Source organism: Brevundimonas sp. (assembly GCF_003248455.1).
In the GTDB taxonomy this organism is placed as follows: Bacteria; Pseudomonadota; Alphaproteobacteria; order Caulobacterales; family Caulobacteraceae; genus Brevundimonas.
The window spans coordinates 1-82,882 of sequence record NZ_QFNM01000020.1; the positions used below are offsets into that span (position 1 = coordinate 1).

Sequence of the window (82,882 nt, forward strand, 5' to 3'; positions counted from 1 at the left end):
CCGCCGCCGCAAGGTCGCAGGCCTTACGAGCCCTCCGATGCGACGAGACGCGGCAAGAATACGCGCGTTTCGGAGGGAGGATGGATGATGGGGGAGATATTTCGACAAGCGGTTGGATTCGCGGGGAATGCACCAGACGCATTGTGATGGCTGGACGAGCCATCCTCTCAATCCGTCATCCTCGGCCTTGTGCCGAGGATCCATACGCTCGGTCTTAAGATTGGGGAACGGCGGCGGATACCGGGAGTATGGATCCTCGGCACAAGGCCGAGGATGACGAGCGGAGGGGCAGGTTCCTTTCGTCTCCCCCAAGATGTGGGGAAGAGACGGACGTTCAGAAAAGCACCGCCGGGTTCATGATGCGGTCGGGGTCGAGGGCGCGGCGGATGGCGGCCATGGTCTCGATCTCGATAGGGGATTTGTAGCGTTTGACCTCTTCGGTCTTGAGCCGGCCCAGGCCGTGCTCGGCCGAGATGGAGCCGTCGTAGCGAGCGACCACGTCGTGGACGACCTGGGAGCCTTCCTTCCAGCGGCCGATGAAGGCGGGGATGTCCTGACCGAGGCCGGGCAGGATGTCGTAGTGCAGATTGCCGTCGCCGACGTGGCCGAACACCGAAATGCGGGCGCCGGGGTGGAACCGTTCGACGGCGGCGGAAGCCTCGTCGATGAAGTCGGCGATACGGCTGATGGGCACCGAGACATCGTGCTTCCAGCCCCCGCCCTCGGGTTTCAGAGCCGCCGAATGCTCCTCGCGCAGGCGCCAGAAGGCGGCGCGCTGGGCGTCGTTCTGGGCGATGGCGGCGTCGGTGATCAGCCCCTCTTCGAAGGCGACCTCCAGCAGGGCCTGCATCTGGGCTTCAGCCCCGCCGGGCGCGCCCGAGGCGATCTCGATCAGGACGTACCAGTCGGGGGTCGTGTCCAGCGGTTCGCGGGTGTCGGGAATGTTTTTCAGCACCAGCTCCATGCCCAGGCGCTTCATCAGTTCGAAGGCTTCGACGCCGCCGCCGGTTTCGGCCTTGGCGCGGGCGAGCAGTTCGACCGAGGCGGCGGCGGTGTCCAGCGCCACGATCGCGACGGCGCGCGAGCGCATGATCGGAAACAGTTTCAGCGTGGCGGCGGTGACGACGCCCAATGTACCCTCGGCCCCGATCAGAAGCTGCTTCAGATCATAGCCGGTGTTGTCCTTTCTGAGTCGCTTCAGGCCATGGAAGACCTGGCCGTTCGGCAGGACGGCCTCTATGCCCAGCACCAGATCGCGCATCATGCCGTAGCGCAGCACCTGGGTGCCGCCGGCGTTTGTGGAGATGACGCCGCCGATGGTGGCGGACCCCTCGGCGGCCAGGCTGAGCGGGAAACAGCGGCCGGCCGCCGTCGCCGCCTGTTGCGCTTCCAACAGGGTCAGGCCGGCCTCGACCGTCATGGCGTCGTCCAGAGGGGTGACGTCGCGGACGGCCCGCATCTTCTTGAGGGACAGCAGGACTTCGCCAAACGGAATCTGACCGCCCACCAGGCCCGTGCCGCCGCCCTGGGGGGTGATGGCGACGCCTTCGCGGGCGCAGATGGAGACGGCGCGGGCGACCTCGGCCGTCGAGCGGGGGGTCAGAAGGAGCGGCGTGTTCCCGGACCACCGATTGCGCCACTCGGTCAGGAACGGCGCCACGACCTCGGGGTCCTGGGTCCAGCCGCCGTCGCCGAGGGCGGCCTTCAGGTCGTCGAGGACGGCGGGGGAGGGGGCGGTCGTGCTCATGGCCCCCTTGTGTCAGGCGTGGCGGCGCGTTGGAAGCCTTCAGACGTCCAGTTCTTCTTTCACGAACTGCGCATTTTCCTGGATGAACTGGAACCGAGCCTCGGCGCGCTTGCCCATCAGGCGTTCGACCAGGTCCTCGATGCTGGATTCGGCGTCGGGCACGGTGATGCGGGCCAGGGTGCGCTTCCTGGGGTCCATCGTGGTCTCCTTGAGCTGGGAGGCCATCATTTCGCCCAGGCCCTTGAAGCGGCCGATCTCGGTCTTCTTGCCCTTGAAGACGGTGGCCAGCAGTTCGTCGCGGTGGGCGTCGTCGCGGGCGTACTCGCTCAACGGGCCGGCCGAGATGCGATAGAGCGGCGGCAGGGCCATGAAGACGCGGCCCTGGCGGATGGTCTCGGGCATGACGCGATAGAAGAAGGTGATCAGCAGGGCCGCGATATGGGCGCCGTCCACGTCGGCGTCGGTCATGATGACGATCCGCTCGTAGCGCAGGTCGTCGATGTTGAACCGATTGCCCGGCTGGACGCCCAGGGCCAGGGCCAGGTCGGACAGTTCGACGTTCTGGCGCAGCTTGTCCGCCGTGGCGGAGGCGACGTTCAGGATCTTGCCGCGCAGGGGCAGGATGGCCTGGGTCGTGCGGTCGCGCGCCTGTTTGGCCGAGCCGCCGGCCGAATCGCCCTCGACGATGAACAGTTCGGTGCCCTCGGCGGCCTGGCGGGAGCAGTCCGACAGCTTGCCCGGCAGGCGCAGCTTGCGGGTGGCGGCGGCGCGCTGGACCTCCTTGTCCTTTCTGCGGCGCAGGCGGTCCTCGGCGCGGTCGATGACGAAGCCGAGCAGGGCGTTGGCCTGTTTGGGGCTTTCGGTCAGCCAGTGGTCCAGCGGGTCGCGGAGCAACTGTTCGACCAGACGCGCGCCCTCGGGCGAGGACAGGCGGTCCTTGGTCTGGCCCTGGAATTCGGGATTGCGGATGAAGACGCTGATCAGGGCGCCGGCGTTGGCGATGACGTCCTCGGCCGTGATGACGCTCGCGCGCTTTTCGTTGGTCAGTTCGCCGTAGGCCTTCAGGCCCTTGACCAGGGCGGCGCGGAAGCCCGCCTCGTGCGTGCCGCCGTCGGGGGTCGAGACGGTGTTGCAGTAGGACTGGATGAAGCCGTCGGCCTCGCCGAAACCGATGGGCGACCAGGCGACGGCCCATTCGAAGGCGCCTGCCTCGCCCTGACGCTCGGCGCGGCCGGCGAAGACGGGGGTGACGGTCTCCGACTGGCCGACGCGCTCGGCCAGGGCGTCGGCCAGACCGCCGGGGAAGTGCAGCAGGGCCTGGGCCGGGGTGGCGTCGACGATGCGTTCCGGCGCGCAGGTCCATTTGATCTCGACGCCGCGGAACAGATAGGCCTTGGAGCGGGCCATGCGGAACAGGCGGGCGGGCTTGAAGGCCGCGCCCATGCCGAAGATCTCTTCGTCCGGCTTGAAGCGGATCAGGGTGCCGCGCTTCCTGGACGGCTGGACCTGCTGGATGGGACCGAGGACGTGGCCGCGCGAGAACGACTGCTTCCACTCGAACCCGTCGCGCCAGACGGTGACGTCCAGATGCTCGGACAGGGCGTTGACGACCGAGACGCCGACCCCGTGCAGGCCGCCGGACGTCTCATAGGCCTTGCCCGAGAACTTGCCGCCCGAGTGGAGGACCGTCATCACCACCTCCAGCGCCGACTTGCCGGGATGTTTGGGATGCGGATCGACGGGGATGCCGCGCCCGTCGTCACGGACGGACAGATAGCCGTCCGCGTCCAGATCGACGGTGATCAGCTTGGCGTGGCGGGCCACGGCCTCGTCCATCGCATTGTCGAGGACTTCGGCGAACAGGTGGTGAAGGGCGCGTTCGTCGGTGCCGCCGATATACATGCCGGGGCGTTTGCGGACGGGCTCCAGCCCCTCCAGCACCTCGATCGACGAGGCGGAATAGCCGGTGGAGGCGGCCGTGGCCGCGGCGGCCTGGACGGGCTTGGGCTCCGGCACGACAGCGGGCGCGGCCTTCGCGGCCTTGGACGCGGTCTGGGGCGCAACCTGGGGCGGGATCGCCGCAGGACGCTTTGTCGGCTCGGGCTTGCGAGCTTCGGGTTCGTCGTCAAAAGCGAAGAGGTCGGCGGCCATTCACATAGTCTGAGGCGATTCGGGGCCGGTTCTGGTAGGCCCGCAAAGCCGGTCGGGCAAGCGGCGCGCGCGCAGGCGCCCGAACCGGGGCCGGATCGAAGGTCACGGCGCGCGCCGTTATGGCCAGCATCAGCACCCAGGGCAGGTTGGCGTGGGTCAGAAGCACGCTCTCGGACAGGCTGAGCGCGGTGAAGACGGCCAGATAGGCGATGCTCCAATAACCCTCGCGCGCGCCAAGCCCGTTCAGACGGGCGACGATCATGACGGCGGAGACGGCCATGAGAGCCCCCACGGAGACGGCGCCGGGCCAGCCCAGTTGGACCAGCAGGTCGATCCAGCCGTTGTGGGCGCTGGGCACCGGCCATTGGGTCTCGATGCGGATTTCGCGCGCAGGGATGGAGTCCACGCCCCAGAAGGCGCTGAAGCCATAGCCGGTCCAGGGCCGTTCGGCGACCTTGCGCATCAGGGCCTCCCAGATCAGGGTGCGGCCGGTCAGGGACGGATCCTTGCCCAGGGCTTCCAGGATGGCGGCGGAATCGGAGTTCCACAGCCAGGTCGCGCTGGCGACCGTGACGACGCCCAGCCAGACGCCGACGACGGTGACGACGGCGCCGCCCTGTTTCAGCGCCCACCATCCGCCGACCATGCCGACGCCCAGCATCCAGCACAGCAGCGAGGTCTTGGACTGGGTCGCCAGAACCAGGAGGGTCGTGAGCGCCAGGGCGACGAGGGCGGTCCAGAAGCCGCCCTTGCGGCCCGCGATATGGTCGGCGGCCAGGGTCGCGGCCGACGACACGGCGCCGACCACCATGACCAGGCCCATCTGGTTCTTCTCGTACCACAGACCGCGCCACAGGCCGGCGTTGTCGAACTGGTGCACCCCGACCTTGGGATAGGCGAAGACCATGACCAGGCTGCCGACCGCCATGACCAGGCCCGTATGCATCAGCAGACGCGGCAGGGCGGCGTTTCGGAACCCCGCGCCCAGATAGACGGCGAAGGCGCTGTTGATGGCCATGGCGATGACCCGCCGTTCGGTCACGCCCGGGTCGATGGACCAGTATTGGGAGGCGAAGGCCAGGCCGACCAGGCCGAACATCATCAGCCAGGCGGGCCAGGCGCGGATCACCCGGTCGAAACGAAAGACGATCAGCCCGGCGATCACGGCGTAGACCGGCAACCACATCAGGCGCAGCACCGGCGTCTCGGCCTGGTCGGGGGCGACGAGCGGTGCGATCAGGGCGCCGGTCAGCATGAAGACGACAAAGCCGGCCGCCCACTGCTCCCACAGCGGCGGCGAATCGTCCGAGGTCTGGACAGGCGAGGCGCGCACGGCCGGACAGTCGGCTCGCGCGCTTAAGGAACCGTGAGCGCGGCGGCGAAGGCGGCCAGGCCGTGTTCGAGGTCCGCGATCAGGTCGGCGGGGTCTTCCAGCCCGACGTGAAGGCGAATCAGTTCTCCCTCCAGCGCCGGCGGATGGGCGCGATAGGCCATTTGATGCGTCTCGCACGTGATCAGGCTTTCGAACCCGCCCCAGGAATAGCCCAGGCCGAACAGGGTCAGGGCGTCCAGAAAGGCTGCGCCCGCCGCCCCGTCGCCGCCCTTCATCACCACGCCCATCAGGGAGGCGGCGCCGGAGAAGTCGCGGGTCCAGAGATCATGGCCGGCGGCGCCGGGCAGGGGCGGGTAGAGGACCCGCGAGACTTCCGGCCGCCCTTGAAGCCATTCGGCCACGACCAGGGCCGAGCGCGCCTGTTCGGCGTAGCGCAGCGGCAGGGTGCGCAGACCCCGCAGGGCCAGCCAGGCGTCGTCGGGCGAGACGTGCCAGCCCAGGTCCTCGATCACGTCGCCGATGGCGCGGCGGCAGGCGGGATCGTCGACGGCGATGCTTCCCATCAGGACGTCCGAATGACCGCCGACATATTTGGTCACGGCCTGGACGCTGACGTCGACGCCGTGGGCGAGGGGGCGGTAGGCCAGCCCGGCCGCCCAGGTGTTGTCGACGACGGTCAGGACGCCGCGCGCGCGACAGGCCCGGGCCACCGCGGCGACATCGACCATTTCGAATGTCAGGGACGCGGGCGATTCCATCAGCACCAGCCGGGTGCGCCCGGTCAGGCCAGCGACCACGTCGGCCGCGCCGGCGTCGGCGGGCAGGAAGCGGGTCGTGACGCCGCGCGCGGCCTGGTAGCGGCTGAGGAACCGGCGCGTCGGGCCATAGACGGCGTCGGTCGTGATCACCTCGTCCCCCGGCCGCAGCAGGGCCAGCAGCGGCACGGTGACGGCCGCCAGGCCCGAAGGGACGAGAAAAGCCTCGGCCGCGCCTTCCAGATCGGCCAGGGCGTGACGGAGCGCACGCGCCGCGCTGGTTCCCGACAGGCCGTAGGTCGGGCCAGCCGCCTCGTCGCGCATGACGCCGGCCGTGTCGCTGAGCATTGTGGAGGCGCGTTCCAGCGGCGGATTGACCGGGCGGCGCCCCTGGCCCCGGCGCGTGGCGGAGGCGATCAGGCGGGTGCGGTCCGAATGCGTCGGCATGGGCGATCCATGGGTTGCGGTTCAGGGCCTAAAGGCCTCTAAAGCCTGCGGGGCGCAAGCGGCGAGGGACCAACGCGATGCGGTGCTGGATGATCGGGACGATGGCGCTGGCCGTGCTGGCGGCCGGTTGCGGACGCCAGGACGCGCCCCCGGCAACCGACGCGCGGCCCGAAGCCCCGGTCGCCACCGCCCCCGGCGCCCCGCCGGACAGCCCGACCCTGGCGGCGATCAAGCGACGCGGGCGGCTGAATTGCGGCGTGCATCAGGGGCTGGTCGGCTTCGCCTATACGGACAATCGCGGACAGTGGCGCGGCTTCGACGTGGACTTCTGCCGGGCGACGGCCGCCGCGGTCCTGGGGAACGGCGACGCGGTGCGTTTCGTGCCGTTGTCGGCGGCGGAGCGGTTTTCGGCCCTGAACGACGGGCGGATCGACGTGCTGTGGCGCAATTCCTCCTGGACCATGACCCGCGACGCGGGCGAGGGTTTGGTCTTCGCCGGGATCAACTATTACGACGGCCAGGGCTTTCTGGTGCGGCGCTCGCTCAATCTGAACAGCGCCACCGAACTGACAGGCGCGCGGGTCTGCGTGCAGTCCGGCTCGACCTCCCAGGCCAACGCCGTCGACTATTTCCGATCGCGCGGCATCGAATACCGGCCGGTCGTCTTCGACACCGAAGACGCGGCCCGGGACGCCTATAACCGCGAGGACTGCGACGCCTTCAGCGCGGACATCTCCGCCCTGGCGGCGGCGCGCACGGTGCTGACCAGTCCCAACGAACACGTGATCCTGTCCGACGTCGCTTCCAAGGAGCCGCTGGGCCCGGTGGTCCGGGCGGGCGACGAACGCTGGGCCTCGACCGTGCGCTGGACGCTGAACGCCCTGATGCTGGCCGAGGAGCTGGGCGTCGCGCGGGCGGAGGCGGACGACCTGGCCAAGACTTCGACGGACCCGCGCGTGCGGCGCCTGCTGGGGGCGGAAGGCGACTTCGGTCCCATGCTGGGCCTGTCCAGAACCTGGGCCAAGGACGCGGTCGCGGCGGTCGGAAACTATGGCGAGATTTTCGAGCGCAATCTGGGTTCGCAATCGGCGCTCGACCTGGAGCGCGGTTTGAACGCACAATGGAACGCGCGCCCGGCCGGCTTGATCTATGGGCTGCCGATCCGATAACCGCCGGACAGCATCGCATCCTGGGGGACAGATGACCGAGACGAAACGCGGCCTGGCGCTGCATTGGCTGATGCTGATCGGATTTTCCGTCGGCCTGGTCGGCGGGCTCGCCGTCAACCTGGTCCTGGGGGCCGATACGGCCTGGGTCGTCTGGCTGACGGACAATGTCACGGGGCCGATCGGTCAGATATTCCTGCGCCTGCTGTTCATGATGGTGGTCCCGCTGCTGTTCTCGGCCCTGGTGGTCGGGGTGGCGGAGATGGGCGACCTCAGCGCTCTTGGCCGCGCGGGGATCAAGACCCTGCTTCTGACCATACTGGTGTCCAGCATCGCCGTGGTGATCGGCCTGGTGATGGTCAACGTCTTCCAGCCCGGTCGCGGGGTCGATCCGGCGGTGGCGCAGCAGTTGCTGGCCCAGGGCAAGGACGGCGCGGCGGGCATCGTCCAGAGCGGACGCGACACCAACATCCAACTGGGCGACTTCTTCCTGGATCTGGTGCCTTCCAATGCGGTGACGGCGGCGGCGGAGAACGCCATCCTGCCGCTGATGGTCTTCGCCCTGTTCTTCGGAATCGGCCTGGTCATGGCCAAGAGTCCGGCGACGGATCGCCTGCAGGACGTGATCCAGGGGGTGTTCGAGGTCTCGATGACCCTGATCAACCTGTTCATCAAACTGGCGCCGCTGGCCATCGCCTGCCTGATGTTCAACCTGGCGGCCCTGTTCGGATGGGACCTGCTGGTCCGGCTGGCGGCCTTCGTCGGCGTGGCCGTCGGGGCGATGGCGATCCATATGTTCGTGGTCTATCCGCTGGTGATCTGGCTGTTGGGCGGACGCTCGCCCATCGCCTTCTTCAAGGGCGTTCGCGAGCCGATGGTGGTGGCCTTCTCGACCGCCTCGTCCAACGCCTCCCTGCCCGTGTCGCTGAAGGCGGCCGAGGAGCAGTTGAAGCTGCCGCGCAAGATCGCCCGCTTCGTCCTGACCGTCGGGGCGACCGCCAACCAGAACGGCACGGCCCTGTTCGAGGGGGTGACGGTGCTGTTCCTGGCCCAGTTCTTCGGCGTCGACCTGTCGATCAGCCAGCAGGTGATCGTGATGCTGGTCTGCATCCTGGGCGGGGTGGGCACGGCGGGCGTGCCGGCGGGCTCCCTGCCGGTCGTGGCCATGATCCTGGTGATGGTGAAGGTGCCGCCCGAAGGCATCGGCCTGATCCTGGGCGTCGACCGCTTCCTGGACATGTGCCGCACCACCCTGAACGTCACCGGCGACCTGGTGCTGGCGACCGTGGTGTCGCGCGGCGAGGACGACGCGCCGGAAGAGCCGGGCGAACCCGCGCCGGTCGCCGCGAAGGCCTGAGGCTGGGGATCAGTCGGTCTGGACGGGCGTGTCCTCGCGCGCGCCCCATTCCGACCAGGAACCGTCATAGAGCCGCGACGGCCGGCCCAGTTCGGCCAGGCCCAGCGTCAGCATGGCGGCGGTGACGCCCGAGCCGCAGGTGGTGATGACGGGCCGGTCCAGGTCCAACCCGATGCCGGCGAACGCCTGGGCCAGGGCCGCGCCGCGCTTCATCGTTCCGTCAGGATTCAAAAGCTGGCCGTAGGGCAGGTTCAGCGCGCCCGGCATATGGCCGGAGCGGACGCCGGGGCGAGGTTCGGGCGCCAGCCCCTCGAACCGGGCGGCGCCGCGGGCGTCGACGATCTGAACGCCCTGTCCGACGGCGGCGCGAACGTCGCTCAGCTCGGCCACGGCGCCGGGGACGGGATCGACCTGGAAGCTCGCGGAACGAGGCGTCGCGGCGCCCCGTTCGAGCGGACGCCCCTGCGACCGCCACAGAGGCAGGCCGCCGTCCAGCACGCGCACGTCGCGCGCGCCCATCGTCCTGAACATCCACCAGACCCTGGCCGCAGAGAACAGGCCGGCGGTGTCATAGACCACGATCTGGTCGGCCGCCGCGACGCCCAGGGCGCCGGCCGCCGCGGCGAACGCCGCCGGCGACGGCATCATGTGGGGCAGGGGGCTGGCGGCGTTCGACACCGCGTCCAGGTCGAAGAAGACCGCCCCCGGAACATGCGCCTGTTCGAAATCGGCGCGGCCGTCGCGGCCGTCCAGGCTCCAGCTGCCGTCGATGATCCGCAGGTTCGGCCGGCCCAGCCGGGCGGCGAGGTCTTCGGCCGAGATCAGGAAGCTCATGGGCGCGCCTTCATGTTCGGGAAAAACGCCGTCGGATGACATCGGTGCGGACCCTTTCGCCGTCGACCAGGGCGTCGTGGAGGACGACGATCCGCATGGCCGGACTTTCGGCCTGCGGGCCGGTGCGGTCAATCGCGATCGCTTTGGTCATCGCGGCGCCCCGAGACGATCTTCAGAGCCTCCAGCGCGCGGGCGCGGGCCTTGTCGTGCTGGACGACCGGATAGGGATAGTCGCGGCCCAGGCGCACGCCCGCCTCGCCCAGCACCTCGTCCGGGGCGGTCCAGGGCGCATGCAGCCAGCGGTCGGGCACGCGCGCCAGTTCGGGAACCCAACGCCGCACATAGCCGCCCTTCGGGTCGAACTTCTCGCCCTGGGCGACCGGATTGAAGATGCGGAAATAGGGCGAGGCGTCGGCGCCCGAACCGGCGATCCACTGCCAGTTCTGCACATTGCTGGCCAGGTCGGCGTCGACCAGCGTGTCCCAGAACCAGGCCTCGCCTTCGCGCCAGTCGATCAGAAGATGTTTGACCAGGAAGGAGGCGGCGATCATCCGCACGCGATTGTGCATCCAGCCCGTGGCCCACAGCTGTCGCATGCCCGCGTCCACCAGCGGATAGCCCGTCCGGCCGTTTTTCCAGGCCTGGAGCGCCCTCGGATCGTCGCGCCACGGCATGGAGTCGTATTCGGGGCGGAAGGCGCGATCGACGATGTAGGGAAACTGGTGCAGCAGATGGGCCGAGAACTCGCGCCAACCGATCTCGGCGACGAACTTTTCGGCCTCGGCGGACGAGACCTTGCCCGCCGCAGCGCCCTGGCGAGCGCGTTCGATGGCGCGCCACGGGCTGATCTCGCCCCAGTGCAGATGCGGGGACAGACGGCTGGAAGCGGGACGGTCGGGAAAGTCCCGGTCCCGCGCATAGGTCGCCAGTCCATTGGCGAGGAAGTTCGACAGCGCCCGTGCCGCGCCCGCTTCGCCCGGCGTCCAGTCGAATGCACCCGACCAGTCGGGGGACGTCGGATGCAGGCGCCAATCGTTCAGATCGTCGCTGTCCACCCCGGTCGGCGTCGAGATGCGCCCGGGCCCGGCCGCGGGGGGCGGAGGCTGGCTCTTGGAAAGCAGGGTCTTAAGAAAGGGCGTGAAGACTTTGTAAGGGCTGCCCGATCCGTTCATCACGGCGCCCGGACGGCGCATGAGGGCGGCGTTGAAGCCGTGGCACTCGACGCCATCCGCCTTCAGCGCATGGGCGATCTCCGCGTCATGTTCGAAGGCGTTCGGCTCGAACAGTCTGTTCATATAGACCGCCTCGGCGCCGGTTTCGGCGATCAGGCCCTGGATTACGGGCAGAGAAGCGCCGCGGCGCAGGATCAGGCGCGATCCGCGATCCTGCAACGCGCCGTCGAGGGCGCGCAGCGACTTGTCCAGCCACCACCTCGACGCCGCGCCGACGGGTCGGTCATAGCGGTCGTCCAGGATGAACACCGGCAGGATCGGCCGTCCCGTTTCGTGGGCCTGAGTCAGGGCCGGGTTGTCCCGAAGCCGCAGGTCGCGGCGGAACCAGAGGATGACGGGCTTATTGGCCAAGCGGGAGAACTCCGTGATAAGTTGCGCCGATCGCCGAAGAGCGCCACCTGATGGCCTCATGCTTGCGGCAGGACCGCACGCCAGACCCAGTTTAATGCAGAAAGCCGTACCTGTGAGCCGACCCAACGCTGTCATTACGTTGTCCGAAGGTCTTCGGACGCCTGTCGTCATCGGCGGCGGCGCGCGAATCGCCTTCATCGCCGGACCGTGCCAGATGGAAAGCCGCCAGCACGCGCTGGAAACCGCCCATGCGCTGAAGGAGATCGGCGAGCGGCTGAACGCGGGCGTCATCTACAAGACCAGCTTCGACAAGGCCAACCGCACCAGCGCCAATGCGGCGCGCGGCATCGGCCTGAAGGACGCCCTGCCGATCTTCGCCGAAGTCCGCGAAGTCACCGGCCTGCCGACACTGACCGACGTCCATTCCGAGGCCCAGTGCGGTCCGGTGGGCGAGGTGGTCGACGTGCTGCAGATCCCGGCCTTCCTCAGCCGCCAGACCGACCTGCTGCTGGCCGCCGCCGCGACCGGCAAGGCCATCAACATCAAGAAGGGCCAGTTCCTGGCCCCCTGGGACATGAAGAACGTCGTCGCCAAGGTGGTCGGCGCCGGCAATCCGAACGTGATGGCCTGCGAGCGGGGGGCCAGCTTCGGCTACAACACCCTGGTCAGCGACATGCGCGCCCTGCCGGTGCTGCGCGAGATCGGTTGTCCGGTCGTGTTCGACGCGACCCACAGCGTTCAGCAGCCGGGCGGGCAGGGCACGTCCTCGGGCGGCCAGCGCGAGTTCGTACCGGTGCTGGCCCGCGCCGCCGTCTCGGTGGGCGTGGACGCCGTCTTCATCGAGACCCATCCCGATCCCGATCATGCGCCGTCGGACGGCCCCAACATGGTGCCGCTGGACCAGTTCGAAGCCCTGGCCGCGCAATTGATCGCCTTCGACGACCTGGCCATCAGGCTGGGCGCCAAGGCGCCGGTGGCGCAGGCGGCGTGAATCCTCTAGGGCGGGCGAATGTCTGACACCCTGGACCTGGGCGCCCTGCAGAGCCTGCTGGAGCGTGTGCGCGGCCTGAAGATCGCCTGCGTCGGCGACCTGATGCTGGATCGCTACGTCTATGGCGAGGTCAGCCGGATTTCGCCCGAGGCGCCGATCCCGGTGCTGCGCGCCGCCCGCACCGTTGCCATGCCCGGCGGCGTGGGCAATGTGGCGCGCAACATCGCGGCCCTGGGCGGGACCGCCCGGCTGGGCGCCGTCGTCGGGGACGATGCGGCGGGGGCGGAGCTGACGGCCCTCATCGCCGCCGAGCCGGGGATCGAGGACCTGCTGGCCCGGCCCGCCGGCGCCGCGACCATCGTCAAGACGCGCTTCGTCTCGGCGGGGCAGCAACTGCTTCGGCTGGACGATGAGGCTGCGGCGGTCGAAATCGAGATTTCAGACGCTTTCACGGGAGCTTCCGCCTATCTTTTGTCAGATTACGCGAAGGGCGTGGTCGGGGACGCCTTGATTGCGGAGGCCCTGAATGCGGCCAGGGCGTCCGGCGCGCCGGTGGTGGTCGATCCCAAGGGACGCGATTTCGCGCGTTACGGCGCGGTGGACGTCATCAAGCCGAACGCCTCGGAACTGGCGGGGGCCACCGGCCTGCCGGTCGGCACGGACGCCGAGGTCGAGGCGGCGCTGGAAGCCCTGCTGGCCGCCACGACCGCCCAGGCCGTCGTCGTCACCCGCGCCGGCAAGGGCATGAGCCTGGCGCGGCGCGGCGCGGCGGCGAAGCATTTCCCAGGCCGCGCGCGGGAGGTGTTCGACGTGTCGGGGGCCGGCGACACCGGCCTGGCCGCCATCGGTTTGGCGCTTGGGGCGGGGGCGTCGCTGGAGACGGCGGTGCAGTTCGCCATCCTGGCTTCGGGCGTCGTGGTCGGCAAGGCGGGGACGGCCGTCGTCACGCCCGCCGAACTGATCGAGGCCGAAGTCAGCCGGCACGCCAGCGCGGCCGTCGCCAAGGTGACGCCGCTGGACGACCTGGCCGCCGAGGTCGAGGCCTGGCGGCGCCAGGGGCTGAAGGTCGGCTTCACCAACGGCTGTTTCGACATCCTGCACCGGGGGCACGTCGCCTATCTGGCGCAGGCGCGCAGCTGGTGCGACCGGCTGGTCGTGGCGCTGAACACCGACGCTTCGGTGCGGCGATTGAAGGGCGAAGGCCGGCCGGTCAACGACCTGGACAGCCGGGCCGTGGTGATCGGCGGTCTGGCCAGCGTGGATCGCGTGACCAGTTTCGACGATCCGACGCCGCTGGCCCTGATCGAACGGCTTCGGCCCGACGTGCTGATCAAGGGATCGGACTACAGCCGCGAAGGCGTGGTCGGCGGCGACCTGGTGGAAAGCTGGGGCGGGGAGGTGAGGCTGGCGGACTTCAAGGACGGCTTCTCCACCACGCGAACCATCGAGAAGATGGTCCGTGCTGAATCCGCGGCGACAGGACAAGGATGATGACGCCCAGAATGATCGTGGTGACGGGCGGGGCCGGCTTCATCGGCTCCAACATCGTGGCGCGGCTGACGGCCGAGACGGCCCATGACGTGGTGGTCTGCGATCGGTTGGGGACCGCCGACCTGGCCAAATGGAAGAACCTGGCCAAACATCCCATCGCCGATTTCTGGTCGCCCGAGGCGTTGTTCGAGCAGCTGGAACGCCATGCCGAACGGGTCGAGGCCGTGGTCCACATGGGCGCCGTTTCCTCGACGACCGAGCCGGACGCCGACCTGATCCTGCGGACCAACTTCACCCTCTCGCGCGACCTGTGGGACTGGTGCGCGATCCGCGATGCGCGGATGATCTACGCCTCGTCGGCGGCGACCTATGGCGATGGGGAGACAGGGTTCGACGACGATGACGATGCTAAGTCCCTGTCTCGGCTTCGACCGCTAAACGCCTATGGTTATTCGAAGATGTTGTTCGATCAGTATGCCGTTCGACAGTCGGATCGGGGCCAGGCGCCGCGTCAGTGGGCGGGCCTGAAGTTCTTCAACGTCTATGGACCGAACGAGGGCCACAAGGGCGTGATGAAGTCGGTCGTGGCCCAGATATGGCCCAAGGTGCAGGCTGGCGAGACCGTGACCCTGTTCCGCTCGCACAATCCGAACTACGCCGACGGCGGGCAGATGCGCGACTTCGTCTATGTCGACGACGTGGTCGACATCGTCGAATTCCTGTTGCAGTCGCCCCAGGTGTCAGGGGTGTTCAACGCCGGGTCGGGGCAGGCGCGTTCGTTCGCGGACCTGGCCCGGGCCACCTTCGCCGCCGCCGGCAAGGAACCGTCCATCGACTATGTCGACACGCCGGTCTCGATCCGCGACCGCTATCAGTATTTCACCCAGGCGCGCATGGACCGCATCCGCGCCGCCGGCTTCCAGGGGCAGTCCACGCCGCTGGAAGAGGGCGTGCGCCGCTATGTCCAGAACTTCCTGTCCACGGCGGATCCGTACCGCTGATGCGCCGGCTGACCTTCAGACAGTGGGTCGGCTATGCGGGGTTCGCCGTCGTCCTTGTCGTGACCGTCGCCGTCGCCGTCTGGAGCGGCGATATACTGCGGGCCGGCCTGGACCCCCAGGTTCCGTTCCAGACCTATGAGCCTCCGCCTGCCCCAGACTATCGCTCCGCCTCCTCATGGGCGTTGCAGGACGACGGCCGGTCGGACCAGGCGGCGGTCTTTTTCGTCATGCCGACGACCTTCGACGGCGGTTCGGGCTGGAACGGGGCGATAGACGACGCGCGGGCCAACGCCTATATGCGCCGCGTCGTCCTGCCCAACTACGCCTCGCCGTTCGCGCGCGAGGCCAAGGTCAGCGCGCCGCTGTATAGGCAGGCCAGCCTCTACACCCGCCTGACCCTGCGCGACGACGCGCGCGAGGCCCGGGCCTTCGCCTATGAAGACGTGAAGCGGGCCTTCGATCTGTGGCTGGCGAACCATCCGACAGGTCCCATCGTCATCGCCGGGGTCGAGCAGGGCGGCGAACTGGCCGCACGCCTGGTGCGCGAGGAATTGCAGGCGCATCCCGCGCTGAAGTCGCGGCTGGCGGCCGCCTATCTTATCGAGACCCTGATCAGCCCGGAAATGTTCGATCGGCGGATCGCCCCGTGCGACGCGCCCGATCAGACCGGGTGTCTCGTGGCCTGGATGTCGGTGCGGAACGGCGACGAATCGGCCGCGCGACGGGCGCTTCGTCGCGCGCTGGAGTGGAACGGTCGGGGCGAACTGGTGGAGTTGAAAACGGCGCCGATCTGCGTCAATCCCGTCACGGGCGCGATCGGCCAGCCCCGCGCCGAGGCCCGCCAACACAGCGGGGCGACCAACGCCACGGGCCTGGAATGGGGGGCGCGGCCGGCCTTGACCGGGCGTCTGGTCTCGACCGAATGCCGCGGCGGCCTGCTGTGGCACAGCGCGCCGGACGCCGACTTCCTGACCGCCGGGGGAAGCTGGGCGGATCGGCGCAAGATCGTGCCCTACAACCTGTTCTACGGCGACATCGAACGCGACGTGGCGACCCGGGTCGCCGCCTGGCGCCGCAAAGCGGCGTCCGAGCCGAGACCGCCGGTTTCTGTGGCGCCGCTCGCGCGCAGCGGGTAGGTTCGACGCCTCAGGGAGGGTTTTCATGGACGTGACCACCATATTCGCCGGCGTCGTGCTGCTGCTCGCCATCGTGCTCTTGATCAGCGTGATCAAGATCGTGCCGCAAGGGCGCGAATTCACGGTCGAACGGTTCGGAAAATACACCAAGACCCTAAGCCCCGGCATCGGCTTCCTGACCCCGTTCGTCGAGCGCATCGGACGCCGCATGAACATGATGGAGCAGGTGCTGGACGTCCCGACCCAGGAAGTCATCACCAAGGACAACGCCATGGTGCGGGTGGACGGCATCGTCTTCATCCAGGTGATGGACGCGGCGCGCGCCGCCTATCGGGTCGACGATCTGACCTACGCCATCGCCCAGCTGTGCATGACCAATCTGCGGACCGTAGTCGGGTCCATGGAGCTGGACGAGGTGCTGAGCCAGCGCGACAGCATCAACACCCGCCTGCTGCACGTCATCGACGCGGCGACCGAGCCCTGGGGCGTCAAGGTCAACCGGATCGAGATCAAGGATCTGACCCCCCCGACCGACATCACCAACGCCATGGCCCGCCAGATGAAGGCCGAGCGCGAACGCCGCGCCGTCATCACCGAAGCCGACGGCGAGAAGTCCGCCGCCATCGCCCGCGCCGAGGGCGCCAAACAGGCCGCCATTCTGGAAGCCGAAGGCCGCAAGGAAGCCGCCTTCCGCGACGCCGAGGCCCGCGAGCGCGAGGCCGAGGCCGAGGCCCGCGCCACCGCCATGGTGTCCGAGGCCATCGCGCGCGGCGACGTGAACGCCATCAACTATTTCGTCGCCCAGAAATATGTCGAAGCCTTCGCCGAACTGGCGCGCAGCCCGCAGCAGCGCACCGTCATCGTGCCGACGGAGATGAGCGCCCTGGTCGGCACCATCGCCGGCATCGGCGAAATGGTCGGGCTGGCCAAGGAGCAGAACGGGGCGGCGACCCCGCCCGCCCGGCCTGCGCCGCCGCGTCGTCCGGCGACGGGCGGCGTCCCGCCCTCGGCCTGATCCAAAGAAGGAGGCTGATCCATGACCGCGCTCGTCGATCTCTACGCCGCCCAGCCGTTCTGGATCTGGCTGGCCGTGGGCGTGCTGTTGCTGGCGGTCGAGGCGATGTTCTCGACCGAATGGCTGTTGTGGCCCGCCGTTTCGGCAGGGGTCGTGGCCGTAATGACGGCCGCGGGGGTGCGGCTGGGCCTGCCCGGCGAGGTGGCGGTCTTCGCCCTGCTGACCGTGATCTCCACCCTGCTGTCGCGCCGGCTGATCGCCAAGGCCAATCCCGAGGGACCCGACATCAACGACCGCGACAGCCGCCTGGTCGGCCAGAGAGCCAGGGTGGTGGAGGCCTTCGTCGGCGGACGGGGGCGGGTTTTCGTCTCCGGCGCCGAATGGCCGGCCGAGATCGAGGGCGAGGCGCCGGGCGAGGGGCAGGACGTGGTGGTCAAGCGCGTCGACGGCTCGCGCCTGACGGTCCAGGCCGCCGTCTGAACCGCCAACCGTCGAGGGCGTTGGCCTGAGATGACCAGCCAGAATGTCGCCGCCGACGGCCTGCCCACGCCCCGCCGCTATTGGGCGATCGTCTCGATCGGCCTGGGCATCACCCTGGCCGTGTTGGACGGGGCCATCGCCAACGTCGCCCTGCCGTCCATCGCTCAGGACCTGCAGGCGTCGGCGGCGGCCTCCATCTGGATCGTCAACGCCTATCAGATCGCCATCGTCGTCGCCCTGTTGCCGCTGGCGTCGCTGGGCGAAATCGTGGGCTATCGCCGCGTATCCCAAGTTGGCCTGGCGGTCTTCACACTGGCGTCCCTGGCCTGCGCACTGTCCGATTCGATCCTGACGCTGAGTCTGGCCAGGGTGCTGCAAGGCTTCGGCGCGGCCGGGATCATGAGCGTGAACGGCGCCCTGGTGCGCTTCACCTATCCGCAGCGGCTGCTGGGCCGCGCGGTGGGAATCAACGCGGTGATCGTGTCCATGGCCGCCGCCGCCGGCCCGACCATCGCCAGCGCGATCCTGAGCGTCGGCGAATGGCGCTGGCTGTTCGCCCTGAACATTCCGCTGGGGGTGCTGGCCGTGTCGATGGCGGGGTTCACCCTGCCGCACAATCCGTTGCAGAAACGGCGTCTGAACATCGTCGGCGCCCTGTTGAGCGCTGCGGCCTTCGGCTTCGTGATCACCGGGATGCAGGCGCTGGCGCATGGAGAGGCCCCCGTCTTCGGCTTCGGCCTGACGGGATTGGGGCTGGCGGCTGGGGTTCTGCTGGTTCGGCACGAACGGCCCAGCCGAACGCCGCTGATCCCGCTGGACCTGTTGGCGCGGCCGATGTTCGCCCTGTCGGTGGCCACTTCCATCATCTCCTTCACCGCCCAGATGATGGCGTTCGTCGCGCTGCCGTTCTTCCTGCAGGGGCCGTTGGGGCTGAACGCGGTCCAGACGGGGCTGCTGATGACGCCCTGGCCCCTGGCGACCATGTTTGCGGCGCCGCTGGCCGGCTATCTGTCGGATCGTTATTCCGCCGGAGTGCTGGGGGCGATCGGGCTGACGCTGTTCGCCTGCGGCCTGATGGCCCTGAGCCTGCTGAACGCCGAATCCTCGCATTTCGACATCGTCTGGCGCATGGCCGTGTGCGGCGCGGGCTTCGGCTTTTTCCAATCGCCCAACAATCGCGCCATGCTGTCCGAAGCGCCGCGCGAGCGGGCCGGGGCGGCGGGCGGCAGCTTGGGCACGGCGCGGGTGCTGGGCCAGTCGATGGGCGCGGTCGTGGTCGCCTTCCTGCTGTCCGCCGCGCCCGTGACCGGCGTGCGGCACGGATTCCAGATCGCCGCCATCGCCGCTCTGTTCGGCGCGGTGATGAGCGGGGCGCGCATCCGCCGCCGTCCATCCGAGCCGGACAAGGAGGTCGAGGCGGTCTAGCGCGCCTTGAGATCGGCGACCCCGCGATTCGCCAGCTGGTCGGCGCGCTCGTTCAATTCGTGGCCGGCGTGACCCTTGACCCAGCGCCATTTGACGTCGTGCCGGGCGCGGGCGGCGTCGAGCCTTTGCCACAGGTCGGCGTTCTTCACCGGCTTCTTGTCCGCCGTGAGCCAGCCGCGCGCCTTCCAGCCGCGCATCCATTCGGTGATGCCCTGCATGACGTATTTGCTGTCGGTGTGCAGTTCGACCCGGCAGGGACGTTTCAGGGCCTCCAGCGCCATGATGGCGGCCATCAGCTCCATCCGGTTGTTGGTGGTGTTGGCCTCGCCGCCCCAAAGTTCCTTTTCGTGGCCGCCGCCTGTTTGAAGCACGGCGCCCCAGCCGCCCGGGCCGGGATTGCCCTTGCAGGCCCCGTCGGTATGGATGATGACGTGATCGGAGGGACTCATGGTCGCGCAGGCCTACAGCCTCCCTTGGCGGGACGCCATGACTGCGCCTATATGCGGGTCGAATAAGAGTGGATGGGATCGGATGACCGATCCCCGCGAGGAGAATACGCCATGGGCTCCATGAGCATCTGGCACTGGGCCATCGTCATCGTCGTGGTCGCCCTGCTGTTCGGCGGCCGCGGCAAGCTGTCCAGCATCATGGGCGACGCCGCCAAGGGCATCCGCGCCTTCAAGGACGGCTTGAAGGACGACGACAAGAAGGACGGGCCGCACGGCGGCGTCAGTTCCCTGCCGCGCACCGATGCGGAAAAGGAAGAGCTGAAGCGCTAGCCGTCGTCTGTAAGGGCTGACGCATGGGCGGGCTCGGCCCCGGAGTCGGGGGTTTCGAATTAGTGGTGATCGGCCTGGTGGCCCTGCTTGTCGTGGGGCCAAAGGATTTGCCGATCCTGATGCGTCGCGTCGGTCAGATGGTGGCCAAGGCCCGCGCCATGGCCAATGAGTTTCGCACCAGTTTCGACGAAATGGCGCGCCAGTCCGAACTGGACGACCTGCGCAAGGAGGTCGAAGCGCTGCGAACGGGGCAGGCGGCGATGTATCCGCTCGGCGCCGAGGCGGATGCGGCCTTCAAGGACATCAACGCCGGGTTGACCGCGCCGGCCGCCTCGACGGCTGCGCCTTCATCTGCGCCCGAGGTTGCGGCCGCGACGCCCGCAGTCGACGAATGGCCCGATACGGGCGCCGCGCCGACCGTCGGACCTGCCGCGCCCGCGACCAGGCCCACGAAGGCCAAGGCCAAGCCGGCCGGTTCCGCCAAGGTCAAGGCGGCCGGGGCGGCTCAGGCCAAGGCCGTTCCCTCGAAAACGCCCAAGACGCCCAAGACGACCCCGGCGGGCGCCGCCACGCCCAAGGTCGCGCGCAAGAAGGCTGCCGACCTTTGACCCTGTCCGATCGTGACGAAGCCGAGATCGAGGCGTCGCGCGCGCCGTTGATGGATCATCTGATCGAACTGCGCCGGCGGCTGCTGATCTGCGTCATCGCCTTCGCGGTCGGTTTCATTGGCTGTTTCGCCTTTTCCGAGCCGATCTATCTGTTCCTGGTCAAGCCGTTCGTGGCGGCGCAGGCCTTCTATTCCTCGGTCGGCCCCCACGGGCACGTCTCGCCCCTGGACCTGATCCTCGGCACGGCGGGGCTGAAGGCGCTGCCGCACGTCAATGGCCATACGGTCAACCTGATCTATACGGCGCCGCTGGAAATCCTGTTCACCAAGATGAAGCTGGCCGGGTTCGGCGCGGTCTTCGTCGCGTTTCCGGTGCTGGCCTGGCAGCTTTATCGCTTCGTCGCGCCGGGGCTTTACCGCAACGAGCGGGGCGCCTTCCTGCCGTTCCTGGTGGCGGCGCCGGTGCTGTTCCTGCTGGGAGCGGCGCTGGTCTATTTCGTCATGCTGCCGTTCGTGATGTGGTTCTCGCTGAGCCAGCAGATCGTGGGCGACGGGGTGGCGGCCAATCTGCTGCCCAAGGTGTCGGACTATCTGAACCTGGTGACGGCGCTGCTGCTGGCCTTCGGCCTGTGCTTCCAACTGCCGGTCGTGATGACCCTGCTGGGGATGGCGGGGCTGATCAATTCCAAGCTGATGTCTTCGGGCCGTCGATACGCCATCGTCGCGGTCGTGGTGGTCGCCGCCGTCGTGACCCCGCCCGACCCGATCAGCCAGCTGATGCTGGCCGTGCCCATGGTTCTGCTCTACGAGGTGTCCATCTGGTGCGTGCGGCTGATCGAATTGCGCCGCAGGAAGGCCGACGAACTGGAGGCCGAGATCGCCTGACCCCTGGCCGGTCGGGACGGCTGAAAGCCTCATGTTCAGACATGGAAAAAGGGCCGGAGGATCGCTCCTCCGGCCCTTCGCCGTTCAGCCCGATCCGAAGATCAGCAGCTGTAGTACATGTCGAACTCGACCGGGTGCGGATGCAGTTGCAGGCGCATCACCTCTTCCATCTTCAGGTCGATGTAGCTGTCGATGAAGTCGTCATCCATGACGCCGCCCTTCTTGAGGAAGGCGCGGTCCTTGTCCAGGTTGTCGAGCGCTTCCTTCAGCGAGCCGGAGACCTCGGGGATCGAGCCGCGCTCTTCCGGCGGCAGATCGTAGAGGTTCTTGTCGGCGGGCGCGCCCGGATCGATGCGGTTTTCGATGCCGTCCAGACCGGCCATCAGCAGGGCCACGAAGGTCAGATAGGGGTTGCCCATCGGGTCGGGGAAGCGGGCCTCCAGGCGCTTGGCCTTGGGCGACGAGACGTGCGGGATGCGGATCGAGGCCGAGCGGTTTCGGGCCGAATAGGCCAGTTTCACAGGGGCTTCGTAACCGGGCACCAGACGCTTGTAGGAGTTGGTCGTCGAGTTGGAGAAGGCGTTGATGGCCTTGGCGTGCTTGATGATGCCGCCGATGTACCACAGGCATTCCTGCGACAGGCCGGCGTACTGGTCGCCGGCGAACTGGGGCTTGCCGTCCTTCCAGATCGACATGTGGACGTGCATGCCCGAACCGTTGTCGGCGAACATGGGTTTGGCCATGAAGGTCGCCGACTTGCCATAGGCGTGGGCCACGTTGTGGATCACATACTTATAGAGCTGAAGCCGGTCGGCCATGGTCAGCAGGTCCGAGAACTTCAGGCCCAGTTCGTGCTGGGCCGGCGCCACCTCGTGGTGATGCTTCTCGGGCTGCAGGCCCAGGTCGCGCATGACGCCCAGCATCTCGCCGCGCAGATCCTGGCCGGAATCGACCGGATTGACCGGGAAATAGCCGCCCTTGGGTCCGGGGCGGTGGCCCAGATTGCCCTCGGCGTATTCGGCGCCGGTGTTGACCGGCAGTTCGACCGAATCGTAGCTGTAGCCCGTGTCGTGCGGCTGGGTGGACCAGCGCACGTCGTCGAAGATGAAGAACTCGGCTTCCGGCCCGAAGAAGACCTGGTCGCCCACGCCCGAAGACTGGACGTAGGACAGCGCCTTCTTGGCCATCGAGCGGCTGTCGCGATTGTAGGGCTCGCCCGTGTCGGGGTTCAGCACGTCGCAGAACAGGAACATCGTGGTCTGCTGGTAGAAGGGGTCGATATAGGCCGTGGTCAGGTCCGGCTTCAGCAGCATGTCGGACTCGTTGATGGCCTTCCAGCCGGCGATGGAGGAGCCGTCGAACATCGTGCCTTCGGTCAGGAAGTCCTCGTCGACCAAGTCGACGTCGAAGGTGACGTGTTGCAGCTTACCGCGCGTGTCGGTGAAGCGAACGTCCACATACTGGACGTCCTTTTCCTTGATCTCCTTGAGGATCTTGCTGGCGCTCATTCTCGGAAGTCCTGTTTCTTGTCGTTTGGGGAGGAGACCGGACCGCGACCCGAGGGCCGAGGCCGGGAGGGGTTGGTCGAAGTCAGACGGCCTGCGCGCCCGTTTCGCCGGTTCGGATGCGGATCACCTCGGCGACGTCGGAGACGAAGATCTTGCCGTCGCCGATCTTGCCCGTGCGGGCCGAGGTCTGAATGGCCTCGACCACCGCGGGCGCGAGATCGTCGGCGACCACGACCTCGATCTTGATCTTGGGCAGAAAGTCGATGACGTATTCGGCGCCGCGATACAGTTCGGAATGACCCTTCTGGCGGCCGTATCCCTTGGCCTCCAGCACAGTCATGCCCTGCACGCCCACGTCCTGGAGCGCTTCCTTGACGTCATCCAGCTTGAAAGGCTTGATGATGGCTTCGATCTTCTTCATGGCGACCCCGGAGCGGCGCACGAAATGCAGCGGCGCTCGGGCCTGAATGGGACACACCAAGGGCGCTCAAAGCAAGCGGTTTTCGCAGAAAAGCCACGGATAATCGGAAGGCGGACAATGCAGATCAACGACCCGGCGCTGTGGCGCAGTTTTCTGCCCTGGCCGAGCGCCGAGACGCACAAACATTCTCGCGGGCGTCTGGCGGTGGTGTCGGGCAGGGCGCACCACACGGGCGCGGCGCGTCTGTCGGCGCGGGCGGGATTGCGGATGGGGGCGGGCGTGGTGCGGATTTTGTGCCCGCCCGACGCGGCTGCGGTGATCGCCCCGGCCGTCCAGGCGATCATGCTGACGCCCTTCGCTTCGGCCGAGGCGCTGGGGCGCGAGGTCGTCGGCTCGGACGCGGTCGTCGTCGGTCCGGCGGCGGGCGCCGACGAGGCGACCGTGGCCAATATCCAGGCCCTGGCGCTGAGCGGCGCGGTCCTGGTGATCGACGCCGACGGCCTGACCGCGTTCAAGGGGCGGACGGCCGATCTGATCGGACTGCTGGACCGCGACGACATCCTGACCCCGCACGAGGGCGAGTTCGAGCGCCTGTTTCCCGGTCTGCTTGAACAGGGCCGGGAAGCGGCGGCGGCCGAGGCGGCGCGCCAGACCCAGGCGGTGATCGTGCTGAAGGGGTCCGAAACCCTGGTCGCGGCGCCGGACGGCCGAATCCGGCGCAATCCCAACGGTTCGCCCTGGCTGGCCACCGCCGGCAGCGGCGACGTGCTGGCGGGGATGATCGGCGGCCTGGCCGCCCAGAGGATGGACAGTTTCGAGGCCGCCAGCGCGGCGGTGTGGATTCACAGCGATGCGGCGGAACGGTTCGGGCCGGGCCTGGTCGCCGACGATCTGAGCGAAATCCTGCCCCGCGCCCTGGCGGCGCTGCGCTAGATTCGCGTGTAGATGAAGCGCGGGATGTGGAACCTGCGCATGTTCATGACCATGCCCGCCACCGCGCCGCCCGCAGCTTCGACCCGTTCGATCAGATTGGCGGCGACGGCCGTGCGCGTCTCCTCCGCCTCGATCACCATCAGCGACAGGTCGGTCAGGGGCGCCAGCAGCAGCGCCGCCGAGGATCGTTGCAGCGACGGCGTATCGACGATGACGACCGGAAACCGCGCCTTGACGCCGTCGACGAAGCTGCGCCAGCGCGCCTCGGAGATGTTCGACCCTGTGCGCGTCATCGGCGTGGTGACATAGAGGTTGCTGTCCTCGACGCGCAGGACATAGGGATTGTCGGGAATGTTGGTCAGCCGCCCGCCCAGGGCGTGGATAGCCATGGCGACGCTGGCGTCGGCCAGCGGTTCGGCGTCGATCAGCAGCGTCTCGATCCCCGACCGGAAGGCCGAGGCCATGGCCAGATCCAACGCAATGCTGGTGACGCCCACGCCGTCCTCCGGTCCGATCACGGCCAGGGCCGCATGGGCGGCCGCGGTTTCGCGCAATCGGCGCAGGATCAGCGCCGCCTGGTCGGCCGTGAGCCGCGAGGTCAGCGGCCGCCAGCGGGGCAGGGGATCGTCGTCCTCCTCGCCCAGGGGGACGGTGGCCAGGACCGGGGCGCGCAGCCGCACCTCCGCATCGCGCGGGGTCAGCATGACGGGCGATGCGGCGGCGGAGACGATGACGACCGCCAGCGCCGCCAGCGTTCCGACGGCCAGGCCGGCCGCCAGGATCAGCAATCGGCCAGTGCGGGCCTTGGTCGGCGGCTGTGCGGCCTCGATCACGCGGACATTGGCGTTGGCGCCGGCGATGGAGCTTTGCAGCCGAGAATCCTCGGCGTTTTCGGCGACGCTGCGATAGGCGGTTTCGGTCAGGGTGCGCTGGCGCGTCAGTTCGCGGTAGCGCGGTCCGATCTCGACAAGGCCGGCCAGACGGGCGCGCACGGCGCCGAGCGCGTCGGCCAGCTGGGCGCGGCCGGACTGAAGGCCCGCCAGCTCGCCCCGAGTCGTGGCCAGCTGGGTCTCGATCTGCTGGGTCACGGGGTTGGGGCCGCTGCGCACCAGGGCTGTCTGAGATGGCGGCGCGGCGGCGATCTGGGCTTCCAGGTCCGCGATCTGGCGATCCAGTTCGACGACGAGGGGATAGCCGTCCGCGTAGCGGGCGGCGGCGACGCGGCGACGTTCGCGCAACAGCATAAGATTGTCGGTCAGGGCCGTGACCTGCTGCGAGCGGGTGTCGTCGGTGTTCAGGGCGATGACCGCCGCCGAGTCGCGGAGTTGCTGCGCCAGACGGTTCGCCCGCGCCGCGGCGGTGGCGATCAACTGGTCCTGGGCGGCCAACTGGGCGGTCAGGGTGGTCTGCTGGGACTGCACGCCCTGGATTTCCTGGTCGTAGTCGCCGATGGCGTAGCGGTTGGACAGGTCCGCGATCTGGGCCTCGGTGGCGGCCAGTTGATCGGACAGGCCGCGCTGCTGGTCGGTGACGGCGGCGCTGTCGGCGCGCTGGAAGATTTCGCGGCGGCTGGCGATGTAGTTCTGGACCAGGCGATTGACGAAGTCGGCCGCGACCCGAGGATCGCGATGGCGCAGCCGCACCTCGATGGTGTTGGACTGGGGGACGTTCTCGATGGCCAGGTCGCGGCCCAGTTGCTCCAGCGCCGCGTTCATGCCCGCCGGCCCCGACCGCGCCTTCGGATAGACCCGCGTCAGGCCGATGTCGGTCAGAGTCTTCTCTCGGATTTCGCGCGAGCCGAGTATCTCCATCTCGGCATGGACGATCTGGGCGCGATCGAAGGTCTGGGGATTGCCGCTGGCGTCCTCGCCCACGGCGCGACGGAAGACATAGTCGTCCCCCAGCAGGATCAGGAGGCGCGACTGGGCGGTGTAGACGGGCTGGGCCAGGGTCGCGGCGGCCAGCGCCAGCAGCACCGGGATCAGGAAGGCGATCAGCGCCTTGCGCCAATGATAGAAGGCCGGCGTCGCCAGCTCGCGTATCGTGATCGCCGACCCCGTCTTCGAGGGGCGCTGGTCTTCGGCGAGTTTCAGCGTCTGGTCGGTCAATACGCGGCTCTGAGCAGGACGATCCCGCCGAGTGGGGGCGAGGCTGCCGGTCAGCCCGCCCCATAAAGCCCTGAGTCGGAGCCGGGACGCCAGTCCGGCCTTGGCATTGTCGGTGAAAAACAGAAAGATGCGACGGGCGGCGGCGTGCGAGTCGGTCCGCGACTAAGGAAACCCGATGGCCGTCTGGCGCATGATCGCGATCGCCCTGGTGCTGTTTTCGGCCGCCTGCGCCTCGGGCGGCGGCGTGCGGGGCCAGGCCCAGCCCTATGATTTCGCACCCTGGGGCCAGGACGATTATCAGTATCGGCTGGCCGCAGGCGACGGACTGAGACTGAACTTTCTGGTCGAAGACGGATTGAACGCCGATGTCGTCGTGGGGCCGGACGGGCAGGGGGTTTTTCCGGTGATCGGGCCGGCGCCGGTCGGCGGCCTGACCGTGCGCGACGCCAGCCAGCGTCTGACCGAAGCCTACGCCGGGGTGCTGCGCAATCCGCAGGTGCAGATCAGCGTGGCGACCTATGGCGCGTCGCAGATTTACGTCGGCGGCGAGGTCAAGACCCCCGGCGTGGTGCAGATTCGCGGCGAGATGAACACCGCCCAAGCCATCTTCGCCGCCGGCGGTTTCGCCGAGACGGCCGGAACGGGCAAGGTGGTGGTGCTGCGGCGCGTCGCCGACGGGCGGCTGGCCTCGCGGATCGTGGACGCCAAGGCGCTGCTGAACACCGATGCGCGGCAGGATTTCCTGCTGCATCCCGGCGACCTGATCTTCGTGCCGCGCAGCGCCATCGCGGAGGTCAACCTGTTCGTGCGGCAATATCTGAATGGGGTGCTGCCGTTCAACTTCGGCTTCAGCTACGACCTGAACCGCTTCCGATGAGAGCGCTGGCGGGGCGGATCGGCCGCGCGTCGCCCTATCTGACGGCCGTCGTCGAACAGGGCCTGTTCTCGCTGTTGAACCTGGGCGTGGTGCTGGTCCTGGGCCGGCTGATGTCGCCCGAGCAATTCGGGGCCTGCGTCTTCTGGTTCTCGGTCGCCTATGTGCTGGCCAGCGTGCAGAACGCGATCAGCGTGGCGCACCTTCAGGTTCTGGCCGGCGGCCGGGGCCTGGACCCCGCGCGGTTCGAGACCGAACGGTTGATGCTGGGCGCCGCCACGTGCTTCTGGTTGGCGGTCGCGCTGGGCGCGGCCGTGACGATCGGGATCACCCGCGGCGGCGCGTTCGGCGTCTGGACGGCGGCGGCGTTCACGCCCGCCTATCTGCTTCAGCAATATGTGCGGCTGACTCTTTTCAGCCGGGGCCAGGGCCGTGCGGCGGCGGTCCAGACCGGGGCGGTGCTGATCGTGGCCGTCGCCCTGCTGGCACTGGGGAGCCTGCTGTTCAACCCGTTAAGGGCCGAGCAGGTGCTGGGGCTCATGGGGACGGCCTATGCGGTCGTGGGGCTTGTCGGCCTGGCGCGCGCCAGCAGGGGCCTGTGGGGCGGTCTGATCCGCGCCCTGCCGGGCTATGTCGCCTACGGCCGGCAGTCCGGCTGGCTGTTCCTGGGGGTGTCGAGCACCGAGATTCTGGCGCGGTTCTATGTCTTCGCCGTCAGCGCGGCCTATGGGCCGGGCGTCCTGGCGGCGCTGTCGTTCAGCCAGACCTTTCTGCGACCGGCCCCGCTTCTGGCCTCGTCCTGGAGCATGGCGGCGAGGAACGACCTGGCGGCGCGGCGGGACGCCGGCGATTGGCGCGGCTATGTCCGGCTGCTGAGCGTGTCGGCCGCGGCCGGGGCGGTCTTCGCCCTGTGCTGGACCGGGCTGATCTGGGCGGCGTGGCCCACGATCACGGAACTGGCGTTCGACGGCAAATACGCCGACGCGCGCTGGATGCTGCCGCTGTGGGGCTTGAGCGCAGCCTTCGGCTTCGTCCAGGTGGCGGCCAGCACGGGATTGCAGATATTGAAGGCGTTCAAGGCCCTGGCCATCGCCAACGCCTCGGCCTCCGCCGTGGCGGCGGTCGGGGTGCTGTGGGGCATCGGCCGGCTGGGGCCGGGCGGCGCCATCGTGGGCACGGCGGCGGGCCAGGCGTTGGAAGCGGCGGCCATGCTGGCGGTGCTGGCGGTGCTGATCCGTCGTCTCAGGCGCGGCTGAAGCGCCGCTCGATCTCCACCCCCAACAGCAAAAGCACCGCGCCGAAGATGGAGTTGGCGGTGAAATAGCTGCTTTCCATGAAGTTGTGGCCGAACACCATCAACGGAAAGACGCCCAGCAGGAGCGCCGCGGCCAACATCCGCCGGTCCCCGCCGACGGCCTCGCGGATCAGCCCCAGGCCGCCGAAAACCCAGCGCATCAGGATGAGGACGGCGCCGGCCAGGCCGACCAGGCCGGTCGTGACCGCCAGGTCCAGGAAGCCGTTGTGCGCCTCGTTGGTGAAGGCGTCGGGCTGGGCGAACCAGGCGTCCGTCTGCAGGCTGGGTTGGACCGATGGGTCGATGTCCCAGAACGAACCGAAGCCCCAGCCCTGGATCGGTCGCCTGACGAACTCGTCCCAAACGAAGGTCCAGACCTCGGTGCGCTGGGTGAAGGTGACGCCGGCGAACGGCGCCCAGGGATCGTCGCCGACCACAAGACAATAGGCCAGCCAGCCGAACGCCGCTCCGGCCAGAACGGCGCCGACGACGGCGATCAGCCCCAGCCGCACGATCCGACGCTGGGCCATGACCGCGACGATGGCCGGGGTGGCGCAAGCCAGGGCGGCGAACAGGCCCATGCTGGTCTTGGACAGGCTGGCGATCAGAAGCACGACAGCCATCGCCGTGACGCTCCACCAGAAGGCGCGGGTCCGCCAGTCGCTGCAGGCCCAGGCGTAGGTTCCGCAGACGAACCCGGCCAGCAGCATGACGGCGCCCAGGGTGTTCTTGTGCGAATGTATGGCCGCCAGGCCCAGGGGCGTCATCGACACGCCCGGCGCCGCGATCCAAGACAGAACATCCACCCCGACCAGCACGGCGCATCCGGTCGCCATGGCCAGATGCAGCCGCCGGCTGTCGCCCAGCCCGATCGCGATGGCGACGCAGATCGCCAGATTGACCGAATAGAGGATCAGCCGCCGCGTCGACACCGTCGGGTCCAGCGCCCAGCGCGTCGTCAGGGCGAACCAACCGAACAGGGCCAGCAGCGGCAGAAGCCTGAGCGTCATGGCCGGCAGCGCCCGACGACGGAACCACAGCAACGGCGCCGACAGGGCGAACAGACCCAGCCAGACGACGCGGTTCACGGGCGACGCCTCGGCGCCGCCGGTCAGGGGATCGATGGCGATCTCGTGCTGATAGGGATTCGGACCGATGCAGACGTAGAGCAGCATCAACACCAGCACCGCCCCGGCCCACAGGGCAAGCAGGCGATCCGCCTGGGCCTCGCGCCTGTGCGCGTCCGCATCCAGGCGTCCCCGCCAGGCCTCCAGGCGGGCGGCGTCAGTCACGAGGGCGGGCGGATTTGAGCCCCAGGCGGAAGGCGACCGAATCGATCAGCCCCAGTCCCAGACCGTAGAGGCCGCGCACCAGATAGCGTCTCCACAACCGGCCAGGCTCGCGCGCCAGACGATACAGCCAGACCAGCCCGCGATCCTCCATCCACCGGGGCGCGGACGGCGTGCGGCCGGTCAGGGTGGTGATGGAACTGCCGATGCACAGGCCCAGGCCCGTGGCGCGGCCGTCGTCGATGATGCGCTGGCAGAACTTCTCGGACTGGGGCGGTCCCATGGCCACGAACACGAACCGGCCGGGATGGGCGGCGACGAAATCGACGGCGGCCCGCACGGCGTCCGCATCGTGGATGAACCCCATCGGCGGATTGTGATGGGCGACGCGCGTCAGGCCGAACTGTCCGGCGAGGTCGGCGATCGCCGAGGCGTCGCCGCCGATGACGGTGATCGGGTCGTCCGGCGCGATCACCTCGTGGAACAGCCGTTCGACGATGTGGCAGCCCGGCGCGAAGCCCAGGTCAACGCCGCCGAGCGCGGCCGCCTTTCGCAACACGCGGCTGTCGTTGGTGCTGAGCCAGGCGCGGCCGCTGATCTGGTCGAACTCCGCATCCTGGCGGCGCAGCCAGGCGTGTTCGGCGTTCGGCGTGATCAGGATGTCGAACGGCAGGTCCGCCGGGCGGGCGGCCAGGGCCGCGACCGCCTGATCCGTCGTCAGCGGATGAAACCGCAGCCCGGCGAAGCGGATTTCGAGTTCCGGTCGAAAGACGTGGCGGGGCGACAGGCTGTTCATGATGCGACCGTTCTGCGTTGCGGCGGCGCAAACTGCAATTCGCTTGCCGCTTTCAACCGTCGCGCGCGACCTGGCGTGGTTCTTGATATAGGGGCCGCATGAGCCACGCCGCCTTGCCATTGTCGAACGAAACCCCGGCCTCGCCGCGCCTGGCGGGCGGGCGCGACGTGCGCCTTGGCCTGGCGATGAAGCGCCTGATGGATATCGCCGTTTCGGCCGTGCTGCTGGTGATGCTGGCGCCGCTGCTGCTGGCGATCGCCCTTCTGGTCAAGGCGACCTCGCCGGGCCCCGCCTTCTATGGCGTGGACTGGGTGGGGCAAGGCGGCCGCCGGTTCCGGGGCTACAAGTTTCGAACGATGGTGATCGGGGCCGACCGTCAGGAAGAGGCCTTGCAATCCCGAAACGAGATGCGGGGTCCTGCTTTCAAGATGGAGAACGATCCGCGCATCACACGGCTGGGTCGCGTGCTGCGCCGCTACAGTCTGGACGAGTTCCCGCAGTTGTGGAGCGTGCTGAAAGGGGACATGAGCCTGGTGGGGCCGCGTCCGCCGCGCGCGCACGAATACGTCCGCTTCACTCCGTTCCAGATGGGCAAGATGGCGGTCAAGCCGGGCATCACCTGCCTGTGGCAGGTCGAGGGCCGCCACCGGATCAACGATTTCGATGAATGGGTGCGGCTGGATATCCGCTATATCGAGACTTGGTCGCTGGGCCTCGACCTCTGGATCCTGGTCCGCACGGCCGGGGTGGTGCTGCGGGGAACCGGCGCATGAGCGCGGACATCAGCGTCGTCATCCTGAGCTATGACCGCGTCCACCTGCTGGAGCGGACGCTGCGCGGCTGCACGACTCAGGGCGGCGACTGGGGCGCGTTCGAGGTCATCGTGGTGGACAACCATCCCGACCAGCTGGCGCGCGGCCTTGTCGAACGGCTGGCGGCCGAGACCGGCGTCGCCATGACCTATCTGGCCGATCCGCGCCGCAACATCTCCATCGTCAGGAACAAGGGCATCGCCGCCGCCCAGGGCCGCTACGTCGCCTTCATCGACGACGACGAAGAGCCGCAGCCCGGCTGGCTGGCGGCGCTGACCGCCTGCCTGGACCGCACCGGGGCTGACGCCGCCTTCGGGCCCAAGCTGCCGGAGTTCGAGGGCGGCCGCGCCCCGGACTGGGACCCCGACGGCTGGCGTTACACGCTGGACTTCAGGATGCCGGCGGACGAGCCGATCGCCATGTTCGGGCGCCTGCGCAGACGCGGCAAGGGCCTGGGCAGCGGCAACGCCGCCTTTCGCGTCTCGACCTGCCTGGACGGGCCGGAGCCGTTCAGCGTCGCCTTCGGCAACGCCAATGGCGAAGACACGCAACTGCTGTTCCGCCTGGCCATGGCGGGGCGGCGCTTCGTCTGGTGCCCCGAGGCCGTGGTGCGCGAATTCATCGAGACCAGCCGGGCCAGGCCCGATTATATGATCACCCGCATGAAGCGCGGCTCGCAGCACTATGCCGTGTGTCGGATAGACACCAGCGACAACAAGCTTCTGACCACGATCAAAGTCGGGCTGCTGGGCCTGGCGCAGACGGCGGTGCACGCCGGGCTCTATGTCGCGACCGGCGAATTCTTGGACCGGACACACCGCTACGATCACCGGATCGGCATGGCCAAAGGCTTGGGCAAACTGACCTGGCGCGCGCCCATCGGCTTCATCGAGGAGACGGCGGCGTGAGCGAGGCGGCGCCCGATCTGACGCTGGCCATCCTGACCTATGACCGGCCCCGGGGGCTGGAGGCGACCCTGCGATCCTGCCTGGCGCAGCGAAACACGCTGGGGCTGACGATGGAGATCGTCGTGGTCGACAACCATCCGGCCGGGGCGGGCGGCGAGGTGGTCGAGGCTCTGTCCCCGGCGTCGCCCTGGCCCATCCGCTATGTCTCGGACCTGGCGCGCAACATGGCGACGTTGCGCAATCGCGGCTTCATGGAGGCGCGCGGACGTTGGCTGGCGGTAATCGACGACGACGAGACGGCCGATGCCGACTGGACCGACGCCCTGGTCGGCGCCTTGAAGGCCACGGGCGCCGACATTGCGGTAGGGCCGCGTTTCGCCGTGTTCGAGGAGGGCGGCCCGCCCGCCTATGATCCCGAAGGGCGCCAGTTCGTGCGCGATCTGGGCTTGCCCGACCTGTCGGAGATCGCGCTGACCGGGCCGTCGGGTCGCCCGCGTTACGGCCTGGGCACCGGGAACTCCATCTTCGACCTGAAGCGGTGCTTTCCCGACGGGCGGTCCGCCATGCGCGAGGCGTTCGGCGATGCGGGGGGCGAGGACGCCGAGCTGTTCGTGCGCCTGCATCGCCAGGGACGCCGCATCGTCTGGGCGGCCAGGGCGCGCGTCACCGAGACGGTGTTCCGAAATCGGACGGCGATCCCCTATCGGCTGCTTCGCACCCGTCGCGAAACACAACACTATGTCTCGATCTACATCGACGGGGCGCGCCACCCGGCCCTTGCGAGGGTGGAGCTTTTCGTCAAAGGGTTAATCCAGACGGCGCTTGGCGGCGTTCTGTCGTGGCTGACGCTGGAGCATCGCTCGACCTCGCGCCTTCGGTGGAGGCTGTTGATCCAGCACGGTTTAGGCAAGCTGACATGGCGTCGCCCTGTCGGCTTCATCGACGAGGCGTCCGCTTGACGACGACGACTTGCCTTAACCCTTTGCGTTAAGGGGCCGTCGCCCCGCCACCGCTAGTATCCGCACACGGCACGCATCTTGGACTATGCGGGGCCGAACCGTCATCGCCGAAGGACTTTCTCATGCTGACCCAGATCGACCGACCCATCGTCTCGAAGGCGGCGCCGAAGCCGCCGATCGGGGGCCTGAAGCTTTATGGGGACGGCGCCAGCCTGGCCGACTTCTCGCGCCTTCACGCGCAGGGGATGGTGACGGGATTCACCACCAATCCGACGCTGATGTTCAAGGCGGGGATCGCCGACTATGCCGATTTCGCGCGCCAGCTGATCGCCCTGATCCCCGACATGCCGCTGTCGTTCGAGGTCTTCTCGGACGATTTCGCGGAGATGGAGCGTCAGGCGCGGCTGATCGCCGCCTGGGGCGACAATGTCTATGTGAAGATACCGATCACCAACACCCAGGGCCAGTCCAGCCTGCCGATGGCCCGCGCGCTGGCGGCGGATGGGGTGAAGCTGAACATCACCGCCATGCTGACGCTGGAGCAGGTGGCCGAAGCGGTCGACATCCTGGCCGACGACACGCCCGCCATCCTGTCGGTCTTCGCGGGCCGGATCGCGGACACCGGCGTCGACCCCGTGCCGGTCATGCGGGCCGCGGTCGCCATGGCGGCGCGCAAGCCCCAGGCCGAGGTTCTGTGGGCCTCGACGCGCGAGGTGCTGAACGTCTTCCAGGCGGCCGAATGCGGGTGCCACATCATCACCGCCACCCCTGACATCCTGAAGAAGCTGGACATGGCGGGCAAGGATCTGACCGATCTCTCGCTGGAGACCGTGGCCATGTTCCGCGCAGATGCGGTGGCGGCGGGTTTCAAGCTGTAATCATGGCTGGACGGCGCGCCATATTTCTGGACCGCGACGGCGTGCTGAACGACGTCGTCTGGCGCGACGGCAAGCCGGCCTCGCCGCGAACCGTTGGCGAACTTCGGATCGCGGAAGGGGCCGCGCAGACCGTACAGGCGTTGCGGACGGCCGGCTATCTGACCTTCGTCGTGACCAATCAGCCCGACGTCCGGCGCGGGAAAATGACTGGCGAGGCGCTGGACGCCATTCACGCCGCCCTGGTCCAGGCTGTGCCGGTCGATGCGGTGCGGGCCTGCCTGCACGACGACGCCGACCAGTGTAGTTGCCGCAAGCCAAAGGCAGGGATGCTGCTGGACCTGGCCGCGCGCTGGAATGTCGATCTGTCGCAAAGCTGGATGGTCGGCGACATGGATCGCGACATCGTCTGCGGACGCGCAGCCGGGGTTCGGACCGTGCTTCTGGATCGTCCCTACAACAGCCGGTCCGGCGCCGACGTGATCGCCGCCGACGTAAGTCAGGCGACCGCCCTTATTCTTCAAACCACGCCGGCCGCGCCGGCCCCCGTACTTCAGGACTGAATTCATGTTCGTCGATCATTTCTTCGCCGCCGCCGAAAAGGCCATGGCCGCCATCGACCGCCAGGCCGTCGAAGCCATGGCCCAGCGCCTGGCCGAGGTGCGCGAGCGCGGCGGACGTCTGTTCCTGATCGGCGTCGGGGGCAGCGCGGGCCACGCCAGCCACGCCACCAACGACTTCCGCAAGATCTGCGGTTTCGAGGCCTATTGTCCGACCGACAACGTTTCGGAACTGACCGCCCGCATCAATGACGAGGGCTGGGAAGGCACGCTGTCGACCTGGCTGGAGACCAGCCGGCTGAAGGCCGAGGACGGTCTGTTGATCTTCTCGGTCGGCGGCGGCAGCGTCGAACCGCCCGTCAGCGCCAACATCGTGCGCGCCATCCAACTGGCCAAGGCGCGCGGCGCCATGGTCACGGGAATCGTCGGTCGCGACGGCGGCTATACGGCCCAGGCCGCCGACGCCTGCGTGATCGTGCCGACCGTCGACCCGCAACTGATCACGCCCCTGGTCGAGGGGCTGGCCGCCGTGGTCTGGCACCTGCTGGTCTCCCATCCGGCGCTGGCGCTGCACAAGGGACACTGGGAACAGATCGCGCCCGTCGCCGCTTCGGCCGCCTGAGCCGCCGCCCATGATCACCACCCGCACCCCGCTGCGCGTCACTCTGGGCGGCGGCGGCACCGACCTGGAAAGCTATTACCGCAACGACGGGGGCTTCATCTTCGCCATGGCGCTGGACAAATACATCCGCGTCGTCGCGCACCGCCCCGCCTTCGACGACCGGGTCGTCGTCTATGGCCCACAGCCCGAGGTGTCGCCGCGCGCGACCGAGGTCCAGCATGAACTGGTCCGCGCGGCCCTGATGGCCCACGGCTTCGACGACCGGCTGGAGACCGCGTCCCTGGCCGATATCGCGGGCGGGACGGGCCTGGGGTCGTCGTCCAGCTTCCTGGTCGGCTTCCTGAACGCCCTGCATGGGATGAAGGGAGACACGCCATCGCCCCAGGCCCTGGCCGAGGAGGCGTGCGACCTGGAAATCCGCGTCCTGAACAAGGGCATCGGCAAGCAAGACCAGTATATGGCGGCCTTCGGCGGCCTGACGACCCTGGACATCGCGCCGGACGGCCGGGTGGCGGTCAACCGGGTCCATCTGGACGCGGAGGTCGAAACGGCCTTCATCGAACACACCCACATCTACTACACCGGCCTGCGCCGGGACGCCGCCGTGGTTCTGGCCGACCAGAACGCCGCCATGATGTCCCAGGCCGCCCCGCGCCGCGAGACGGTCAGCGACAGCCTGGGCTTCATCAAGGACCTGGGCTACCGCATCCGCGACGCCTGGGTCGCCGGCGATCTGGACGGCTGGGGCCGGATGCTGGACGAGCACTGGACCCAGAAAAAGAGGCTGTCGGGCAAGATCAGCTGGTCGGCCGTCGACGATCTCTACGACCATGTGAAGCGCGACCTGGGCGTGACCGGCGGAAAGGTGATCGGCGCCGGGGGCGGGGGGTTCCTGATGCTGTTCCAGCCCGGCGACGGCGTCGCGCTGGAGGCCTATATGGCCAGCCAGAACATGCCGCGCCTGCGATACGGCGTCGATCGCGCCGGCTCCCGTCAAATGGTGGAAACGCCCCGGTGATGGTGCGGGCGGGCCAGGTCCCGAACTGGGGCGTGCGCGCGCGCGCGCCGCTGCGGCTGGGCCTGGCCGGCGGCGGTACGGATCTGTCGCCCTATTGCGATCAGTTCGGCGGGGCCGTCCTGAACGCCACCATCGACCGCTTCGCCTTCGCTCACATCGACGCCCATCCCGAGGGACGGTTGGCCTTTCGCGCGCGCGACATCGGGGTCGAGGAGGTCATGGACCCGGTTCTGCCGCCGACCCATGGGGGCGAACTGGCGCTGCACCGCGCCGTCTACCGCCATGTCGCGGAGCAATGGCTGGACGGGGCGACGCCGGCGCTGACGGTGTCCACCACCTCCGATGCGCCGGCCGGCTCCGGTCTGGGATCGTCTTCGGCATTGGTGGTGGCCCTGGTCGAGGCGTTCCGGGTGGCGCTGGACCTGCCGCTTGGCCCCTATGACGTGGCGCGCCTAGCCTATCGGATCGAGCGGGTGGAGCTGGGATTGGCCGGCGGGCGTCAAGACCAGTATGCGGCGGCGTTCGGCGGCGTGAACTTTATCGAGTTTCTGGCCGAGGAGCGGGTGGTGGTGAACCCGTTGCGGGTGCGCCGCGCCTATCTGAACGAGTTGGAATCGTCGCTGGTGGTCTGTTTCACCGGCCAGTCGCGGCGCTCCGAAACCATCATCAATGCGCAGGTGAGGGGGCTGACCGAACTGGACGCCTCGGTGCTGGACGGCATGCACCGGCTGAAGCAGGACGCCATGGCGATGAAGGAGGCCGTTCTGGAAGGCGACATTCGCCGCGTGGCGCGGGTGCTGATGCGTTCGTGGGAGGCCAAGAAGATGACGGCGGCCGGCATCGCCACGCCAAAGGTCGATGCGCTGTTCGACCTGGCCCTGGGCGAGGGAGCCTGGGGCGGCAAGGTGTCAGGCGCGGGCGGCGGCGGCTTTCTGATGTTCTGCACCGATCCAGAGAACCGCTATCGCCTGACCGCCGCCTTGAACGAGGCGGGCGGGGCCGCCAGCGCGGTGAAATTCACTTTGGACGGGGCCGAAGCCTGGAGCGTGCCGCGATGAGCGCCGGCCAGGCGGTGTTTCTGGTCGGCGGCCGCGGCTCGCGTCTCGGCGAACTGACGGCCGAGACGCCCAAGCCTCTGCTGCCCGTGGCGGGGCGGCCCTTCATCGAGCATCTGCTGGCCAAGGCGGTGCGCGAGGGTTTCGACGACCTGATTCTGTCGGCCGGTTATCGCCACGAGGCGTTGGAGGGCTATGTCGGCCGTTGGCGCGGCGCGGCGCTGCGGCTGTCCGTCGAGCCGGAACCCCTGGATACGGCCGGCGCCGTGGCCCACGCGCTGCCCCTGCTGGACGATCAGTTTCTTCTGGTCAACGGCGACACCTGGTTCGATTTCGACTGGCGCGGTCTGGGTCTGTCCGAAGGACTTTCCGGCATGGTCGCGGCGCGCGAGGTCTCGCCTGCCGATCGCTACGAAACGCTCGACGTCGAAGGCGGCCGCGTCGTCGCCATCCGGCCGCGCGCGGCCCTGGCCTCGGGCGTCATCAACGGAGGCGTCTATCGGTTCAGGCGCGATGTCTTCGCCGGCGTCCACGGCCGCGTCTCGCTGGAAAAGGACACCCTGCCGCGCCTGTGCGCCAGGGGCGTGCTCGGCGCCGAAATCAAGGACGGCGACTTCGTCGACATCGGTTTGCCGCACAGCCTGGCGGCGGCCGAGCAGGTGGCGGGCTTGGCCAGGCCATCTCAGCCATGGGTTCGCTAATGGAAGTCGCGCGATCCGGGCAGGATGCGCGCATCGCGCGGATGGCGATGGGGCGGCAGACGCGGAAGCTGCGGATTCGCCACGACGTCGGCGCGGGCCAACTGCACCTGGGTTTCATGCTCCTCTGACAGACGCGACAGTTCGTCCGAGCGGTCGATGACGTGGCGGACGACGAGATGGACCACGTTCTCGGGACTTTTCTCGACCACGCCTTCGACCTGCATCAGGCGGGCGGCCATGACCTCTCGACGGAACTGCTCGAACAGGCGCGCCCACAGGACGACATTGACGACGCCGGTCTCGTCTTCCAGCGTGACGAAGATGGCGTTGCCCTTGCCTGGCCGCTGGCGGACCAGGACGACGCCCGCGACCCGCACCAGGGAGCCGCCGCCACGGGCCTCGGCCTCGGCGCAGCTCAGCACGTTTTCGGCGGCGAAGACCGGGCGCAGCAACTGCATCGGATGGGCCTTCAGCGACAGGCGCGTGGTCTGGTAGTCGGCGGCGACGTGTTCGCCCAGCGGCATCGGCGGCAGGCGGGCGTCCGGCTCGGCGCCCAGTTCGCGGGCCCCGTGCTGAAGCGCCTCGGCGGCGGCGAACAGGGGCAGGGGATCGTCATCGGGCAGGCGACGGACCGCCCACAACGCCTCGCGCCGGTCCAGGCCCAGGGACCGGAAGGCGTCGGCGTCGGCCAGCTTCCGCATCGCCGCGCCGGGCAGAGCGGCTCGCCGGGCCAGGGGCCGATTAACCCCGGGCAGGTCCGTCAGCATTTCGACGAAGACTGGAAGGGTGGTCTTGTCCGTCTCTTCGCCGGCGATCCGGTGAAGCACCATAACCTCACCATCTTCCATGCCTCTCAGCTTGGAATTGGGGTTCACCTTCGGGTGCATGAGCCCCTCAAGGACATCGCAAACCATTGCGAGGACCGAGCGGAACCCCGACGATACTTGGGAGAACGGAGTCTCGATCATGACGGCCCTGGTCGGTCCGGACGTCGCGGTCACGACGACACAACGTTCTCTGGCTTCGTCGCGGCGGACAACTTCGAACTCTTGGTCTATGGCTAGGATAGACCGCAAGGTGCGCACGACCGCGTCAAACTCGGCAGGGCGGAGCTTGAGCAGCCACCGCTCAGGTTTCGATAAGGTCGCATCGGTCCTGAACAGGGTCGTTATGGCGCGTGCAGGCGAATACCGCCTTGTCTTGTCGTTCACGCCGTTCCTCCGGACCTGAAAGTGGAAGTGGAAATTCTTGTCGACATAGGGGTTCAGGAAGACGGATTTGTCGATCGGCGGACCGTTCGGCCATAGTCCAGATGTGGCGTAGGCGGTCAGCGTTTGCAGATCCGGTATGGCGCAGCGATCACCGATAACCGGGAAGAGATCGGGCTCCTCCGGGGCGCAGACGTTGCAGATTGCGTAGATGTTCTCCCAGCTTTCGGCGAGCCAAGCGTAGTAGACCACCCGGATTCGCATGGGAAAGGAACGGAAAGGGTAGAAACCTGCAGATTTCCCCTTTGAGACCGCGAGTCGCAGCAACTGGGAAAACCGACATCAATTATGAGCCGAGGGAGGCAATCAATTCTGACGTAGATTCGGAAAACGGTCGAAACGGCGGTCAATTGTGAAACGCCACACGAGCAGGCGTCGCCCGGAAGCGTACTATTGTTTATCGCCTAAGATATATTATCGGAAATCTAGACATATGATATTCAGCAGCCCCGGCTAGGACTTGGCTGCGACCCCGATGTGGGCCTTTCCGCGCCGACGGGCGATCTCCATCTGGCGATGGCGCTCGGTATAGCGGGCGCGTTGTTCTTCGTCGCGGGCGTCGTGACAGCGCGCGCAACAGACGCCTTCGACATAATGCGGCGAGGTTCGGCCGGCCTCGTCAACCGGCAGGCGGCAGCCGCGGCACAGGGTGTGCGGCCCTGGGCGAAGGCCGTGGCCGACCGACACCCGTTCGTCGAAAACGAAGCATTCTCCGCGCCAAAGGCTGTCTTTTTCATCCACAGTTTCAAGATAGCGTAGGATGCCGCCTTCCAGATGGTGAACGTTTTCGATCCCTTCGGCCTTGAGGAAGGCGGTGGATTTCTCGCAGCGGATTCCGCCGGTGCAATACATGGCGACCCGGCGCGCGCCCGTTTCGGCCAGCAGGGCGCGGCCTTCGCTGCGGAACCAGTCGGGGAAGTCGCGGAAGCTTTCGGTGTTGGGCTGCACCGCCCGCTCGAAGGCGCCGATCTCGCCCTCATAGGCGTTGCGCGTGTCGATCACCAAGGTCTCAGGGTCGGCGATCAGGGCGTTCCAATCGACGGGCGAGACATAGAGGCCGGCGTCGCGCGCGGCGTCCAGGCCCGGCTGGCCCATGGTGACGATCTCGGCCTTCACCCGCACCTTCATGCGGTGAAATGGCGGGGCGTCGGTCCAGGCGTATTTCAACTCCAGGGTCTGGAAACCCGGCATGGCGCAGATGACGCTCAGCACCGCCTCGATGCTGTCGGCCCAACCGGCGATCGTGCCGTTGATTCCCTCCGGCGCGACAAGCAAGGTGCCCCTCACCTGCCCGGCGTCGCAGGCGTCTTGCAGCGTCTGGCGCACCGCCGGAGGATCGGCCACTGGGGCGAACCGATACAGCGCCGCCACGCGGACAGGTGGATCGGCCGGGATGTGAAGGTCGGTCATTGAGCGGACCCTTGTGCGCCGCGCCGGGATTGGCGCGCCCTGCAGGACTCGAACCTGCAACATCCCGCTTAGAAGGCGGGTGCTCTATCCCGTTGAGCTAAGGGCGCTTCTGGCCGGACGCGGGCGTCAGTGCGTCCAGGGTTGCTTGCGATTGGTGGCGAAGTTGTCGGCATAGGCCTTGATGATCATCGGCGGATCGTTCGGCTCATGCAGGCGGAAGGCGATGCCGTGCCGTTCGGCGTATTCGACGGCCTCTTCCTTCGAATCGAAGTTCAGGCGGACCTGGCCGTTCATGTCGGTCGAGCTGGTCCAGCCCATCAGCGGGTCGATGGTGCGCGCCGAAGCCGGTTCGAACTCCAGCCGCCAGTCGCGGCTCTTGGCCTTGCCCGACTGCATCGCGGTCTTGGCCGGGCGGTAGATGCGAGCGAGCATGGGCGGGTCCTCAACAAAGGCGGGCTTTCGCCCCTGCCATAACGCGCGCCGGATGCGGAATCCAGCGGCCTTCCGTTGGTCGGGGCGAGAGGATTCGAACCTCCGACCCTCTGGTCCCAAACCAGATGCGCTACCAGGCTGCGCTACACCCCGGACCGAACGGAGCGCCCTATTGGCACTTCGCGCGGCAAACCGCAATCAAGGCTTGAAATAAGGATGCAAAACCTTGTCGCCAGGCCGGGCGTTGATCTCGGCCGCGCGACCCGCGCGCAGTTCCAGCACGCCGTTGGCCGCGCCGTTCGAGGGGATCGGCGCCTCCGAAAAAGGCGTCGCGTGCGAGGCGATGGAGACGATGCGCCCATGCGGGTCGATATAGAGGATGTCCAGCGAACTGGGCGTGTTGCGCATCCAGAAGCTCTGTTCGCGCGGCGCTTCGCCGGGCCATTGGAACAGCATGCCGCGATCCGCTTCCAGCGGCGGGCGGAACATCAGGCCGCGCTGGCGCTCATGGTCGTCGTCGGCGATTTCGACCCAGAACGGATGCTCGCCCGTGGTCGTGACGATCGCCAGCCGTTGCAGCGGCTCGCCGTTCGGCCCGACCGGCGCCTTGGCCGCGCAGCCGGCGGCGGCCAGCATCAGCATGGCCGCAAGAAACAGTCGTCTGGTCGCGTCGATCATGCGCCTCTCCTGGGCGCCCCGGTGTCAGCCGCCCGTCCTGATGTCCGCGACCACCAGTCCCTTAGGACCATTGGCGAATCGCACCCGCACCATGTCGCCGGGAACCAGATCATCCAGGCCGCAGCGACGCAGCGTCTCGATATGGACGAAGATATCGCCTGGCTCGCGATCGCGCACGACGAATCCGTAGCCCTTGGTGCGATTGAACCATTTGACCAGGGCGGTCTCCAGTTCGTCGTCCGACGCGCTGGGAGGGGTCGGCGGCGGGGACGCGCGGCGAACCGCAGGCGTCGCCTCGCCCTCGCCCAGCGCATGGATCGCGACCGTCTGCCAGCCCTTGGGACGTTTGACGCAATCGCAGGTGATCGGCGCGCCTTCGTCCGCCGCGTCTCGACCCAGATCGCGGAGGCTGCTGATATGGAGCAGCACGTCGCGCATCTCCGTCAACGTCGGATCGTCGGGAACGATGAACCCATAGCCCTTCACCGCATCGAACCATTTTACGCGGCCGATGACGCGAACGGTCTGCGCCGTCTCCATCTCGCTGTAGTCAGACAACTTAAGACCCCCGTCCGCGCCTCCAGCGGACCAGGCCTATATTTAACACTGTTCCGCGAAAGTTTGGAAAGCGGAAAGTGCACGCGAGAAGCGAAGATTACCGTTTTGGGACAATGACCCCGACTGCATAAGCCATGACCGAAGGCGTCAAGAACGCCCAGTCACCGAATATCGAAAACGGAAATCAAACGCGGATCAGAGTTGATCTACTCGATGATCGGCCTGCCGCGTGGCAGTCCCTAGGGGAGTCGAACCCCTCTTTTCAGGTTGAAAACCTGACGTCCTAACCGATAGACGAAGGGACCGCTGCGCGGGAGAGCCGGCGATATAGCCGCGCCCTCGGAACGGCGCAAGCTTGGATTTTCAGTTTTTTGGACGGGCTCAGACCATCCGGGGATCTGACACGTCCTCGATCTCGAACTGCACGCCCTTGCGTCCATTCCAGTCGTCGGCCTTCAGCCGCCCGACCACGCTCAAGCCCCCCTGCCCCGACAGCAGCGCCTGTCCCGCCGGCAGGTCGGCGCAGCGCCAGGCGATGGCCCGCACTGCCGCGCCGTCCGGCCCGACCAGACGGCAGCGGACATGGCCGCCATTCATCGCCACGGGTTCGCGCGCCTGAACGCCGCTTAGCGCGAAAGCGGGCTCGGGGTTGGCGGGGCCGAAGGGCGCCAGTCGTTCGAACGATTCGAACAGAGCCCGCGTCGCCGCAGCGGGGTCGATCAGGGCGTCGATCTCCAGCGCATCCAGGGCGATGGCCTGGATGCGTTCGCCGGCCAACCGGTCGTTGAGGAAGGCGCTCAGTTCGGTCAGCCTAGAGCCGTCCATCGTCAAGCCGGCGGCCATGGCGTGGCCGCCGCCGGCGATCAGCACGCCCGCCTCCCACGCCGCTTGGATCGCGCGTCCCAGGTTCATGCCCGGCTGGGACCGGCCCGAACCCTTGCCGACGCCCGTGACCGGGTCCAGGCCGATGACGACGACCGGTTTGCGCCACCGCTCCCTCAGACGGCCGGCGACAATGCCCACGACGCCGGGGTGCCAGTCGTCGCCCGCCACCACGATCACGGCGCTGTCGTCAACGTGGGCGCCGGTCGCCTCGACCCGACGCACGGCCGCCTCTGTCACCGCCCGCTCCACCTCGCGCCGCGACAGGTTCAGGGCGTCCAACTCCATGGCCAGGGCCTGCGCCTCCGCCGGGTCGTCGGTCGACAACAGGCGTGCGCCGAGGTCCGAGCGACCGATCCGGCCGCCTGCATTGATTCGCGGCCCCAGGATGAAGCCGGCGTGATTGCTCTTGGCTGGTCCGGGCTCGGCGCCGGCGGCCGCCAGAAGCGCGCGAAGTCCCGGATTGCGCCAGTCGCTCATGACCTTCAGCCCCAGCCCCGTCAGCGCCCGGTTGAAGCCCGTCAGCCCCGTGACGTCGCAGATGGCCCCCAAGGCAGCCAGGTCGAGCCATTGGCGGATGTCGGGTTCGGGCCGTTCGGCGAACAGGCCGCGCCGCCGCGCCTCCCGGTTCAGCGCGGCCAGCAGAACGAAGACGACGCCGGCCGCCGCCAGATTGCCTTGGCCCGAGTTGCATCCCGGCCGGTTGGGGTTGACGACCGCAAGCGCCTTGGGCGGCTCGCTGCGCATCATATGGTGGTCGATCACCACGACGTTCAGGGCGATCGCGGCGGCGTGGGCCAGGGCCTCGTTCGCCGCGGCGCCGCAATCGACCGTGATCACCAGATCCGCGCCCGCGGCCTTCAGGGTGTCGAAGGCCTTGGCGCTGGGGCCGTATCCCTCGGTCAAGCGGTCGGGCACATAGAGAGGCAGGTCATGGCCCATGGCGCGGAACCAGCGCACCAGCAAGGCTGCGCTGGCCGCGCCGTCCACATCATAGTCGGCGAAGACATGGATGCGGGCCTTGGCCTGCAAGGCATCCAGGATCGCCTCGGCCGCGGCGTCCATGTCCATGAAACTGGACGGATCGGGAAACAGGGCGCGCAGGGTGGGCGTCAGGAAGTCCGCGCCCTGATCCGCCGGCACCCCGCGCGCGGCCAGGGCGCGCGCCAGCACCTCGTCCAGGCCCAGGGCCTGCATGTGGGCGCGCACCACGGCCGCGTCGGCCGGCCGCTGTCGCCAGGCGCGGCCCGACAGGGATCGGGAGACGCCGAGAAAGGCGGTCAGGGTCTTTGCGGCGCTGTCGTCTGCCATCGGGGCATCATCGGCAGATTCCGCCGTCAAGGCGACCGCCTGAGCGACCTTCATCGCGCCGGGCGGCGATCAATCGGCGGGGGCGCCTTGGCCCGGTCGCGCAGGCTCTGGGCGAAGGCCTCGATCTCGGCCTGGGTGCGGGCGGCGGCGGGCGAAACCGGCGCAGCCTCGACCTTGGCGGCGATCTGCGCGGCCAGGGTCTCGGCGTCGTCCAGGGTCCACGCGATCCCGGCGATCTCGCCGTTCAAGGCGGCGCGGTCGGTCTGAAGCCGCTGGGCGTTACCAGCCACCTGACGCACGTCCGGCAGGCCGGTCGGCGCGGCGGGGAAATCCTCCCAGCGCGGATAGCGGCGGTTGGCCTCGACCAGTTCCTGCACCCGCGGCGCCAGCGGGGACGCAACGTCGGTCTTGGCGGCCAGGCCGCTGGAGCAAGCGCCGAGCGCCGCCGTGGCCGCGACCGCGGCGACCAGGATCATCTTTTTCGAGAGCGGCGCGTTCATTTCCCGGTCGGTCTTATGCCATCATGGCCCAGCGCGGAAGGGCGGATGAACCGGCCTCTGGCGCAGGAAGCGCGAAGGACGATCATGGCCAAGCCTCCCCCGCCCCCGAAAGCCCCCGCGCGGGGGGCGCGAAAGGCCGGCCGGCCGACCTCCGTCAAGCCTCGCCAGACCAAGACCAAACCCCAGATCGCCGCCGAGTCCTCCCCGCCGCCGCCCGCCGAGGCGCCCCGGTCCGGCCGCCCCGGCGCGGATCAGGCCGCCTTGATCGAGACCCTGTCGATCAACCTGGCCAAGGCGGCGATGACGGCCCAGGGGGCGATGGCCGAGGCCGCGCTGAGCCAGGCGACGCGAAGCGCGGATGGCGCGGCGGCGTCTCCCGACCCGTTCAATGTCGCGCCAGCCCTGGCCTCGGTCATGACCAGCCTGGCGTCCCGGCCCGAAAAGCTGTTTCAGGCCCAGGCCGATCTGTTCGGCCGCTATATGGACCTGTGGAGCAGCACGGCCCGTCAGGCGGCGGGCGAGACGCCCGATCCGCCGCCGGTCGACAAGCGGTTCAAGGATCCGGCCTGGGCCGAAAACCCGATGTTCGACCTGATGCGACGGTCCTATCTGCTGACCTCGGACTGGATGAACGGGTTGATCGCGGGGGTCGAGGATGTCGATCCTGCGGTGAAACGCAGGGCCCAGTTCTTCACTCGCCTGCTGACCGACGCTTTTTCACCCGCCAACTTCCTGGCGTCCAACCCGGTGGCCCTGAAGGCTCTGGCCGAAACCAGCGGGGAATCGCTGGTCAAGGGGATGCGGAATTTCGCCGCCGATCTGGAACGCGGCGGCGGTTCGCTGCGCATCAGCCAGGCCGATTACGGCAAATTCGTCGTGGGCGAGAACGTGGCGACCGCGCCGGGCCAGGTGATCTGGCGCGACGAACTGTTCGAACTGATCCAATACGCCCCGGCTGGCGAGACGCAGCACGAGATTCCGCTGCTGATCTTCCCGCCGTGGATCAACAAATTCTACATCATGGACCTTCAGCCGGGGAACTCGCTGATCCGCTGGCTGTCGGCGCAGGGGTTCACCGTCTTCGTCTGCTCGTGGATAAACCCGGATCGCGACAAGGCCGGATTCGGCTTCGACGACTATCTGGAGAAGGGCGTCTATCGCGCTGTCGAGAAGACGCTGGAACAGGCCGGGACGGAACGCCTGAACGCCGTCGGCTATTGCATCGGCGGCACCCTGCTGGGGGCCGCCCTGGCCCATATGGCGGCGAAGGGCGACACGCGGATCGCCGCCGCGACCTTCTTCGCCGCCCAGCACGATTTCGCGGAAGCCGGCGACCTGCTGCTGTTCACCGACGAACATTGGATCGCGGAGATCGAGCGTCAGATGGATGCGGCGGGCGGCGTCCTGCCCGGCGCGGCGATGGCCGAGACCTTCAACGCCCTGCGCTCGAACGACCTGATCTGGTCCTTCTTCGTCAGCAACTATCTGTTGGGCAAGACCCCGCCGGCCTTCGACCTGCTGTTCTGGAACGCCGACCAGACGCGGATGCCCAAGGCTCTGCACCTGGCCTATCTGCGCCGGATGTATGGCGAAAACGCCCTGGCCAAGGGGACGTTCGAGATCGGAGGCGTGACGGCCGACCTGTCGAAGGTGACGATCCCGCTCTATTTCCAGGCCAGCCGAGAGGATCATATCGCGCCGATGAACTCGGTCTATCGCTCGGCGCGTCTGTTCGGCGGGGACGTGACCTACACCCTGGCCGGTTCGGGCCATATCGCCGGAGTGATCAACCCGCCGGCGGCCGGGAAGTACCAACACTGGACCAACCCCGCCCTGCCCGCTGCCCTGGCCGAATGGCAGGCTGGCGCGACCGAGCACCCGGGCAGTTGGTGGGACCACTGGGCGGCGTGGCTGAATGACCGGTCAGGCGGACAAGTCCCCGCTCGCGATCCGGCCAAGGGACCGCTAAAGCCCATCGAGCCGGCCCCCGGCAGCTATGTGAAAGTGAAGTCTTGAACCGTCTCGAACCGAACGCCCTTCTGGCCCTCAGCACCGGGGTCGCCCTGGCCCTCCTGGTCATGACCGCCAGCGTCTTCGGCGAGCCGGGCAATACGGTGAAATACGTCGTCTCGGCGGTGATCTGCGCCGGCGCCTTCGTGCTGCTGAACGGGCGCATGGCGCGTATGATGAAGAGGCCGGCGGTCCAGCCCATGATCCACGCCGACGCGCCAGGCACGGCCGTATGGGCGGGGCTTTTTCCGCTTATGGTGATCGCCATGGCCTGTGCGCCGGTTTTCTTCGCTGGCCATGACTATGGGCTGCTGGTGATCGTCGCCGCCGTCATTTTCGGCCTGACCATCGATTCGGCCATCCGGGCGCGCCGCGCCTAACGGCGACGCAATCCCGTCGGGCGCGGTGATCGCCTCAGATCAGGCCGGTGGCCTCGTCCAGGCCCAGCATGATGTTCAGGTTCTGCACCGCCGCACCCGACGCCCCCTTGCCCAGGTTGTCCAGCAGGGCGACCAACCGGGCCTGTTCGCCGTGCCGATCGCCAAAGACGTGCAGGCGCAGGCGGTTGGTGCCATTCAACCCCTCGGGTTCGACGCCGGTCATGGCCTCGGTCTCCTCCAGGTCCGCGACCTCGACGAAACGTTGGGCGTCATAGGCCTCGACCAGGGCGCCGTGCAGCCGTTCGACCGAAGGCGTCTCCGGCAGGGCCGCCAGATGCAGAGGAACCTCGACCAGCATTCCTTGGCGATAGTTCCCGACCGCTGGGGCGAACAGGACGTCGCGGCCCAGCCCGGAGTGTTTGGTCATCTCCGGCACATGCTTGTGCTTCAGCGACAGGCCATAGGCGCGATAGGCGGTCGCGGCGCCTGGCGCCTCGAATTCGGCGATCATGGCCTTGCCGCCGCCGGAATAGCCCGACACTGCATTGACAGCGACTGGATAGCTGGCGGGAACCAGCCCCGCCTTCACCAGTGGGCGCATCAGGCCGATGAAGCCGGTCGGATAGCAGCCGGGGTTGGAGACGAATTGCGACCGCGCGATCAGCTCGCGCTGGGCCGCGTCCATTTCGGGAAAGCCGTAAGCCCAGCCCGGCGCGACGCGATAGGCGGTCGAGGCGTCGATCACCTTTACGGCGGGATTTTCGACCATGGCCACGGCTTCGCGCGCCGCATCGTCGGGCAGGCACAGGATGACCGCGTCGGCGCTGTTCAACGCCTCGCGCCGCGCATCCACATCGCGACGACGCTCACCCAGCAAGACCAGTTCCAGATCCGGGCGCGCCTCCAGACGCTCGCGGATCTCCAGCCCCGTGGTGCCGGCCTCGCCGTCGATGAAGATGGTGTGGGTCATCGCCCGCCTCGTGAAAAAGAAAAAGGGCGCTCCGGGTCTCCCCGAAGCGCCCCAGTTCCAAACCGCGTAAACGCGATCAGCGCTTCGAGAACTGGAAGCTGCGGCGAGCCTTGGCGCGGCCGTACTTCTTGCGCTCGACGACGCGGCTGTCGCGGGTCAGGAAGCCGTGCGGCTTCAGGACCTTGCGCAGTTCCGGTTCGAAATGCGTCAGGGCGTGCGACAGGCCGTGGCGGATGGCGCCGGCCTGGCCCGACAGGCCCCATCATCTGCAGCACCGGACGGGCGAAATAGGCGGCCACGTCCTTGCCGTTCACGGTGATCTTGCCGGCGCCGGGCTTCACCCACACGCGGGCGATGGCGTTCTTGCGCTTGCCGGTCGAATAGGCGCGACCCTGGGCGTCCAGCTTCTGGACATAGACGGGCGCGTCGTTCTCTGCCGAGGCCGACAGGCCCTTCAGGGCGTCGAAGCCTTGCAAGGACTGGGCGGCGGTTTCGGTGTTGGTCACGTCGGTCATGCTCAGACGCTCCGGGTGTTCTTGGGCGACGCCGACTTGAAGTCGATCGTTTCCGGTTGCTGGGCTTCGTGGTCGTGCTGGCTGCCGGCGAACAGGCGCAGGTGCGTCATCTGCTTGCGGGCCAGGGGGCTTTCCTTGGGCAGCATGCGCTCGACGGCCTTTTCAAGGACGCGCTCGGGGAAGCGACCGCCCAGGACCTTTTCCGGGGTCGTCGACTTGACGCCGCCGGGGTGGCCGGTGTGGCGATAGTAGATCTTGTCGGTGTTCTTCTTGCCGGTGAACACCACCTTGTCGACGTTGGTGACGACGACATAGTCGCCGCAATCGACGTGCGGGGTGTAGTCGCCGCGGTGCTTGCCGCGCAGACGGTTGGCGATGAAGGTCGCGAGACGGCCCACCACGACGCCTTCGGCGTCGATGTGAATCCACTTCTTCTCGACCTCGGCCGGCTTCAACGAAGCCGTAGTGCTCTTCAGCATGAGGGGGTTCCTGGAGACGAAAATCGGGTTCGGCCCCTGCAGGAACCGAATGAAGGCGCGCTGATACCGGAGACAATCGGTCGCGTCAACGGGGGAAGATTGCGACGAACGACATCAAATAGCTGATTACACAGGATATTCTGGATGCGGTATTAAAATACCTTGTCATACGGCGATTGCGGGCGTTACGAAATAACAGATTTCGTCATCAAACCATGACGTTTCCCCGCCATCCGAAGCGGAAAGCCTTTCGGAGCATCCCATGCATCTTCATCGTCGCGGCCTGATCGCCTCCAGCGCCGCCCTCGCCTTCTCCGGCCTCGCCCGCAGCGTTCAGGCGGCCGACGAGACCTATCTCAACGAGGTCGAGGGCTATGGCCCGCTGAAACGCGACGCCAACGGCCTGTTGGACCTGCCGGACGGCTTTTCCTACCGCATCGTGTCTCAGGGCGGCGAGACCATGGCCGACGGCCTGCTGGTTCCCGGTCAGTTCGACGGCATGGGCTGTTTCGGCCTGGGCGGAACTCGCGTCGCCCTGGTGCGCAACCATGAACTGAAGGGCTCGTCTGCCGCGCACCGGACTTGGGGACCGGGCGGTTATAACCAGCAGCGGATAGGACTGGTGGATGCCGCGCGCGCCTATGACACCTATAAGGACGGCCGGCCTCTGCCCGGCGGCACGACGACGGTCGTCTATGATCTGTCGACCGGCAGGACAGAGCGCCAGCACCTCAGCCTGGCGGGCACCAGCACCAACTGCTGCGGCGGCCCTACGCCATGGGGATCGTGGCTGAGCTGCGAGGAGACGGAGGAAACGCCGGCCGACGCCGACGTGACCAAGCCGCATGGCTATGTCTTCGAAGTGCCTGCGCGCGCCCCAGGTCTGGTCGATCCCGTTCCTCTAACCGCCATGGGCCGCTTCGACCATGAGGCGGTGTGCGTCGATCCGCGCACCGGCGTCATCTATCTGACCGAGGATCGACAGGACGGCCTGTTCTATCGCTTCATTCCCGAAGCGCCGGGCGAACTGGCCAAAGGCGGACGGCTCCAGGCCATGGTCGTCCGGGACCGCAAGAGTGCGGACACCTCCAATCACGATGCGCGGCTTTGGTCTGTCGGCGACTGGCTGGATGTCGACTGGATCGACTTGGCCGAGGTCGAAAGCCCCAAGGCCGACTTGCGCCAGCGCGGCCATGCGGACGGCGCCGCCCTGGTGGCGCGGGGCGAAGGCGTCTGGTGGGGGGACGGCGAGCTCTATCTAACCGCCACCTCGGGCGGCCCGATCCAGCGGGGGCAGATACTGCGCTATGTCCCCTCTCCCGACGAAGGCCGGCCGGGCGAGATGCGCCGTCCAGGCCGAATTCAACTGTTCGTCGAAAGCACCAATGAAAAGACGCTGAACATGGGCGACAACATCACCGTCGCGCCCTGGGGGCATCTGATCGTGTGCGAGGACAACTATTCCGCCGAGGTCAGGAATCACCTGAAGGGCGTGACCCCCGACGGCAAGATCTACACCTTGGGCCGCAACGTCTTTCAGGGAAACTCGGAATTCGCCGGCGCCGTCTTCTCGCCCGACGGCTCGACCCTGTTCGTCAACATCCAGTATCCGGGAATGACCCTGGCCGTCACCGGCCCATGGCGCGCGGGCCTGACATGAAGATGCGAGGCTGGGCGCGCAGAACAACCCACAGGTTCGCCGTCGCCACGGCCAGGACGACGGCGGCCCCGCCCTGGTGCAGCACGCCCAGCCAGACCGGCACGGCGTGCATCAGGGTGACGATCCCCAGAACAGCCTGGGCCCAGATCACGCCAGCCAGGGCGAAGGCGCCCAAGCCCATGCCCTCGGCCGCGCGCCAGCGCCAGGCCTGGAAGGCGTAGATGCTGACCGCGATCAGCAGGCCGTAGGCGACCAGCCTGTGATTGAACTGGGTCAGGGCCTGGTCGTGCAAAAAGGCCCCCGCCCCCAGACTCCAGTCGGCCGGCGGCAGGACCTGGCCGTTCATCAGCGGCCAGTCGGTATAGACCAGACCCGCATGGCCGCCCGCGACCAGGGCGCCCAGCAGGCATTGAACGAACACCACGCCCAGCAACAGGCCCGCGCCCCGCGCCCAGCCGGCGGGCGGGCGGCCGTGATCCTCGCCGTTCCACGCCTCCAGCCCCGTCCAGATCAGGGCGGCGAACAGCACGAAGGCAAGGCCCAGGTGCGTGGCCAGCCGTTCGGGCGCGACGCTGACCCGCTCCGACAAGCCGCTAGACACCATCCACCAGCCGACCAGACCCTGAAGCCCGCCCAGCGCAAGCAGCACCACGCAACGCCAGATCAGGCGATCCGGCATGGCCCATTGGCGGAAGATCGAGCGCGGCGGCGCGACGCGGCAGAGCAGGAAGAACGCCAGCGGCAGGGCGAAGATCGCCCCGACCAGCCGCCCGACCAGACGGTGCAGCCATTCCCACCAGAAGATGCCTTGGAACTCGCCCAGGCTCATGCCGGCGTTGACCTGAGCGTATTGAGGGATCTGTTTGTATTTCTCGAACGCCTCGTTCCACTGGGCGTCGTTCAGCGGGGGTATCGCGCCCATGATGGGCTTCCACTCCGTGATCGACAGGCCCGATCCGGTCAGGCGCGTGACGCCGCCGATAACGACCATCAGAAAGACGATGGCCGCCGTGGCGAACAGCCACACGGCGACCATGCGATTACGATCTGGATTTCCGAAACGGTTCATTCGACGCCCGACGCTGACCCGGATATGCTGTCGCGCTCGACCATGACCAAATCGCGACCGTGGCGGTATGCCCCGCTCTCGACGGAAGATCGAGTCGGATTGAGTTAACGGCGATGACGCCGCAGGAGATCAGGGTTGCAATACGCCGATATCGCCGCCGCCATCGCGGGCGGACTGCTTCTGGCCTGGATCGCGGACTTGGTGACGGGACGTCGCGGCTTCGGCGGGACCTCGTTGGTGTCGGGCGTCGGCCTGGCTTGCGGCTGGTTCCTGGCGGTGCGGGTCTTCGCGGTCGGCGCCATGGACAGCTGGGTCTGGGTTCCCTGGGCCTTGGTGGGATCGGCCCTGTGCCTGGGCGCCTTCTTCCTGTTCAGGAACAAGCGCTGATGCCGCCCCGCGCGCGTCGATTCGTCGCCGCGATCGGCGTTCTGGCCTTCCTGGCCTTCTGGGTCTGGGGACTGATCGCGTTGCGCGCGATGTTGCCCCTTCCGCCTGGATCGACTTCGCCTTCTTTGGCCTCGGCGGCGCCGCCTGGGGCCTGCCTCTTATTCCGCTGCTGAAATGGGCCGAGGGGGGCCGAGACCGAAAAAGGCGATGAGGTCGCCCGTCAGGACCACCCCGCCACGATAGCTGCGATAGCTTCGTGGCGTTGTTCTTCGGCGACGTTGGAACTAAAACGCGTTCCGCGCACCTTGGCGTATAGTCACGCTTGTCAACAACCATGAAGTCCGCTCGTTCGTCCGTCTTCCTGCCTGTTCTCGCGCTGGCGCTGTCCGGCGTCGGAGCCTGCGCCTCCATCCCCGGGATGTCGGGCGTTCAGGTCAACCGCGAGGAGGCGGCGCGCGGCGGCAAGACCTTCGGCGAAGGCGTGGCGGACGCGGCCACCGCTCCGCTGGACGACCTCAACCTGCGTCGGGAGGCGGTTCCCGAAGTCCTGATCTCGGCCCGTCGAGCGCCCTATGGGACCGAGGGGCTGCGCCGCTGCTCGGCTGTCATCGCCCAGATCGATCACCTGGACGAGGCCTTGGGTCCAGATGTCGACCAGCCCCAACCCGCCGCCGGCACGGGCGAGACCGCGGCCAACGCCGCCCTCGACGTGGTCCGCGACACAGCGACGGACTTCATTCCGCTCAGAAGCTGGGTGCGCCGCCTGTCCGGCGCAGCGGCCCATGACCGGGAGGTTCAGGCGGCGATCCGCGCCGGCTTGGTCCGCCGCGGCTTCCTGAAGGGCGTCGCCCACCAGCGCCGCTGCACGCGGGCCGAGGGCTGATCGATCGTCGAGGGACGCCGACGCCGCCTCTCGAGCGTTTGCTTTCCAGACCCGGCCATCTGGGTGCGTTTAGAGCTTCGATGAAAGGCGTCGCCGGATGGTGCGACGCAGAACGTGGATCGCGGCCATGACTGTGAAGGCGTCGTTGTCGGGCGGCTCCGAGACCTCGGCCGACCCTGGCGCGCGCAAGATCTCCAGTCCGCGTCGCGTCGCGTCGTTCGGCTTGCGATCCAGCCCGCGACCCTCGAAAGAAATCACGGATTGTGCCCCATATGCGCCCCAAAGCGGATTTGCGAAGGGGCCGCCGAACGGCGGCCCCTTCAGAACCATTCAAATCAGCGATTCAGATGGTCGGAGCGACAGGATTCGAACCTGCGACCCCTTGACCCCCAGTCAAGTGCGCTACCAGGCTGCGCCACGCTCCGAAGGCGCTCCCTATAGACGGGGGGACCGGTGATCGCAAACGCTAAAACGACTTATCCACCTACGGCGATAGAACGGCGTCCAGACGCGCCTTCGCCTGCTCGAGATCGCGGAGAAGCCGCTGCAAAGCCGAGGTTTCCAGCGCCCCGTCATCCACCGGCGGCGACGAATCCAGCGCGCCGTCCTCGATCAGAGCGGCGACCTCGGCCCCGACCAGCTTCTTCAGTCCCTGCTCTCTGTGCAGACGCTGCACGCCCCGGATCGTCAGCCCGTCGTCGTGCAACAGCCGCTTGACGGCCTTCAGCACCAGCACATCCTGCGGGCGATAAAACCGCCGCCCTCCGGCGCGTTTCACCGGCGTCACGAAGTCGAACTTGGTTTCCCAGAAACGCAGCACGTGCTGAGGAGCCCCGACCTCTTCGGCGGCTTCGGAAATGGTGCGAAAGGCGCCGGCGCTCTTGGCCACCGGAATCAGGCCTCGACGACGGCGTCGTGAACCCGGCTTTTCATGATCTGGGAGGCGCGGAAGCTGATGACCCGGCGCGGGTTGATGGCCGCCGGCTCGCCCGTCTTGGGATTGCGCCCCATGCGCGCGCGCTTCTCGCGGACCTGGAAGACGCCGAAGCCCGACAGCTTCACCGTCTCGCCGCGTTCCAGCGATTCGACGATCAGCTCCAGCGTCCGTTCGACCAGGGCCGAACACTCCTGGCGGGACAGGCCGACCTCGTCATGCACCGCCTCGCAAAGGTCGGCGCGGGTCACAGTCTGCTGGCCTGCCATCGTATCCCCCGCTCGTGCGATCCAATCGCCGTCATAGGGACGCAAAGTCCCCAAAAAATCAATGCCGCTAGCCGATTTAGAGCCTCAGGGCGCAGGCGCCCCAGGTCAGGCCGCCGCCCATGGCCTCCAACAGCACCATGTCGCCCTTCTTGATCCGTCCATCCTGGATCGCGGCGTCCAGCGCCAGCGGAATGGACGCGGCCGAGGTGTTGGCGTGCATGGCCACGGTCGAGATCACCTTGTTCTCGTCCAGGCCCAGCCGGTCTCCGACGCCCTTGATGATCCTCTGGTTGGCTTGGTGGGGCACGAACCAGTCCACGTCCGAAATCTGAATGTCCGCGGCGCCGCAGGCGGCGGTGATGCCTTCGGCGATATTGACGACGGCGTGGCGGAAGACCTGGTTGCCGGCCATGCGCAGATGCCCGACCGTGCCCGTCGTCGCCGGCCCGCCATCGACATAAAGGAGATCGGCCTTGGAGCCGTCGGCGCGCAAGGCGAAGCCCAGCAGCCCCTGGTCGTCCGACGTCCCCTGCCCTTCGCGCGGCTCCAGCACCACGGCCCCCGCGCCGTCGCCGAACAGGACGCAGGTGGTCCGGTCGGTCCAGTCCATCAGCCGGGTCATTTCCTCGGCCCCGATCACCAGGGCGCATTTCGACAGACCCCGCGCCACGAAGCCGTCGGCGACGCCGAGCGCATAAACGAAGCCCGAGCAGACCGCCTGGACGTCGAAGGCCACGCCCACGCCCGCGCCCAGCTTGCTCTGGACGATGGAGGCCACCGCGGGAAAGGTCATGTCCGGCGTCGTCGTCGCCACGACGATCAGGTCGACGTCCGTCGACGCCTTGCCGGCGTCGGCCAGGGCCTTCCTGGCGGCCTCGACCGCCAGGTCGCTGGTCGGCTGATCGTCGCGCGCCTTGTGGCGCTGCTTGATGCCGGTGCGTTCCTGGATCCATTCGTCGGACGTGTCGACGATCTTGGCCAGGTCGGCGTTGGTGACGACCTGCTCCGGCAGGTACGAGCCGACGCCGGTGACGACGCTGCGGGTGACGCTCACTGGACGGTTTCTCCGGCGGGTGCGGTCGGTTTGGCGTGGTCGAAGACGACGCCGAGTTTGCCCAGATTGTCGCCCACCTTGCTCATATAATCGCTGCGGGCCAGATCGACGGCGATGCGGATGGCGGCGCCGAACCCCTTGGCGTCGGCCCCGCCATGGCTTTTCACGACGATGCCGTTCAGGCCCAGCAAGGGGCCGCCGTTGATGGCGCTGGGATCGATCTTCTGGCGCATCTTCTTCAGGGCGGGCATGGCGATGGCCGCCCCCAGCTTGGACTGGAGGTTGGAGGTCAAAGCCTCCCTCAGCAGGGCCGATATGTAGCGGGCCGTGCCTTCGGCGGTCTTGAGGGCGATGTTGCCGGTGAAGCCGTCGGTGACGACCACGTCCACCGTGCCCTTGGCGATGTCGTCGCCCTCGACGAACCCATGATAATTCAGGTCGAACGGCCCGTCGCGCAGGATGGCGTGCGCCTCCTTGACCTGTTCGTTGCCCTTCATGTCTTCCGAACCGACGTTCAGCAGGCCGATGGAGGGCCGCGCCACGCCGTGCACGGCCGACTGGAAGGCTTCGCCCATGATGGCGAACTCGACCAGTTGCTCGGCGTCGCTGCCGATGTTGGCGCCCACGTCCAGGACCGCCGTATGGCCTTTGAAGGTCGGCCAGCTGGCGACGATGGCGGGCCGTTCCAGCCCCGGCGCGGACATCCGCAGGATCAGCTTGGCGATAGCCATCAGGGCGCCGGTGTTGCCGGCCGAGACGATGCCGCCCGCTTCGCCGGTCTTCACGACTTCGATGGCGTTCCACAGGCTGGAGCCCTTGCCGCGCCGCATGGCCTGGGCGGGCTTTTCATCCATCGCCACCACCTTGTCCGTATGGCGAATCTCCACCATGTCGGCCGGCAGGTTGCAGCGCGCCAGATGCGCCCGGATCTGGCCCTCGTCCCCATGCAGCAGGAAACGGACGCCGTCGCCGCCGTGGACGGAGAGATAGCTGCGGATGCCGGGAACGACGACGGACGGCCCGTGATCGCCGCCCATGGCGTCAAGCGAGATCGTAACTGGGGTGAGCAAAGGGACCTCTTATGGCCGCGTCGACCTTGTCGCGCGACGCTTGGTTGGGCGCTGGACGATAGCGCCGACGCCGGGGGATGCAACCACCCGGCCCCTGCGTCAACCTTGACCAAGTCTCAGTCCTGCGCGTCGCGATCCTTCAACGCCTTCAAGGCGGCGAAAGGCGAAATCTCGTTGGGCTCCTGCGGTTGCACGAACGCCGCACCCGGCTTGCGGGGGAACGGGTCCAGGGACAGCACCAACTGCTCCACCGCATATTGGCCCAGGTCGATCTTCCCGTCCTCGATCAGGTCGGCGCCGTCCTCGTCCAGGGTGATCTCGATCTCGTCGGTTTGCTCCGGCGCCGCCTCGGCCAGCTGGATGGAGAAATGTCGATCCACATCCACCGGCAGCGGCTCCAGCGTCAGACCGCAGGTCTGGACGGCGTGGGCGACGACGCGGCCCTTCATCGTCCATTCGCCGCTGGACGGGGTGGGCTTGATCTCGAAATCGACCGCGAACCCCTCCAGACCCTGCAAGTCCAGGGCGCGGGCGATTCGCTGGCGGGCCTCCGCGTCCGGCTCCAGCCGCCGGCTCAGGCCCGCGCCGATCTGATTGATGCGAACCACGTCGCTGAAAGGAGGCGTCATGCTCATCTCGTTCAAACCTCGGCCCAGGCCGGCGTCGCCAGCACGGCCTTGAAATCCTGCTCCGCCAGGCGCGCACGGCTGGACAGGGCGTATTCCGCCAGGGCGGCGGCGTGTTCGGCCTGCGGCTCGGCATAGACGTTACGGGCCATCGCCTGCGACAGGACAGTGGCGTCCCCGCTCCGCAGCGGCCCTTCATAGGCGTTCATCCGACCATAGACGGCCTCGCCCAGCTTGCGCATCTTCTTGGCGACCGACACGTCGCCCACGCCCTCTTCGCGCAATGCATGATCCAGCGCCGAGACATAGACGTCGAACACCGCCTGGGCGGCGTCGCGTCCCTGGGCCGTGTCCTCGTCGCGCAACCGCAACACAAGCAGCAGCACGTGCAGCGTATAAAGCTCGAATCGGGCGTCTATGCGGTCGGCCACGCCCAGCCGCGTATAGAAGGCCGGATTGCGCGCCTGCGCCACCGCCCTGGCGTACAGATCGTCGCCGATGCGCGGCCCGGATCGCGGTTTGAACAGGTTTTTCAGCATGGGTTCCAACGGCCCCTTTTCCGCCGCGCCGTTGAACTAGGACGCAGGTCCGTCTAGGTCAAAGACCTTGTTCTCTCGCAGGCGCCCGACCATGTCCCGTTTCGTCCCGCTTTTCGCCGCCGTTTCGCTGGCTGGTCTCAGCGCCGCCTGCGCGCCCGTCATCGGCTCGAACGGCTTCCAGGCCATCGACGCCAAGCCTCAGGACGTGGTCGCCGGGACCGACACCAAGGAGACGGTGCTGGCCAAGCTGGGTTCGCCGTCGACCACCTCGACCTTCGAACCGAACCAGGTCTGGTACTACATCAGCCAGACGACCGAGAAATACACCTACAACCTGCCCAAGGTCTCCAGCCGCACCGTGACCGAAATCACCTTCGCGCCCGGCGGGGACCAGGTGGCGTCGGTGCGGACCCTGGGTCTGAACGACGGCGAGGACATCGCCATGAACCGCAACGAGACCCCGACGCGCGGCCGCGAATTGACGGTGCTTGAACAACTGCTGGGCAATGTGGGTCGCGGTCAGTTGCCGCGCACGGACGAGGACGCCCCCGGTCAACGCCGCCCCGACTGACATCGGGCGACAGACCGGATATGCAAACGGCCCGGAGATCGCTCTCCGGGCCGTCGTCATTTCAGGGCGCGGTCCTAACCGACCGACCCGCTGGCCAGAACCGCCAACAGCAGCAGGGCCACGATGTTGGTGATCTTGATCATCGGGTTCACCGCCGGGCCGGAGGTGTCCTTGTAGGGGTCGCCGACCGTGTCGCCGGTCACGGCCGCCTTATGGGCTTCCGAGCCCTTGCCGTGGACGACGCCGTTCTTGTCGGTGAAGCCTTCCTCGATCAGCTTCTTGGCGTTGTCCCAGGCGCCGCCGCCCGAGGTCATCGAAATGGCCACGAACAGGCCGGTGACGATCACCCCCATCAACATGGCGCCCAGGGCCGCGAAGGCGTTGGCCTTGTCCGAGATCGCAAGCACAGCCACGAACAGGACGATGGGCGACAGGACCGGCAGCAGCGACGGCGCGATCATCTCGCGGATCGCCGCCTTGGTCAGGATGTCGACCGCCCGGCCGTACTCCGGCTTGACCTGATAGGTCATGATGCCGGGATTCTCGCGGAATTGGCGGCGCACTTCGGCGACGACCGATTCGGCCGCCCGCCCCACGGCCATCATCGACATCCCCCCGAATAGAAAGGGCAGCAGCCCCCCGAACAGCAGGCCGACGACGACATAGGGGTTGGTCAGATCGAAGGCGATCGGCCCCATATTGGCGAAGAACGGATAGTCCGCCGGGTTGGCCGAGAAATACTGCAGATCCGACGTATAGGCCGCGAACAGCACCAACGCCCCCAGGCCCGCCGAGCCGATGGCGTAGCCCTTGGTCACGGCCTTGGTCGTGTTGCCCACGGCATCGAGCGCATCCGTCGAATGCCGCACCTCGGCCGGCAGGCCCGCCATTTCGGCGATGCCGCCGGCGTTGTCGGTCACGGGTCCGAAGGCGTCCAGCGCCACGATCATGCCCGCCACGCCCAGCATGGTGGTGGTGGCGATGGCGATGCCGAACAGGCCCGCCAACTGGAAGCTGACGACGATGCCGGCGATGATGGTCAGGGCCGGAAGGGCCGTGGCCTCCAGCGACACCGCCAGACCCTGGATGACATTGGTGCCGTGGCCGGAGACAGAGGCGTTGGCCACCGACCGCACGGGCCGGAAGCCCGAGCCGGTGTAGTATTCCGTCACCACGACGATGGCCGCCGTCACGCCCAGCCCGACCAGGCCGGACCAGAACAGGGCCATCGGCTGGATCTCCAGCCCGCCTGCGGTGACGATCGGCCCCGTCACCATCTGGTCGATCACCCACCAGACCGCGCCGATGGACAGGACGCCGGTCACGATCAGTCCCTGATAGAGGGCGCCCATGATGTTGCGGCTCTTGCCCAGTCGCACGAAGAAGCTGCCGACGATGGAGGTGACGATGCAGACCGCGCAGATCGCCAGCGGCAGCGCCATCATCACGTCCACATAGGGCTGGTCGCGGAAGAAGATGGCGGCCAGCACCATGGTCGCCACCGTCGTCACCGCGTAGGTTTCGAACAGATCGGCGGCCATGCCGGCGCAGTCGCCGACATTGTCGCCGACATTGTCGGCGATGGTAGCGGCGTTGCGGGGATCGTCCTCTGGGATTCCCGCCTCGACCTTGCCCACCATGTCGCCGCCCACGTCCGCGCCCTTGGTGAAGATGCCGCCGCCGAGCCGCGCGAAGATGGAGATCAGCGAGGCGCCGAAGCCCAGCGCCACCAGGCCGTCGATCACTTCGCGCCCGGTGGACGCCAGCCCCAGATGCTGGGTCAGCACGATGTAATAGCCCGACCGACACACCGATCAGGGCGCCGCCGGCCACGAACATGCCCGTAATGGCGCCGGAGCGGAACGCCAGGTCCAGCCCCTTGGCCAGTCCCTCGGACGCAGCCTGGGCCGTACGGACGTTGGCGCGCACCGAGATCAGCATCCCCGCATAGCCCGCCGCGCCGGACAGGACCGCCCCGATCAGGAAGCCGACGGCGGCGTAGACGCCGATCAGGAAATAGGCGGCGATCAGGATCACGATCCCCACCATGCCGATGGTCAGATATTGCCGCTTCAGATAGGCGGAAGCGCCTTCCTGAATCGCGGCTGCGATCTCTCGCATCTTGTCGTTGCCGGTGCTCGCCTTCATCAGCACGGCCGTCTGGACGGCGCCGTAAAGCACCGCCAGGACACCGGCCGCGAAGACCAGCGTGAGATAAGTCGTCATTGGCGTTTCCATGCCCTTGCAAACAGGCGCGCGGGCCTGGAGCGGCGGGCGGGCGTTATCGCCTCTGTCCGCCTTCCGGTCCCCCCGCGCGCGGCGAACGCATCATCGCGTCCCTTGGGATTTGCATATCGACGGTGTCACGACGCGAACCGCGATGCAATCGGGCAGCCCAACCGCCGCTAGGGGGACAAGCTGTGACGGTTGCGATGTCTGGCGTCTCGTGAGACTGTTCGTCGGAACGAGGGTTTCCAAATGATCTTGACCGTCCTGTTTATTGCTGGAGCCTTAGCTTTTCAGGATCGACCGGCAACATCGGCGCCGGCGGCCGTCGCCGCCCAGCCTGAACCGCCCGCTCAGACGGCGCCGCAAAGACCACGCCGTATCTGTGAAACCCGGGCCTTGACCGGTCGACGGCTAGAGCAGCGCATCTGCTACACGCCGGAGCAATATGCCGAGATGGTGGCGATCAAGCGCAGGGAGGCCGAGGAAATGGTCGCCCGCGGCATCAATCAAGACGACGCCCGCGCAGCGGGCGGCATACCCCGTTAGGGGCGGGACGGCATTCCGGCGCGGCGACGCGGGGTCTGAGAGACGATTTCGACCCGAACGACAGACCCACGCCCCGATATGCCGTTGGCCGCCGCGACCACGGCGGCGGACAGGGCGCGCTCGTCCAGCCGGGTCCAGTCGCCCGGCACGGTGAAGGGGGTGCGGTGCGCGGCCTTCACCAGGGCGTCGCGGAAGAAGGCCTCCTTGGGCTTGATCTGCTCCAGCGTCTTGCCGGCGCCCAGTTCCAGCCGCAGGGCCACGAACACATAGTTTCTCAGCCGGCCGCCCTCGATGACCGGCAGGCCCAGCCCCGCGATACCGAGCGAGGCCGGCGCGGCGGGCGAGTCGCTGGACGCGGCGGCGGCGCCGCGCGGCAGGGCGCTCGCGACAGCAGCGGTTCCGGCGACGATCAGGCTTCTTCGATCCATATCCGGCGGATAGCCGAAGGACGTTAGGATTCCCTTGCCGCCTCAGCGGTGCGTCCAGCCGGGACGCGCCATCTGGACCGGCCGACCATCATAGGTCGCAGTCAGGCCGACCCCGGCCGCGACCTCCCCTACTCGCGTCAGCCTGACCAGACGACGCTCGGCTTCGCGACGCAGGGACTCCTCATGGCGCGGGTGGGCGGTGAAGGCGATCTGATAGTCGTCGCCGCCGCCCGCCAGGTCTTCCAGCGACAGCTGCGCGTCGACGCGGTCGTCGAACCAGGCCTGGGCCGCCGCCGACAAGGGCAGGACGTTCAGGTTCAGCATGATCGCCGCGCCGCTGGCGCGCGCGACGTGGGCCAGGTCCGCCGCCAGGCCGTCCGACACATCCACCGATGCGGTTGCGAACTCGCGCACCACGGGGGCGAAGTCCAGACGCGGCGTCGGCGTGCGGTAATGGTCGATCAGGGCGGCGATCCGCTCTTCATCCAGCGCCAGCTCGCCCCGCGCGGCCCGGAGGCCCAAGAGCCCGTCGCCGATGGAGCCGGTGACGAAGACCAGGTCCCCGACCTGCGCGCCCGCACGACTCACCGCCGCGCCCGCCGGAACCCAGCCCAGCGCCGTCAAGGAAAAGCTGGCCGGACCCGGCGTTTTCACCGTATCGCCGCCCAGCAGCCCCACGCCGAACCGCGCCTGGTCCTCGGCCAGTCCCGCCGCGAACGCCTCGCGCTCGGGCCAGCCGCACCGTTCGGACCAGAAGCAGGACAGCAGATAGCCGAACGGCTCGGCGCCCTTGGCCGCCAGGTCCGACAGGTTCACCCGCAACAGCTTCCTGGCCACCGTATCCAGGGGGTCGCCGGGCAGGAAATGCACCCCCTCGACCATCGCGTCCTTGGTCAGGACTAGGTCTTGACCAGGCCGCGACGGCAGGATGGCCACATCGTCCGTCAGACCCCGCGCCCATTCGGGATGGGCCAGGGGCTTCAGCAGCCGCTCGATCGTCTCGAATTCGCCCGCGACGTCGAGCGCAGGCATTATTTGCGCGTGTCTCTGGCCACGCCGTCCAGGGCGGCGTTGACGAAACGCGCCTCGGCGTCGTCGAAGAAGGCCTTGGCCAGTTCGACATATTCGTCGATCACAACCTCGCGCGGGGTCTCGGGCTGTTTCATCAGCTCCCAGGCGCCCGAGCGCAACAGGGCGCGCAGGGTGGCGTCGATCCGCTCCAGCTTCCAGTTGGCGGCCAGGCGCGCCTTGATGGCGGCGTCGATCTCGCGCTGGCTTTCGATCACGCCGCGCACGATCTCTGCAAAATAGGCTTCGTCGGCCTCGGCCAGGGCCTGGCCTTCGAGATCGGCGTCGAAACGGAAGTTCGAGAATTCGGCGATCACCGTCTCCACCCCCTCGCCCGCCAACTCCATCTGATAAAGGGCCTGGACGGCGGCCAGGCGCGACACGGTGCGGGCGCGGCGTTGCTTGGAGCTCAGGTTCGGCTCGGCGCGCTGCTTCTCGATCTCGGCCAGCTGTTCGAGGACGGATTTGACGCTGTTCGGTTCGGTCATGCGCCGACGCCTACGCGCAATCGCTTCTTCAAGGCAATGAGATCGAGGCAGGCTTTCGCCGCGCCGCCGCCCTTATCCCCTTCCGATAGCCGCGCCCTATACCAGGCCTGGTCTTCGTCCTCGGTCGTCAGGACGCCGTTGCCGATGGCCAGCCCCTTGACGCCCAGGGCCATGATGCCGGCGGCCGACTGGTCCGAGACGATCTCGAAATGATAGGTCTCTCCGCGGATCACCGCGCCCAGGGCGACATAGCCGTCATAGCGCGGGGCGGTCGGGAAACGCCCCGCCTCCTCGGCCATGGCGATGGCGGGCGGGATTTCCAGGGCGCCCGGCACGGTCACGACGTCGAAATCCGCGCCGCGCGCCTTCAGCGTCTCCTTGGCGCCTTCCAGCAGAGCGTCGGCGAGGGCGTCGTAGAAACGGGCCTCGACGATCAGAATACGGGGTGCGTCGCTCACGCCTTGGTTTCTCCGTCCATGTCGCGCCAGCCGACGATGCGCAGGCCATAACCTTCCAACGCCGTAGGCTCGGGCCGCGTCGAACTCATCACGATCATGTCCTTGACGCCCAGGTCCAGCAGAATTTGGGCCCCCACGCCATAGGCGCGCAGCGACCGATCCATCGCCGCCGGCCGATCCACGCCCGCCAGCCGCTCCGCCAGAGGATTGAGCGACGGATCACGGAGGAAGACGACGACGCCAGCGCCGTCGTGGTCGGTGATCTGTTTCAGCGCGCTGGGCACATAGTCCTGGCGCGCCTCGACATGGCCCAGCAGGTCGCAGGCGAAGTCCACCTGGTGCATCCGCACCAGGGTCGGCTTGCCAGGGTCGATCCGGCCCTTGACCAGGGCGACGTGCTCGGTCCCCTCGATGGCGTTCCTGTACAGCATCAGCCGGAAGGGGCCGCCGTGGACGCTTTCGAACGGCGTATCCATGATCCGCTCGACGAACCGTTCGGTGCGGCGGCGATAGGCGATCAGGTCGGCGATGGTGCCGATCTTGAGCCCGTGCAACTGGGCGAAGGCGACAAGGTCGGGCATCCGCGCCATCTCGCCGTCGTCCTTGATGATCTCGCAGATCACGCCCGCCGGCGTCAGGCCCGCCATGCGGCTGATGTCGACCGCAGCCTCGGTATGGCCGGCCCGGACCAGGACGCCGCCGTCGCGCGCCACCAGCGGGAAGATGTGGCCGGGCGAGACGATGTCGTCCATCCCCTTGGTCGCGTCGGTCGCCACATGGATGGTGCGCGAACGGTCGGCCGCGGAAATGCCGGTCGTGACGCCCTCCTTTGCCTCGATCGAGACGGTGAAGGCGGTCTTCATGCTCTCGCGGTTGTCGGCGGCCATCGGCGGCAGGCGCAGCTGCTGCGCCCGCTCGGCCGTCAGTGCCAGACAGACCAGGCCGCGCGCCTGGCGGATCATGAAGTTGATCTGGTCCGGGGTGGCGAACTGGGCGGGGATGATGATGTCCCCCTCGTTCTCGCGATCCTCGGCGTCGACCAGGATGAAGGGACGGCCGTTGCGCGCGTCCTCCAGTATGTCCTCGATCGAACTGATCGGGCTGTCATAAGATTTCGGGACGAGTTGCATCATGCGGTCTCCTGCCACCGCGCGAGATATCGCGCCAGCATGTCGATCTCCAGATTCACCGGATCGCCGGCCTTCAGACGGCCCAGGGTCGTCACATTCCAGGTGTGGGGAATGATGTTCAGCGAGAAGACCCGCCCCTCGACGCGGTTGACCGTCAGGGACACGCCGTCCACGGTGATCGAGCCCTTGGCGGCGATATAGCGGTGCAGGGGCGCCGGCGCCTCGACCTCGACCCGATGCGATCCGCCTTCGGGCGTGATCGACACGATCCGGCCCAGACCGTCGACATGGCCCGAGACGACATGGCCGCCCATTTCGTCGCCCAGTTTCGCCGCCCGCTCCAGATTGACGCCGTCGCCGGCCTTCCAGGCGCCGAGCGTGGTTCTGGACAGGGTCTCGTTCGACACTTCGACGGCGAACCACCCCGCGCCCTTTTCCGTGACGGTCAGGCAGCAGCCCGCGTGGCTGATGGACGCCCCCAGGTCGATGCCGGACGTGTCCCAGGCGGTCTCGATCTCATAGCGGCGGTCGCGGTCGGTCTCGCGGACCTCGCGGACGCGGCCGATGTCGGTGACGATGCCGGTGAACATTTAAACCCTGGCCCCTTTCGGACCCGAAAAACACAGTCTGAATAGTCTGAATCGTCTGAAATCGACGCAGACGGCGGGGTCAGGATCGCGCGTAGCGTTCCCACAGGTCGTCTCCGACGGGCTCGACGCCCAGGCGTCGGAACTTGGGGGCGTCGGCCAGCTTTGCAAGCGCCAGGGACGCGACGCAGGGCCTGCCCTCCCCGCCCAACAGGATCGGGGCGCGGAACCATTCCAGCGCATCGACCGCGCCGGCGCGCAGGAAGGCGGCCGCGACCTGGCCCCCGCCCTCGATCAACAGCGAGGCGGCGCCGGCGTCCTTCAGCGCGTTCAAAACCGCAGGGATCGCTGGGCGGCCGTTCTCGGCCTCGACCTGTTTCACCTCGGCCGCGCCGACCGGACGGGGTTCGGCGGCGGTCAGGATCAGGGTGTTCCGGCCGGCCAGTTTCGCCGTCGCGGGCGTGCGCAGACGGCTGTCCAGCACCACGCGCAACGGCTGATCGACGCTGCGGCCCGGCAGGCGCGCGGTCAATTCGGGGTCGTCTTGCAACACGGTTTCGACCCCGACCAGAATGGCGTCATGGGCGGCGCGCAGGCGGTGGCCTTCCAGCCGCGCCGCCTCGCCCGTGATCCAGCGGCTTTCGCCCGAGGCCGTGGCGATCCGCCCGTCCAGCGAGGTCGCCAGTTTCAGCGTGACCCGCATCAGACCTTGCCGGACGGCTCGTCGAAGCCTTCGTCGCCCAGGAATTTGGCGAAGTCGCCGGTGTGGCGGAAGTCCTTGTAGACCGAGGCGTAGCGGACATAGGCAACCTCGTCGACGCCCTTAAGCGCCTTCATGATGAAGTCGCCGACCGTGCTGGACGGGATCTCGGTCTCGCCCAGACTTTCCAGCTGACGCACGATCCGGTTGACCATCTGCTCGACCTGGTCGGGCTCGACCGGGCGTTTTCGCAGCGCGACGCCCAGCGAGCGTTCCAGCTTGTCGCGCTCGAACGGCGTGCGGCGGCCGTTCCGCTTCAGGATCACCAGTTCGCGCAGTTGCACCCGCTCGAAGGTGGTGAAGCGCCCGTTGCAGTTGGGGCAGGACCGGCGGCGACGAATGGCCGAACCGTCGTCCGACGGCCGACTGTCCTTCACCTGAGTATCCTGATGACCGCAAAAAGGGCACTTCATCAGCGGCTTACCTGTAGATCGGGAAGCGGTGCGTCAACTCGCGCACCTGGGCTGCAACCCCCGCGACCACGGCAGGATCGGCCTCGTCGCCGCCATTCATCGACGAGACGACGTCAGCGATCCAGTGACCGATCTGCTGGAACTCGGCCTCGCCGAAGCCGCGCGTGGTGCCGGCCGGGGTGCCCAGGCGGACGCCCGAGGTGACGGTGAAGGGGGCGGTGTCGAACGGCACGCCGTTTTTGTTGCAGGTCATCAGCGCCTTTTCGAGCTCGTGCTCGGTCGCCTTGCCGGTGACGCCCTTGGGCCGCAGGTCGACCAGCATCAGGTGGCTGTCGGTGCCGCCAGAGACGATGGCCAGGCCGCGCTCGACCAGGACGGCGGCCAGGGCCTGGGCGTTCCTGACCACCTGCTGGGCGTAGACCTTGAACTCGGGCTTCAGCGCCTCGCCGAAGGCCACGGCCTTGCCGGCGATGACGTGCTCCAGCGGGCCGCCCTGCAGGCCGGGGAAGACGGCCGAGTTGATCTTCTTGCCCAGGTCCGCGTCGTTGGACAGGATCATGCCGCCGCGCGGGCCGCGCAGGGTCTTGTGCGTCGTGGTGGTGACGACATGGGCGTGAGGGATCGGGTCGGGATAGACGCCGCCCGCCACCAGACCGGCGTAGTGGGCCATATCGACCATCAGATAGGCGCCGACGCTGTCGGCGATCTCGCGGAAGCGCTTGAAGTCGATGTGGCGGCTGTAGGCGCTGGCGCCCGCCAGGATCAGCTTGGGCTTTTCACGCTCGGCCATTTCGGCGACGTGATCGTAATCAATGAGATGCGTGTCTTCCGTCACCTTGTAAGTCACGGGCCGGAACCATTTGCCTGACTGGTTGGCGGGCGAGCCGTGGGTCAGGTGGCCGCCGCAGGCCAGGTCCATGCCCAGGAAGGTGTCGCCGGGCTGCAGCAGGGTGAAGAAGACCGCCTGGTTCGCCTGGGCGCCCGAGTGCGGCTGGACGTTGGCGAAGGCCGCGCCGAACAGTTGCTTGGCGCGCTCGCGGGCCAGATCCTCGGTCACGTCGACGAACTCGCAGCCGCCGTAATAGCGACGACCGGGATAGCCTTCCGCGTATTTGTTCGTCAGGACCGACCCTTGCGCATCCAGCACCGCCTGGGAGACGATATTCTCGGAAGCGATCAGCTCGATCTGCTCGCGCTGACGGCCCAGCTCGCCCTGAATGCCCTTGAAGACGTCCGGGTCGGCGTCGGCGAGAGTCTTGGTGAAATAGGCGTCATGGGTGAAGGCGGTCACGCTGGAAATCCCCGCAAATCGGAAGGCCGCCTATCTAGTCCCCAAGCCGACGAACCACAATATCTTGTGGTCGGCGCGATAGCGAGGACGTAGTCAAGCCGTCCTCCGTGCCTCCGCAAGGGCTCCAGAAATGTCTTGGGCCAGTGCGCGGGCGGTCTCGAGCGTTAGGCCGCTGACAAGAATCACCGGGCGACTGTCGGAACGTAAGCGCACGCTTACCTGATGGCTGACAAACGCCTGCGCGTTCTTAAGGTCCGCGACGGCCTTCCCGGTTTGACGAGCGGGCTCGGCTTCCTGATGGCTCACGGCGACTTCCACGATGTCCGCCGATTCGTAGAGATAGCCGTCAGCGACGACGCCGGCCGCGTCCACCCTGATCTCTTTGGGAACGCGACGCGCGTTCTCAAGTTCGCATCGCTTCTTGAGGTTTCGGCTCTGAATGATCCAGGCGATCCCCAGCCCAATGAAGGCGATGCCCACGACGAAAATAAGCAGAACGACGCCAATACAGATCGCTCCGACGCCCAGCGCGAATATCTGGCCCGCACCCTTGTCACCCGGATAGGAAGCCGGCGTGACGCTGAAGAGGACCGCGCCGTTCTGCTCGCGTCGATTGTAGAATGAACTCATGATCGCGCCCCTTCAATCGATCCATCTCGCCGCCTATCGACGGTATGTGGGAGCATACGGCGTCCGACACCCAATGCAAAGCTTGTCCTGCATGGGCTCAGCTCTTCGCAGGCGAGCCCAATCTTGCTAAGGCTTTTGCAGTACGCGTCGGAGCTTGGCGATCACCACCCGTTCGACGGCCTTTGGCTCATTGGCCGGTCCCATGGCGCTGACCTCGCGGCCGGTGGCCACGTGGATGGCGGAGCATTTGAGGTAGGGACCGTTGCGGACGAACTCGACGATGACCTCTCCGAGGTCGTCGCCCGTCGTCATGCGGCGACGGGACGGCGCGCCACGTTGCAGTGGGCGAACAACGTATCCATCGCCTGGACCAGATGATCCATCATCGCGTCCGTGTGGTTCGGCGACGGGGTGAAACGCAGACGCTCGGTTCCCTTGGGCACGGTCGGATAGTTGATCGGCTGAACATAGACGCCGTACTGGTCCAGCAGCATGTCCGAGATCATCTTGCAGTGGACCGGATCGCCGACGTGCACCGGCACGATGTGGCTCTCGCTCTCCATCACCGGAATGCCGGCGGCGGCGAAGCGGGCCTTGAGCGTGGCGGCGCGTTCCTGATGTTTTTCACGCAGTTCCGGGTGACTCTTGAGATGCTGCACCGAAGCCAGCGCCCCGGCGGTCAGGGCCGGCGGCAGGCTGGTGGTGAAGATGAAGCCCGAGGCCCAACTGCGCACCGCATCCACGATCACGGCGTCGGCGGCGATGTAGCCGCCCATCACGCCGATAGCCTTGCCCAGGGTGCATTCGATGATGTCGATCTGGTCCAGGACGCCGTCGCGCTCGGCCACGCCCGCGCCGGTCCGGCCGTACAGGCCCACGGCGTGCACCTCGTCCAGATAGGTCATGGCGCCGTATTTCCTGGCCAGGGCGATGGTGCCCGCCAGGTCGGCGATGTCGCCGTCCATCGAATAGACGCTTTCGAAGGCGATCAGCTTGGGCGCCTCGGCCGGCGCCGAGGCTAGCAGGCTTTCCAGATGCGCCAGGTCGTTGTGCCTGAACACATGGCGCTCGCCGCCGCCGTGGCGGATGCCGGCGATCATCGAGGCGTGGTTCAGCGAATCGGAGAAGACGATCAGGCCCGGCAGGATCTTCTGCAGCGTCGACAGGGTCGCCTCGTTGCCGACATAGCCCGAGGTGAACAGCAGCGCCGCTTCCTTCTGGTGCCAGGCGGCGAGTTCGGCCTCCAGGTCCACGGCGGAGCGGGTCGTTCCCGAAATATTGCGCGTGCCGCCGGCTCCGGCGCCCACGGCGTCGATCTCGTCGTGCATGGCCGCCAGCACATCGGGATGCTGGCCCATGCCGAGATAGTCGTTGGAACACCAGATGACGACGTCCTGCTGGGATCCGTCCTCGCGTCGGCGCACCGCCAGCGGAAACTGGCCGCGCACGCGCTTGAGATCGGCGAAGACGCGGTAGCGTCCTTCGCTGCGGACCTGCTCTACGGAGCGGTCGAAGGCGGCCTTGTAATCGAACAAACGCTCGGTCTTTCGCTTATGGCGACGGCTTTCGCGTTATTTGCGCCCCCGGCCCCGCCTTGTCCATGTTTGCAACGTGGACAAAACGACCCAAACCCTTAATTGATAACGCTTCTCACTACGCCGCTGGTCAGCCGGGCTTGCGGAAGCGATAGACGAACTGGTCCGTCCGGCCCCTGATCTTGTCGTCGAAGACGTTCAGGCTGTGATCGTCGGCGGGGTTGGCGACCACGGCGCTTTCGCCCTCGTAGACGAAGCCGGCCGCCTCGACCTCGCGCTTCAGATAGTCGCCTTCGATCCGGTGCAGGGTCTGCACGACCGATATGCCGGCGCCCGGCGCCGCCTGGTGGTCGATCACGACATAGCGGCCGCCCGGCTTCAGCGCGGCGAAGACGGCCGCGTTCATCCTGGCCACGTCGGTGTCGAAACCGGGGATATGGAAGTCGTGGTATTCCTGGCTCATGAAGACCATGTCCAGCGGTTCGGCGTAGGTCATGGAGTCCAGCAGGCCGTTGACCCGCGTCACGTTCGGATAGGCCGCGACCAGCAGGTCCGCCGCCGGATTCTCCCGCGCCATCGTCAGCTCGGGCACGAAGGCGTAGACCCGGCCGGTCGGCCCGACCACATCGGAGAACAGGCGGGTGAAATAACCGGCGCCGGGACGGATGTCGGCGACCTTGTCGCCCGGCGCGAGCTGGGCGAAGGCCAGTATCTCGGCCGGATGACGCAAGGGATCGCGCGCGACCTCCTCGGCCGGGCGCTTCGGATCGGCGACGGCGTCGCTGTAAAGGGAGACGTAGGACGGCGTCGTCGTCCCGCTGCCGCCGCTGGAGATCACATTCCGCGATCCGCTCTCCGACGACACGATGATACAGGCCGAAAGCCCCGCAGAGAGCGCCAGAACCGTCGCGCTGGCCGCCAAACGTCCGATCATCGTCATCTCCCTTTTGCCGCCGATAGGCTCGCATTTCGGCGATCCGCGCAAGCGTCGATCACGACCGAAACGATCCGACGCATCTCGCGATTTGCGCCGTCCGCCCGGCGAGGCTAGTCCCACGCTAGGTTTTCCAAGGTCTCGTCATGCTTCCCTATCAGCCCGCCCCCTTCCCGCTCGCCCGCCCGCGCCGCCTGCGCGCCAGCCCCTGGGTGCGTCGTCTGGTGGCGGAGACCACCCTGACGCCTGCCGACCTGATCTGGCCGCTGATCGTCCACGACGGGGCCGAGGACCGCGCGCCGGTCGCCTCCATGCCCGGCGTGTTCCGCCTGTCGCCCAAGGCCGCCGCCGCCGCCGCGATCGAGGCCCGCGACCTGGGCATCCCGATGCTGGCCTTGTTTCCCAACGTCGACGGCGCGATCAAGGACGCCGTGGGGACCGGGGCTACCGATCCCGACGGACTGATCCCCGACTGTATCCGCGCCATCAAGGACGCCGCGCCCGAGATCGGCGTCATGACCGACGTGGCGCTGGACTGCTACACCGACCACGGCCACGACGGGGTGATGGAAGGCGACCGCATCGCCAACGACGCCTCGCTGGAGCGGCTGGCCGAACAGGCCTTCATCCACGCCCACGCCGGCGCGGATGTCGTGGCGCCTTCCGACATGATGGACGGCCGCGTTCAGGCGGTGCGCGAGGCGCTGGAGGCCAACGGTTTCCACGACACCTTGATCCTGTCCTATGCGGCCAAGTTCGCCTCGGCCTTCTATGGCCCCTATCGCGACGCCGTCGGCTCCTCGACCATGCTGAGGGGCGACAAGAAGACCTATCAGATGGATTACGCCAATTCGGACGAGGCGCTGAAGGAGGTGGCCATGGACCTGTCGGAAGGCGCCGACGCGGTGATGGTCAAGCCGGGAATGCCTTATCTCGATATCGTGCGGCGGGTGTCGGAGACCTTCCGCGTGCCCACCTTCGCCTATCAGGTGTCGGGCGAATATGCGATGATGCAGGCCTCTATCGCCAACGGCTGGCTGGACCAGGACCGCGCGATCCTTGAGACCCTGCACGGATTCAAGCGCGCGGGTTGCGCGGGCGTGCTGACCTATTTCGCGCCGCAGGCCGCGCGGCTGCTAGGCAGATGAGCTTGGAGATCCGGCCGATCACGGAGGCCGACTGGCCGGGCCTGTGGCCGATCATCGAGACCGTCACCCGCGCGGGCGAAACCTATGCCTATCCGCTGGACATGACGGAGGCCCAGGCGCGCGTCCTGTGGACGCCGCCGGCGCCCGGCGCAACCCTGGTCGCGGTCGAGGAGGGCCGGGTTCTGGGCGCGGCCAAGATCATTCCGAACCAGCAGGGCAACGGCGCCCACGTCGCCAACGGCAGTTTCATGGTCGCGTCCGAGGCGCGCGGACGCGGCGTGGCCCGCGCGCTGGGCGAGGCGGCGCTGGCGTTCGCCCGCAAGGCCGGTTTCAAGGCGATGCAGTTCAACGCCGTGGTCGAAACCAACGCCGTCGCCGTCGCCTTGTGGAAGAAGCTGGGCTTCGCCATCGTCGGCACGGTCCCAGAGGCCTTCGATCATCCGAGGGACGGATTGGTCGGCCTGCACGTCATGCATCGCAAGCTCTGAACCTTCAGTCGCGCCGTTGCAGCCGCGCCGCCAGGCTGGAGGTGTCCCATCGGTTTCCGCCCATGTCCTGCACCTCGGCGTAGAACTGATCGACCAGGGCGGTCAGGGCCAGTTTCGCGCCGTTGGACCGGCCCTCGTCCAGCACCAGCCCCAGGTCCTTGCGCATCCAGTCGACGGCGAAGCCGAAGTCGAACTCGCCCCTGGCCGCCGTCTTCCACCGATTGTCCATCTGCCAGCTCTGCGCCGCGCCCTTCGACACCGCCTCGTAGACGGCGTCGGTGTCCAACCCGGCGGTCTGGGCGAAATGCACCGCCTCGGCCAGGCCCTGGACCACGCCGGCGATGGCGATCTGGTTGACCATCTTGGTCAACTGGCCCGATCCGGCCGGCCCCATGTGCTTGATCGCCTTGGAATAGGCCTTCAGCGCCGGCTCCGCCCTGGCCAGGGCGTCGGCGTCCCCGCCCGCCATGACGCTGAGCTGGCCGCTTTCGGCGCCCGCCTGGCCGCCCGAGACCGGCGCATCCACGAAGCGGCGCCCCCGCCCCTTCGCCAGCTCCGCCATCTCGCGCGCCAGCTTGGCCGAGGTGGTCGTGTGATCCGCGATCACCGCCTCTGCGGCCAGATGCGGCAAAGCCTCGGTGACGACCGCACGCACATCGTCGTCATCGCCGACGCAGAGCAGCAACAGTTCTGCACCTTGCGCCGCCTCCCCGATCGTCGCGGCCGCTTCGCCGCCCGTCGCCGCCGCCCAGGCTTCGGCCTTCGCGATCGTGCGGTTGAAGCCGGCCACGTCATGGCCCGCAGCCACCAGGTGACGCGCCATCGGGGCGCCCATGACGCCCAGGCCGGCGAATGCGATCTTCATGTCAGGCTCCTAGCTGCGGTCTGCGCCGGACTAGGCCGCGCCGCGACCGGGTTCAAGGTCACGGCCGGTTAACCTTGGCCAGTCCAGAATGGGACACCACTCCTCGGGATGCGCATCCATGTCCGTGAGCGATCGTCCGATCCTCATCAAGAAGGTCAAGAAGGTCTCCGGCGGGGGCCACCACGGCGGTGCGTGGAAGGTGGCCTATGCGGATTTCGTGACCGCCATGATGGCCTTCTTCCTGTTGATGTGGCTGATCAACACGACGGACCCGGAGCAGAAGCGCGGCATCGCCGAATATTTCGCGCCCGCCAGCGTTTCGGAAACGACCTCGGGCTCGGGCGGCATTCTGGGCGGCACAGCGCTGGGCGACGACGGTCCCAAGAGCTCGGGCTCGCAGTCGGTGATCCAGGAACTGGCGCCCGAAGCGCCCGACACGGACCGACCCGGCCCCAGTTCGAACCTGTCGTCCGCCAGCGACGCGGCGCTGCAGGCCGAAGTCCAGAAACGCGAAGCCGCCGAGTTCGCCAGCGCGGCGGAATCGCTGCGTCAGGCCATGCAGTCGATGCCGGAATTGGCGGAACTGTCCAAACAGCTGATCGTGGACCAGACGCCGGAGGGCCTGCGCATCCAGCTGGTCGATCAGGAAGGCCGGTCGATGTTCGACAACAACTCGGCGCGGCCCAATGCGCGGGCCCAGGTGCTGCTGCGCGCCGTTTCCAAGGTGATCAACCGCCTGCCGAACCGGATTTCCATCACCGGACACACCAGCGCGACGCCGGGCTCCAGCCGCGCCAGCGCCCCGGCCGACTGGAGCCTGTCGTCCGAGCGCGCCAATGCTTCGCGCCTGGCGCTGCAATCGGCGGGCGTCGATCCAGACCGCGTCTATTCGGTGGCGGGCAAGGCGGGGTCCGATCCGCTCTATCCCGACGATCCCAGCCTGGCCGGCAACCGCCGGATCGCCATCGTCCTGCTGCGCGAGGCGCCGGTTCTGCCCACGGACACCTCGCTGTGATCGGTCCGGCTGCAACGCCGACGCTTGCAGCCCGCGCGCGAATGAAGGCAAATCGCGCTCATGAGCGTTTCGCCGCAAAATCGGCAAGATCGGAAGCGGACCTGAGGCCGTGACCCAGCACGTTCCGACACGCCAGCTTCGGTTCTTCATGACATCCGTGGCGCCATGCCCCTATCTGCCCGGCAAGACCGAGCGGAAGGTGTTCGCCAACCTGCCCTTCTCCGACGGCGCCCACGTCAACGACGAACTGACCGTCGCCGGGTTCCGCCGAAGCCAGAACATCGCCTATCGCCCGGCGTGCGAGGCCTGCGACGCCTGCGTGTCCGTGCGCCTGCCCGTGCCCGATTTCGCCTTCAGCCGTTCGCAACGCAAGGTGCTGAGCCGCAACGACGACCTGTCGCGCAGCCTGGTCGAGGCCGAGGCCACCACCGAACAGTTCCAGCTTCTGCGCCGCTATCTGACCACGCGCCATCCCACCGGCGGCATGAGCGACATGGGCTGGCTGGATTATGTCGCCATGGTCGAGGACACGGCCGTCCGAACCCATCTGATCGAATATCGCCTGCCATCGACCGACGGCGGACCCGGAGATCTGGTCGCCGTCACCCTGACCGACCTGCTGAAGGACGGTCTGTCGATGGTCTACAGCTTCTACGACCCGACGATGGAGCGTCGCAGCCTGGGCCGGTTCGCCATCCTGGACCATGTGCGCCAGGCGGCCATCGTCGGCCTGCCCTATGTCTATCTGGGCTATTGGGTCAGGGGTTCGGCCAAGATGGACTACAAGGCCGGCTTCCGCCCGATGGAGGCGCTGGGCAAGCTGGGCTGGAGTCGCCTGGAGGAATAGGCGACCCGACGCGGCCGCCTATCTGAACTTCCTCAAGCCCCGCGGCCCCTGACGGCCGGCGCCGGCGCGCTTGCCCAGCCAGTCCTTCCAGTCGGGCCAGTTGCGGCGGCGGCCGCCGCCATCGACCCATTCCGGCCCCGCCTCGGCGTTGAACACCGCCACATCGGCCAAGCCGCCCTGTTTGAAGGTCTGCAGCTTCACCCCCTTGCCGCGGCCCATCTCGGGCAGTTCCGCCAGCGGGAAGATCAAGGTCTTGATGTTGTCGCCGATGGTGGCGACGTGATCGCCCCCAGGACTTGTCGGTACGCGAAGCATGGCCAGCATCTCGCCGTTCAACACCTGTTTGCCGCCCCGCTTCTGGGCCAGCGCATCATCCTCAGGCGTCACGAAACCATAGCCGGCCTTGGACGCGATCAGCAGCTTCGCCCCCGGCTGGTGCGCCAGGAGGGCGATGATCTCGGCCTTCTCGTCCAGGTCGATCATCAGACGCAAGGGTTCGCCGTGCCCGCGACCGGACGCCAGCTTGTCGGCCCCGATGGTGAAGATGCGCCCGTCCGACGCCCCGACCAGCAGCTTGTCGGTCGTATAGGCCGGGACCAGATAGGCCAGCTGGTCGCCTTCCTTGAACTTCAGCTCCGACGGGTCTTCGACCTTGCCCTTGGCGGCGCGGATCCAGCCGCGTTCAGACAGGATGACCGTGATCGCTTCGCGCGGGATGAAGGCCTCGGGCGCGACGAAGGCCGACGTATCCACGGCCTCGGCGATGGTCGTGCGGCGCGGCGAGATCAGGGCCTTTCGCACCGCCTCCAACTCCTTGGAGATGGCCTTCCACTGCTTGCCTTCCGACGACGTCAGCGCCCTCAGATTGGCAAGTTCTTCCGACAGTTCGTTGAATTCCTTCTCGATCGTCATCTCTTCCAGCCGCGCCAACTGACGCAGTCGGGTGTCGAGGACGAAGTCGGCCTGAACCTCGGTCAGGCCGAACCGCGCGATCAGGACGGCCTTGGGCTGTTCCTCCTCGCGGACGATGCGGATCACCTCGTCGATGTTGAGGAAGACGATGCGCAGCCCTTCCAGCAGGTGCAGCCGCTTCTCGACCCGCGCGATCCGCCATTGCGAGCGACGGTTCAGCACCTCGCGCCGGTGATCCAGGAAGGCCTTCAGGCAGTCCTTCAGCCCCATGACGCGCGGCGTGCCGCTGGCGTCCAGCACGTTCATGTTGATCGGGAAACGCACTTCCAGATCGGACAGTTTGAACAGGCTCTCCATCAGCATCTCGGGCTCGATGGTGCGGTTCTTGGGCTCCAGGATCAGGCGAATGTCCTCGGCCGACTCGTCGCGCACGTCGCCCAGCAGCGGCGCCTTCTTGTGCTCGATCAGGTCGGCCAGGGCCTCGATCAGGCGCGACTTCTGCACCTGATAGGGCATTTCGGTGACGACGATCCGCCACACGCCGCGCCCCAGGTCCTCGGTCTCCCAGCGCGCGCGCAGCCGCACCCCGCCCCGGCCCGTCTCATAGGCGTCCAGCATGGCGGCCTGGCTTTCCACGGCCACGCCGCCGGTGGGGAAGTCCGGGCCGGGCACGTGCTGGACCAAGTCCTGCGTCGTGGCGTCCGGCCGCTCCAGCAACAGTTGGCAGGCGTCGATCAACTCGCCGACATTGTGCGGCGGGATGGAGGTGGCCATGCCGACCGCGATGCCGGAAGAACCGTTGGCCAGCAGGTTCGGGAACCCGGCCGGCAGGACGACCGGCTCCTCGTCCTGGTCGTCGTAGGTCGGGCGGAAATCGACCGCGTCCTGGTCGATGCCGTCCAGCAGAAGGACGGCGGCGGGCGTCAGCTTGCACTCGGTATAGCGCATGGCCGCCGCGCTATCGCCGTCGATGTTGCCGAAGTTTCCCTGGCCGTCCACCAGCGGATAGCGCTGGGCGAAATCCTGGGCCAGACGCACGAGGGCCTCGTAGATCGAGGCGTCGCCGTGCGGGTGGTATCCGCCCATGACCTCGCCGACGACCTTGGCGCATTTGCGCGCGGCCGCCTGCGGGTTCAGCCGCATCTGGTGCATGGCGTACAGGATGCGCCGGTGCACGGGCTTGAACCCGTCGCGCACGTCCGGCAGGGCGCGGTTTGTGATGGTCGACAGGGCGTAGGCCAGATAGCGGCGGCTGAGCGCCGTCTCCATCGGCTCGTCGATGATGCGGCCGCCTTCCGGCGGCGGGGCGTGGATCGAATCGGGGATCGGAAGCGATTAGTCTAGTCCGCCCGGCCGAAGATTGGGGGATAAGCGCGCGGTGAACGAACGCGGCCTGGGGTTCACGGTCGTCAGGCCTTTGCCTACAGCCGTCCCGCCTCGGCCAGCTTGTCCAGCATCCAGACGCGCGCCGGCGGCAAGGGGCGGTTCTGGGGATGAAAGACGAACTGCTCCAGGAAATGGCCGGTCAGGTCGAACCCGTCCTTCACATCGCCGTGGACCAGGCCCGCCTGGGCCCCCAGCATGAAGGGCGGCAGGGCCAGCATCTTGTCGGCATAGGGGGCGCCGGCCTCGCGGCTGACGGCGCGCCCCGTGCGGGGGCTGACGTAGATCAGGTCGTCGGCAGCGCCCGTCGCCGCGCATTTCGACAGGTCCAGCCCGAAGCCCAGATCTTCCAGCAGGCCGGCCTCGAACCGCACGAAAATCGCCGGCCAGACCTCCGGCAGGGCGAAGGCCGCCATCAGGGCCTCGAAGGCCAGGAAGACGCCGGGATGGGGCTCACGCTCCGGCAGGGCGCCCTGGGCCACGCCGGCGGCGGCGGCCAGGCCGGTCAGGGCCAGGGCGTCGTCGAACAGGGCGCTCGGCCCCTCGCCCACCGGCTCCAGCCGCGCCGCGCCCAGGTGCTCGGCGGTGCGCGCGCGGTAATCGACCACGACCCGCGCCCCGGCCTGAAGAAACGGCCGCATCTTGCGCGACGCCCCGCCCGCCACATAGGCCGAACGGCGTCCGTGGCCTTCGGTCAACAGATCGACGACCGCTCCCGTATCGCCGTGCGCCCGCGCCGACAGGACAAAGGCCTCTTCGTGGAAATCCATGGAGACGGCTTAGCGCGCCGCCTCCAGGTTGGCCATACGTTCCACTGCGACGCGCCGAATCCCGCCCGGGTCTTCGACGGCTTCTATTCCCCGCTTTCCGGCACGGGATAGGTATCTGGCTTCAACACCCTGGCGAGGGCCAGCAGGTTGCGCGCGGCGTTTCGGCCCACGCGGTCGGCATAGTCGTGGCCCTGATCCGTCTCGACATAGTCGGGTCCCGGTCCCGGCCCCAAATGCCAGTAGGTCCAGCTTTGAGCCGGGATGGTGAAGCCCATGTCGATCAGGGCCTGGGACACGGTGGCGACGATGTGATGGGCGCCGTCCTCGTTGCCGGTGATGACGATGCCCGCGACCTTGCCGAAGGCGACGGGCCGTCCGCTGTCGTCCGTTTCCTCGAACAGGGCGTCCATCCGCTCCAGGGCCCGCATGCAGACGCTGGACATCTGTCCCACCCAGGTCGGGGTGGCGAAAACGACGATGTTCGCCGCCATGATCTTTTCGTGGACCCTGGGCCAATCGTCGCCTTCGCCCTGATCGGTCTTCACGCCGGGCTTGATGTTCAGATCGACCAGGCGGACCAGTTCGGTCTCGACCCCGCCCGCCCTCAGTTCGTCGATCACCACCTGGGCCAGGGCCTGGGTGCTGGAGGTCTCGGGCGACGGCTTCAAGGTGCAGTTCAGGATCAGGGCTTTCATCGACGGGTCCTTTCGATCGTCCGTCGCTAACCGCTGGCCTCGACCGACGTTCCCGGTTTACGAAGATCATGGACGGGCGGCTTTGGCTCGACCAAGGTCGAATGGATCGCAATCGTCGCCCCGCCTAGCACCGGGTCGCACCAGGCCCTCCCCGGCCGCAGCCCACAGCCTTGAATGTCATCGCGTATCCGCAGCCAGGCCCTGAAATCCAAAGTCATGTCGGCCCACGACGCCGCCGCCTTGATTCCCCCCGGCTCGACCGTCGGGATGAGCGGCTTCACCGGGTCGGGCTATCCCAAGGCGGTGCCGCCGCAGTTGGCCCAACGCATCGAGGACGCCCACGCCGCCGGCGACGCCTTTCGCCTGAACCTGTGGACCGGCGCGTCGACCGGGCCTGAGCTGGACGGCGCCCTGGCCAAGGCCGACGGGATCGAACGGCGCCTGCCCTACAACTCCGACCCCATCGCGCGCGAGAAGATCAACTCGGGCCAGATGGACTATCTGGACATGCACCTCAGCCAGCTGGCGCCGGCCGTGTGGCAGGGCGTGCTGGGGCCGCTGGATACGGCGGTGATCGAGGTCTCGGCCATCAATGACGACGGCTCTCTGGTGCCGTCGTCCTCGATCGGCAACAACAAGACCTGGCTGGACCGGGCCGAGCGCGTGATCCTGGAGGTCAACGGCTGGCAGAACGCGGCGCTCGAGGGGATGCACGACGTCTATTACGGCACCGCCCTTCCGCCGAATCGGGTGCCCATTCCCCTGACCCGGCCCGACCAACTGATCGGCCAGCCCACCCTTCGCTGCGATCCCGACAAGATCGTCGCCGTCGTCGAGACCGAGGCGCCGGATCGCAACCTGCCCTTCGCCGCGCCCGACGCCACGGCCCGCGCCATCGCCGGCCACCTGATCGAGTTCCTGAAGCACGAGGTGAAAGTCGGACGCCTGCCGGCCGGCCTCCTGCCGCTTCAATCCGGCGTCGGCAATGTCGCCAACGCCGTGCTGGCGGGGCTGATGGACAGCCCGTTCGAACGGATGGCGGCCTATACCGAGGTGATCCAGGACGGGATGCTGGACCTGCTGGACGCCGGCAAGCTGACCGTCGCCTCGGCCACAGCCTTTTCGTTGAGCCCCGAAGCCGCAGCCGATCTGAACAGTCGGATGTCCCAGTTCCAGGGCAAGATCATCCTGCGGCCCCAGGAAATCTCGAACCACCCCGAACTGATCCGCCGCCTGGGCTGCATCGCCATGAACGGCCTGATCGAGGCCGATATATACGGCGCCGTCAACTCGACCCAGGTCATGGGATCGCGCATCCAGAACGGCATCGGCGGGTCGGGCGACTTCGCGCGGAACGCCTTCATCTCCTGCTTCGTCACGCCCTCCACCGCCAAGGACGGCAGGATTTCAGCCATCGTGCCGATGGCCAGCCACGTCGATCACATCACCCAGGATGTCCAGGTCATCGTCACCGAACAGGGTCTAGCCGACCTGCGCGGCCTGTCCCCGAGACAGAGGGCGCGGGTCATCATCGCAAACTGCGCCCACCCCGACTACCGCGACGCCCTGGCCGACTACTACGCCCGGGCGCTGAAGGGGTCCTATGGTCTGCAATCGCCGCATCTGCTGGACGAGGCCCTGTCCTGGCACCAGCGCTACATCGAGACCGGCTCGATGAAGCCCGCCTAGCGCGCCAGCGCCGTCGGGAACTCGCGGCCCAGCGCCTCGGCCATGCCCTGCTGGGCGATCAGGAACACCTGGTCGCGCAGGTGATAGTTGTTGGACAGGACAATCACCGTCACATCCTGATCCGGCTGATAGAGCATCAGGTTGCGGAACCCGCCCCAGCTGCCCGTGTGATAAATCTGACGGTCCTGGAAGCTGGGCCGCACCTGGTCGCCCAGGCGGTTCGAGAAGATGCCATAGCCCCAGTCGCGGCGCGGATGGCCTCGCTCGTTCGGCGTATCGGCGGGCGCGTGATCGGCCAGCATCTGCTGATAGCTGGCGGGTTTCAGCAAAGCGCCCCTATGCAGGGCGCGCTGCCAGACCAACAGGTCGTCCAACGTCGAATAGACGGCGCCCGCCCCCGCCACGATGGACGTATTGGCGTTCGGTTGAGCCGCCAGGCCGCCGGGGAAGTTGGCGTAGCCCATGATCACGCCGTGATCGCCCCCGTCCAGGTCCAGCCCTGTCGCCTTCATGCCTAACGGCCTGAAGAAGGCGTCGCGCATATAGGTCTGAAACGGCTTGCCGCTGGCCTTCTCCACGATGGCGGCGGCCAGGTTGAAGCCGGCGTTGTCGTAACGCACCTTGGTTCCCGGGGCGAACTGAAGGCCGAACCGCTTTGAATCCTCGGTCAATTCGGTCAGCGTCGCAGGGGTCGTCCGACGCATCCCCCAGCCGGGGCGCGCCATCAGGTCGGGAATGCCCGAGGTGTGCGACAGCAGATGGCCGATGCGGATGTCCCGCCACGCCGCCGGACAGGGTTCGATCCATTCGCACACCGGATCGGATACGCTCAGCCGGCCTTCGTCCTGAAGCTTCAGGATCGCCACAGCGGTGAATTGCTTCGAGATCGAGGCCAGTCGGAAGCGCGAATCCAGCCTCAGCGGCCGATCCTGCTCGTAGTTCGCCTCGCCATAGACCTGGCGGAAAAGGACCCTGTCGCCCTTGGCCACCAGGACGGCGCCCATGAACCGCCCCGCCGCCGCCTCCCGATCCAGCCGCCCGGCCAGTTTCGGCAGGTCTTCGACGACCACCACGGGGGGCCTCGGCGGGGCGTCCGACCGTTCCGCGACCAAGGCCGCGTCGCTTTTCGGCGCGACGCTCGTGGCCACGCCTGCCCAGACGGCGCCGCCCAGGACCAGCGCCCCCAGGACGCCCAGAACAAGCCGGGGATGGCCTCCGGCGGTACGCGGCACTTCGAACACGGGAGCTCAGACGTCGAAATCGAGGCCGAACTGGGCGTAGAGGGCGCGGCTGTCCTGCCATTTCGGATCGACCTTGACGGTCAGGAACAGATGCACCGGACGGCCCAGGATCTCGTTCAACTCCTCGCGCGCCTTCTGGCCGATCCATTTCAGGGTCTGGCCGCCCTTGCCCAGGACGATGGGCCGCTGGCTCTCGCGCTCGACATAGATGGTCTGTTCGATGCGGGCCGAACCGTCGGCGCGATCCTCGAAACTGGTGGTCTCCACCGCCGCCGAATAGGGCAGTTCCTCGTGGACGCGCAGATAGACCTTTTCGCGCGTGATCTCGGCGGCCAGGACGCGCACGGGCACGTCGGCGGCCTGATCCTCGGGATAGAGCCACGGCCCCTTGGGCATCGACCGCGCCAGTCGCTGCTTCAGGTCCTCGACGCCGTCGCCGTTGGCGGCGGAAATCATATAGACCTCTTCATAGACGCCGGTTTCGAACAGCGTCTGAGACAGGGCCAGCAGGGTGTCGCGGCGCATGCCGTCGATCTTGTTCAGCGCTAGGATGACCTTGGTCCCCGTGGCCTGAAGATTGGCGATGATGGTCTCGGTGTCCTCGGCCGAGCGACGGTCCGCCGCCGCGCCCTCGCGCCCTTCGGAAGCGATGTGCGACTGGGCGTCGATCAGATGCACCACCACGTCGGCGTCCTCGGCCCCGCCCCAGGCCGAGGCGACCATGGCCCGGTCCAGACGGCGGCGCGGGGTGAAGATGCCGGGCGTGTCCACCAGAACGATCTGGGCGTCGCCCTCCATGGCGATGCCGCGCACCGGAAACCGCGTCGTCTGCACCTTCTGGGTGACGATCGAGACCTTGGATCCGGTCAGCCGGTTGACCAGCGTGGACTTGCCGGCGTTCGGCGCGCCGATGATGGCGGCGAAGCCCGCGCGCTGGTTTTCGATATCGGTCAAATGACGC

General features: G+C 67.7%; 83 protein-coding genes, 4 tRNA genes and 2 pseudogenes. 36 read left to right on the forward strand and 53 right to left on the reverse strand.

The features are described from left to right. Positions 1–334: 334 nt before the first annotated feature. From DI624_RS08740 to metC, 4 genes are read right to left on the reverse strand one after another with little or no spacing between them, the layout of a single operon-like run. Positions 335–1,747 (reverse strand): FAD-binding oxidoreductase, encoded by a 1,413-nt coding sequence (locus DI624_RS08740; protein WP_291537387.1) that lies wholly within the window; start codon positions 1,745–1,747, stop codon positions 335–337. Positions 1,748–1,786: 39 nt separating this feature from the next. Beyond that, positions 1,787–3,898: a DNA topoisomerase IV subunit B gene (gene parE / locus DI624_RS08745; protein ID WP_291537388.1), complete on the reverse strand. Its 2,112-nt coding sequence runs from the start codon at positions 3,896–3,898 to the stop codon at positions 1,787–1,789. Then, positions 3,873–5,231: an O-antigen ligase gene (locus tag DI624_RS08750; RefSeq protein WP_291537389.1), complete on the reverse strand. Its 1,359-nt coding sequence runs from the start codon at positions 5,229–5,231 to the stop codon at positions 3,873–3,875. Before DI624_RS08750 ends, parE begins: the two co-directional genes overlap by 26 nt. A gap of 23 nt (positions 5,232–5,254) precedes the next feature. Next, positions 5,255–6,433 (reverse strand): cystathionine beta-lyase, encoded by a 1,179-nt coding sequence (gene metC / locus DI624_RS08755; RefSeq protein ID WP_291537390.1) that lies wholly within the window; start codon positions 6,431–6,433, stop codon positions 5,255–5,257. A gap of 89 nt (positions 6,434–6,522) precedes the next feature. Here metC and DI624_RS08760 point away from each other — a divergent pair, with 89 nt between their 5' ends. Both DI624_RS08760 and DI624_RS08765 read left to right on the forward strand, forming a co-directional pair. Further along, the gene (locus tag DI624_RS08760) at positions 6,523–7,602 is read left to right on the forward strand and encodes an amino acid ABC transporter substrate-binding protein (RefSeq protein WP_291537391.1); all 1,080 of its coding nucleotides are present in this window, start codon (positions 6,523–6,525) and stop codon (positions 7,600–7,602) included. A gap of 31 nt (positions 7,603–7,633) precedes the next feature. Next, complete coding sequence (locus DI624_RS08765; RefSeq protein WP_291537392.1) at positions 7,634–8,956, forward strand: dicarboxylate/amino acid:cation symporter; 1,323 nt, start codon at positions 7,634–7,636, stop codon at positions 8,954–8,956. Between the two features lie 9 nt (positions 8,957–8,965). On the opposite strand, the gene sseA is transcribed toward DI624_RS08765, so the two are convergent. Further along, the gene (sseA, locus tag DI624_RS08770; RefSeq protein WP_291537393.1) at positions 8,966–9,790 is read right to left on the reverse strand and encodes a 3-mercaptopyruvate sulfurtransferase; all 825 of its coding nucleotides are present in this window, start codon (positions 9,788–9,790) and stop codon (positions 8,966–8,968) included. Positions 9,791–9,918: 128 nt separating this feature from the next. Next, complete coding sequence (locus DI624_RS08775; RefSeq protein ID WP_291537394.1) at positions 9,919–11,373, reverse strand: deoxyribodipyrimidine photo-lyase; 1,455 nt, start codon at positions 11,371–11,373, stop codon at positions 9,919–9,921. Positions 11,374–11,467: 94 nt separating this feature from the next. On the opposite strand from DI624_RS08775, the gene kdsA reads away from it, so the two are divergent. The 7 genes from kdsA to DI624_RS08810 are packed head-to-tail and all read left to right on the forward strand — an operon-like array spanning position 11,468 to position 18,912. Next, on the forward strand, positions 11,468–12,364 hold the full coding sequence (gene kdsA / locus DI624_RS08780; protein WP_291537395.1) for a 3-deoxy-8-phosphooctulonate synthase: 897 nt from the start codon (positions 11,468–11,470) through the stop codon (positions 12,362–12,364). Positions 12,365–12,382: 18 nt separating this feature from the next. Next, positions 12,383–13,855 (forward strand): D-glycero-beta-D-manno-heptose 1-phosphate adenylyltransferase, encoded by a 1,473-nt coding sequence (rfaE2, locus tag DI624_RS08785; RefSeq protein WP_291537396.1) that lies wholly within the window; start codon positions 12,383–12,385, stop codon positions 13,853–13,855. Further along, positions 13,855–14,856 carry an ADP-glyceromanno-heptose 6-epimerase gene (rfaD, locus tag DI624_RS08790; protein WP_291537498.1) on the forward strand — a complete coding sequence of 334 codons (1,002 nt, stop codon included), beginning with the start codon at positions 13,855–13,857 and terminating at the stop codon, positions 14,854–14,856. The genes rfaE2 and rfaD overlap by 1 nt, the downstream gene beginning before the upstream one ends. Beyond that, a complete protein-coding gene (locus DI624_RS08795; protein ID WP_291537397.1) occupies positions 14,856–15,992 on the forward strand; it encodes a DUF3089 domain-containing protein in 1,137 nt (378 codons plus the stop codon). The genes rfaD and DI624_RS08795 overlap by 1 nt, the downstream gene beginning before the upstream one ends. 25 nt (positions 15,993–16,017) lie before the next feature. Next, on the forward strand, positions 16,018–17,007 hold the full coding sequence (locus DI624_RS08800) for an SPFH domain-containing protein (protein ID WP_291537398.1): 990 nt from the start codon (positions 16,018–16,020) through the stop codon (positions 17,005–17,007). Positions 17,008–17,028: 21 nt separating this feature from the next. Continuing rightward, complete coding sequence (locus tag DI624_RS08805; RefSeq protein ID WP_291537399.1) at positions 17,029–17,487, forward strand: NfeD family protein; 459 nt, start codon at positions 17,029–17,031, stop codon at positions 17,485–17,487. A 30-nt stretch (positions 17,488–17,517) separates the two neighbouring features. Next, positions 17,518–18,912, forward strand: coding sequence for an MFS transporter (locus DI624_RS08810; RefSeq protein WP_291537400.1), 1,395 nt, complete (start codon positions 17,518–17,520; stop codon positions 18,910–18,912). On the opposite strand, the gene rnhA is transcribed toward DI624_RS08810, so the two are convergent. Then, positions 18,909–19,361: a ribonuclease HI gene (gene rnhA, locus DI624_RS08815; protein WP_291537401.1), complete on the reverse strand. Its 453-nt coding sequence runs from the start codon at positions 19,359–19,361 to the stop codon at positions 18,909–18,911. The genes DI624_RS08810 and rnhA overlap by 4 nt on opposite strands. Positions 19,362–19,472: 111 nt before the next feature. On the opposite strand from rnhA, the gene DI624_RS08820 reads away from it, so the two are divergent. From DI624_RS08820 to tatC, 3 genes are read left to right on the forward strand one after another with little or no spacing between them, the layout of a single operon-like run. Continuing rightward, positions 19,473–19,691, forward strand: a complete 219-nt coding sequence (locus DI624_RS08820) for a twin-arginine translocase TatA/TatE family subunit (RefSeq protein ID WP_291537402.1) — start codon at positions 19,473–19,475, stop codon at positions 19,689–19,691. Between the two features lie 23 nt (positions 19,692–19,714). After that, positions 19,715–20,299 carry a Sec-independent protein translocase protein TatB gene (tatB, locus tag DI624_RS16130; RefSeq protein WP_314187604.1) on the forward strand — a complete coding sequence of 195 codons (585 nt, stop codon included), beginning with the start codon at positions 19,715–19,717 and terminating at the stop codon, positions 20,297–20,299. Continuing rightward, positions 20,296–21,183 (forward strand): twin-arginine translocase subunit TatC, encoded by an 888-nt coding sequence (gene tatC / locus DI624_RS08830; RefSeq protein WP_291537403.1) that lies wholly within the window; start codon positions 20,296–20,298, stop codon positions 21,181–21,183. The genes tatB and tatC overlap by 4 nt, the downstream gene beginning before the upstream one ends. A 101-nt stretch (positions 21,184–21,284) precedes the next feature. On the opposite strand, the gene glnA is transcribed toward tatC, so the two are convergent. Together glnA and DI624_RS08840 are read right to left on the reverse strand one after the other, a co-directional pair. Continuing rightward, a complete protein-coding gene (gene glnA, locus DI624_RS08835; RefSeq protein WP_291537405.1) occupies positions 21,285–22,691 on the reverse strand; it encodes a type I glutamate--ammonia ligase in 1,407 nt (468 codons plus the stop codon). Positions 22,692–22,773: 82 nt separating this feature from the next. Beyond that, positions 22,774–23,112, reverse strand: a complete 339-nt coding sequence (locus DI624_RS08840) for a P-II family nitrogen regulator (protein WP_008261682.1) — start codon at positions 23,110–23,112, stop codon at positions 22,774–22,776. Between the two features lie 117 nt (positions 23,113–23,229). On the opposite strand from DI624_RS08840, the gene DI624_RS08845 reads away from it, so the two are divergent. Beyond that, the gene (locus tag DI624_RS08845; RefSeq protein ID WP_291537414.1) at positions 23,230–24,045 is read left to right on the forward strand and encodes an NAD(P)H-hydrate dehydratase; all 816 of its coding nucleotides are present in this window, start codon (positions 23,230–23,232) and stop codon (positions 24,043–24,045) included. Here the strand turns inward: DI624_RS08845 and DI624_RS08850 are convergent. Further along, entirely contained in the window at positions 24,042–26,153 is a 2,112-nt protein-coding gene (locus DI624_RS08850) for a hypothetical protein (RefSeq protein WP_291537415.1), read from the reverse strand. The genes DI624_RS08845 and DI624_RS08850 overlap by 4 nt on opposite strands. A gap of 175 nt (positions 26,154–26,328) precedes the next feature. Here DI624_RS08850 and DI624_RS08855 point away from each other — a divergent pair, with 175 nt between their 5' ends. Beyond that, a complete protein-coding gene (locus tag DI624_RS08855; RefSeq protein WP_291537416.1) occupies positions 26,329–27,030 on the forward strand; it encodes a polysaccharide biosynthesis/export family protein in 702 nt (233 codons plus the stop codon). Then, a complete protein-coding gene (locus DI624_RS08860; protein ID WP_291537418.1) occupies positions 27,027–28,283 on the forward strand; it encodes a hypothetical protein in 1,257 nt (418 codons plus the stop codon). Before DI624_RS08855 ends, DI624_RS08860 begins: the two co-directional genes overlap by 4 nt. On the opposite strand, the gene DI624_RS08865 is transcribed toward DI624_RS08860, so the two are convergent. Together DI624_RS08865 and DI624_RS08870 are read right to left on the reverse strand one after the other, a co-directional pair. Beyond that, entirely contained in the window at positions 28,270–29,613 is a 1,344-nt protein-coding gene (locus DI624_RS08865; RefSeq protein ID WP_291537419.1) for an O-antigen ligase, read from the reverse strand. The two genes, DI624_RS08860 and DI624_RS08865, sit on opposite strands and share 14 nt — an antisense overlap. After that, positions 29,606–30,406 carry a WecB/TagA/CpsF family glycosyltransferase gene (locus DI624_RS08870; protein WP_291537420.1) on the reverse strand — a complete coding sequence of 267 codons (801 nt, stop codon included), beginning with the start codon at positions 30,404–30,406 and terminating at the stop codon, positions 29,606–29,608. The genes DI624_RS08865 and DI624_RS08870 overlap by 8 nt, the downstream gene beginning before the upstream one ends. A 98-nt stretch (positions 30,407–30,504) precedes the next feature. Between DI624_RS08870 and DI624_RS08875 the strand changes: the two genes are divergently transcribed. From DI624_RS08875 to DI624_RS08915, 9 genes are all read left to right on the forward strand, one after another. Next, on the forward strand, positions 30,505–31,179 hold the full coding sequence (locus DI624_RS08875; protein WP_291537422.1) for a sugar transferase: 675 nt from the start codon (positions 30,505–30,507) through the stop codon (positions 31,177–31,179). After that, on the forward strand, positions 31,176–32,126 hold the full coding sequence (locus tag DI624_RS08880) for a glycosyltransferase family 2 protein (protein WP_291537423.1): 951 nt from the start codon (positions 31,176–31,178) through the stop codon (positions 32,124–32,126). The genes DI624_RS08875 and DI624_RS08880 overlap by 4 nt, the downstream gene beginning before the upstream one ends. Further along, entirely contained in the window at positions 32,123–33,085 is a 963-nt protein-coding gene (locus DI624_RS08885; protein WP_291537424.1) for a glycosyltransferase, read from the forward strand. Before DI624_RS08880 ends, DI624_RS08885 begins: the two co-directional genes overlap by 4 nt. A 122-nt stretch (positions 33,086–33,207) precedes the next feature. Then, on the forward strand, positions 33,208–33,963 hold the full coding sequence (locus DI624_RS08890) for a transaldolase (protein WP_291537425.1): 756 nt from the start codon (positions 33,208–33,210) through the stop codon (positions 33,961–33,963). A 2-nt stretch (positions 33,964–33,965) separates the two neighbouring features. Then, on the forward strand, positions 33,966–34,523 hold the full coding sequence (locus tag DI624_RS08895; protein ID WP_291537426.1) for an HAD-IIIA family hydrolase: 558 nt from the start codon (positions 33,966–33,968) through the stop codon (positions 34,521–34,523). 4 nt (positions 34,524–34,527) lie between these two features. Next, on the forward strand, positions 34,528–35,142 hold the full coding sequence (locus tag DI624_RS08900) for an SIS domain-containing protein (protein ID WP_291537427.1): 615 nt from the start codon (positions 34,528–34,530) through the stop codon (positions 35,140–35,142). A 10-nt stretch (positions 35,143–35,152) separates the two neighbouring features. Then, positions 35,153–36,160 (forward strand): hypothetical protein, encoded by a 1,008-nt coding sequence (locus DI624_RS08905; RefSeq protein WP_291537428.1) that lies wholly within the window; start codon positions 35,153–35,155, stop codon positions 36,158–36,160. Continuing rightward, the gene (locus DI624_RS08910) at positions 36,160–37,218 is read left to right on the forward strand and encodes a dehydrogenase (protein ID WP_291537429.1); all 1,059 of its coding nucleotides are present in this window, start codon (positions 36,160–36,162) and stop codon (positions 37,216–37,218) included. The genes DI624_RS08905 and DI624_RS08910 overlap by 1 nt, the downstream gene beginning before the upstream one ends. Further along, on the forward strand, positions 37,215–37,916 hold the full coding sequence (locus DI624_RS08915) for a sugar phosphate nucleotidyltransferase (protein ID WP_291537430.1): 702 nt from the start codon (positions 37,215–37,217) through the stop codon (positions 37,914–37,916). Before DI624_RS08910 ends, DI624_RS08915 begins: the two co-directional genes overlap by 4 nt. Here DI624_RS08915 and DI624_RS08920 read toward each other — a convergent pair. From DI624_RS08920 to DI624_RS08965, 10 genes are all read right to left on the reverse strand, one after another. Continuing rightward, complete coding sequence (locus tag DI624_RS08920) at positions 37,913–38,764, reverse strand: OB-fold nucleic acid binding domain-containing protein (RefSeq protein WP_291537431.1); 852 nt, start codon at positions 38,762–38,764, stop codon at positions 37,913–37,915. The two genes, DI624_RS08915 and DI624_RS08920, sit on opposite strands and share 4 nt — an antisense overlap. Before the next feature lie 873 nt (positions 38,765–39,637). Next, positions 39,638–40,594, reverse strand: coding sequence for a rhodanese-related sulfurtransferase (locus tag DI624_RS08925; RefSeq protein ID WP_291537432.1), 957 nt, complete (start codon positions 40,592–40,594; stop codon positions 39,638–39,640). Between the two features lie 30 nt (positions 40,595–40,624). Continuing rightward, positions 40,625–40,701 (reverse strand) — tRNA-Arg (locus tag DI624_RS08930). 19 nt (positions 40,702–40,720) lie between these two features. Further along, positions 40,721–41,026: an ETC complex I subunit gene (locus tag DI624_RS08935; RefSeq protein ID WP_291537433.1), complete on the reverse strand. Its 306-nt coding sequence runs from the start codon at positions 41,024–41,026 to the stop codon at positions 40,721–40,723. A 76-nt stretch (positions 41,027–41,102) separates the two neighbouring features. Continuing rightward, positions 41,103–41,179, reverse strand: a tRNA-Pro gene (locus DI624_RS08940). A 45-nt stretch (positions 41,180–41,224) separates the two neighbouring features. Beyond that, a complete protein-coding gene (locus tag DI624_RS08945; protein ID WP_291537434.1) occupies positions 41,225–41,704 on the reverse strand; it encodes a DUF192 domain-containing protein in 480 nt (159 codons plus the stop codon). Between the two features lie 24 nt (positions 41,705–41,728). Next, positions 41,729–42,244 (reverse strand): cold-shock protein, encoded by a 516-nt coding sequence (locus DI624_RS08950; RefSeq protein WP_291537499.1) that lies wholly within the window; start codon positions 42,242–42,244, stop codon positions 41,729–41,731. A 248-nt stretch (positions 42,245–42,492) separates the two neighbouring features. After that, positions 42,493–42,567 (reverse strand) — tRNA-Glu (locus DI624_RS08955). A gap of 76 nt (positions 42,568–42,643) precedes the next feature. Continuing rightward, the gene (recJ, locus tag DI624_RS08960) at positions 42,644–44,455 is read right to left on the reverse strand and encodes a single-stranded-DNA-specific exonuclease RecJ (RefSeq protein WP_291537435.1); all 1,812 of its coding nucleotides are present in this window, start codon (positions 44,453–44,455) and stop codon (positions 42,644–42,646) included. A gap of 50 nt (positions 44,456–44,505) precedes the next feature. Then, positions 44,506–44,955, reverse strand: a complete 450-nt coding sequence (locus DI624_RS08965; protein WP_291537437.1) for a hypothetical protein — start codon at positions 44,953–44,955, stop codon at positions 44,506–44,508. 84 nt (positions 44,956–45,039) lie between these two features. On the opposite strand from DI624_RS08965, the gene phaC reads away from it, so the two are divergent. After that, the gene (phaC, locus tag DI624_RS08970) at positions 45,040–46,971 is read left to right on the forward strand and encodes a class I poly(R)-hydroxyalkanoic acid synthase (protein WP_291537438.1); all 1,932 of its coding nucleotides are present in this window, start codon (positions 45,040–45,042) and stop codon (positions 46,969–46,971) included. After that, entirely contained in the window at positions 46,968–47,345 is a 378-nt protein-coding gene (locus DI624_RS08975) for a hypothetical protein (protein WP_291537439.1), read from the forward strand. Before phaC ends, DI624_RS08975 begins: the two co-directional genes overlap by 4 nt. 34 nt (positions 47,346–47,379) lie before the next feature. Here DI624_RS08975 and argC read toward each other — a convergent pair whose 3' ends face one another. From argC to rplM, 3 genes and pseudogenes are all read right to left on the reverse strand, one after another. After that, positions 47,380–48,315: an N-acetyl-gamma-glutamyl-phosphate reductase gene (argC, locus tag DI624_RS08980; protein WP_291537441.1), complete on the reverse strand. Its 936-nt coding sequence runs from the start codon at positions 48,313–48,315 to the stop codon at positions 47,380–47,382. A gap of 76 nt (positions 48,316–48,391) precedes the next feature. Continuing rightward, positions 48,392–48,830, reverse strand: a pseudogene (locus DI624_RS08985) (30S ribosomal protein S9). 2 nt (positions 48,831–48,832) lie between these two features. Continuing rightward, the gene (gene rplM, locus DI624_RS08990; RefSeq protein WP_054765955.1) at positions 48,833–49,309 is read right to left on the reverse strand and encodes a 50S ribosomal protein L13; all 477 of its coding nucleotides are present in this window, start codon (positions 49,307–49,309) and stop codon (positions 48,833–48,835) included. A gap of 262 nt (positions 49,310–49,571) precedes the next feature. Here rplM and DI624_RS08995 point away from each other — a divergent pair, with 262 nt between their 5' ends. Further along, positions 49,572–50,969, forward strand: coding sequence for an alkaline phosphatase PhoX (locus tag DI624_RS08995; RefSeq protein WP_291537443.1), 1,398 nt, complete (start codon positions 49,572–49,574; stop codon positions 50,967–50,969). On the opposite strand, the gene DI624_RS09000 is transcribed toward DI624_RS08995, so the two are convergent. Further along, complete coding sequence (locus tag DI624_RS09000) at positions 50,938–52,038, reverse strand: COX15/CtaA family protein (RefSeq protein WP_291537444.1); 1,101 nt, start codon at positions 52,036–52,038, stop codon at positions 50,938–50,940. The two genes, DI624_RS08995 and DI624_RS09000, sit on opposite strands and share 32 nt — an antisense overlap. A 135-nt stretch (positions 52,039–52,173) precedes the next feature. Here DI624_RS09000 and DI624_RS09005 point away from each other — a divergent pair, with 135 nt between their 5' ends. Then, positions 52,174–52,425: a transglycosylase gene (locus tag DI624_RS09005; RefSeq protein ID WP_291537445.1), complete on the forward strand. Its 252-nt coding sequence runs from the start codon at positions 52,174–52,176 to the stop codon at positions 52,423–52,425. A gap of 334 nt (positions 52,426–52,759) precedes the next feature. After that, positions 52,760–53,308, forward strand: a complete 549-nt coding sequence (locus DI624_RS09010; protein WP_291537446.1) for a hypothetical protein — start codon at positions 52,760–52,762, stop codon at positions 53,306–53,308. 348 nt (positions 53,309–53,656) lie between these two features. On the opposite strand, the gene DI624_RS09015 is transcribed toward DI624_RS09010, so the two are convergent. The 7 genes from DI624_RS09015 to DI624_RS09045 all read right to left on the reverse strand — a co-directional run bounded on the left by DI624_RS09015 (position 53,657) and on the right by DI624_RS09045 (position 57,800). Further along, a tRNA-Pro gene (locus DI624_RS09015) sits at positions 53,657–53,733 on the reverse strand. Between the two features lie 59 nt (positions 53,734–53,792). Then, positions 53,793–54,197: a MerR family transcriptional regulator gene (locus DI624_RS09020; protein WP_291537448.1), complete on the reverse strand. Its 405-nt coding sequence runs from the start codon at positions 54,195–54,197 to the stop codon at positions 53,793–53,795. 5 nt (positions 54,198–54,202) lie between these two features. Beyond that, a complete protein-coding gene (locus DI624_RS09025) occupies positions 54,203–54,511 on the reverse strand; it encodes an integration host factor subunit alpha (RefSeq protein WP_087119525.1) in 309 nt (102 codons plus the stop codon). 76 nt (positions 54,512–54,587) lie between these two features. Then, entirely contained in the window at positions 54,588–55,565 is a 978-nt protein-coding gene (locus DI624_RS09030; protein WP_291537452.1) for a beta-ketoacyl-ACP synthase III, read from the reverse strand. Further along, the gene (gene plsX, locus DI624_RS09035; RefSeq protein ID WP_291537454.1) at positions 55,562–56,635 is read right to left on the reverse strand and encodes a phosphate acyltransferase PlsX; all 1,074 of its coding nucleotides are present in this window, start codon (positions 56,633–56,635) and stop codon (positions 55,562–55,564) included. Before plsX ends, DI624_RS09030 begins: the two co-directional genes overlap by 4 nt. Before the next feature lie 116 nt (positions 56,636–56,751). Further along, a complete protein-coding gene (locus tag DI624_RS09040; protein WP_291537456.1) occupies positions 56,752–57,264 on the reverse strand; it encodes a DUF177 domain-containing protein in 513 nt (170 codons plus the stop codon). An 11-nt stretch (positions 57,265–57,275) separates the two neighbouring features. Next, a complete protein-coding gene (locus tag DI624_RS09045) occupies positions 57,276–57,800 on the reverse strand; it encodes a ubiquinol-cytochrome C chaperone family protein (protein ID WP_291537457.1) in 525 nt (174 codons plus the stop codon). A gap of 91 nt (positions 57,801–57,891) precedes the next feature. Here DI624_RS09045 and DI624_RS09050 point away from each other — a divergent pair, with 91 nt between their 5' ends. Beyond that, positions 57,892–58,371, forward strand: coding sequence for an outer membrane protein assembly factor BamE (locus DI624_RS09050; protein ID WP_291537458.1), 480 nt, complete (start codon positions 57,892–57,894; stop codon positions 58,369–58,371). A gap of 74 nt (positions 58,372–58,445) precedes the next feature. Here the strand turns inward: DI624_RS09050 and DI624_RS09055 are convergent. Further along, positions 58,446–60,597, reverse strand: a pseudogene (locus DI624_RS09055) (sodium-translocating pyrophosphatase). A gap of 252 nt (positions 60,598–60,849) precedes the next feature. Here DI624_RS09055 and DI624_RS09060 point away from each other — a divergent pair. Continuing rightward, positions 60,850–61,146, forward strand: coding sequence for a hypothetical protein (locus DI624_RS09060; RefSeq protein ID WP_291537459.1), 297 nt, complete (start codon positions 60,850–60,852; stop codon positions 61,144–61,146). Here the strand turns inward: DI624_RS09060 and DI624_RS09065 are convergent. The 13 genes from DI624_RS09065 to DI624_RS09125 form a co-directional block, all read right to left on the reverse strand. Further along, entirely contained in the window at positions 61,143–61,574 is a 432-nt protein-coding gene (locus DI624_RS09065; protein ID WP_291537461.1) for a hypothetical protein, read from the reverse strand. The genes DI624_RS09060 and DI624_RS09065 overlap by 4 nt on opposite strands. Before the next feature lie 42 nt (positions 61,575–61,616). Next, complete coding sequence (gene thiL, locus DI624_RS09070) at positions 61,617–62,606, reverse strand: thiamine-phosphate kinase (RefSeq protein WP_291537463.1); 990 nt, start codon at positions 62,604–62,606, stop codon at positions 61,617–61,619. Beyond that, positions 62,606–63,130: a transcription antitermination factor NusB gene (nusB, locus tag DI624_RS09075; RefSeq protein ID WP_291537465.1), complete on the reverse strand. Its 525-nt coding sequence runs from the start codon at positions 63,128–63,130 to the stop codon at positions 62,606–62,608. The genes thiL and nusB overlap by 1 nt, the downstream gene beginning before the upstream one ends. After that, positions 63,127–63,588 (reverse strand): 6,7-dimethyl-8-ribityllumazine synthase, encoded by a 462-nt coding sequence (ribH, locus tag DI624_RS09080; RefSeq protein WP_291537467.1) that lies wholly within the window; start codon positions 63,586–63,588, stop codon positions 63,127–63,129. Before ribH ends, nusB begins: the two co-directional genes overlap by 4 nt. Continuing rightward, complete coding sequence (gene ribB / locus DI624_RS09085) at positions 63,585–64,721, reverse strand: 3,4-dihydroxy-2-butanone-4-phosphate synthase (RefSeq protein WP_291537469.1); 1,137 nt, start codon at positions 64,719–64,721, stop codon at positions 63,585–63,587. The genes ribH and ribB overlap by 4 nt, the downstream gene beginning before the upstream one ends. Further along, positions 64,718–65,308 (reverse strand): riboflavin synthase, encoded by a 591-nt coding sequence (locus DI624_RS09090; protein WP_291537471.1) that lies wholly within the window; start codon positions 65,306–65,308, stop codon positions 64,718–64,720. Before DI624_RS09090 ends, ribB begins: the two co-directional genes overlap by 4 nt. 79 nt (positions 65,309–65,387) lie before the next feature. Next, complete coding sequence (locus DI624_RS09095; protein WP_291537473.1) at positions 65,388–66,008, reverse strand: RibD family protein; 621 nt, start codon at positions 66,006–66,008, stop codon at positions 65,388–65,390. After that, the gene (gene nrdR / locus DI624_RS09100) at positions 66,008–66,478 is read right to left on the reverse strand and encodes a transcriptional regulator NrdR (protein WP_291537474.1); all 471 of its coding nucleotides are present in this window, start codon (positions 66,476–66,478) and stop codon (positions 66,008–66,010) included. The genes DI624_RS09095 and nrdR overlap by 1 nt, the downstream gene beginning before the upstream one ends. Positions 66,479–66,485: 7 nt before the next feature. Continuing rightward, positions 66,486–67,769: a serine hydroxymethyltransferase gene (glyA, locus tag DI624_RS09105; protein ID WP_291537476.1), complete on the reverse strand. Its 1,284-nt coding sequence runs from the start codon at positions 67,767–67,769 to the stop codon at positions 66,486–66,488. Between the two features lie 93 nt (positions 67,770–67,862). Next, positions 67,863–68,399 (reverse strand): hypothetical protein, encoded by a 537-nt coding sequence (locus DI624_RS09110; protein ID WP_291537478.1) that lies wholly within the window; start codon positions 68,397–68,399, stop codon positions 67,863–67,865. 126 nt (positions 68,400–68,525) lie between these two features. Further along, positions 68,526–68,711 carry a hypothetical protein gene (locus tag DI624_RS09115; RefSeq protein WP_291537480.1) on the reverse strand — a complete coding sequence of 62 codons (186 nt, stop codon included), beginning with the start codon at positions 68,709–68,711 and terminating at the stop codon, positions 68,526–68,528. Further along, positions 68,708–69,934 (reverse strand): 5-aminolevulinate synthase, encoded by a 1,227-nt coding sequence (gene hemA / locus DI624_RS09120; RefSeq protein ID WP_291537482.1) that lies wholly within the window; start codon positions 69,932–69,934, stop codon positions 68,708–68,710. The genes DI624_RS09115 and hemA overlap by 4 nt, the downstream gene beginning before the upstream one ends. Positions 69,935–70,064: 130 nt before the next feature. Further along, positions 70,065–70,868, reverse strand: coding sequence for a hypothetical protein (locus DI624_RS09125; protein ID WP_291537484.1), 804 nt, complete (start codon positions 70,866–70,868; stop codon positions 70,065–70,067). 146 nt (positions 70,869–71,014) lie between these two features. Here DI624_RS09125 and hemB point away from each other — a divergent pair, with 146 nt between their 5' ends. After that, positions 71,015–72,016, forward strand: a complete 1,002-nt coding sequence (gene hemB / locus DI624_RS09130) for a porphobilinogen synthase (RefSeq protein ID WP_291537485.1) — start codon at positions 71,015–71,017, stop codon at positions 72,014–72,016. Next, positions 72,013–72,504, forward strand: a complete 492-nt coding sequence (locus tag DI624_RS09135) for a GNAT family N-acetyltransferase (protein WP_291537487.1) — start codon at positions 72,013–72,015, stop codon at positions 72,502–72,504. The genes hemB and DI624_RS09135 overlap by 4 nt, the downstream gene beginning before the upstream one ends. Positions 72,505–72,508: 4 nt before the next feature. On the opposite strand, the gene DI624_RS09140 is transcribed toward DI624_RS09135, so the two are convergent. Beyond that, the gene (locus DI624_RS09140) at positions 72,509–73,369 is read right to left on the reverse strand and encodes an NAD(P)-dependent oxidoreductase (protein WP_291537488.1); all 861 of its coding nucleotides are present in this window, start codon (positions 73,367–73,369) and stop codon (positions 72,509–72,511) included. A 118-nt stretch (positions 73,370–73,487) separates the two neighbouring features. Between DI624_RS09140 and DI624_RS09145 the strand changes: the two genes are divergently transcribed. Further along, positions 73,488–74,384, forward strand: a complete 897-nt coding sequence (locus DI624_RS09145; protein ID WP_291537489.1) for a flagellar motor protein MotB — start codon at positions 73,488–73,490, stop codon at positions 74,382–74,384. Positions 74,385–74,493: 109 nt separating this feature from the next. Then, the gene (locus DI624_RS09150; protein WP_291537490.1) at positions 74,494–75,231 is read left to right on the forward strand and encodes an arginyltransferase; all 738 of its coding nucleotides are present in this window, start codon (positions 74,494–74,496) and stop codon (positions 75,229–75,231) included. Between the two features lie 18 nt (positions 75,232–75,249). Here DI624_RS09150 and parC read toward each other — a convergent pair whose 3' ends face one another. The 3 genes from parC to DI624_RS09165 all read right to left on the reverse strand — a co-directional run bounded on the left by parC (position 75,250) and on the right by DI624_RS09165 (position 78,991). Next, on the reverse strand, positions 75,250–77,412 hold the full coding sequence (gene parC / locus DI624_RS09155) for a DNA topoisomerase IV subunit A (RefSeq protein WP_291537491.1): 2,163 nt from the start codon (positions 77,410–77,412) through the stop codon (positions 75,250–75,252). Between the two features lie 152 nt (positions 77,413–77,564). After that, complete coding sequence (gene recO, locus DI624_RS09160) at positions 77,565–78,296, reverse strand: DNA repair protein RecO (protein ID WP_291537492.1); 732 nt, start codon at positions 78,294–78,296, stop codon at positions 77,565–77,567. Between the two features lie 83 nt (positions 78,297–78,379). Continuing rightward, positions 78,380–78,991, reverse strand: coding sequence for a flavodoxin family protein (locus tag DI624_RS09165; protein WP_291537494.1), 612 nt, complete (start codon positions 78,989–78,991; stop codon positions 78,380–78,382). A 174-nt stretch (positions 78,992–79,165) separates the two neighbouring features. Here DI624_RS09165 and DI624_RS09170 point away from each other — a divergent pair, with 174 nt between their 5' ends. Beyond that, positions 79,166–80,680: an acetyl-CoA hydrolase/transferase family protein gene (locus DI624_RS09170; protein ID WP_291537496.1), complete on the forward strand. Its 1,515-nt coding sequence runs from the start codon at positions 79,166–79,168 to the stop codon at positions 80,678–80,680. Here the strand turns inward: DI624_RS09170 and DI624_RS09175 are convergent. Together DI624_RS09175 and era are read right to left on the reverse strand one after the other, a co-directional pair. After that, the gene (locus DI624_RS09175) at positions 80,677–81,921 is read right to left on the reverse strand and encodes a serine hydrolase (protein ID WP_291537497.1); all 1,245 of its coding nucleotides are present in this window, start codon (positions 81,919–81,921) and stop codon (positions 80,677–80,679) included. The two genes, DI624_RS09170 and DI624_RS09175, sit on opposite strands and share 4 nt — an antisense overlap. 6 nt (positions 81,922–81,927) lie before the next feature. After that, positions 81,928–82,875, reverse strand: coding sequence for a GTPase Era (gene era / locus DI624_RS09180; protein WP_291537501.1), 948 nt, complete (start codon positions 82,873–82,875; stop codon positions 81,928–81,930). Positions 82,876–82,882 lie beyond the last annotated feature (7 nt).

Bases quoted from the DNA above. Each gene is read 5' to 3' on its own strand.
- DI624_RS08840 (WP_008261682.1), bottom strand. From the start codon at position 23,112: ATGAAGAAGATCGAAGCCATCATCAAGCCTTTCAAGCTGGATGACGTC.
- DI624_RS08870 (WP_291537420.1), bottom strand. From the start codon at position 30,406: ATGAACAGCCTGTCGCCCCGCCACGTCTTTCGACCGGAACTCGAAATC.
- DI624_RS09045 (WP_291537457.1), bottom strand. From the start codon at position 57,800: ATGCTGAAAAACCTGTTCAAACCGCGATCCGGGCCGCGCATCGGCGAC.
- DI624_RS08740 (WP_291537387.1), bottom strand. From the start codon at position 1,747: ATGAGCACGACCGCCCCCTCCCCCGCCGTCCTCGACGACCTGAAGGCC.
- DI624_RS09135 (WP_291537487.1), top strand. From the start codon at position 72,013: ATGAGCTTGGAGATCCGGCCGATCACGGAGGCCGACTGGCCGGGCCTG.
- hemB (WP_291537485.1), top strand. From the start codon at position 71,015: ATGCTTCCCTATCAGCCCGCCCCCTTCCCGCTCGCCCGCCCGCGCCGC.
- DI624_RS08900 (WP_291537427.1), top strand. From the start codon at position 34,528: ATGTTCGTCGATCATTTCTTCGCCGCCGCCGAAAAGGCCATGGCCGCC.
- argC (WP_291537441.1), bottom strand. From the start codon at position 48,315: ATGACCCACACCATCTTCATCGACGGCGAGGCCGGCACCACGGGGCTG.
- DI624_RS09040 (WP_291537456.1), bottom strand. From the start codon at position 57,264: ATGACGCCTCCTTTCAGCGACGTGGTTCGCATCAATCAGATCGGCGCG.
- DI624_RS08935 (WP_291537433.1), bottom strand. From the start codon at position 41,026: ATGCTCGCTCGCATCTACCGCCCGGCCAAGACCGCGATGCAGTCGGGC.
- parE (WP_291537388.1), bottom strand. From the start codon at position 3,898: ATGGCCGCCGACCTCTTCGCTTTTGACGACGAACCCGAAGCTCGCAAG.
- rfaD (WP_291537498.1), top strand. From the start codon at position 13,855: ATGACGCCCAGAATGATCGTGGTGACGGGCGGGGCCGGCTTCATCGGC.
- DI624_RS08915 (WP_291537430.1), top strand. From the start codon at position 37,215: ATGAGCGCCGGCCAGGCGGTGTTTCTGGTCGGCGGCCGCGGCTCGCGT.
- ribB (WP_291537469.1), bottom strand. From the start codon at position 64,721: ATGATGCAACTCGTCCCGAAATCTTATGACAGCCCGATCAGTTCGATC.
- DI624_RS08875 (WP_291537422.1), top strand. From the start codon at position 30,505: ATGAGCCACGCCGCCTTGCCATTGTCGAACGAAACCCCGGCCTCGCCG.
- DI624_RS09095 (WP_291537473.1), bottom strand. From the start codon at position 66,008: ATGCGGGTCACGCTGAAACTGGCGACCTCGCTGGACGGGCGGATCGCC.
- DI624_RS09115 (WP_291537480.1), bottom strand. From the start codon at position 68,711: ATGACGACGGGCGACGACCTCGGAGAGGTCATCGTCGAGTTCGTCCGC.
- kdsA (WP_291537395.1), top strand. From the start codon at position 11,468: ATGCAGAAAGCCGTACCTGTGAGCCGACCCAACGCTGTCATTACGTTG.
- recJ (WP_291537435.1), bottom strand. From the start codon at position 44,455: ATGGCAGACGACAGCGCCGCAAAGACCCTGACCGCCTTTCTCGGCGTC.
- recO (WP_291537492.1), bottom strand. From the start codon at position 78,296: ATGGATTTCCACGAAGAGGCCTTTGTCCTGTCGGCGCGGGCGCACGGC.
- DI624_RS09140 (WP_291537488.1), bottom strand. From the start codon at position 73,369: ATGAAGATCGCATTCGCCGGCCTGGGCGTCATGGGCGCCCCGATGGCG.
- nusB (WP_291537465.1), bottom strand. From the start codon at position 63,130: ATGACCGAACCGAACAGCGTCAAATCCGTCCTCGAACAGCTGGCCGAG.
- DI624_RS08920 (WP_291537431.1), bottom strand. From the start codon at position 38,764: ATGGAAGATGGTGAGGTTATGGTGCTTCACCGGATCGCCGGCGAAGAG.
- DI624_RS08945 (WP_291537434.1), bottom strand. From the start codon at position 41,704: ATGATCGACGCGACCAGACGACTGTTTCTTGCGGCCATGCTGATGCTG.
- DI624_RS09125 (WP_291537484.1), bottom strand. From the start codon at position 70,868: ATGATCGGACGTTTGGCGGCCAGCGCGACGGTTCTGGCGCTCTCTGCG.
- DI624_RS08855 (WP_291537416.1), top strand. From the start codon at position 26,329: ATGGCCGTCTGGCGCATGATCGCGATCGCCCTGGTGCTGTTTTCGGCC.
- DI624_RS08905 (WP_291537428.1), top strand. From the start codon at position 35,153: ATGATCACCACCCGCACCCCGCTGCGCGTCACTCTGGGCGGCGGCGGC.
- glnA (WP_291537405.1), bottom strand. From the start codon at position 22,691: ATGAGCGCCAGCAAGATCCTCAAGGAGATCAAGGAAAAGGACGTCCAG.
- DI624_RS08895 (WP_291537426.1), top strand. From the start codon at position 33,966: ATGGCTGGACGGCGCGCCATATTTCTGGACCGCGACGGCGTGCTGAAC.
- DI624_RS08880 (WP_291537423.1), top strand. From the start codon at position 31,176: ATGAGCGCGGACATCAGCGTCGTCATCCTGAGCTATGACCGCGTCCAC.
- nrdR (WP_291537474.1), bottom strand. From the start codon at position 66,478: ATGAAGTGCCCTTTTTGCGGTCATCAGGATACTCAGGTGAAGGACAGT.
- DI624_RS08800 (WP_291537398.1), top strand. From the start codon at position 16,018: ATGGACGTGACCACCATATTCGCCGGCGTCGTGCTGCTGCTCGCCATC.
- DI624_RS09145 (WP_291537489.1), top strand. From the start codon at position 73,488: ATGTCCGTGAGCGATCGTCCGATCCTCATCAAGAAGGTCAAGAAGGTC.
- rplM (WP_054765955.1), bottom strand. From the start codon at position 49,309: ATGCTGAAGAGCACTACGGCTTCGTTGAAGCCGGCCGAGGTCGAGAAG.
- DI624_RS09110 (WP_291537478.1), bottom strand. From the start codon at position 68,399: ATGAGTTCATTCTACAATCGACGCGAGCAGAACGGCGCGGTCCTCTTC.
- parC (WP_291537491.1), bottom strand. From the start codon at position 77,412: ATGGAGACGGCGCTCAGCCGCCGCTATCTGGCCTACGCCCTGTCGACC.
- DI624_RS08805 (WP_291537399.1), top strand. From the start codon at position 17,029: ATGACCGCGCTCGTCGATCTCTACGCCGCCCAGCCGTTCTGGATCTGG.
- DI624_RS08820 (WP_291537402.1), top strand. From the start codon at position 19,473: ATGGGCTCCATGAGCATCTGGCACTGGGCCATCGTCATCGTCGTGGTC.
- rnhA (WP_291537401.1), bottom strand. From the start codon at position 19,361: ATGAGTCCCTCCGATCACGTCATCATCCATACCGACGGGGCCTGCAAG.
- DI624_RS08860 (WP_291537418.1), top strand. From the start codon at position 27,027: ATGAGAGCGCTGGCGGGGCGGATCGGCCGCGCGTCGCCCTATCTGACG.
- DI624_RS08765 (WP_291537392.1), top strand. From the start codon at position 7,634: ATGACCGAGACGAAACGCGGCCTGGCGCTGCATTGGCTGATGCTGATC.
- DI624_RS09090 (WP_291537471.1), bottom strand. From the start codon at position 65,308: ATGTTCACCGGCATCGTCACCGACATCGGCCGCGTCCGCGAGGTCCGC.
- DI624_RS09050 (WP_291537458.1), top strand. From the start codon at position 57,892: ATGTCCCGTTTCGTCCCGCTTTTCGCCGCCGTTTCGCTGGCTGGTCTC.
- rfaE2 (WP_291537396.1), top strand. From the start codon at position 12,383: ATGTCTGACACCCTGGACCTGGGCGCCCTGCAGAGCCTGCTGGAGCGT.
- DI624_RS09000 (WP_291537444.1), bottom strand. From the start codon at position 52,038: ATGAACCGTTTCGGAAATCCAGATCGTAATCGCATGGTCGCCGTGTGG.
- DI624_RS09010 (WP_291537446.1), top strand. From the start codon at position 52,760: ATGAAGTCCGCTCGTTCGTCCGTCTTCCTGCCTGTTCTCGCGCTGGCG.
- DI624_RS08965 (WP_291537437.1), bottom strand. From the start codon at position 44,955: ATGAACGCGCCGCTCTCGAAAAAGATGATCCTGGTCGCCGCGGTCGCG.
- DI624_RS08910 (WP_291537429.1), top strand. From the start codon at position 36,160: ATGGTGCGGGCGGGCCAGGTCCCGAACTGGGGCGTGCGCGCGCGCGCG.
- DI624_RS08950 (WP_291537499.1), bottom strand. From the start codon at position 42,244: ATGGAGACGGCGCAGACCGTTCGCGTCATCGGCCGCGTAAAATGGTTC.
- thiL (WP_291537463.1), bottom strand. From the start codon at position 62,606: ATGCCTGCGCTCGACGTCGCGGGCGAATTCGAGACGATCGAGCGGCTG.
- DI624_RS08925 (WP_291537432.1), bottom strand. From the start codon at position 40,594: ATGACCGACCTTCACATCCCGGCCGATCCACCTGTCCGCGTGGCGGCG.
- DI624_RS08890 (WP_291537425.1), top strand. From the start codon at position 33,208: ATGCTGACCCAGATCGACCGACCCATCGTCTCGAAGGCGGCGCCGAAG.
- DI624_RS08760 (WP_291537391.1), top strand. From the start codon at position 6,523: ATGATCGGGACGATGGCGCTGGCCGTGCTGGCGGCCGGTTGCGGACGC.
- DI624_RS09065 (WP_291537461.1), bottom strand. From the start codon at position 61,574: ATGGATCGAAGAAGCCTGATCGTCGCCGGAACCGCTGCTGTCGCGAGC.
- DI624_RS08810 (WP_291537400.1), top strand. From the start codon at position 17,518: ATGACCAGCCAGAATGTCGCCGCCGACGGCCTGCCCACGCCCCGCCGC.
- DI624_RS09060 (WP_291537459.1), top strand. From the start codon at position 60,850: ATGATCTTGACCGTCCTGTTTATTGCTGGAGCCTTAGCTTTTCAGGAT.
- DI624_RS08845 (WP_291537414.1), top strand. From the start codon at position 23,230: ATGCAGATCAACGACCCGGCGCTGTGGCGCAGTTTTCTGCCCTGGCCG.
- DI624_RS08795 (WP_291537397.1), top strand. From the start codon at position 14,856: ATGCGCCGGCTGACCTTCAGACAGTGGGTCGGCTATGCGGGGTTCGCC.
- metC (WP_291537390.1), bottom strand. From the start codon at position 6,433: ATGCCGACGCATTCGGACCGCACCCGCCTGATCGCCTCCGCCACGCGC.
- DI624_RS09165 (WP_291537494.1), bottom strand. From the start codon at position 78,991: ATGAAAGCCCTGATCCTGAACTGCACCTTGAAGCCGTCGCCCGAGACC.
- DI624_RS08995 (WP_291537443.1), top strand. From the start codon at position 49,572: ATGCATCTTCATCGTCGCGGCCTGATCGCCTCCAGCGCCGCCCTCGCC.
- DI624_RS09025 (WP_087119525.1), bottom strand. From the start codon at position 54,511: ATGGCAGGCCAGCAGACTGTGACCCGCGCCGACCTTTGCGAGGCGGTG.
- sseA (WP_291537393.1), bottom strand. From the start codon at position 9,790: ATGAGCTTCCTGATCTCGGCCGAAGACCTCGCCGCCCGGCTGGGCCGG.
- DI624_RS09170 (WP_291537496.1), top strand. From the start codon at position 79,166: ATGTCATCGCGTATCCGCAGCCAGGCCCTGAAATCCAAAGTCATGTCG.
- phaC (WP_291537438.1), top strand. From the start codon at position 45,040: ATGGCCAAGCCTCCCCCGCCCCCGAAAGCCCCCGCGCGGGGGGCGCGA.
- tatB (WP_314187604.1), top strand. From the start codon at position 19,715: ATGGGCGGGCTCGGCCCCGGAGTCGGGGGTTTCGAATTAGTGGTGATC.